The organism is Actinokineospora guangxiensis (assembly GCF_042657845.1).
Lineage (GTDB): Bacteria > Actinomycetota > Actinomycetes > Mycobacteriales > Pseudonocardiaceae > Actinokineospora > Actinokineospora guangxiensis.
Genome location: NZ_JBHSKF010000015.1, coordinates 56532 through 169560, shown reverse-complemented (window position 1 = coordinate 169560; position 113029 = coordinate 56532). Strand labels below are relative to the sequence as shown.

The 113029-nt window shown below is 72.2% G+C and carries 102 protein-coding genes, 5 tRNA genes and 2 pseudogenes (2 of these 109 only partly in view); 61 read left to right on the top strand and 48 right to left on the bottom strand.

All coding sequences use genetic code 11. From position 1 onward, the window contains the following. Together ACFPM7_RS24890 and ACFPM7_RS24885 are read left to right on the top strand one after the other, a co-directional pair. Positions 1-292 carry the 3' portion of an ArsR/SmtB family transcription factor gene (locus ACFPM7_RS24890; protein WP_378250182.1) on the top strand. 44 nt of this gene lie to the left of the window's left edge, so 292 of the gene's 336 nt are visible here — the last part of the coding sequence; the start codon falls outside the window, past its left edge; the stop codon is at positions 290-292. Between the two features lie 9 nt (positions 293-301). Continuing rightward, positions 302-967, top strand: coding sequence for a DUF899 domain-containing protein (locus ACFPM7_RS24885; protein ID WP_378250181.1), 666 nt, complete (start codon positions 302-304; stop codon positions 965-967). 319 nt (positions 968-1286) lie between these two features. Here ACFPM7_RS24885 and ACFPM7_RS24880 read toward each other — a convergent pair whose 3' ends face one another. Both ACFPM7_RS24880 and ACFPM7_RS24875 read right to left on the bottom strand, forming a co-directional pair. Further along, complete coding sequence (locus tag ACFPM7_RS24880; RefSeq protein WP_378250220.1) at positions 1287-1691, bottom strand: hypothetical protein; 405 nt, start codon at positions 1689-1691, stop codon at positions 1287-1289. A 212-nt stretch (positions 1692-1903) separates the two neighbouring features. Continuing rightward, a pseudogene (locus ACFPM7_RS24875) lies at positions 1904-1960 on the bottom strand (hypothetical protein); the annotation flags it as partial. A 95-nt stretch (positions 1961-2055) separates the two neighbouring features. On the opposite strand from ACFPM7_RS24875, the gene ACFPM7_RS24870 reads away from it, so the two are divergent. Continuing rightward, positions 2056-2448, top strand: coding sequence for a hypothetical protein (locus ACFPM7_RS24870; protein WP_378250180.1), 393 nt, complete (start codon positions 2056-2058; stop codon positions 2446-2448). Between the two features lie 75 nt (positions 2449-2523). Here ACFPM7_RS24870 and ACFPM7_RS24865 read toward each other — a convergent pair whose 3' ends face one another. After that, positions 2524-3342 carry an SDR family oxidoreductase gene (locus ACFPM7_RS24865; RefSeq protein WP_378250179.1) on the bottom strand — a complete coding sequence of 273 codons (819 nt, stop codon included), beginning with the start codon at positions 3340-3342 and terminating at the stop codon, positions 2524-2526. Positions 3343-3428: 86 nt separating this feature from the next. Between ACFPM7_RS24865 and ACFPM7_RS24860 the strand changes: the two genes are divergently transcribed. Next, positions 3429-4388 carry a helix-turn-helix transcriptional regulator gene (locus tag ACFPM7_RS24860; RefSeq protein WP_378250178.1) on the top strand — a complete coding sequence of 320 codons (960 nt, stop codon included), beginning with the start codon at positions 3429-3431 and terminating at the stop codon, positions 4386-4388. Here ACFPM7_RS24860 and ACFPM7_RS24855 read toward each other — a convergent pair. After that, entirely contained in the window at positions 4334-4774 is a 441-nt protein-coding gene (locus ACFPM7_RS24855; protein ID WP_378250177.1) for a M23 family metallopeptidase, read from the bottom strand. The two genes, ACFPM7_RS24860 and ACFPM7_RS24855, sit on opposite strands and share 55 nt — an antisense overlap. Before the next feature lie 201 nt (positions 4775-4975). Further along, positions 4976-7690 (bottom strand): type 1 periplasmic-binding domain-containing protein, encoded by a 2715-nt coding sequence (locus ACFPM7_RS24850; RefSeq protein ID WP_378250176.1) that lies wholly within the window; start codon positions 7688-7690, stop codon positions 4976-4978. Positions 7691-8161: 471 nt separating this feature from the next. Between ACFPM7_RS24850 and ACFPM7_RS24845 the strand changes: the two genes are divergently transcribed. Together ACFPM7_RS24845 and ACFPM7_RS24840 are read left to right on the top strand one after the other, a co-directional pair. Next, positions 8162-8758, top strand: a complete 597-nt coding sequence (locus ACFPM7_RS24845) for a TetR/AcrR family transcriptional regulator (protein ID WP_378250175.1) — start codon at positions 8162-8164, stop codon at positions 8756-8758. After that, on the top strand, positions 8748-10340 hold the full coding sequence (locus tag ACFPM7_RS24840) for a CocE/NonD family hydrolase (protein WP_378250174.1): 1593 nt from the start codon (positions 8748-8750) through the stop codon (positions 10338-10340). The genes ACFPM7_RS24845 and ACFPM7_RS24840 overlap by 11 nt, the downstream gene beginning before the upstream one ends. Positions 10341-11222: 882 nt before the next feature. Here the strand turns inward: ACFPM7_RS24840 and ACFPM7_RS24835 are convergent. Continuing rightward, the gene (locus ACFPM7_RS24835; protein WP_378250173.1) at positions 11223-11750 is read right to left on the bottom strand and encodes a GNAT family N-acetyltransferase; all 528 of its coding nucleotides are present in this window, start codon (positions 11748-11750) and stop codon (positions 11223-11225) included. A 74-nt stretch (positions 11751-11824) separates the two neighbouring features. Here ACFPM7_RS24835 and ACFPM7_RS24830 point away from each other — a divergent pair, with 74 nt between their 5' ends. Genes ACFPM7_RS24830 through ACFPM7_RS24815 form a run of 4 tightly spaced genes read left to right on the top strand, consistent with a single transcriptional unit; the run spans position 11825 to position 14396 of the window. Then, positions 11825-12076 carry an acyl carrier protein gene (locus tag ACFPM7_RS24830; RefSeq protein ID WP_378250172.1) on the top strand — a complete coding sequence of 84 codons (252 nt, stop codon included), beginning with the start codon at positions 11825-11827 and terminating at the stop codon, positions 12074-12076. Continuing rightward, positions 12073-13296: an AMP-binding protein gene (locus ACFPM7_RS24825; protein ID WP_378250171.1), complete on the top strand. Its 1224-nt coding sequence runs from the start codon at positions 12073-12075 to the stop codon at positions 13294-13296. The genes ACFPM7_RS24830 and ACFPM7_RS24825 overlap by 4 nt, the downstream gene beginning before the upstream one ends. After that, the gene (locus tag ACFPM7_RS24820) at positions 13289-14038 is read left to right on the top strand and encodes an SDR family NAD(P)-dependent oxidoreductase (RefSeq protein WP_378250170.1); all 750 of its coding nucleotides are present in this window, start codon (positions 13289-13291) and stop codon (positions 14036-14038) included. Before ACFPM7_RS24825 ends, ACFPM7_RS24820 begins: the two co-directional genes overlap by 8 nt. Further along, positions 14022-14396: a hypothetical protein gene (locus tag ACFPM7_RS24815; protein ID WP_378250169.1), complete on the top strand. Its 375-nt coding sequence runs from the start codon at positions 14022-14024 to the stop codon at positions 14394-14396. Before ACFPM7_RS24820 ends, ACFPM7_RS24815 begins: the two co-directional genes overlap by 17 nt. A gap of 132 nt (positions 14397-14528) precedes the next feature. On the opposite strand, the gene ACFPM7_RS24810 is transcribed toward ACFPM7_RS24815, so the two are convergent. The 4 genes and pseudogenes from ACFPM7_RS24810 to ACFPM7_RS24800 all read right to left on the bottom strand — a co-directional run bounded on the left by ACFPM7_RS24810 (position 14529) and on the right by ACFPM7_RS24800 (position 22168). Next, positions 14529-14696 (bottom strand): hypothetical protein, encoded by a 168-nt coding sequence (locus ACFPM7_RS24810; RefSeq protein WP_378250168.1) that lies wholly within the window; start codon positions 14694-14696, stop codon positions 14529-14531. Positions 14697-14703: 7 nt separating this feature from the next. Further along, positions 14704-14870 (bottom strand): annotated as a pseudogene (locus ACFPM7_RS30410) (IS30 family transposase); the annotation flags it as partial. 66 nt (positions 14871-14936) lie between these two features. Then, complete coding sequence (locus tag ACFPM7_RS24805) at positions 14937-15371, bottom strand: hypothetical protein (protein WP_378250167.1); 435 nt, start codon at positions 15369-15371, stop codon at positions 14937-14939. Then, the gene (locus ACFPM7_RS24800; RefSeq protein WP_378250166.1) at positions 15371-22168 is read right to left on the bottom strand and encodes an RHS repeat-associated core domain-containing protein; all 6798 of its coding nucleotides are present in this window, start codon (positions 22166-22168) and stop codon (positions 15371-15373) included. The genes ACFPM7_RS24805 and ACFPM7_RS24800 overlap by 1 nt, the downstream gene beginning before the upstream one ends. 404 nt (positions 22169-22572) lie before the next feature. Between ACFPM7_RS24800 and ACFPM7_RS24795 the strand changes: the two genes are divergently transcribed. The 4 genes from ACFPM7_RS24795 to ACFPM7_RS24780 all read left to right on the top strand — a co-directional run bounded on the left by ACFPM7_RS24795 (position 22573) and on the right by ACFPM7_RS24780 (position 27995). After that, positions 22573-25401: an FG-GAP-like repeat-containing protein gene (locus ACFPM7_RS24795; RefSeq protein ID WP_378250165.1), complete on the top strand. Its 2829-nt coding sequence runs from the start codon at positions 22573-22575 to the stop codon at positions 25399-25401. Positions 25402-25631: 230 nt separating this feature from the next. Further along, positions 25632-26012: a hypothetical protein gene (locus ACFPM7_RS24790; protein ID WP_378250164.1), complete on the top strand. Its 381-nt coding sequence runs from the start codon at positions 25632-25634 to the stop codon at positions 26010-26012. A gap of 364 nt (positions 26013-26376) precedes the next feature. After that, entirely contained in the window at positions 26377-26550 is a 174-nt protein-coding gene (locus tag ACFPM7_RS24785; protein ID WP_378250163.1) for a helix-turn-helix transcriptional regulator, read from the top strand. Between the two features lie 410 nt (positions 26551-26960). After that, entirely contained in the window at positions 26961-27995 is a 1035-nt protein-coding gene (locus ACFPM7_RS24780) for a tyrosine-type recombinase/integrase (protein ID WP_378250162.1), read from the top strand. A gap of 251 nt (positions 27996-28246) precedes the next feature. Here ACFPM7_RS24780 and ACFPM7_RS24775 read toward each other — a convergent pair. From ACFPM7_RS24775 to ACFPM7_RS24760, 4 genes are all read right to left on the bottom strand, one after another. Next, a tRNA-Arg gene (locus ACFPM7_RS24775) sits at positions 28247-28318 on the bottom strand. Between the two features lie 71 nt (positions 28319-28389). Continuing rightward, complete coding sequence (locus ACFPM7_RS24770) at positions 28390-29280, bottom strand: carbohydrate ABC transporter permease (RefSeq protein ID WP_378250161.1); 891 nt, start codon at positions 29278-29280, stop codon at positions 28390-28392. Beyond that, positions 29277-30248, bottom strand: coding sequence for a carbohydrate ABC transporter permease (locus ACFPM7_RS24765; protein WP_378250160.1), 972 nt, complete (start codon positions 30246-30248; stop codon positions 29277-29279). Before ACFPM7_RS24765 ends, ACFPM7_RS24770 begins: the two co-directional genes overlap by 4 nt. Before the next feature lie 58 nt (positions 30249-30306). Next, a complete protein-coding gene (locus tag ACFPM7_RS24760) occupies positions 30307-31620 on the bottom strand; it encodes an ABC transporter substrate-binding protein (RefSeq protein WP_378250159.1) in 1314 nt (437 codons plus the stop codon). Positions 31621-31904: 284 nt separating this feature from the next. On the opposite strand from ACFPM7_RS24760, the gene ACFPM7_RS24755 reads away from it, so the two are divergent. Continuing rightward, positions 31905-33002, top strand: coding sequence for an ABC transporter ATP-binding protein (locus ACFPM7_RS24755; RefSeq protein ID WP_378250158.1), 1098 nt, complete (start codon positions 31905-31907; stop codon positions 33000-33002). 91 nt (positions 33003-33093) lie between these two features. On the opposite strand, the gene ACFPM7_RS24750 is transcribed toward ACFPM7_RS24755, so the two are convergent. The 3 genes from ACFPM7_RS24750 to ACFPM7_RS24740 are packed head-to-tail and all read right to left on the bottom strand — an operon-like array spanning position 33094 to position 37194. Next, entirely contained in the window at positions 33094-34077 is a 984-nt protein-coding gene (locus ACFPM7_RS24750) for a glycosyltransferase (protein ID WP_378250157.1), read from the bottom strand. Between the two features lie 10 nt (positions 34078-34087). Continuing rightward, positions 34088-36280: a heavy metal translocating P-type ATPase gene (locus tag ACFPM7_RS24745; protein WP_378250219.1), complete on the bottom strand. Its 2193-nt coding sequence runs from the start codon at positions 36278-36280 to the stop codon at positions 34088-34090. Between the two features lie 38 nt (positions 36281-36318). Then, positions 36319-37194 carry a hypothetical protein gene (locus tag ACFPM7_RS24740; RefSeq protein WP_378250156.1) on the bottom strand — a complete coding sequence of 292 codons (876 nt, stop codon included), beginning with the start codon at positions 37192-37194 and terminating at the stop codon, positions 36319-36321. 220 nt (positions 37195-37414) lie between these two features. Between ACFPM7_RS24740 and ACFPM7_RS24735 the strand changes: the two genes are divergently transcribed. Both ACFPM7_RS24735 and ACFPM7_RS24730 read left to right on the top strand, forming a co-directional pair. Then, the gene (locus ACFPM7_RS24735; RefSeq protein WP_378250155.1) at positions 37415-37822 is read left to right on the top strand and encodes a YciI family protein; all 408 of its coding nucleotides are present in this window, start codon (positions 37415-37417) and stop codon (positions 37820-37822) included. A 5-nt stretch (positions 37823-37827) separates the two neighbouring features. Continuing rightward, a complete protein-coding gene (locus ACFPM7_RS24730) occupies positions 37828-38958 on the top strand; it encodes an RNA polymerase sigma factor (RefSeq protein ID WP_378250154.1) in 1131 nt (376 codons plus the stop codon). An 81-nt stretch (positions 38959-39039) separates the two neighbouring features. Here the strand turns inward: ACFPM7_RS24730 and ACFPM7_RS24725 are convergent, their stop codons facing one another. Next, on the bottom strand, positions 39040-39459 hold the full coding sequence (locus tag ACFPM7_RS24725) for a DUF6194 family protein (RefSeq protein ID WP_378250153.1): 420 nt from the start codon (positions 39457-39459) through the stop codon (positions 39040-39042). An 89-nt stretch (positions 39460-39548) separates the two neighbouring features. Between ACFPM7_RS24725 and ACFPM7_RS24720 the strand changes: the two genes are divergently transcribed. Beyond that, positions 39549-40241 carry a MerR family transcriptional regulator gene (locus tag ACFPM7_RS24720; RefSeq protein ID WP_378250152.1) on the top strand — a complete coding sequence of 231 codons (693 nt, stop codon included), beginning with the start codon at positions 39549-39551 and terminating at the stop codon, positions 40239-40241. Positions 40242-40264: 23 nt separating this feature from the next. Here ACFPM7_RS24720 and ACFPM7_RS24715 read toward each other — a convergent pair whose 3' ends face one another. From ACFPM7_RS24715 to ACFPM7_RS24695, 5 genes are all read right to left on the bottom strand, one after another. Further along, positions 40265-41269, bottom strand: a complete 1005-nt coding sequence (locus ACFPM7_RS24715) for a TIGR03842 family LLM class F420-dependent oxidoreductase (protein ID WP_378250151.1) — start codon at positions 41267-41269, stop codon at positions 40265-40267. Positions 41270-41279: 10 nt separating this feature from the next. Beyond that, positions 41280-42677 (bottom strand): dihydropyrimidinase, encoded by a 1398-nt coding sequence (hydA, locus tag ACFPM7_RS24710; protein ID WP_378250150.1) that lies wholly within the window; start codon positions 42675-42677, stop codon positions 41280-41282. Further along, on the bottom strand, positions 42677-43513 hold the full coding sequence (locus ACFPM7_RS24705) for a nitrilase-related carbon-nitrogen hydrolase (protein WP_378250149.1): 837 nt from the start codon (positions 43511-43513) through the stop codon (positions 42677-42679). The genes hydA and ACFPM7_RS24705 overlap by 1 nt, the downstream gene beginning before the upstream one ends. A gap of 44 nt (positions 43514-43557) precedes the next feature. Further along, on the bottom strand, positions 43558-45105 hold the full coding sequence (locus tag ACFPM7_RS24700; protein WP_378250148.1) for an NCS1 family nucleobase:cation symporter-1: 1548 nt from the start codon (positions 45103-45105) through the stop codon (positions 43558-43560). A gap of 119 nt (positions 45106-45224) precedes the next feature. Then, the gene (locus ACFPM7_RS24695) at positions 45225-46853 is read right to left on the bottom strand and encodes a PucR family transcriptional regulator (protein ID WP_378250147.1); all 1629 of its coding nucleotides are present in this window, start codon (positions 46851-46853) and stop codon (positions 45225-45227) included. A gap of 83 nt (positions 46854-46936) precedes the next feature. Here ACFPM7_RS24695 and ACFPM7_RS24690 point away from each other — a divergent pair, with 83 nt between their 5' ends. Both ACFPM7_RS24690 and ACFPM7_RS24685 read left to right on the top strand, forming a co-directional pair. After that, on the top strand, positions 46937-48205 hold the full coding sequence (locus tag ACFPM7_RS24690) for an aspartate aminotransferase family protein (protein WP_378250145.1): 1269 nt from the start codon (positions 46937-46939) through the stop codon (positions 48203-48205). After that, on the top strand, positions 48202-49680 hold the full coding sequence (locus ACFPM7_RS24685; RefSeq protein WP_378250144.1) for a CoA-acylating methylmalonate-semialdehyde dehydrogenase: 1479 nt from the start codon (positions 48202-48204) through the stop codon (positions 49678-49680). Before ACFPM7_RS24690 ends, ACFPM7_RS24685 begins: the two co-directional genes overlap by 4 nt. Positions 49681-49821: 141 nt before the next feature. Here ACFPM7_RS24685 and ACFPM7_RS24680 read toward each other — a convergent pair whose 3' ends face one another. Beyond that, positions 49822-54396, bottom strand: a complete 4575-nt coding sequence (locus tag ACFPM7_RS24680) for a beta-ketoacyl synthase N-terminal-like domain-containing protein (RefSeq protein WP_378250143.1) — start codon at positions 54394-54396, stop codon at positions 49822-49824. 445 nt (positions 54397-54841) lie between these two features. Here ACFPM7_RS24680 and ACFPM7_RS24675 point away from each other — a divergent pair, with 445 nt between their 5' ends. Next, a complete protein-coding gene (locus ACFPM7_RS24675) occupies positions 54842-55519 on the top strand; it encodes a ScbR family autoregulator-binding transcription factor (RefSeq protein WP_378250142.1) in 678 nt (225 codons plus the stop codon). Beyond that, positions 55500-56165, top strand: coding sequence for an HAD family hydrolase (locus tag ACFPM7_RS24670; RefSeq protein ID WP_378250141.1), 666 nt, complete (start codon positions 55500-55502; stop codon positions 56163-56165). Before ACFPM7_RS24675 ends, ACFPM7_RS24670 begins: the two co-directional genes overlap by 20 nt. On the opposite strand, the gene ACFPM7_RS24665 is transcribed toward ACFPM7_RS24670, so the two are convergent. Next, positions 56162-57079: an SDR family NAD(P)-dependent oxidoreductase gene (locus ACFPM7_RS24665; RefSeq protein ID WP_378250140.1), complete on the bottom strand. Its 918-nt coding sequence runs from the start codon at positions 57077-57079 to the stop codon at positions 56162-56164. The two genes, ACFPM7_RS24670 and ACFPM7_RS24665, sit on opposite strands and share 4 nt — an antisense overlap. Before the next feature lie 317 nt (positions 57080-57396). Here ACFPM7_RS24665 and ACFPM7_RS24660 point away from each other — a divergent pair, with 317 nt between their 5' ends. Further along, on the top strand, positions 57397-57783 hold the full coding sequence (locus ACFPM7_RS24660) for a bacteriophage spanin2 family protein (protein ID WP_378250139.1): 387 nt from the start codon (positions 57397-57399) through the stop codon (positions 57781-57783). Positions 57784-57903: 120 nt separating this feature from the next. On the opposite strand, the gene ACFPM7_RS24655 is transcribed toward ACFPM7_RS24660, so the two are convergent. Continuing rightward, a complete protein-coding gene (locus ACFPM7_RS24655) occupies positions 57904-58446 on the bottom strand; it encodes an EF-hand domain-containing protein (RefSeq protein ID WP_378250138.1) in 543 nt (180 codons plus the stop codon). Between the two features lie 241 nt (positions 58447-58687). On the opposite strand from ACFPM7_RS24655, the gene ACFPM7_RS24650 reads away from it, so the two are divergent. The 9 genes from ACFPM7_RS24650 (at position 58688) to ACFPM7_RS24610 (ending at position 69384) form a co-directional block, all read left to right on the top strand. Continuing rightward, entirely contained in the window at positions 58688-60079 is a 1392-nt protein-coding gene (locus ACFPM7_RS24650; RefSeq protein ID WP_378250137.1) for a glycoside hydrolase family 16 protein, read from the top strand. A gap of 129 nt (positions 60080-60208) precedes the next feature. Then, positions 60209-61510 (top strand): ABC transporter substrate-binding protein, encoded by a 1302-nt coding sequence (locus ACFPM7_RS24645; protein ID WP_378250136.1) that lies wholly within the window; start codon positions 60209-60211, stop codon positions 61508-61510. After that, positions 61507-62493 carry a carbohydrate ABC transporter permease gene (locus ACFPM7_RS24640; protein ID WP_378250135.1) on the top strand — a complete coding sequence of 329 codons (987 nt, stop codon included), beginning with the start codon at positions 61507-61509 and terminating at the stop codon, positions 62491-62493. Before ACFPM7_RS24645 ends, ACFPM7_RS24640 begins: the two co-directional genes overlap by 4 nt. 7 nt (positions 62494-62500) lie before the next feature. Further along, positions 62501-63331, top strand: coding sequence for a carbohydrate ABC transporter permease (locus ACFPM7_RS24635; RefSeq protein ID WP_378250134.1), 831 nt, complete (start codon positions 62501-62503; stop codon positions 63329-63331). Continuing rightward, a complete protein-coding gene (locus ACFPM7_RS24630; RefSeq protein ID WP_378250133.1) occupies positions 63328-64668 on the top strand; it encodes a GH1 family beta-glucosidase in 1341 nt (446 codons plus the stop codon). Before ACFPM7_RS24635 ends, ACFPM7_RS24630 begins: the two co-directional genes overlap by 4 nt. After that, a complete protein-coding gene (locus ACFPM7_RS24625) occupies positions 64665-65675 on the top strand; it encodes a LacI family DNA-binding transcriptional regulator (RefSeq protein WP_378250132.1) in 1011 nt (336 codons plus the stop codon). Before ACFPM7_RS24630 ends, ACFPM7_RS24625 begins: the two co-directional genes overlap by 4 nt. Before the next feature lie 358 nt (positions 65676-66033). Beyond that, the gene (locus ACFPM7_RS24620; protein ID WP_378250131.1) at positions 66034-66999 is read left to right on the top strand and encodes an acyl-CoA desaturase; all 966 of its coding nucleotides are present in this window, start codon (positions 66034-66036) and stop codon (positions 66997-66999) included. Positions 67000-67318: 319 nt separating this feature from the next. Beyond that, positions 67319-68272 (top strand): NAD(P)-dependent alcohol dehydrogenase, encoded by a 954-nt coding sequence (locus tag ACFPM7_RS24615; RefSeq protein WP_378250130.1) that lies wholly within the window; start codon positions 67319-67321, stop codon positions 68270-68272. A gap of 128 nt (positions 68273-68400) precedes the next feature. Continuing rightward, complete coding sequence (locus ACFPM7_RS24610) at positions 68401-69384, top strand: serine/threonine-protein kinase (RefSeq protein WP_378250128.1); 984 nt, start codon at positions 68401-68403, stop codon at positions 69382-69384. Positions 69385-69431: 47 nt separating this feature from the next. Here ACFPM7_RS24610 and ACFPM7_RS24605 read toward each other — a convergent pair whose 3' ends face one another. After that, complete coding sequence (locus tag ACFPM7_RS24605; RefSeq protein WP_378250127.1) at positions 69432-70394, bottom strand: hypothetical protein; 963 nt, start codon at positions 70392-70394, stop codon at positions 69432-69434. Positions 70395-70623: 229 nt separating this feature from the next. On the opposite strand from ACFPM7_RS24605, the gene ACFPM7_RS24600 reads away from it, so the two are divergent. From ACFPM7_RS24600 to ACFPM7_RS24590, 3 genes are all read left to right on the top strand, one after another. Beyond that, positions 70624-70824, top strand: a complete 201-nt coding sequence (locus tag ACFPM7_RS24600; protein WP_378250126.1) for a hypothetical protein — start codon at positions 70624-70626, stop codon at positions 70822-70824. A gap of 116 nt (positions 70825-70940) precedes the next feature. Continuing rightward, positions 70941-71147: a helix-turn-helix domain-containing protein gene (locus ACFPM7_RS24595; RefSeq protein ID WP_378250125.1), complete on the top strand. Its 207-nt coding sequence runs from the start codon at positions 70941-70943 to the stop codon at positions 71145-71147. 197 nt (positions 71148-71344) lie between these two features. Beyond that, positions 71345-71509, top strand: a complete 165-nt coding sequence (locus tag ACFPM7_RS24590; protein ID WP_378250124.1) for a hypothetical protein — start codon at positions 71345-71347, stop codon at positions 71507-71509. Positions 71510-71560: 51 nt separating this feature from the next. On the opposite strand, the gene ACFPM7_RS24585 is transcribed toward ACFPM7_RS24590, so the two are convergent. Both ACFPM7_RS24585 and ACFPM7_RS24580 read right to left on the bottom strand, forming a co-directional pair. Further along, a complete protein-coding gene (locus ACFPM7_RS24585) occupies positions 71561-71884 on the bottom strand; it encodes a DMT family transporter (RefSeq protein ID WP_378250123.1) in 324 nt (107 codons plus the stop codon). A 65-nt stretch (positions 71885-71949) separates the two neighbouring features. Further along, positions 71950-72771 carry a MerR family transcriptional regulator gene (locus tag ACFPM7_RS24580; RefSeq protein WP_378250122.1) on the bottom strand — a complete coding sequence of 274 codons (822 nt, stop codon included), beginning with the start codon at positions 72769-72771 and terminating at the stop codon, positions 71950-71952. A 60-nt stretch (positions 72772-72831) separates the two neighbouring features. Here ACFPM7_RS24580 and def point away from each other — a divergent pair, with 60 nt between their 5' ends. Continuing rightward, positions 72832-73386 carry a peptide deformylase gene (gene def / locus ACFPM7_RS24575; RefSeq protein WP_378250121.1) on the top strand — a complete coding sequence of 185 codons (555 nt, stop codon included), beginning with the start codon at positions 72832-72834 and terminating at the stop codon, positions 73384-73386. Then, positions 73383-74300: an o-succinylbenzoate synthase gene (locus ACFPM7_RS24570; RefSeq protein WP_378250120.1), complete on the top strand. Its 918-nt coding sequence runs from the start codon at positions 73383-73385 to the stop codon at positions 74298-74300. Before def ends, ACFPM7_RS24570 begins: the two co-directional genes overlap by 4 nt. Here the strand turns inward: ACFPM7_RS24570 and ACFPM7_RS24565 are convergent. Next, positions 74287-74907, bottom strand: a complete 621-nt coding sequence (locus ACFPM7_RS24565) for a TetR/AcrR family transcriptional regulator (protein WP_378250119.1) — start codon at positions 74905-74907, stop codon at positions 74287-74289. The two genes, ACFPM7_RS24570 and ACFPM7_RS24565, sit on opposite strands and share 14 nt — an antisense overlap. A 51-nt stretch (positions 74908-74958) precedes the next feature. Between ACFPM7_RS24565 and ACFPM7_RS24560 the strand changes: the two genes are divergently transcribed. After that, positions 74959-75366 (top strand): RidA family protein, encoded by a 408-nt coding sequence (locus ACFPM7_RS24560; protein ID WP_378250118.1) that lies wholly within the window; start codon positions 74959-74961, stop codon positions 75364-75366. A 196-nt stretch (positions 75367-75562) separates the two neighbouring features. On the opposite strand, the gene ACFPM7_RS24555 is transcribed toward ACFPM7_RS24560, so the two are convergent. Continuing rightward, positions 75563-76030, bottom strand: coding sequence for a GNAT family N-acetyltransferase (locus ACFPM7_RS24555; RefSeq protein ID WP_378250117.1), 468 nt, complete (start codon positions 76028-76030; stop codon positions 75563-75565). Positions 76031-76057: 27 nt separating this feature from the next. After that, positions 76058-77008 (bottom strand): ArsR/SmtB family transcription factor, encoded by a 951-nt coding sequence (locus ACFPM7_RS24550; protein WP_378250115.1) that lies wholly within the window; start codon positions 77006-77008, stop codon positions 76058-76060. Between the two features lie 64 nt (positions 77009-77072). Here ACFPM7_RS24550 and ACFPM7_RS24545 point away from each other — a divergent pair, with 64 nt between their 5' ends. The 5 genes from ACFPM7_RS24545 to ACFPM7_RS24525 all read left to right on the top strand — a co-directional run bounded on the left by ACFPM7_RS24545 (position 77073) and on the right by ACFPM7_RS24525 (position 81344). Continuing rightward, the gene (locus tag ACFPM7_RS24545; protein WP_378250114.1) at positions 77073-77858 is read left to right on the top strand and encodes an aldo/keto reductase; all 786 of its coding nucleotides are present in this window, start codon (positions 77073-77075) and stop codon (positions 77856-77858) included. A 445-nt stretch (positions 77859-78303) separates the two neighbouring features. Continuing rightward, positions 78304-79671 (top strand): helix-turn-helix domain-containing protein, encoded by a 1368-nt coding sequence (locus ACFPM7_RS24540; RefSeq protein ID WP_378250113.1) that lies wholly within the window; start codon positions 78304-78306, stop codon positions 79669-79671. Positions 79672-79713: 42 nt separating this feature from the next. Continuing rightward, complete coding sequence (locus ACFPM7_RS24535) at positions 79714-80205, top strand: GNAT family N-acetyltransferase (RefSeq protein ID WP_378250112.1); 492 nt, start codon at positions 79714-79716, stop codon at positions 80203-80205. 252 nt (positions 80206-80457) lie between these two features. After that, positions 80458-80892 carry an acyl-CoA thioesterase gene (locus tag ACFPM7_RS24530; RefSeq protein ID WP_378250111.1) on the top strand — a complete coding sequence of 145 codons (435 nt, stop codon included), beginning with the start codon at positions 80458-80460 and terminating at the stop codon, positions 80890-80892. After that, the gene (locus ACFPM7_RS24525) at positions 80889-81344 is read left to right on the top strand and encodes an ester cyclase (protein WP_378250110.1); all 456 of its coding nucleotides are present in this window, start codon (positions 80889-80891) and stop codon (positions 81342-81344) included. The genes ACFPM7_RS24530 and ACFPM7_RS24525 overlap by 4 nt, the downstream gene beginning before the upstream one ends. Positions 81345-81459: 115 nt before the next feature. Here ACFPM7_RS24525 and ACFPM7_RS24520 read toward each other — a convergent pair whose 3' ends face one another. Next, positions 81460-81669, bottom strand: a complete 210-nt coding sequence (locus ACFPM7_RS24520; RefSeq protein ID WP_378250109.1) for a hypothetical protein — start codon at positions 81667-81669, stop codon at positions 81460-81462. A gap of 303 nt (positions 81670-81972) precedes the next feature. Between ACFPM7_RS24520 and ACFPM7_RS24515 the strand changes: the two genes are divergently transcribed. After that, positions 81973-82740 (top strand): thioesterase II family protein, encoded by a 768-nt coding sequence (locus ACFPM7_RS24515; protein ID WP_378250108.1) that lies wholly within the window; start codon positions 81973-81975, stop codon positions 82738-82740. Between the two features lie 13 nt (positions 82741-82753). Here the strand turns inward: ACFPM7_RS24515 and ACFPM7_RS24510 are convergent, their stop codons facing one another. Both ACFPM7_RS24510 and ACFPM7_RS24505 read right to left on the bottom strand, forming a co-directional pair. Continuing rightward, on the bottom strand, positions 82754-83137 hold the full coding sequence (locus tag ACFPM7_RS24510) for a hypothetical protein (protein ID WP_378250107.1): 384 nt from the start codon (positions 83135-83137) through the stop codon (positions 82754-82756). 1 nt (position 83138) lies between these two features. Further along, positions 83139-83513, bottom strand: a complete 375-nt coding sequence (locus ACFPM7_RS24505) for a hypothetical protein (RefSeq protein ID WP_378250106.1) — start codon at positions 83511-83513, stop codon at positions 83139-83141. Between the two features lie 172 nt (positions 83514-83685). Here ACFPM7_RS24505 and ACFPM7_RS24500 point away from each other — a divergent pair, with 172 nt between their 5' ends. The 6 genes from ACFPM7_RS24500 to ACFPM7_RS24475 all read left to right on the top strand — a co-directional run bounded on the left by ACFPM7_RS24500 (position 83686) and on the right by ACFPM7_RS24475 (position 86509). Continuing rightward, on the top strand, positions 83686-84666 hold the full coding sequence (locus ACFPM7_RS24500; RefSeq protein WP_378250105.1) for a polyprenyl synthetase family protein: 981 nt from the start codon (positions 83686-83688) through the stop codon (positions 84664-84666). 125 nt (positions 84667-84791) lie between these two features. Next, on the top strand, positions 84792-86015 hold the full coding sequence (locus ACFPM7_RS24495) for a hypothetical protein (protein ID WP_378250104.1): 1224 nt from the start codon (positions 84792-84794) through the stop codon (positions 86013-86015). A gap of 85 nt (positions 86016-86100) precedes the next feature. Then, positions 86101-86184: transfer RNA gene (locus tag ACFPM7_RS24490), tRNA-OTHER, on the top strand. Between the two features lie 25 nt (positions 86185-86209). Further along, positions 86210-86293: transfer RNA gene (locus tag ACFPM7_RS24485), tRNA-OTHER, on the top strand. A gap of 23 nt (positions 86294-86316) precedes the next feature. Beyond that, positions 86317-86400, top strand: a tRNA-OTHER gene (locus ACFPM7_RS24480). 25 nt (positions 86401-86425) lie between these two features. Further along, positions 86426-86509 (top strand) — tRNA-OTHER (locus ACFPM7_RS24475). Between the two features lies 1 nt (position 86510). On the opposite strand, the gene ACFPM7_RS24470 is transcribed toward ACFPM7_RS24475, so the two are convergent. From ACFPM7_RS24470 to ACFPM7_RS24450, 5 genes are read right to left on the bottom strand one after another with little or no spacing between them, the layout of a single operon-like run. Continuing rightward, positions 86511-88064 carry a class I adenylate-forming enzyme family protein gene (locus tag ACFPM7_RS24470; RefSeq protein WP_378250103.1) on the bottom strand — a complete coding sequence of 518 codons (1554 nt, stop codon included), beginning with the start codon at positions 88062-88064 and terminating at the stop codon, positions 86511-86513. Continuing rightward, the gene (locus tag ACFPM7_RS24465) at positions 88061-89347 is read right to left on the bottom strand and encodes an FAD-dependent oxidoreductase (RefSeq protein WP_378250102.1); all 1287 of its coding nucleotides are present in this window, start codon (positions 89345-89347) and stop codon (positions 88061-88063) included. Before ACFPM7_RS24465 ends, ACFPM7_RS24470 begins: the two co-directional genes overlap by 4 nt. After that, positions 89347-90309, bottom strand: coding sequence for a UbiA family prenyltransferase (locus tag ACFPM7_RS24460; protein ID WP_378250101.1), 963 nt, complete (start codon positions 90307-90309; stop codon positions 89347-89349). Before ACFPM7_RS24460 ends, ACFPM7_RS24465 begins: the two co-directional genes overlap by 1 nt. Next, positions 90306-91433, bottom strand: coding sequence for a DegT/DnrJ/EryC1/StrS family aminotransferase (locus ACFPM7_RS24455; protein ID WP_378250100.1), 1128 nt, complete (start codon positions 91431-91433; stop codon positions 90306-90308). Before ACFPM7_RS24455 ends, ACFPM7_RS24460 begins: the two co-directional genes overlap by 4 nt. Beyond that, entirely contained in the window at positions 91430-92554 is a 1125-nt protein-coding gene (locus ACFPM7_RS24450) for a DegT/DnrJ/EryC1/StrS family aminotransferase (protein WP_378250099.1), read from the bottom strand. Before ACFPM7_RS24450 ends, ACFPM7_RS24455 begins: the two co-directional genes overlap by 4 nt. Before the next feature lie 224 nt (positions 92555-92778). Here ACFPM7_RS24450 and ACFPM7_RS24445 point away from each other — a divergent pair, with 224 nt between their 5' ends. Further along, positions 92779-93645, top strand: coding sequence for an Ldh family oxidoreductase (locus ACFPM7_RS24445; RefSeq protein WP_378250098.1), 867 nt, complete (start codon positions 92779-92781; stop codon positions 93643-93645). Positions 93646-93798: 153 nt separating this feature from the next. Here the strand turns inward: ACFPM7_RS24445 and ACFPM7_RS24440 are convergent, their stop codons facing one another. Then, complete coding sequence (locus tag ACFPM7_RS24440) at positions 93799-94329, bottom strand: methylated-DNA--[protein]-cysteine S-methyltransferase (RefSeq protein WP_378250097.1); 531 nt, start codon at positions 94327-94329, stop codon at positions 93799-93801. 159 nt (positions 94330-94488) lie between these two features. Between ACFPM7_RS24440 and ACFPM7_RS24435 the strand changes: the two genes are divergently transcribed. Further along, the gene (locus ACFPM7_RS24435) at positions 94489-94698 is read left to right on the top strand and encodes an antitoxin (protein WP_378250096.1); all 210 of its coding nucleotides are present in this window, start codon (positions 94489-94491) and stop codon (positions 94696-94698) included. A gap of 86 nt (positions 94699-94784) precedes the next feature. Here ACFPM7_RS24435 and ACFPM7_RS24430 read toward each other — a convergent pair whose 3' ends face one another. Continuing rightward, positions 94785-95009 carry a hypothetical protein gene (locus ACFPM7_RS24430; protein WP_378250095.1) on the bottom strand — a complete coding sequence of 75 codons (225 nt, stop codon included), beginning with the start codon at positions 95007-95009 and terminating at the stop codon, positions 94785-94787. Between the two features lie 274 nt (positions 95010-95283). Here ACFPM7_RS24430 and ACFPM7_RS24425 point away from each other — a divergent pair, with 274 nt between their 5' ends. Both ACFPM7_RS24425 and ACFPM7_RS24420 read left to right on the top strand, forming a co-directional pair. Beyond that, the gene (locus ACFPM7_RS24425) at positions 95284-96372 is read left to right on the top strand and encodes a S1 family peptidase (RefSeq protein ID WP_378250094.1); all 1089 of its coding nucleotides are present in this window, start codon (positions 95284-95286) and stop codon (positions 96370-96372) included. An 80-nt stretch (positions 96373-96452) separates the two neighbouring features. Continuing rightward, entirely contained in the window at positions 96453-96899 is a 447-nt protein-coding gene (locus tag ACFPM7_RS24420; RefSeq protein ID WP_378250093.1) for a DUF1707 SHOCT-like domain-containing protein, read from the top strand. A 24-nt stretch (positions 96900-96923) separates the two neighbouring features. On the opposite strand, the gene ACFPM7_RS24415 is transcribed toward ACFPM7_RS24420, so the two are convergent. Both ACFPM7_RS24415 and ACFPM7_RS24410 read right to left on the bottom strand, forming a co-directional pair. Next, positions 96924-99299, bottom strand: a complete 2376-nt coding sequence (locus tag ACFPM7_RS24415; protein ID WP_378250092.1) for a LuxR C-terminal-related transcriptional regulator — start codon at positions 99297-99299, stop codon at positions 96924-96926. Next, complete coding sequence (locus ACFPM7_RS24410; protein WP_378250091.1) at positions 99296-100540, bottom strand: Hsp70 family protein; 1245 nt, start codon at positions 100538-100540, stop codon at positions 99296-99298. Before ACFPM7_RS24410 ends, ACFPM7_RS24415 begins: the two co-directional genes overlap by 4 nt. A gap of 263 nt (positions 100541-100803) precedes the next feature. Here ACFPM7_RS24410 and ACFPM7_RS24405 point away from each other — a divergent pair, with 263 nt between their 5' ends. The 3 genes from ACFPM7_RS24405 (at position 100804) to ACFPM7_RS24395 (ending at position 105320) form a co-directional block, all read left to right on the top strand. Continuing rightward, positions 100804-102342, top strand: a complete 1539-nt coding sequence (locus ACFPM7_RS24405; protein ID WP_378250090.1) for an IniB N-terminal domain-containing protein — start codon at positions 100804-100806, stop codon at positions 102340-102342. 102 nt (positions 102343-102444) lie between these two features. After that, a complete protein-coding gene (locus tag ACFPM7_RS24400) occupies positions 102445-104181 on the top strand; it encodes a dynamin family protein (RefSeq protein ID WP_378250088.1) in 1737 nt (578 codons plus the stop codon). Then, on the top strand, positions 104178-105320 hold the full coding sequence (locus ACFPM7_RS24395; protein ID WP_378250087.1) for a hypothetical protein: 1143 nt from the start codon (positions 104178-104180) through the stop codon (positions 105318-105320). The genes ACFPM7_RS24400 and ACFPM7_RS24395 overlap by 4 nt, the downstream gene beginning before the upstream one ends. Here the strand turns inward: ACFPM7_RS24395 and cutA are convergent. Continuing rightward, positions 105301-105615 (bottom strand): divalent-cation tolerance protein CutA, encoded by a 315-nt coding sequence (gene cutA / locus ACFPM7_RS24390; RefSeq protein ID WP_378250086.1) that lies wholly within the window; start codon positions 105613-105615, stop codon positions 105301-105303. The genes ACFPM7_RS24395 and cutA overlap by 20 nt on opposite strands. 25 nt (positions 105616-105640) lie before the next feature. Between cutA and ACFPM7_RS24385 the strand changes: the two genes are divergently transcribed. Continuing rightward, positions 105641-106090 (top strand): DUF2867 domain-containing protein, encoded by a 450-nt coding sequence (locus ACFPM7_RS24385; RefSeq protein WP_378250085.1) that lies wholly within the window; start codon positions 105641-105643, stop codon positions 106088-106090. On the opposite strand, the gene ACFPM7_RS24380 is transcribed toward ACFPM7_RS24385, so the two are convergent. From ACFPM7_RS24380 to ACFPM7_RS24370, 3 genes are read right to left on the bottom strand one after another with little or no spacing between them, the layout of a single operon-like run. Beyond that, positions 106056-106880 (bottom strand): sucrase ferredoxin, encoded by an 825-nt coding sequence (locus ACFPM7_RS24380; RefSeq protein ID WP_378250084.1) that lies wholly within the window; start codon positions 106878-106880, stop codon positions 106056-106058. The genes ACFPM7_RS24385 and ACFPM7_RS24380 overlap by 35 nt on opposite strands. A 47-nt stretch (positions 106881-106927) precedes the next feature. Beyond that, positions 106928-108142 carry a cupin domain-containing protein gene (locus ACFPM7_RS24375; protein WP_378250083.1) on the bottom strand — a complete coding sequence of 405 codons (1215 nt, stop codon included), beginning with the start codon at positions 108140-108142 and terminating at the stop codon, positions 106928-106930. A 2-nt stretch (positions 108143-108144) separates the two neighbouring features. After that, entirely contained in the window at positions 108145-108624 is a 480-nt protein-coding gene (locus tag ACFPM7_RS24370) for a BatC protein (protein ID WP_378250082.1), read from the bottom strand. Positions 108625-108772: 148 nt separating this feature from the next. Between ACFPM7_RS24370 and ACFPM7_RS24365 the strand changes: the two genes are divergently transcribed. The 3 genes from ACFPM7_RS24365 to treY all read left to right on the top strand — a co-directional run. Next, positions 108773-109648 carry a protein kinase domain-containing protein gene (locus ACFPM7_RS24365; protein ID WP_378250081.1) on the top strand — a complete coding sequence of 292 codons (876 nt, stop codon included), beginning with the start codon at positions 108773-108775 and terminating at the stop codon, positions 109646-109648. A gap of 87 nt (positions 109649-109735) precedes the next feature. Then, positions 109736-111853, top strand: coding sequence for a glycogen debranching protein GlgX (gene glgX / locus ACFPM7_RS24360; RefSeq protein WP_378250080.1), 2118 nt, complete (start codon positions 109736-109738; stop codon positions 111851-111853). Then, positions 111850-113029, top strand: partial view of a malto-oligosyltrehalose synthase gene (gene treY / locus ACFPM7_RS24355; protein WP_378250079.1) — the 5' portion only. Its footprint extends 1034 nt past the window's final position; 1180 of the gene's 2214 nt are visible here — the first part of the coding sequence; the start codon lies at positions 111850-111852; the stop codon falls past the right edge of the window. Before glgX ends, treY begins: the two co-directional genes overlap by 4 nt.

Below are 113029 nucleotides of genomic sequence, written 5' to 3'. Positions count from 1 at the left end.
GCTGGCCGACCCGACCCGGCGCGGCGTGCTCTCCGCGCTGGCGCAGAGCGGCCCCGCGACGGTGACCGACCTGGCGGGCAGGCTGCCCATCAGCAGGCAGGCCGTCGCCAAGCACCTGGCCCTGCTCGCCGAAGCGGGCCTGGTGGCCCCGGTTCCCGGCGAACGCCGCCGGATCAGGTACCACCTGCGGTCGGCGCCGATGCGCGTGGCCCAGCGGTACCTGGCCGCCCTCGCCCGCGACTGGGACGACCCGCTCGACGCCCTCAAGGCCCACCTGGACTCCACGACCTGAAGGAGAACCATGGACATCCCGCCGATCGTGTCCGAAGAGGAGTGGCAGGCCGAGCGCGAGCGCCTGCTGGTGCTGGAGAAGGAGCACACCCGAGCGGGCGACGCCCTGGCGGCGGCGCGCCGTCGCATGCCGTGGCTGCCCGTGGGCGAGCACTACCGCTTCGACACCCCGGACGGCACGAAGACCCTCGTCGACCTCTTCGACGGCCGCAGGCAGCTGATCGTCTACCGCGCCTTCTTCGCCCCGGACGTCGAGGGCTGGCCCGAGCGCGCGTGCAAGGGCTGCTCGCTGGTCGCCGACCAGGTCGCCAACCCCGCCCACCTCAACGCCCGCGACACCACACTGGTCTTCGCCTCCCGCGCGCCGCAGCCGCTGATCGCCGACCTCAAGCGCCGCATGGACTGGACCGTGCCCTGGGTCTCGATAACCGACGACTTCGACGTCGACTTCGGCGTCGACCAGTGGCACGGCACCAACGCCTTCATCCGCCACGACGGCCAGGTGTTCCGCACCTACTTCGTGGACAACCGCGGCGACGAGAAGATGGGCGGCACCTGGTCCTACCTCGACATCACCGCCCTGGGCCGCCAGGAGGACTGGGAGGACTCCCCCGCGGGCTACCCCCAGTCCGCGCCGTACGAGTGGTGGAACTGGCACGACAGCTACGCGAGCTGACCCCCAAGGACACGACCATGCGCTTCCCCACCGAACACCGCCATGACGACGGCGTCGGCGAAGGCCACGTCGCCCTCGACGGTATCCCGGCGCCCTGCCCGAGGCGGTGCAACCGGTCGGGCACTCCGGCGGGGTGATCTCCATCGGCGTCCGGCCGGCCGCGACCGAGCCCCGCATCGCGGCGTGCGTCCTGTTCGCCGGGAGCTACGTGCCGCGGCCATCATCGACGAGGCTTGTGGCGTCACCATCCCCCTGCACGCCACCATGGGCGGCCACACCGGCGTCCCGGCCCACGCGGCCGAGGCGGGCAACCGGTTCTTCACCCGACACCTGAGGCCCAGCTCGGCTCCCACACCACCGCCGGACGCGGCCGGGCGGCGCGCTCGGCCCTGAGCCACGCCCTCAGGCCGGCGAGCCCCGGGTGGTCGTTGGCGACCGAGAAGACCGGGCAGTGCGGGTAGACCGGCGTGGGATCGCGCAGCGGGATGCGGCGCAGGTCGTAGTGGGCGGGCCAGAGGTAGCGGTCGCCGGAGCCGATGGCGGTGGCGGTGGCGGTGGCGGTGGCGGTGGCGGTGGCGGTGGCGAAGTCGGCCGAGGCGGCCAGTTCCTCCAGCAGGGCCTCGTCGCCGAAGTGCGGGCCGCGGCCGTCGACCGAGAGCCCGAACTCGGCGGCGAGGTCCAGGTAGAACCGCGCCCACTCGGTGCCCGGCACGATCCCCGGCACCCAGACGCGGTGCCCGCCAGCTCGCGCGGTCGCAGGACCGCACGGGCCGCCAGGGGATGCCGGGGTCCGACGAGCAGGTGGACCTCGCTGTCGACCGCGCGTGTGACGCGCAGCTCCGGCCACGGCTCCCGCGGCGGCACCGCCCGGAAGGACACCACGTCAACCCGCTCCAGCACAGCGATCCGCTTCGACACCGCCTGCTGCGTGACCGCCAGGTCGAGCGCCGCGTCCCGGAGACTCCCCGCCTCCGCGGCGACGACGAAGGTCACCGACCTGGCCTCGCGCCTGAACACCCCGCCCTTCCACGACACCACCCGCGCCGGTCGTCCCGGAAGACGGCGTCTGGCTGGGCGCGAACGTCGCCGTGCTGCCGGGCGTGACGATCGGCCGCGACTCCGTGGTCGGCGCGGGCTCCGTGGTCACCAGGGACATCGCGCCGAACACCCTCATGACCGGTGCAGCGGCGTCGGCCCGCCGCACCTGGAGCCACCGAGCTGCTCCAGTCCTTTGTAGAGGTGGTGGGCCATCGGACCGCCGTCTCGGCAGCCATCCGATTGACGGCGCCGGTCACGGGGTACACCACGGTGACGAACCGAGCGAAGGAGACGCGGTGGCCGGCCTGCTTGGCAAGATCAAGAACTTCCTGCGCAGCCCGAGAGGACAGCAGATGGCTGGTCGGGCGCGCCAGATGGCGCAAGACCCCCGCAACCGCGACCGCGTGGGCAAGGCGATGCGGCGGTTCCGGGGTCCGCGATAGTCGATCCCCCACGGTGACGCTCAGCGTCGCAGGACTGACGAGTCTGCTGCCGGTTCCGGCAGCAGACTCGTCTTTTCAGCGTGTGGCGCGGAACTGCGCGGCGTGCTCCTGCGCCCACTGCGCGAAGGTCCGCGCGGGTGTTCCGGTGACCTCCTCGACGGTGGGCAGCACGACATCGGCGACCTCCGGCGGGTTCGTGGCCAGCTGGATGCCGAACTCGACGTAGTCCTCGTCGTACCCGAAGCCGCGCAGCCGGGCGCGCTCCTGCTCCTGGTCCAGATGCACGAACTCGATGTCCTGGCCGGTGGCCTCGGCGAGCACCCGGGTGCGCTGCGCCGGGGTCAGGGCCTCGGGGCCGGTGACCGGGTAGCTGCGCCCCTCGTGGCCCGCGTGGGTGAGCGCGGTGGCGGCGACCGCGGCGATGTCGGCCTCGTGCACCACCGCACTGGCGAAGGTGGCGTGCATGGACACGGTGCGCCGCGAGCGGATCTCCTCGGCCCACTCCAGGGCGTTGCCCATGAACTCCCCCGGCCGAACCTGGGTCCAGCCGATCGCGCTGGCGGCCAAGGCGCTTTCGACACTGGTGGGTTCCCAGCCGCCCAGAACCGTGGCACGGGCGATGCCGTGGCGTTCGGCGAGGGCGACGATCTCAGCGCCGTTGGCCAGATCGCCGTCACCGCCGAAGGTGATCAGGTGGACCGCCTCGACACCCGCGAAGGCCGCATCGAGGGTCGCGACGTCGGTCAGATCGCCTGCCACGACCTCCACCCCGGCAGGCAGGCGCGCCGCGGCGGGCGTGCGGGAGAGCGCGCGGACGTGATGCCCGGCTCCGAGCAGCTGGGCGACAACGTGGCGACCGACCGTGCCGGTCGCTCCGGTGACGAGGATGCGCATTGAGGTCCTTTCGTGCGGGTGGCAGAGCCCATCCTGACCGACCTTGTGGCCGCTATACGTCCACAAGTCGGCATAGGGTGGAGTTCATGTCGACCGGCACCCGCGTCCTCGAACTCCTCGGGCTGCTGCAGAACCGACGCCACTGGCCCGGCCACGAGCTGGCCCGCCGCCTCGGCGTCAGCCAGCGCACACTCCGCCGCGACATCGACGGCCTGCAGGAACTCGGCTACCCGATCACCGCCACGAGGGGCACCGGCGGCGGCTACCAGCTCGGCCCCGGTGCGTCGCTGCCGCCTCTGGTCCTCAGCGAGGACGAGGCCGCCGCCGTCGTCATGGGCCTGCAGGAGGTCACCCGCGGCCCCTCCCCCGCCTCGGCCGACGCCGCGCTCAACGCCATGGCCAAGATCGTCCAGGTGCTCCCGCTGCGCATCCGCCGCCGCATCGACAGCCTGCGCGCCATCGCCACCCCGGCGCGCACCCCCTCGACGGGGCCGGGCGACATCACCTCGCTGACCACCCTCGCCCTGGCCTGCCGCGACAACGAGACCGTGGCGTTCACCTACCGCACCCGCACCGGCCACACCGCCACCAGAACCGTCCACCCGCACCGCGTGGTCCGCGTCGAGAATCGCCTGTACCTGCTCGCCTGGGACCTCGACCGCACCGACTGGCGCACTTTCCGCCTGGACCGCCTCAACCGGGCAACCCGCACCGGGGCGAGCTTCGCCCCCCGCCCCCTCCCCACCGACGACCCCGCCGAGTACGTGCGCACCCGACTCACCGCCCAGCCCGCCAGGTACCCCGTCCACGCCACAGTCACCGCCCCGGCCGAGCGGGTCCGAGCCGAGATCGCCCACTACGGCACCGTCACCCCCATCGACGCGACCTCCTGCCGGGTGGAGATCGCCGCCGACTCCCTCGCCTGGGCCACCTTCTGCCTCGGCGCGATCGAAGCCCCCGTGGTGATCCACAGCCCCCCGGAAGCCATCACCTACATGCGCACCTGGGGCGAACGCCTCATCGCGGGCACCCCCAAGACACCGTGATGTTCAGCGATCGAGCGGACCTCGCGCAGGTCGGGATCAACGGCGTCGCGCGTTGACAGTGTGGCGTTATGCCGTTGAGAACGCACAGAAGGGCGACGCGCGGGTCGGGTGGTGGGGGTGCCCAAGGGGGACAGTGACCCCTCGACCGTGGGGCTGGCGTCGATCGCCCCGCCCGCAGCGATCTGCTGGTAGTGCAAGTGTGGCGCGTAGTGACCACCGCTACCGCCGACCGTGCCGATCCTGGTCCCCCGCGACACCGCCATCGACTCACCCGCGCCACGCGCCATCGTGGCAAGGTGGGCGTAGCGGGTCATGGTGCCATCCCCATGAGTGACGACCACGCACCCGCCGTAGGCCAAGCCCCCACTTACAACATCAACAACCACAAGACCTCACCCACCAACCCTTGACACCCAACTAACCATCACCTTCGCAAGCTGTGGACAACCGTCAGGCCACAGAGTGCTGGGGCGCTTGGTAAGTCCGCCGACGGCAATCCGCCCTGGCGGCGGTGTTCCGCCGGCTTTGGCGGCGCGCAGACTCAGGCGGTCCTCGCTGATCCCGACGGCGGCGGTGTCTGGGGAGGATCACCGCGAAGCGACCTCCGGGCACCCGTTCCCCTGACGCCCACCGGACTCCCGGCCCAGATCCCCGATCATCAGCTCACACCGAGGAGTGCCCGCGGGCCCAGACGTGTCATGGATGTTCTCCACATTCAGGATCGCCAAGCTCCGAGTGTTGGCGATCCGCGACGTCCGGAAGCTGATCAGCCCCGTGGCGCCCTGGAACTCCAGCTCCCGGAACACCATCGACACAGAAGCCCGATTCGGAACCACCGTCAGGTAATCACGCCGTAGCGTCCGGACAGCCTCCACATAGAACCCAGCGGCGTCGTAGGCCACCCCTACCCGCTCACCCGCCCAGGTGGCCAACGGCTGCTGGTCCTCCTCCAGATCCACGAACACCTCCCGGCGCAACTGCGCATACCCGGCGCAGAAGGCGTCCAGCGCCGGCGTAGCTCCCGGCAACGCCCCTGGAGCCCCCGCGACGCAACGATCCCCCGCGATCACCACCTGCGCCCCCAGCGAAACGTAGGACATCCGGACCCCGTTCAAGTGGTTGACCCGGCGGCCCGGCGCGTGCGCGACGAACCGGGACACGGAGTCGTCGGCGACGATGCGGGGCAGGCGGGTGGGGTCGGCGCACTGACGGCGCAGCGCTTGGACGAAGTCGCTGAAGTCGACTTCGCGGCCGGCGTAGAAGGCGATTTCGCTGCGGCGGTCGGTGGTGTCGTCGCACTGGAGGGCGAGCTCGGCGGCGGAGGTGGTCCAGCCCTGGACGCCGACCTTGATGTTGGCCTTCCTGAGGGCCTTGGCGGTGACGTCGACCAGGGTGGTCGCGTAGTTGTTGGCGCCGTCGAGCGGCGGGTGGAAGATCGTCACCCGAGTAGCCCGGGTGCGCTGGGCGAGTCGGGTGATCAGGTCGGCTTGGACGGTGTTGTCGGGCACCAGTTGGAAGTACTGGGCGGAAAGAGTGCCGAGGCCGACGGCGGTGAGTGTGCTGCCGAGGGCGGGGATGCCCCGCATGCCCAGTTCGCGGATAGCGGTCTCGGTCGTGTCGACGCTGCGGTCCAGGCCGATGACGCCCAGGATCGTCGGATCGGACTCGATCAGGGGGATGATCATGTCGGTGACCAGGATGTCGGCGGCGGCCATGCCGGTGCCGCCGTTGGCGATGATGACGCGCAGCAGCGGTTCGGCGCGGGAGGTGGAGGTGTTCTGCTCGCGCTGGCGGATCAGCAGGCCCTCCACCTCCTCGGCGACGGAGTGCTCGGTGGCCGGGACGTTGCCGTTGACGGTCAGGCCGGCGAGATAGACGACGGTGACCAACGGGCGGTCGTCGGTCTCGCTGTGCAAACGGTCAGCGACCTCGTTCTGCTCGAACACCTCCAACTGCGCGCGTTGCAGCCGCGGGTTGGTGCTGAACACCTGTCCCGCGTTGTCGCTGTAGCCGATGCACTGGTCTTTGCCGTCGATGTGCACCACCTGGGTGGCGATGCCGCCGGACACGGCGCGGAAGAACGCGCACCCGGCGCCCCAGTGGTTCGACATCGTGACCGTGACCGGGGTCAGCGCGGCCACCAGCACGACCGCGGCGATCACCTCGGCGACGCCGCGGCGGGCGGGCCACGGCACCGGCGGCGGGGCGACGTCGTCACCGGCCTCCCACACCTCGGCGTCACCGGCGTCCAGCGCGCCTGGGACCCCCGCGGCGGGCAGCGTGACGAACAGGTAGCGGGCGTCGGAGGCGAGCTTCTGCCTGCTACCGGGCAGCCGCCGCTTCCAGGCGACGAGCGCGTCGCGGGCGTCCGTCGGCCGGGACGGCTCCGCCACGTGCTCCGGCCTCGGCACACCTGGCGGCGGGCTGTGCGCCTCGGCGACGACCAGCAGCGGGTCCAGCTCGCCGGTCTCGTTGCGCACCTCGTTGATCAGGCGCAGCAACTCCCATCCGCCGTCGGCGTGGGCGTTGTCCAGCAGCGCGGTGACGTGCGCGGTGCGCCGCCAGCCCGCGCGGCGCGGCAAGAACCCCCACCACGTGCGGCGGTACGCCAGCCGCAGATCCTCCAGGAAAGCGTGCACCAGCAGCTTGTGCAGCTGGTCGGTGTTCTCGTCGGCGCGCCGGCTCACGGTGAGCCGCTCGGCGAAGCGCAGGAAGTCCGGGGAGTGCTTGGGCACCATGTACGGCTGGCGCAGCAGCCATCGGCGCTCGCGGGCCAGGCCGGGCACCCGGTCGCGGCCCCAGTAGACGCCGACGAGGTAGCCCGCCAGCTTGAGCGTCGCCACGACCAGCGCGACCCGCTCCCCGGCCCGGTCGGCGGTGTCCTGCGCGCCCAGCGACGGCTTGCGCGCCCACGCCCGCAGCAGCTCCTTGACCGGTTCCTCGCCGCGCGCCTGACGGGGCGGGAGGGTGCTGGTGGTGAGCAGGTGGACCAAGCGGTAGTTGTCGAACCGTGTGAGCGAGCCCTTGCGCCCGAACTGGCCCTTGGCGAGGCGCTCGTAGATGGCGTGCAGCAGCGGCAGCACCGGGCCGGGCTCGACGGGCTTGGCGATGTCGACCACGACGTGCGGCACCCGGGTCGGCCCTTCCTCGAACGCGGCGCCGAGCTGGGCGGTGAACCCGTCCGCAGGACCATCGCGGAGCAGGCACACCATCGGCAGCGGCAGGTCGCCGCGCATGAGCAGCCGCTCGTCGCGCTGGAAGAAGCCGGGTCGCCTGCACAGTGTGCGGACGAACGTGACCAACGCGTGTATGCCGGGGAACACCGGTTCGGACAAGACCAGCTCACCTGCATCCGGGGCCGACGATAGAGATCAACGAAGCTATCAGCGGCACTCGGGAGGAGTCCCGGGTTTGCTCATCAACGAAACCATCGGGTGCTCCCGAACGGGTGCTCAACTCGCGTCGGGACCCTGCGAGCCCGTGCCGGGTCTGCTGGATGCAACGCGCCGCCACCGACCACACCCACCCCAGCCGAGACGACAACCTCTGTGGCACCTACCGCGACCGTGGCCGCCCTCGCAATCCTCAAGCAGGAATGGCGCAGGGCACTCGACCCGAGCGCGAACCACCCTGCCCGCTCCGCCCCCTCCGATCTCGGCACACCTCTTGCAGCGCCACTGCTTCGACGGCGTCGGAGTCGGGTCGGCGGACGCCCTGACGGGGTTGATCCAGAGCTGATACAATGCGAGTGCATCGCAAAAACGAGAGGGACCATGCCCAAGCAGGTGGACCATCAGCAGCGGCGAGGGCAGATCGCGGAGGCGGTCTGTCGGCTCGCGGGGCGAGAAGGGTTGGACGCGGTCTCGTTGCGGCAGGTCGCGGCTGAGGCCGGGGTGTCCATGGGGCGGGTGCAGCACTACTTCACCACCAAGGACGAGATGTTGCTGTTCGCCTTCCAGGCGATCAGCGAGCGGGTTGAGCGGCGCATCGCCGCGGCGGTGGCCGGAATCGGGGAGAACCCGAGTGCTCGGGACGCGGTGCGGGCGTTGTTGCGCGAGTTGCTGCCGTTGAGCGAGTCGGCTCGGGCGGAGGCGCCGGTGTTGGTCGCGTTTCTCGCCCGGGCGGTGGTCGAACCCGGCATCGCCGAACCCCTGCGCGCGGGGGGCGTGGGTCTTCAGGAACTCCTCGCCGAGCAGATTCGCTCCGCGTCGGGCGACGTCGACGCCACGCGCGAGGCCGTGTCCTTGCTCGCCCTCGTTGACGGCCTGATGCCCCAAGTGCTTATCGGGCAGATCGACGCCGGCGCCGCCGCTGCCGCGCTGGACTACCAGTTGGATCGAATCTTCGGTGGGAGCCCTCGTGCGCGTTGACAGAGATCTTCCCGTGGTCGCCGCCGATGGCACCACCCTGCTCGTCGATCACATCCACGCCGAAGGGGAGAGCAGCGGCGTGGTGGTGTGGATCCGGACCCCCTACGGCCGCAAGCAGATCACCTCCATGGCGAAGCGGTTCGCCCGTCGCGGCGCGGATGTGGTCATCGAAGCCACCCGGGGCACCGATGGTTCAGGCGGGGCGTTCGACGGGTTGACCTACGACGCCGGTGACGTGACCGCCGTGCTGCGGTGGTTGCGGGTGCAGCCGTGGTTCGCGGGCGCGATCGTCACCTGGGGGATCAGTGCGATCGGCCGAGCGAGCTGGTTCCTGGCGGGGGCGGAGATCCCCGAATGGCGGCTGGCGATCGTCCAGGACGCCCCGTCGGAGCTGCGGGATGGGCTCTTCTTCCCCGGTGGCGCCGTCGCCGGGACGGTGATGCTCGGGTTCGTTCACGCGGTGCGGTGGCAGGCAGACCACCCGAACGCCTCGGCGCTGCGCGGCATGGCCGCGTCGGTCCGCGGAACCCGCAAGGTGAAGCGGGTGCTCGCCGACCTGCCGTTGGGCACGGCGGACGAACGTCTGCTCGGGCACCGCGTCGACTACTTCCAGGAGTGGCTCGCCCACGAGAACGACGATGAGTACTGGGCGCGGTTCAACCTACGGTCAGGCGCGTCCGGGATGCCCGCTCTGGTGCACCTGGCGACTGGTTGGTACGACACCTGCCTGGCGTCAACCCTCGCCGACTACGCAGCCCTGCGCGCGGCAGGCAAACGAGTGCGGTTGATCATCGGCCCCTGGTACCACGGCCGCGGCGCGGTGGACCGGCCCTATCGCGACGACGTCGACACCTGGATCGACGCCGCCGCGCGCGACACCTCCCCGACCGACAGCGCACCGGTCCGCTTACACGTCAGCGGCGCCGACGAGTGGCGCGACCTGCCTGACTGGCCTCCTCCCGGCCACCATCCCACCGCCTGGCACCTGCAACCTCACGGGGGCCTGTCACCCAACCCGGCACCGGACTCCCCACCGGACCGCTTCCGCTACGACCCTGCCGATCCCACTCCCGCCGTCGGCGGAGCCGGGGAGAACTGGGACGGCACGGCCGGGGCGAAGGACAACCGCCGACTGGAAGCCCGCCACGACGTCCTCACCTTCACCAGCGACCCCCTGCCCGCCGATCTCGAGGTGATCGGCCCGGTGACGGCATCGATCACCATGCGCTCGACCTCCGAGCACCTCGACCTGGTCCTCCGTCTCTGCGACGTAGCCCCCAACGGCCGCTCCACGAACCTCTGCGACGGCGCTCGCAGAATCCGCCCCGACAACACACCCCCAGCACCAGACCACACCCGCACCGTCACCATCGACCTCACCGCCACCGCCCACCGCTTCCACGCGGGCCACCGCATCCGCCTACACATCTCCGGAGGCGCCCACCCCCGCCTGACCCGCAACACCTGCACAGGCGAACCCCTGACCACCGCGACCACCACCCGCCCCACCGACCAAGAAATCCTCCACACCACCGAACACCCGTCCATCCTCACCCTGCCAACAGCACACCCCCACAGGTGAACAGCAACGCCGCCCAGAACGACGCGACTCAACCGGGACCACGCGTCAACACCGACATCAGACGGAAGCAGATGTCCATCTGGTCAAGTGACGTGCTCCGATAACCGCTCCAAGCCTCACCCTCAGCTGTCCTCGATGACCTGCGGAGAGGAGGTGGAGTCGTGGCCACACCGTGAAGTCGCGGCGATGGCTTGTCACGTTCTGCACGCGGCGACGACTACCCCTACCTCACCCTGCCAAGTCGCCACCCACAACGTCCCCGCACCAGGACCGACCCGCTGGTCGACTACTACCAAAGCCCTTCACCTCCGATACCGCCACCCTCACCGCCCCCACAACCTCCGCCCCGCCGCCTACTCAACCTGGCTCAACGCCGAAGTCCCCGCCACCACCGTCGCCGAATGGGCAGGCCCCTCCGTCGAGGTACTCCTGCGCACTTACGCCAACTGCCTCGACGGCACCGCCCCACCATGGAACGCCTCATCGACACCGCCCTCGGCCAGGGCCAAAAGTTGGGGCCGAAATAGGGCCCAAACCGCCCGCCAACAGCCGCTCAGAGCCCCCCACACCCGGACACCCACGCGCAAACGCAAACAACCCGCTGACCCTACTTACGCTGTTCAGCGGGTTGTTCGCGTCTGTGCCCCCGGCAGGATTCGAACCTGCGCTCCCGCCTCCGGAGGGCAAGTCGAGTCGTCTCCAACGTCTCTACCAGCACTTTCGTCGTCACCGACGTCCCGATCGTACCTCAGACTCCGTGTCTCCCAAGAGTTCTCATGGCACGTACATGGCACGCGGCGGAGTCGAGAGTGCCTGATCCGACAGCAGCTTCCAAGGGTGTCGGTGTTCGTTCGAAAGTCTGCGTTGGTCTCCGATCTGACTTCAATCGAGGGCTCCGGCGGCCCGCGCCCCCTGTCCTCGGCGGTCCTCGCGGCGCAGGCTGATCGGGATGACCGTGATGGTGCGGCCGTCGACCTCGCGGGTCTCGGGCTCGCCCTCGGTGAATCGGAACCTGCGGTTCATCAGCCGCACCGCCTCGTTGTGGGTCAGTACCTCGCCGCCGAGCACGTCCACACCGAGTTCGTCGAACGCGTAGTTGGTGGCCTCTCGCATTACCGCCATCCAGGCCAGCATCGCAGTGCCCTCGGCGGTGGTGGTCTCGTTGTCGAGGAAGAACCCCCACTGCGCGGAGCGCTCGTCGATGTCGAAGAAGTTCACGATCCCCAGCGCGCGGCCGTCGTACTCGAAGACCAGGACGCGGCGGCTCGGGTCCACCAGCACCCGCTCCCACCACGCACGGTGCTCGTCCGGGGTGATCACATGCTGGTTGATGCTGACCTCGCGGTTGGCGGCCTGGTTGCGCCACTCGCGCATGGCCTGCACGTCGCGTTCCTCGGCGGGACGCAGCACGCCTGCCTCCTTGGGAGCTCGTGTCGATGGCGGCGATTCAGGTCGCCGACCGGCGTGCCGTTAGTCTGCTCGCCATGAGATCTGTGTCCCGCGAGCGGGTCCGCGCTCTGATGGGCGAGGTCCTCAGTGCGCAGGGGAAGACCCTGCCCGACGACGACGCCACCCCACTTGCCGACATCAGGTTCCGATCGCTGGACTTCTCCGAGCTGGTGCTGCGGGTCGAGGACGAGGTGGACGACGAGCTGAACTTCGACGCCGCCGGACTGCGGCGCATCACCACCGTGGGCGACGTCCTGGACCTGATAGCGGAGATCGCGAGCCGGTGACCGAGCAGGCCGGACTGGGGAACGCGCTCATCGACGGGCGGACCGGCACGCAGACGACCTGGGCCGACCTCCCTGGCACCGAGATCCCGGCACCTGCCGCAGTCGTCGTGGAACGGTCCTTCGACGCCCTCCCGCACGTCCTGGCCCACGCTCGGACCGGTGCGGAGTCCATGATCGTCGCCGCAGGCAGGCTGGGGGCGGACCTGCAAGACGAACTGCTCGCGGACGGGTTCAACCTCGTCCACCCGAGCGGGGTCACCGCCGCCCCGAAGCCCCGCGCACCGCAGGACGGGCGGATGTGGCTGTTGACGTCCGGCTCCACCGGCAGGCCCAAGCGGATCGGCCACACTCTGGCCTCGCTGACCACAGTCTCCGGCGACCTGCCCCCGCGCCGCTGGCTGTGCCCCTACTCGCCCGGCACGTACGCCTGGTGGCAGGTGGTCACGCTGGGGCTGGGCTCGGCGGGCCAGGACCTCGTCGTCGTGGACCCGGCCGATCTGGACGGCTGGGTCGACGCGGGCATCGAGCACGGCGTCACCGCCGCGTCGGGCACCCCGACGTTCTGGCGGCAGACGATCATGGCCCACCGCGACCGGCTCGCCGAGGTGCCGCTGACGCAGATCACCCTCGGCGGCGAGCCTGTCGACCAAGCGGTGCTGGACCAGCTCCGCGGGCTGTTCCCGCTGGCGCGGATCTCGTGGATCTACGCATCCTCCGAGGTCGGCGCCTCGATCGTGGTGCACGACGGGCGGGCCGGGTTCCCGGTCGAGTGGCTGGGACGCGCCACGGAGGGAAGGCCGGTCCTCGCGGTCGACGACGGCGAACTGGTCATCACCTCCCCGCACCATGGCGAAGGGCTGGGGGGCGTGGTGCGGACCGGTGACGCGGTGGTCGTCGAGGACGGCCGGGTCCTCATCACCGGGCGAATCGACTCCGACGAGATCAACGTGGGTGGCAACAAAGTCTCGGCCGGCGTGGTCCGGAGCGTGCTGCAGAGCCATCCACAGGTCGCCTGGGCACACGTGCGCGGGCGCAGGTCACCACTGGTCGGCAGCCTCGTCGTCGCCGAAGTGGTGCTCCGGTCGGGCGCGGACGAACCGGACGCGGTCGGCGAACTCAGCCGGTGGTGCCGCGAGCGGCTGCCGGAACACGGCGTCCCCCGCAGGATCACGCTGCTGGACGCCATCCCGGCGAAGGAAACCTTGAAGAGCGATGTCTGACGAACTCACCCCCGTGCCCCCGGCAACCACCGTGCTGATCTCCGGCGCCTCCCGCGGCCTCGGCCTGGCCGTGGTCACCGACCTCATCGAGCGCGGCGTGCGAGTCGCCGCGTTCGCCCGCACGGTCACCCCGGAACTCGACAACCTCGCCGCCCGCTTCCCGGACCACGCCCACTTCGGGCCGGTGGACATCACCGATGCCGCGGCCTCCCAGGCGTTCGTCAAAGAGGTCGAGGCGAGGTTCGGCGTGGTCGACGCACTGGTCAACAACGCCGCGGTCGGCCAGGACTCGCTGCATGTGCACACCCGGGTGGACCGGATCGAGCAGATCATCGAGACGAACCTGACCGCGCCGCTCGTGCTCACCCGCTTCTGGCTGCGCCGCCTGCTCGGCAAGGGCAGGCGCGGCCGCCTGGTCAACGTGACGTCCATCTGCGGCCAGCGCGGCTACCCGGGACTGGTCGCGTACTCCGCGACCAAGGGCGGCCTGGACGCTGCCACCCGCTCGCTGGCCCGGGAACTGTCCGGACGGGTGCTCGCGAACGCGGTCGCGCCGGGCTTCTTCGCCTCCGAGATGTCAGCGGTGCTCGGCCAGACCCAGCTCGACGCGATCCTGCGACGCACACCGTCAGGGCGGCTGACCACGCCCGAGGAGGTCGTGCCCGTCATCCGCATGCTGCTGCTGGACGACACCAACATCAACGGCCAATCGATCGTGATCGACGGTGCAGGCTCCATCTGAATCGCGGACGCAGCGGACCCTGCAGCACCTTCGCATCGCCAAGAGCCTGCCGGACGCGGTGACCCGCTCCCACCTCGCCGACGACCGCGTCGTCGGCTGGTACGGCGACTCGGGGGTCGTCATCGACGGCGAGATCGCCGACCAGCAGGTCCCTCGCGCGCTGGCCGCCCGGTTCGGCACTGATTCTGACCCGGCGGAGTTCTGGGTGCGCTGGACCCAGGCCGAGTGCGCCGCCAAACTCGCCGATGTCCCCATCGCACTATGGATCACGCGAAACGGACTCACCGCGGCGTCCCACGACGTCATCACCTTGCGGCTCGATGACGTGGTCGTATCGGTAGGGTTCCCCGGTTCTTGAGCAGATCTCATCTGTCCCTGGCAAGGAAAAGCGGCTTGCCGTGCGGCTGTGGCGCTAACATCATCCAATCGTCGGACGGAGGTGGCAGCATTCTCTGCGGCGTTCAGATTCCGATCTGCCTCGCGGATCTCGTCAAATCAATTGAGCACGGCTTCTCTGTAGCGCTAAACGGCGCCGATAATGTCGATTGCTTCGAGTAATTGCCCCACGCAATCGCCCGGCAAGCATCATCACGCAGGCGCCGATATCGCCGTCAATGAAGCAGTGCCGCAGTCCCACGTGAGCGGCCTTGCCGATCACCAGAACTCCGCCGCCACGTGCGCCCGGTGAATAGCGCGATCAACTCCCGGTGCAGCGTGGACGGCGGGACGTAAACCCACAGGTAGATTGCCTCGTGAGTTATCCGACCTGCCCCCCGCCTGCGTCATCGCGCGCCAATCGGCCCGCGATCGAAGCCGGTGACCAGCCAATCCGTCACCGAGATCGGGATGCACGCCGGATGTCGGACAAGTTGACGCGCCGAGCACGCTCGTCCAAACATCACGGCACAGTCAGGTAGGGCGCTGTTGCATCGTAATCCAGCGTTTCAGGTACCAGCACAACGGGCCTGCCGGTGACCTCGTGCACCAGCACCATCAGCCGCATGATGTCGTAAACGTCCTCCGGAGTAGTAGCATCTCTCGGATCGCCCTGAAGATCGATAGCATCGGCCGAACTTGGCGTCGAGGTCCAAACTTGACGGCCGACGGGGAAAGCCACGCTGTAGCGACCCTCGACGTCAGCAAACAGCTCCGCGGCAAACTTCACCCCTTCATCGCACTCGAGGTCGGTGACAGTGATGTCGTAGCCGGCCTCGATGAGCGCAGCGAGCACCCGAGGCCACGTGCCCTCCGGCACCGCGCCGACGAACAACTCGATCAGTTCACCGTCCGCTACTGCGAAAGCAGCGAGCAACTTCTCAACTTCAGGTGACATCACGGGTCCAAGAATCCGATGAACTGACCAGATTGAGTCCATCTCGCGCCGACAGTGGGCAGCTTGAAGTCGAACACCGGACCGTGGATGCTGTGGGTCCATACCTGCAGAGCTGACCGCGGATTCGTCAGCAAGTCGACTGCCATCTGACCGCCCAATTGGTTATGGAGCCGGCCGGGCGCTGGAGTCAGGTTCGACCCAGGCCGGTTCATGTGCTTCTGGTACGCACGACCCGCTGGCGATGGGCCCTTACCCTTTGCGGTAGTGGCACTACTAGCCAAGGAGTCTAGGTCAGGCTTCGGCGTCCCGCCAGCACTGCAATCGCAGGACGCTGCGTGGCCAGGCTTCGAACCGCCGCAGTTGTGGACCAAGACCGGGTCGCGGCCAGCGAGAACGTGGTAGGTGTGCAGGTCGGCGACAGTAAGATTGTGCACCCGTTGGGTCTTGGTGCTCGCCTCGACAGCCGTGATCTGAGTACGAGTGCCTGTCGAGGTGTGTAGCCACATACCGGGCTTGAGCTTCTTGGCGGGGAGCCATGCCTTCAGATCCGCAACCCAGAACGGGTGTCCGTCGGTGGCCACCACTGTCCCTGTGGACCGGCCATCTGCGTCGCCGCTCTCGGTTACGGCGGTCGCAGTGCGCTCGGTGGCCGTTATGCGCACGAGTTGCTTGTAACCGTCGCCTACGATCAGGCCCACGACCTCGCGGCCACCAGACTCGCCAGTCTCGGGATCAGTAGCCAGTACCTCGTCGCCGAGGTTGATCTGCGAGATCGGCTTGCTGGTCCCATCAGCCATCTGTACCTGGGTCTCGGGCGTGAAGCTGTTGCCCACGCAGGAGTCGCCGACATCGGCTTTCTTACCTGCCGCGCCGCCTACATCGTCGACTTGTCGCGCCCCCGCGGAACCGACATCGTCTGCCTGACGCGCGGCGACGGCACCAACGTCGTCAAGCTTTGGAGCGGCTGCGGCGGCGTGGGCGGCGGAGTCCAGGATTCGGTCGGCTTCTCGAACCTCGTCAAACCATTTGAACACCGCTTTACCGGCCCGCCAGACGGCGCCGATGATGTCGCCTGCTTCGAGCAGTTTGCTCCACGGAATCGCTCCGGCGACCATCATCACGCAGGCGCCGATATCGCCGTTCGTGAAGCAGTTGCGAATGTCGTTGATCCCGAGAACCTCCATGAGGATCTCGCCGCCCGCCTCGACCACAACCTCGAGGAGACTCTTTTCCTTGACCTTCTTGGCCCAGGTGACCTTCTCCTCACTCGGCCCGGCAGGCTGAGATTGGCCGTTCGAGGGTGGTGGCGCACCGCCGCCGAGCTGAACCCCATTGTTCGGCGTATCGCGGTTCTTGCACTGGTCCCGGTGGCGCTGGCAGTAGTCGTAGCCTTCCGGGTCATACAACCCGCTGGGGTCGCTGCGGCTGACCGGGTTGTTGTGTCCGTAGGCGTACCCGTTCATCTGTTGGGCGTCGCGCAGGTCGACGATGGGGTCAGCGGAGATGAACCGGCCGAGTTCAGGGTCGTACTCGCGTGCTCCGAGGTGTGTCAGCCCAGTCGACTTGTCCTCGACGCCACCGATGAATCCCTTGCTGCCCGGCCACACGGCCGGTGTGATTCCGCGGGTCTCCCCGAACGGCATCGACGACCGGCGGGTCGCGGCCAGCGTGGACCCGTCAATAGCCCGGTCGCCGGTTCCGTGGTGGTCCGCCAGAACGTAGTTGACCTTGCCGTCGGCGGTGCGTACCGCTGTCGCGCCTCCGGCGTCGATGTAGCGGGTACCGCGCACTGTGGCGGTCGCCGTGTCGAGCCGGTACTCGCTCCCACCGAGATACAGCGTCGTGGCGCCGGGCTCGCGGCGGATCAACCGGTCGCCGGAAGCGTCGTAGAGGAACTCGGTGACTGAGCTTCCCTTGGTGACCTTTGACAGATGGCCCTCGGCGTCCCACTCCAGGGTCTGTTCGACGCCTGCGACGTTGCGCTGGGTGGTGTTCCCGGCGTCGTCGTAGCCGAAGGTGTCCTGGCGGGCGCCATCCGGACCTGTGCGGGTCACCGACCGCAGGGTGTCTGATTGGGGCTGTCCTGCGGCGGGATAGGCGTAGGTGTTGGTGACGTTCTTCGCGGGGTCGCCGCTGGGGTCGTGGTGGATCTCGGTCGTGCGGTTGCCGACCTTGTCGAACTCGTAGGACCGCCAGTAGGGCTGCGGTCCGCCGACCGTTCCTCCGGCGCCCGTCGACGGTTCGGCCGCGCAGTTGTCGGTGGCGGTCCAGGCGTCGGTCATGCGCTTGAGGTAGTCGAGGCGGAAGCACTGGGTGTCGGCGACGACACCAGGCTCCTGTGACGTGATGGAGGTGATGTTGCCGTACGGGTCGTAGTCCCAGGTCCGGGTTTCCAGATGGGTGGGAGCGACGTCGCGGTCGGTGTCGACCTGGGTCAGCCTGCGGGTGCCCTCCTCGTACTTGTACGAGTTGTAGATCTGCTTGCCAGGCCCGCCCAGCTGATGCCGCAGAACCTCGCCATACCGCCCGTAGGTGGTGTTCGACAGGTAGAGCTGGCCTGCCAGTCCCTTGATCGAGATGGGGAGTTCGAGAGCGTCGTAGCTGTAGGTGACCGTTTCGGATGGCAGGCCGCCCTTGGCCGGGTACTTCTTGGTCGCGGGCAATCCGGTCGCGGTGTAGGTGGTGCTGAAGGTGTAGGACCCTTGCAGCGCACCCTCCGACGCGGGAATGGTCGCTGTGACGCCCAGTGGCCGGTAGGCCGCGTCGTAGCCGGTGACGGCGGTGCTGTAGGCGTTGGTTCCGACGTATCGGGTCGAGGTGGCCAACGCCCCCTTGACCGCGGTTCCGTCCGCCAGCGTGTCGAACGTCCACTCGGCGCGCTTGGCCCCGGTCTGCGAGTCGTCGCGGACGGTGGTCTTGCGGCCGAGATCGTCGTAGGTGTAGGCGACGGTTTCGCCGCGGGCATCGGTGGTGGTGACGAGTTCGTCCTCGTCGTTGTAGCTCATGGTGGTGGCGCCGCGGTCAGGATCGATCGCCTTGATCTGCCTGCCGCGAAGGTCGTACTCGAAGCTTCGGACGCGTCCGCCTGAGTCGGTCACCTTCGCGAGTCGGCCCTTGCGGTCGTACTCGTACTTCGTCGAGTCATAAGCGCCCGTCGGAGCCTGTCCGTGGAACTCGCGCAGTTCCGCGTCGCGGCCGAGGGCGTCCTTGACCGTCATCATCGTGGTGCCACCTTGCGGAGGCTGCTGGGCGAGCCACTCTCCGCCGTAGGTGGTCGTGGTGCGCCGCTTCTCCACGGCGTAGCTGTGGAATGCCTCGACCGTGGGACGTCCCATGCCGTCGTAGCTGTAGACCATCTGGGCGGGGACGTTGGCGTCGCCGACGGCGAGGATCGCGCCGGAGGGGGCCTGGTCGTTGTAGTAGGGCGCGTTCTTCTTCCACACCAAGCCGCGGGTGTCGTAGAAGATGTCGGTCAGTAGCCGGCCGCCGCCTGCGGCGGGTTGCTGGGTTTGGCGCAGCCGCAGCAGTCCGTCGTAGATTTCATGTCCGGTGCGGTACGCCCCGTCCGACTTTAGCGTTTTCGTGGTGACCACGACTGGGGCGTTGGGCCCGATCTGGTAGCTGAAATCGCTGTTGGGTGTGGTGGGGTTGGTGGCCTTGTCCCGGCCCGGCAGCCACACCTGAGTGAGCCTGCCGATCGGGTCATAGCTGAGGTCGGTGCGGCGGTTGTTCTGATCGACCAGCGCGGTCGGCACGCCTCGGGCGGGGTCCAAGTACTTGGTGCTGACGTGGCCCAGCGGGTTGGTGGACGCGATCGTGGTGACCAGACCGGTCGTCGCCGGGGTACGGGTGTAGGAGGTCGTGCTCTTCTTGCCCGCGGCGTCATAGGACTCGATGGGCCTGCCGTAGGTGTCGAAGACGGTGCGTGAGGTGGTGGCGTAGCGGGCGGTTCCTCCTGCGGGCCAGTCCATCAGCTCGTCGACTCGGGTCACGTCGCCACGCGTGGGCATAGCACCGTGAGTGGTTGAGCCGTCGAAGAACGTGCGGGTTTCGGAGACCACATCCGCCGGACGCGACGGCGTCGCCGCGCAGGAGACCGCGACTTTCTCGATCCGGTTGGTGGCGTTGAGTATCCAGGCGCCTGTGTTGCGGGTGTAGTAGAACCGGGTGCAGCTGTCGTCGGAGCTGGTCGCCGTGTCGCCGAGTTCGCTGACCGAGGTGGGAATGCCGTACTGGTCGTAGGTGTGCACCACACCCGCGCGACGCCATGTCCCGTCCGACATTCGAGACTTCGACCGGGTCTCCGCCATCGCGGTCACCCTCGAGGTCAAGGAAGCCAGGCCAGGTCGGGCACGAGTGGCGGTGACGCTGCCACGCCAAGGCGTGTTCAGCGTGGATGACACCACTGATCCGCCGTCCCGTTCGTAGTACACGGTCTCCCGTGCCATCCCGCTGTACTCGGGTGCGTCCGCTATCTCGTGGCCATCGGAGTCGACGACGGAGACGTTGCGTGTCCCCGACGGGAGCTTGTCCCCGTCCATGCCTTGGAAGTACAGCGTCTCGGCCCGCGAGATCGGATCCGGCGCGGCGCCAACCCTGGTTCGGACACGTGCGTAGCCGCGGTACTGGTTCCAGGTTCGGCGCTCCGGCTTGGCCAGCTCGTTGTGGTCATACGCCCAAGCAGGGCTGCCGACGAACTCGTAGTTGGTCTCCTTGGTGACCTGGCCGCCGGTGCGGTCCTGTTCGAGGACCTTGACCGCCACATACTTGTGGAAGTAGTCCTTGATCGGGTCGAGAGATCCTTCTGGGGTCCAGTAGACCGGGTAGCAGCGCTTGTTGTTGCTCTCGTCCGGTCCCGGCATGTTCACCGGCTCGAGCCTGGAACACTCCTTCGGTGAGTACGTGACACCGATGACGCTGCCGGTTTCGGTGTACACAGCGTTCACCCGGTACCGGTTGATCGCCGGGAGGTTCTCGAAGGCGTCGACCCGGTTCTCCATCTGTTCGCCTTGGAAGGTCACCGGCGCCATCGCCTGGGTTCCGCCTGCGAAACCAGTGCGGGTGATCTTGGCCAGCCACAGGCTGGGTGTGCTCACGTCACCGGTCAGAGGGAACTGGTGCGTCAGCGCCCAGCCGTCCACCTGGCGGTAGCCCGTGTCGTCGCTCTTGCGCACAAACGTGTTGATCGCCGCGAGTCGCTTCCGCGTCCAGAAGGTCGGTGAGAAGCGGTTGGTGCACTGCTCGGTCGACTTGCAGTTCTGGTCTACAGGAACGTCCGGCCAGCGCGCGGCGTTCGCCGTGGTGAAGTTGGCGTCAGTGCAGTCGACCGATGGGTTGGCCGAGGTGCACCGCTCGGCCGCGATGAACTCGATCTTTGCGGGGGCGGCGCCGGCGTACTCCGAACCGTTGCGCTGTCCGTACTCGACACGCAGCAGGTGGCCACCGCGGGTGTACGCGACGGGCGCGGTCTTGACGTTCAGGCCGTAGTGGTTGGTTTCCTTGGCGTAGAAGTAGCTCATCGAGTTGCCGCGCGGATCCACGACGTGGTCGAGGTTCCACCGCCACCCCTGCTGGCACCACGACGACGCGAAACTGGCACCTCTGCACGGCTCGCCGGAGTTGTTGCCGAAGACCGGGACCGTCCAGGTCGACCCGGTCTCCGGCTTGTCGGTCGTCCAGTTCGGAAGCCTGTTGCGACCGAAGAAGTACTGGGTGCCGTCGACAGTGGTGACTTTCCAGTACTCGCCGTCGTTGTCGCCGTTGGAGGCGCCGCTCAGCCGCTCCACGCGCGAGCCGTCATCGTTGGCGGGCCGCCACGCTCCGGTGGCATCGTCGCGGACCAGTTCGGTCGTGCGGCCGTTCAGCGACAGCGTGGCGTTCTCGGTGAACCAGCACTGGTCTCCGGTCTTTACCGTGTTGTTGTGATCACCGGTCATGTCCTCCGAACACGCCTGGTAACGACGCTCGACATAGCCAGGCCAGTAATCCCACCCGTCGCCGACCCAGGACGGCTGATTGTTCGTCGAAACCTGACGCCCGTCCACGCTGCCCGACGAGTACCCCAGACCGATCTGCGGTGACGGCCCACCCAGCGACGGCGGCACCTTGATCGGATAGCTCCACCCGAAGTCACCCGAGGAGCCACCCGCCGACCACGACCCCGACGGCGCCAGAGACGACGCCGAGTACGTCCCACCGCTCCCGGACGGGCCAGCCGCGGCAGCCACCACCGATTCGCCCGCAGCAGCCACCGGAACCGCCGCGGTGAGCGTGTGATTCTTGCTGTCGTTACGCGTCGGCAGCGGAGTGCCCCGGGTGCATTCCGGTCGCTCGGGAGAGGTGAGTGCACACGACGGCAAGCTGATCAACCGCAGCCTGGTCGACCAATCACCACCGACAGCGTGCCGAAACTGCGAATAGTCGACCTCAACGGACAGTCGGCCCGGGCTCCTCACGCCGTCCGTCCGGGCAACGCCGAACAGCACACCGGTGACACCGGCACGCTGCGCGGTCGGCTGGTCCTTGACCGAGATCCGCGCCCGCTGGGGCTGACCGTCTTTGGACTTCGCAGCCCGCACGGAGCCGATAGCCACCGGCACCCGATCGGACTGTGCCTGCTGCCCTGGCCTGACCGTCGCTAGGTCGAAGTTGGCTGTGCCCGCGGAAGGCCACCGGACCTGCTCGTTCTGCCACTCTTTGCCAACCGGTGTCGGCTCAAGTGGCTTGACGGCGACTGGCTGCCCAGAGATGGACTTCTCGCGCTGCAGCTCTGGCAACTTGACCTCAGCGGCCGCCACCGGCGCGAGGGGAACCAGTAGCCCAGCCAGCAGCGCGGTGCTGATGCCAGTTACACCGATGCTCCTGACCCACCCGATACGCCGTCTGGGCGCATGCGAGCCAGCATGATCAATCACGGGTCCCCCACCTCGCGACAAAGCAAAGCCCCACGCCGCCAGACAGGCGGCACGAAGAGGCATCGTGCCATAGCCCCAGCGGAGACGGATGTGAAGCAGATCTCATCCTCGACGTCGGTCCATGAGGTAGAACTACTGGCCGTGGCGCACGCTTTCTAAGCCTGGGGCCGCCGCAGCCTGGGGACATCAAACTTGACGAGACTCGTCGTGCTTGCACGCCATGCGACGGGAAGGGAAGGCCCGTCATGGGCATTCGACGTAGACTTGGCCACACCAGATCGGCCGTAGTGCTCAAGCTTGGCGTCCTGGTGGCGGCAAGTATTGCCCTTCCGACGCAGTGGTCCGCCTCGGCCGACGACAGCGTGATGCGAGGCCCAGCGGTGCTTGACGAAGCACACGCGATGATCGAAGCCCGGCGAACCGGCAAGCCAGTCGAGATCGGCTCCCTGACCACGGAAACCACGCTCGTGACCGCCAACCCTGGTGGCACGATGACAATGACGTCCACTGCGCGTCCGGTTCGGGTGCGTCAGAACGACGAATGGGTTCCGGTCGACACCACGTTGGTCTTCACCAAGGACGGCCGCGTCGCTCCCAAGGCAGCCGCGGTCGCCACCACCTTCTCCGGCGGCGACGCTGGACCGATGGCCACTATCGCCGACAAGGGCAGGCAAATCGGGCTGCGCTGGCCTGGAGATCTTCCGCCGCCAACCCTGACCGGCAACGTCGCGACGTACGCCGAGGTGCTCCCAGGAGTCGACCTTCTGCTCAAGTCCGAGGCCGAGGGGTTTGACCAGGTTCTGGTGGTGAAGACGCGACAAGCGGCGAACAACCCCCAGCTGGCCAACCTCCGGTTCACCTATGAGGCACAAGGATTGCTGGTGCACGCCGGACGCGGTGACAACATCCGTGTCACCGACCGAGCAGGGAACGCCGTGTTCGGCGGGCCAGCACCCGAGATGTGGGACTCCTCAGGCATGGCGGTGGCAGCGGGGCCCGCGCGGTCTGCCGCCGCGTTCGAGTCCGGAACGGGCGCCAAGCGCGCCCTTGCACGCGCCACCCTCAAGGACGGCGCGATTCACCTCGCACCCGATCGCTCGCTCCTGACAGGCAAAGCCACCAAATTCCCCGTGTACATCGATCCGACCTTCAAGGGTTCGAAGTACGCTTGGACGTTTGTGTCCGAGCCCTACCCCAACCAGTCTTACTGGAACTCCAGCGACATTGCGCGAGTCGGTTGGTCGACACAGGAGAACATTCGAGCCAGGTCCTTCTTCCGCCTGAATACGAATGGCCTAGGTGGAAAGCAGATCATCAAAGCCACGATGTCCGCCCCCTTGGTGTACTCCTGGTCGTGCACCCCGCGCGAGGTCGCACTCTGGGCCACCAACGGCATCAGTAGCGCCACCACTTGGAACAATCAGCCCAAGTGGAACTACGAAATGGACCGCAAGAACGAGGCCAAGGGATGGAGCAGTTCGTGCCCCGGCGGCGATGTCGAGTTCAACGCCATCAGGCAGGTCAAGGACGCGGCCAAGTACAACTGGGCGAACGTCACCATGGGCCTGCGGGCTCCGAACGAATCCGACACCTACGCGTGGAAGAAGTTCGGCAACAACCCCATTCTTAGCGTCGAGTACGACTCACCACCGATCACGCCGGACGGAATGAAAACCTCACCAGGAACTCCCTGCGTCGGCGGCAAGATCGGCAACAGCGACGTGACCCTCGAAGCGCGGCCACGTGACCCCGACGGCGGAACCGTCACCGCCGAGTTCTCCTTCTGGAAGGCCGGGGGAGCGACGACGACACGATCAGTAAACGCCACCAGTGGCAACCCGGCGCGTACGGTCGTATCTCGGACTATTCTTACCGAGGGGCTTTGGTACTGGAAGGTCAGAACTTACTCGACCGGCGACTACTCCGCATACACCGCCACATGCAGCTTCACCATCGACAAATCGACGCCTATCGCCGATATCGACGTGTCATCGACGGCCTACCCGGTCTACGCCGAACCAGACTGGCAAACCAGCGCCGTTCCCGCAGGCACCCCAGGTGCTTTCACCCTTGACGCCAAAGGGCAAACAGACGTCACCGGATTCTACGTCGGTATCGACGACTCCGCGCCGACTTACCGAGTCGCCACGAACCAGCCCGGCGGGACCGCAACCGTCACTTTGCTGCCGTTCCAATCCGGTCCCGGGTCGGTGTACATCCAACCTGTTGACAGTGCGGGAAACCGATCCGTCTCCATCGACAGTGACCACACGTTCTTCGCCACAACTCCGCCAGACCACGCCCACAACGGCGACCTCAACGGTGACGCGAAGACCGACATGCTTGCCATCGCAGACGATGGCAGGGTCTGCCTCTACCTGAGCAAGGGTGACTCCACCGGCGGTTTCCTCGGCGGTGACGCCTGTGCCTACAAGGTCGACGCCAACCGCAACGGCTTCAAACCGTTCCGCGCCGGACGGTTGGACCCCGACGGATACAATGACCTGCTCGTCGTCGCGAACGGTGAACTCAAACTCCACCGCGGCACCGGCGCAGGCGGGTACATCGCCGGCGGCGAGCCGGTTTACACCGACAACGACGAACCCGTCACCGGCTGGGGCATCTACAACATGGCGTTCTCCCCGGGCGACTGGAACGGCGACCAGTTCCCCGACGTCATGACCCGCGATGCGAACGGCGCTCTCTGGCTGCACGCAAACGACGGCTACGGACGACTCATGCCGAGAACCCAGGTCGGCTCAGGGTGGGGGATCTTCAACCGCGTATTCGGCGCAGGTGACATGGACGGCGACGGCGACACCGACATCCTCGCCCGCACCACCTCAGGCGACCTGCGGCTCTATCAGGGTAACGGTGCAGGAGGTTGGCAAACCGGCCATGGTGTCACCATCGGCACCAGCTGGAACACCTACAGCGACCAACTCTTCAGCCCAGGAGACTGGAACGGCGACGGCACCGCCGACGTCATGGGCGTCAATGCGGCAGGCGACATGCGCGCCTACTACGTCAACCAAACAGCACCGTCCTACTTCTCCAATGCAGCAGGCGGAACCATCATCGGCCGCGCCTGGACCTTGTACGACTGGGTCATCTAGTCCAGGCCCGAACCCAGACGAACCTGGCGTCACCGAGCCGAGCCAGGTATCACGCCTCGGGCTATCGAGGAGCGTCAGGACGAACTCCAGCCGCCTCAGCACGGACTGCTACCTTGCGGGTTCCGATCGGGTGATGAACTTTCCTCCTTGGGGTTGGCGTGACGATCGCGTCGACGCCGTCGACTGGCGTGTCCGTAGCCCAGCCCGGCCGGATGACTACACCTCGCTGGATGTTCGTGGTGGTTGGGCTCGGCGCGCTGTTTCTCCTGGTTGTGCGGGCAGCGTGGTTCTTCACGATCGACGACGCTCTGATCACGTTCAGGTACTCGGCGAACCTGGCCGCGGGCCACGGCCCGGTGTGGAACGTCGGCGAGGACCCGGTTGAGGGCTTCACGAACTTCCTGTGGATGCTCTGGCACACCCCGTTCGCAGCGCTCGGACTGAGTCTGCCGACAGTGGCGAAGTTGACCGCCCTTGCCGCAGGCACGGCGATCTTGGTCATGCTCGTCGTCACGCCTGGCAGCGGGGTGGACTACCATCCAACCCCGCGCGCGAGATCCGAACCGCAGTCGCCGGAGTCCTCGACGCCGTCGCCACGGCCTGGGGCCTGAAGCCCGGCACCGTCGCGCAACTCGCCGCGGCGGTCCAGGACGCCATCGTCTCCGGCATCCGACCAGAGCTGCTCACCGATCACCTCGTCAGCAACCCCGTCGGGGCCTCCTCACCGATCGCGGTCCTGCGCTCCCGACTCCAGGGCCTGCGCGCCTCCCAACCCACCACCGGCAAACCTCCCCGGCCGGCCTGGTGCGGCGACTGCGACCCGACCACCCGACACCGCGAAACCGACGACGGCCGCCCCTTCCGATGCCCCCGCTGCCACCCCCTCGCAGCACCCCAAGCACCGAACGAAGGGAAAACACCATGATCCAACCGCAAACGCAGTGCGATTGCCTCAATGCTGCGGACCGTCGGCCGTTGACGGTTCAGGAGTTCTGCGCGGAACTCAACATCTCCCGGTCCACCTTCTACGAATGGCGCGCGGTGCAACGCGCGCCCCGGTGCATCAAGTTGCCCAACGGCTCGATCCGCATTCAGCGAGCCGACTACGAAACCTGGCTCGACCAGCTCTTGGAGCGCGGGCCGGTTTAGCACAGAGCGCCTGGCTCAACTTCAGTCTTCATATCGCTCCATCCTGATCTTCGGAAGGACAGCCGTTGCCAGATCTTTCATATGATGTACAGATCTTTCAGATCTATACTTACCAAGGAAAACGGCAGAACACATACAGGGTGCGATGGGAGGTGGCCAAGAAGCGATTCAGTGAGAATCTAGAATCCGAGAACCACGCGAGCAATCTGCATTCCGAGCTCACTCTCGCAGCACGGCGGGGCGAAGCTTTCTGAGTCGACGACGGCCTGCCAGTTTCCATGGCACGAAAGGCAGCCGATATCCCCTGGTTCACACTCGCCCGCGACTACGCTGACATGAAATGGGCCGACAGCGCCGCGACAACCAGACGCACTCATGCCGAAGCTCTCATGACAGCCACTCTCGCAATGTTGTCGACCACGCGCGGACGCCCCGACGACCTCACCCTGCGCCGCGCCCTGAGGCGCTGGGCTTTCAACCCCGTATTGCGCGAAGGTCCGGACGTCCCGGCCGAGATCCAGCACGCGCTCGCCTGGCTCCAGCGGTCCACCAAGCCCGTCTCCACGCTGCGCCGCGACGAGAACGTCCGTGCGCTCCTGAGCGCATTGAGGCGCAACCTGGACGGCGCCCTGGCTGCGGCATCAGTGGCCAACCGCAAGCGCCGCATCATCAACGCGCTCCTCGAGTACGCGGTCAAAGAACGCGAACTGTTGGAACGCAACCCCATCCCAGCCGCCAGGAAAGCAGCGTCAGCCCCGAAGACCACCATGGCGATCGACCGTCGCCGCGTCCTGAACCCGGTGCAGGCCCGCAGCCTGTTCAAGGCCGTGGGGGAACAAGCACGCAGCGGGCCTCGTCTCGTCGCGTTCTTCGGCTGCCTCTACTTCGCCGGACTACGCCCAGAAGAAGCCGTCGCCCTCCGGCGCCGCAACCTCGACCTCCCCGTCAAGGGCTGGGGAACGATCCACCTCGAACGCAGCGAACCCCACGCCGGTCGCGAGTGGACCGACAGCGGAAAGAACCGAGACTTGAGGCCCCTCAAGCAAAGAGATGAGGACGAGGTACGGCCCGTGCCGTGCCCACCTGAGCTCACTGCGATGCTGCACCACCACATTAAGAGCTTCGGAATCAGCCAGGACGGCAGGATCTTCCGCGGCGAACGCAACGACAACGAACTACCCAAGCTGACCATCGTCCGCGCCTGGAAGCGAGCCCGCACCGACACCTTCACACCAGAGGTCGCCGCCAGCCCACTCGGCGCCACTCCCTACGACCTCCGCCACGCCGCCTGCTCCACCTGGCTCAACGCCGGCGTACCCGCCACCACCGTCGCCGACTGGGCCGGCCACTCCGTCGACGTCCTCCTCAGCACCTACGCCCGCTGCATCGACGGCACCACCCGCACCATGCAGACCATGATCGACGCCGTTCTGGGCACCACCTGAGCCACCAACCCCTCGCGTCGAACCTGCCAGACCCACACGCATGCCCTCTCCCCCAGCACCTCGCCCGAGAGGCGCCGCGACGACAGGTCCTCTCCCAGACCAGCCCACCAACCGCCCCGAAACTTGGGCACAGTTTGGGCACAGACCCCCCGCAAACAGCCGCTCAGAGCCCCCCACAACCGGACACCCGCGCGCAAACGCAAACAACCCGCTGACCCTGTTTACGCTGGTCAGCGGGTTGTTGACGTCTGTGCCCCCGGCAGGATTCGAACCTGCGCTCCCGCCTCCGGAGGGCGGTGCTCTATCCCCTGAGCTACGGGGGCGGCATGTGGGGGAAGCCTAGCGCACAGGGGTCGGGACCACTAAATCCGGCCCCTGTGCAGCTAGAACCGCCCTACTTGACGCCACCGGCGGTGAGGCCGGCGACGATGCGGCGTTGGAAGAGCAGGACCAGGATGACCAGCGGGATCGTGACGATCACGCCTGCGGCCATCTGGGTGCCGAAGGGGGCGTCGAAGTTGGTTTGGCCGGTGAATTGGCTGGTGATCACCGGGGCCGTCTTCAGTTCCTGCTTGTTCACCACCGACAGGGCGATGATGAACTCGTTCCACGCGGCGATGAAGGTGATGATCGCGGTGGTGAACACGCCCGGGGCGGCCAGGGGGAGGATGACCTTCCGGAAGGCCTGGGCGGGGGTGCAGCCGTCGATCTGGGCGGCTTCTTCCAGTTCCGTGGGCATCTGGCGGAAGAACGCTGTCAGGTTCCAGACGGCCAGGGGCAGGGCGAAGCTCATGCTGGGGACGATCATCGCCTGGTAGGTGTTGAACCAGCCGATGGCGTTGAACAGCTCCAGCAGCGGCACCAGCAGGGAGATGCCGGGGAACATCGACGTCGTGATGATGACCGCCAGGACCAGGTTCTTGAACCGGAAGTCCAGGCGGGCCAGGGCGTAGGCGGTGAGGATGCCGATGATCAGCACCAGCACCGTGGTGACGCCCGCGACGATGAAGCTGTTGCCGAGTGCGCGCAGGAAGCCGTTCTGCGGGGAGAACGCGGCCTGGTAGCTCTCGACGCTCAGCGGGGCCGGGACCGGGGAGCCGGAGAAGAGATCCGAGGTCCGGCGGAAGCTGGAGACCAGCATCCAGTAGAACGGGGCCAGGCAGTAGATGACGATCGCGGCGATGCCCAGGTAGGGCAGCCACACCTTGGCCTTGGCCCACGCCGCGTTGGGCGGGGCGCTGGGGGCGGGCCTGGTGGGGGGCGGCGGGGTGATGGTCGCGGTCACTTGTTCTTCCCCGTCCTGGCGCCGATGACGTCGGCGCCGAGCAGCTTGACGAAGACGAAGGCGACCGTGGCCACGTAGACGAACAGGGTCACCGAGTACGCCGAGGCCTCGCCGTAGTTGCCGAACTTGACCGCTTCCTCGAACGCCAGCACCGTCACGGTGTCGGTCGCGGATTTGCCTGGGCCGATCAACGTGTAGGGCAGGTCGAACATGCGCAGGGTGTCGAGGATGCGGAACAGCACGGCGACCAGCAGGGCCGGCTTGACCAGTGGCAGCGTGATCGACCAGAAGGTCTTCCACGGGGTGGCGCCGTCGAGCTTGGCGGCCTCGTAGACCTCGTTGGAGATCACCTGCAGGCCCGCGAGGACCAGCAGGCCGATGAACGGCGCCGTCTTCCAGGTGTCGGCGATGACGACGGCCAGCCAGGCCGCGCCGCCGTCGGCGGTCCACAGGATGGACTCGCCGGGCACCAGGTCGTTGGCCACGCCGTCGGCCTGGAAGATCCAGCGCCACAGCAGGCCCGCGATGGCGGTGGGCACGGCCCACGGCACCAGGATGGCGGCGCGCACCAGGGCGCGGCCGCGGAAGGCCCGGTGCATCACCAGCGCCATCAGCACGCCGATGACCACTTCCAGGGTCACGGCGACGAAGGTGAAGCTGGTGGTGTTCCACAGCGCGTTGAGGAAACGGTCGCCCGTCTCGCCGCGGAACATGTCGAGGAAGTTGTCCAGGCCGACGAACTCGTCGCCCTGGATCACGAACCCGGTCTCCGGGTCGATGCCGTCGCCCTGGCGGTAGAACGCCAGGCGGATCGCGGAGATGATCGGGTAGGCGACGACCAGCAGCAGGACTATCAGGGTTGGGGAAACGAGGAGCGCGGCGAGCCGCCCGACACCCGCGCGGCGGCCCGCGCTCGGGGGTGTGGCTTCGGGTTTGGGATCGACCGGAGCTCCGACCGTCGTGGTCATGGGTCCTCCAGAGACCGGTCCCGGGGGTTCGTGACCCCCGGGACCGGATTCGCGTCGATCAGCTCGCGGTCAGCTGTTCCAGCTTGGTTTGCAGCGACGCCAGGGCGTCCTGCGGCGTGGCCTGGCCGCTCATCGCGGAGTAGGCCGCCTCCTGGATCGCGGTGGAGACCTCCTGGTACTTGACCACCGAGGGGCGCTTCTTGGCGTTCTCGATGGAGGCCTTCAGCCCCGGCAGGTACGGGAACTTCTCGACCAGCGCGGGGTCGTCGTACAGCGACGCCATGCTGGGCGCCTTGGAGGTGGCCTCCAGGTTGGCGCGCTGCTGCTCCTCGCCGGTCATGAACTTGATGAAGTCCACGGACGTCTTCTTGTTCGGCGCGAAGGCGCTGATGGCGAGGTTGTGGCCACCCAGGGTGGAGGCGCCGGGGCCGCTGGCGCCCGGCAGCGGGGCGACGTCGAACTTGCCCGCGACCTTCGAGGAGCCGTCGGTGGCGTTGGCCAGCGCGTACTGGTACGGCCACTGGCGGTGGAAGATGAGCTGACCGGCCTGGAAGTCGCGGCGGCCTTCCTCTTCCTTGTACGTGCGGGCCTTCTCCGGGATGGTGCCGTCCTTGAGGCCGTCGACCAGGAACTGCAGGCCCTGCGCCGCCTCGGGGGTGTTGACGGTCGGCTTGCCGTCCTCGCCGACGACGGCGCCACCGGCGGAGTTGACCGCCTCGCTGAAGTTGACCGTCAGGCCCTCGTACTTCTCGTACTGGCCCGCGAAGCAGTTCAGCGCCTTGTTCTCCGGCTTGGCCTTGATCTTCTCGCAGGTCTCCTTCATCTCGGCCCACGTCGTCGGCGCCTTGGCGCCCACGGAGTCGAGGAGGTCCTTGCGGTAGTAGAGAAGGCCGCCGTCGGAGGTGGCGGGCACGGCGTAGAGCTTGTTGAAGTACTTGGCGGTCTCCACCGTCGCCGGCAGGAACGTGTCCAGCGGGAACTCCGCCTCCGGCAGCGGGACGACCCACTGGTTCGCGGCGAACTCGGCGGTCCAGATCACGTCCAGGGTGAGCACCGAGTAGGCGTCGGACTGGGTCTGGGCGTTCTGCACCATCTGCTGGCGCTGGGCGTCAGCGGACTCCGGCAGCTCGATGATGGTGACCTTCTGGTCGGGGTTTTGCTTGTTCCACGCGTCGACCTGGTTCTGCAGGTTGCCCGAGGTGTCCTTGCCGGACACGAGGGTGATCGGGCCGACCCCCTCCAGGGCCGCTGGCGCTCCGTTGCCCCCGCCGCCCTGGGTGGGCGCGGGGTCTCCGCCGCAGGCGGCCGCGGTCGCGAAGACCGTGGCGATGGCGGCGAGACGGAACGCGGTGGAACGGAAAGACTTGCGCACGGGAGTGGTCCCTACTGCCCGGTGCGTCGGCACGGCGCCTCCAACTATGAATCGGTTCAGAGACGGTGCGGTAGCGATTCACGCGCTCCGCACCGTCGCGGTGACGTGCACTGTGCACCGCTGACCCCACGCGGGGTACCGCACGGTGGACGTTCGTTACAGATTCTTGACGGATCTTGAAATCCTTTCGCGCGAGACTCTGGTGTTGCGCGCCCCCGTGAGGCATGCTGTGCCACTGAGCCGTCTGAATGCATTCACGGCGGAAGTTTTCCGAGGAGGACGAGGTGGCCGAGGTCCGGTACGAGTCGGCATCGAGGGTCTACGCGGGTTCCCCGCCGGTCCGGGCGGTCGACCGACTTGAGCTGTCGGTGGAAGACGGCGAGTTCCTGGTGCTGGTCGGGCCGTCGGGTTCCGGCAAGTCGACCGCGCTGCGCATGCTGGCCGGGCTTGAGGACATCGACGAGGGCGCGATCCACATCGGCGCCCGCGACGTCACGCACGTCCCGCCGAAGGGACGCGACATCGCGATGGTGTTCCAGTCCTACGCGCTGTACCCGCACATGACGGTCGCGCAGAACATGGGCTTCGCGCTCAAGCTGCAGGGCCTGCCGAAGGCGCAGATCCAGGAGAAGGTCACCGAGGCGGCCAAGCTGCTGGACCTGGAGAAGTACCTCGCGCGCAAGCCGAAAGCGCTTTCTGGCGGTCAGCGACAGCGTGTCGCGATGGGTCGCGCCATCGTCCGCGACCCCGCGGTCTTCCTCATGGACGAGCCGCTGTCGAACCTCGACGCCAAGCTGCGCGTGGAGACCCGCGCCAACATCGCCGCGCTGCAGCGGCGGCTGGGCACCACGACCATCTACGTCACCCACGACCAGGTCGAGGCCATGACCATGGGCCACCGCGTCGCGGTGCTCAAGGACGGCCTGCTCCAGCAGTGCGACACCCCGCGCGCGCTGTACGACTCCCCGGCGAACGCGTTCGTGGCGGGCTTCATCGGCAGCCCCGCGATGAACCTGCGCGAGGCGGCCGTGCGCGGCAACGGCCTCGTCCTCGGCGACATGACCGTCCCGCTGACCCGCGACGCCTTCGCCGCCGTCGGCAGGCACAACCTGCAGTCGGTGACCCTGGGCGTGCGCCCCGAATCGCTGAGCCTGGCCCCGGCCGACACCGCCAACGCCTTCGACCTCACCGTCGAGCTGGTCGAGGAGCTGGGCGCCGACGCCCTGGTCCACGGCACCGTGACCGGCGAGTCCGGCGCCCGCCTGGTGATGCGCGTCGACGGCCGCACCCCGCCCGCCCTCGGCCAGGTCGTCCGCGTGACCCTGCGCCACCCGGAGGAGACCCACCTCTTCCACCCGGAGAACGGCGACCGCCTGATCTGAGTCCGTCCCGAAGCGGGCCGTCCCCTCGTGGGCGCGGCCCGCTTCGGCGTTTCCGGGGTGTGTCGGGGACACACGGCGGTAACCGGCGCGTTCACACCAGGGCGCGGGCGACCTCGGCCGGGGAGGGCATCGCGGCGATCTCGGCGGCGAGGGCGCGGGCGGCGGCGCGGTGGTCGTCGCTGCGCAGGAGGGCGCGGGCGGCCTCGGCAATGGTGTCGAGGGTGTCGGGCGTGTCGGGTGTGTCGGGCGTGACCGTGCGGGCGGCGCCTGCGGCGGTGAGGGCTTCGGCGTTGGCGAACTGGTCGGCGCCTTGCGGGAGCAGCAGTTGCGGGACGCCCGCGGCGAGGGCGCCGAGGGTGGTGCCGCTGCCCGCGTGGTGGACGACGAGGTCGGCGTGGCCGATGACGGCGTCCTGCGGCAGCCAGGTGTGGGCGGTGGTGTTGGGCGGCAGCGGGCCGAGGTCGGCGGGTGGGACGCGGCCCGCGGCGACGACGAGGCGCGCGGCGAGCGGGGACAGGGCGGCGATGGCGGTGGTCAGGAGTCCGGGTGTGCCGAAGACCGTGCCGAGCGTGAGGTAGATGATCGACCCTGCGTCATCGTCCGTGCCGGTCAGGTCGGGCACGGGAGCGGGGTCGGGGAGGCCGGTGGGGCGCATCGGGACGCGGGACTCGGCGAGGAAGTCCTTGTCCTGCAGCGACGGCGGGCAGATGTCGATGTGCGGCAGGCCGGTGCCGGTGGGGCGGACCATGCCGATGCCCTCGGGGTAGAGCCTGCCGAAGCCGTGCCAGATGGTCCGGATGCCTGTCGCCGCCTCCGCCACCCCCGGGACGCCCCAGCCCGCGACGACGAGGTCGGGGGCCAGGCGCCGCAGGTCATCGGCGATGTCCTCGGCGTAGATCTCGTGGACGGCGAAGCCGGGGCTGAAAGGGGCGAGGCCGTTGGCCAGCAGAACCGGGTGCGCGCCTTCGCCCGCCGCGAACCGCACGTCGTGGCCGTCGGCGCGCAGTGCCGCGGCCAAGGGGATCATCGGGTGGAGGTGGCCGGGGGTGGACAGGCCCGCGAAGAGGACGCGCACGCGCGCGAACCTACCGGGCCTGCCCGTCCCCTGACCGCGGCGCGGGCTGGAAACCGCGCAGGCGCAGGCTGTTGGTCACCACGAAGACCGAGCTGACGGCCATCGCCGCGCCGGCGAGCATCGGGTTGAGCAGGCCCGCCGCGGCGAGCGGGAGGGCGGCGACGTTGTAGGCGAAGGCCCAGAACAGATTGCCCTTGATGGTGCTCAGCGTGCGCCGGGACAGGCGGATGGCGTCGACGGCGGCCAGCAGGTCGCCGCGGACCAGCGTCAGGTCGGCGGCCTCGATGGCGGCGTCGGTGCCGGTGCCCATGGCCAGGCCGAGGTCGGACTGGGCGAGGGCGGCGGCGTCGTTGACGCCGTCGCCGACCATGGCGACCACGCGGCCCTCGGACTGCAGGCGCTTGACCGCGTCGACCTTGTCGGCGGGCAGCACCTCGGCGATGACCTCCTCGATGCCGACCTCAGCGGCGACGGCCTCGGCGGCGGCGGTGTTGTCGCCGGTGAGCAGGACCGGGGTGAGCCCGAGCCCGCGCAGCCCCCGGATCGCCTCGGCCGAGGTCGGCTTCACCGTGTCGGCGACGACCAGGACCGCGCGGGCCGCGCCGTCCCAGCCGACGGCGACGGCGGTGCGGCCCAGGGATTCCGCGTCCTCCTTGGCCTTCACCAGGTCATCGGGCAGCCGCAGCGCCCACTGCACCAGCAGCGCGGCCCGGCCGACGACGACCGCGTGCCCTTCGACGACCCCCTGCACGCCCAGGCCCGCGGTGTTGGCGAAGTCCGACACCGGCGGCACCTCGCCCGCCGCGTCGGCGATGGCCCTGGCGACGGGGTGCTCGGAGGCGTGCTCGACCGCGCCCGCCAGCCGCAGGGCGTCCTCGCGCGAGGTGCCCGGCGCGGTGACGACCTCGATGAGGCTCATCTGGCCGGTGGTCACGGTCCCGGTCTTGTCCAGCACGACGGTGTCCACGCGGCGGGTGGACTCCAGGACCTCGGGTCCGCGGATGAGCACGCCGAGCTGCGCGCCGCGGCCGGTGCCGACGAGCAGCGCCGTGGGCGTGGCCAGGCCGAGCGCGCACGGGCAGGCGATGATCAGCACGGCGACGGCGGCGGTGAACGCCGCGGACGGGCTGCCGCCCGCGCCGAGCCAGAACGCCAGGGTGGCGGCGGCCAGCGCGATGACGACCGGCACGAACACCCCGGACACGCGGTCGGCCAGGCGCTGCACCTCGGCCTTGCCGGTCTGCGCCTCCTCGACCAGGCGGGCCATGCGGGCCAGCTGCGTGTCCGCGCCGATCCGCTCGGCGCGCACGACGAGCCTGCCGCCCGCGTTGACCGTCCCCCCGACGACCGGGGCCCCCGGACCGACCTCGACCGGCACGGACTCGCCGGTCACCATGCTCGCGTCCACGGCCGACGCGCCGTCGGTGACGGTGCCGTCGGTGGCGACCTTCTCCCCCGGCCGCACCACGAACTCGTCGCCGACGGCAAGCTGCTCGACCGGCACCCTGACCTCGCGTCCGCCGCGCAGCACGGCGACGTCCTTGGCGCCCAGCTCCAGCAGCGCCCGCAGCGCCGACCCGGCGCGGCGCTTGGCCCTGGCCTCGAAGTAGCGGCCCGCCAGGATGAACGTGGTGACGCCCGCGGCGACTTCCAGGTAGATGTTGGCGTCGCCGCTCATCCGCTCGATGGTGAAGCGGAACGGGTGCGTCATGCCGGGTTCGCCCGCGCTGCCCCAGAGCAGCGCGTACAGCGACCAGAGGAACGCCGCGACCGTGCCCATGGAGATGAGCGTGTCCATGGTCGCCGCGCCGTGGCGCAGGTTGGCCCAGGCGGCGCGGTGGAACGGCCACGCCGCCCACACCACGACGGGCGCGGCGAGCGCCAGCGAGATCCACTGCCAGTAGGTGAACTGGAACGCGGGCACCATGGCCAACGCGATGACGGGCACCGACAGCACGGCCGCGCCGACGAGGCGGTGGCGCAGGGCGCGCAGGTCGTCTTCCGGCTCGGCGGTCTCGGGTTCGGCCGCGGGCAGGATCGCGGTGTAGCCGGCGGCCTCGACCTGGCCGACGAGCACGGCGGGGTCGAGGTCGGCGGGGAAGACGACCTTGGCCTTCTCGGTGGCGTAGTTGACGGTGGCGGTGACGCCGTCGAGCTTGTTGAGCTTGCGCTCGACGCGGTTGGCGCAGGAGGCGCAGGTCATGCCGCCGATGGCGAGTTCGATCTGGGTCGTCACCGCGATCACCCGTGCCCGTGGTCGTCGCCCGCGGTCATGGTGAACTCGGCGGTGCGCACCGTGCCGTCGTGCTGGAAGTCGAGGAAGAGGCGGTAGGTCCCGGCCGAGGGGACCTCGACGCCGAAGCCGATGTCCGGGCCCGCCTTGGTCGTCCCGTCGCCCGGGGTGCCGTTCGGGTGGGCGTGGACGTAGGGCAGGTCGCCTTTGCGCAGCACGACCAGGTGCCCGTACGCGCCGAGGTAGGGCTCCAGGTCGGTGACCGGGACGCCGCCGCGGCTGATGGTGGCGGTGAGGTCGGGGAACTGGCCGCGCAGGGTGACCTGGTAGCCGTCGACGGTGTCCTGTGTGGAGTCCGCGTGCTCGACGCGCTGGAACGTGCCGTCGGCGAAGAGGTCGATGCCGAGGGTCTGGCGCTGGCCGCCCTTGGGCACGAAGTCGGCGAAGGCGCGGTAGACCCCTGCCCTGCCGACCGACAGCGGGATCTTCCAGGTGCCGTCGGGGGCCATCTCCGGGTGCAGGTGCTGGTACTCGACCAGGTCGCGGCGCACGACGACGAGGTGCATGCGCTTCTCGTGGGAGTTCTCGAAGGCGGTGACCGCTTCGCCGTCCGGGCCGGTGATCGTGTAGCGGAAGTTCCCGCCGTCGACACCGACCATGGGCGAGCTGATCGAGTAGCCGTTCGCGCTGCTCGCGAGCCCGACCAGCGCGTGCTCCCCCGGCCCGTGCGCGTCGCCGCCCCCGTGGGCTCCTCCGGCCCCGTGCGGCGGCGGCTGCGGCGTGGCGGCGGACAGCGGGCCGACCGCCGCGCCGACGGCCCACGCCCCGGCGGCGACCAGCGCGACCGCCGCGCCGTACGCGGCGAGCTTGCTTGCGGTGTTCACGACACTCCCCGGTTCACGACGTCAATGATACCCCCTGCGGGTACCCGGTCCGTTCTTTATACCCCCTGGGGGTACCGACGACAAGGGCGACCCCCAGTGCGCAGATATGTGACTGGGGTCACATGACTGGAATGGTCGAGGATGTCGAGAACCCGGCGACGGCTCCGTCCCTGGGGCACGATCAGCCGCGAGGGCCGATCACCCGAGGAGGAAACCCGAGATGAAGTACCTGATGCTGAAGCACTACCGCGGCGGCCCGACCCCGACCGTCCCCTTCGCCCCGATGGACCAGTGGACGCCGGACGAGGTCGACGCGCACCTGACCTACATGCGCGACTTCGCCGCCCGCCTGGAAGAGTCCGGCGAGTACGTCGACGGCCAGGCGCTCTCGCCGGAGGGCGCGTTCGTCCGCTTCGACGGCGAAGGCCGCCCGCCGGTGACCGACGGCCCGTTCGCCGAGACCAAGGACCTCATCGCGGGCTGGATGGTCATCGACGTCGAGTCCTGGGACCGGGCGGTCGAGCTGGCCGGGGAGCTCTCGGCCGCGCCGGGCCCCGGCGGCGTGCCGCTGCAGGAGTGGCTGGAGGTCCGCCCGTTCTTCACCGGAGCCCCCGCGGTGACGGAGTAGCACCGGTGAGCGAGCTGCGGGAGCTGGTGCCCGCGGTGATCGGCGTCCTCGTCCGGCGCGGGGCGGACTTCGCCTCGGCCGAGGACGCCGTTCAGGAAGCGCTGATCAGCGCCGTGGCGGCGAAGGAGCCGCCGCACGAGCTGAAGGCGTGGCTGATCGCCGTCGCGTGGCGCAAGTTCCTCGACGCGGTGCGCGCCGAGAAGTCCCGGCGCGAGCGTGAGCTGGCGGTGGACGCCGAGCCGCGGGGCGGCCCGGTGCCCGCCACCGACGACACGCTGCGCCTGTACTTCCTGTGCGCGCACCCGTCGCTGCCGCCGGGCGCGGCGGTCGCGCTGACGCTGCGCGCCGTCGGCGGGCTGACGACCAGGCAGATCGCGCGGGCCTACCTGGTGCCCGAGGCGACGATGGCGCAGCGGATCACCCGCGCCAAGCGCCGCGTCGCCGACGTCCGCCTGGACGAGCCCGGCGACCTGGCGACGGTGCTGCGCGTGCTGTACCTGGTGTTCAACGAGGGCTACGGCGGCGACGTCGACCTGGCGGCCGAGGCCATCCGCCTGGCCCGCCAGCTCGCCGCCCTCTCCGCCGAGCCCGAGGCCGCGGGCCTGCTCGCCCTGATGCTGCTGCACCACGCCCGCCGCGCCTCCCGCACGGGGCCCGGCGGGCGGCTGGTCCCGCTGGCCGAGCAGGACCGCGGGCTCTGGGACACCGCGCTGATCGCCGAGGGCGTCACCGTTCTGCAGACCGCGCTCTCCCGCGACCGGCTCGGCGAGTACCAGGCCCAGGCCGCCATCGCCGCCCTGCACGCCGACGCGCCCACGGCCGCGGAGACGGACTGGCCGCAGATCGTGGAGTGGTACGACGAACTCGTCCGCCTGACCGACAGCCCGGTGGTGCGTCTCAACCGCGCGGTCGCGCTCTGCGAGGCCGACGGCCCCGGCCGCGCCTTCGCCGCCCTGGCCGACCTGGACCCGTCCCTGCCCCGCTACACCGCCGTCCTCGCGCACCTGCACGAGCGCGCGGGCAACCTCGCCGACGCCGCGGACCTCTACGTCGAGGCCGCCCGCGCCGCCACCAGCGAGGCCGAGCACGCCCACCTCACCCGCCAGGCCGCCCGTCTGCGCCACGACGGGCGGTGATCCCCTCGTCGTCCCAGGCGCGCCGCGGCGGCGACCAGTTCGCCCGCGGGGCAGAGGCGCCGAATGCCGCCTTGGCGACGCTCAGCGCCCAGCGGGGCGGTACTTGCGCGCCGCGAAGTCGTGGGCCTCCCTGATCAGCGGCATCGCGGCGTCCACTGTGGCCTGTGACGGGTTCACGACGCAGATCCAGTGCTGCGGGGCGTACACCGGGTGCGGCATCAGCACGTCCTCGGCGGCGTGGTCGACCGGGCCTTCCGCGCTGAAGCGGGCGCGGTAGGTGGCCTTGGTCAGGCCGAGGTTGAGCCGGTAGGCGCCGGGACGGTCGAGGTTGGAGGCCGAGTCGTAGCGGTCGGCGGTGACGACGGTGGCGAACGGGAAGCGGCGGTTGTAGGGGACGTCGTCATGCGGGTCGTAGATGAGGAACGTGTCGCCCTGGCTCTCCATGGCGATCACGCCGTCCAACTCCGCGAGCAGCAGGCCGATCAACTGACTGTCATCCATGCCTTCAATTGTCTCATTGATCAGCAGGTAGAGAGTTGAACGAGATGCACCAGCGATATCCCGGCGAAAGTATCAACTAGCATGTGAAGATGCCGCGCATCTCCCAGCTCGCCAGGACAGCGGGTGTCACCCCCCAGCAGATCCGCAACTACCTCGACCGCGGACTCCTGCCGCCCGCCGAGCGCGCAGGCAACGGCTACCGCGTCCTCACCGACGCCCACGCCCGCGCCCTGCGCACCGTGCGCGCCCTCGCCGCCGGCCACGGCTGGGCCCGCGCCCAGGAGATCATGCGCGCGGTCCACTCAGGACGTCTCGGGGACGCGCTCGCCGCCGTCGACGCGGGCCACGCCGACCTGACCGCCGAGCGCGCCGAGATCGCCAGGGCGAGGGCCGCCTTCACCGCCGTCGCCGGGACGCCCCGGCCGAGGGCGCCGCTGCGCATCGGCGAGCTGGGCCGCGACATCGGGGTCGACACGCCACTGCTGCGCCAGTGGGAGGAGCGCGGCCTGCTCTCCCCCACCCGCGACAGCGCGGGCTACCGCGTCTACGACGCGTCCGAGCAGCGGATCGCGCGCCTGGTCGCGGTGCTGCGCCGGGGCGGCTACCCGTTCGGCATCATCGCCGCGGCCACCGCCGCCCTGCGCACCGACGACGACCCCGCGCGCGCACTGGCCGAGCTGGCCGGCCGCGACCGCGACCTGCGCCTGCTCAGCCGCGCCCGCCTGCGCGGGTCCGCCGCCCTCTCCGACTACCTCGACAGCGACCCGGCGCCCCCGCCGTAGCGGGAGCGCCGGGACCACCGGCCTCAGACCGGCTGGGCCACCTTCCCGATCACCTGCTCCCCGTAGGCGCGCAGCGTCGCCTCCCGGTCGTCGTGCATCAGGTAGACGGCGAACTGGTCGACGCCCAGCGACGCCAGCTCCGCCAGCCGGTCCACGTGCGCCGACGCCGGACCGAGCAGGCAGAAGCGGTCCACGATCTCGTCCGGGACGAAGTCCGTCGAGCGGTTGCCCGCCTTGCCGTGGTGGGCGTAGTCGTAGCCCTCCCGGCCGCGGATGTAGTCGGTCAGCTCCTTGGGCACCGGACCGGAGTCGCCGTAGCGGGCGACCAGGTCGGCGACGTGGTTGCCGACCATGCCGCCGAACCAGCGCAGCTGGTCGCGCTGGTGGGCCAGGTCGTCGCCGACGTAGGCGGGCGCGGCCACGCAGATGGTGATGCCGCCGGGATCGCGCCCGGCCGCCGCCGCCGCCGAGCGCACCGCCTCGATCGTCCACTTGGCGATGGCCGGGTCCGCGGTCTGCAGGATGAAGCCGTCGGCCTGCTCGCCGACCAGCTTCAGCGCCTTGGGCCCGTAGGCGGCCATCCACATCTCCAGCCGCCCGTCGCGCACCCACGGGATGCGCACCGGGGCACCGTGCAGCACCGCCTCCCGGCCCTCGGCCAGCTCGCGGATGACGTGCATCGAGTCGGCCAGCACCGCCAGCGAGGCGGGTTTCTGCCCGATCACCCGGCGCGCGGAGTCCCCGCGCCCGATCCCGCACACCGTGCGGTTGCCGAACATGTCGTTGAGCGTGGCGAACAGCGACGCCGTCACCGACCAGTCCCGGGTGCTGGGGTTGGTCACCATCGGCCCGACGACCAGGTCCCGGGTCGCGGCGAGGATCTGGGAGTAGATGACGAACGGCTCCTGCCAGAGCACGCACGAGTCGAACGTCCACCCGTAGCCGAAGCCGCGCTCCTCGGCCTCCACCATCAGCCGCACGACGTCGCGCGCGGGTGGGTCGGTCTGCAGCACCAGCCCGAAGTCCATGGCACTCCTCTCAGAGCAGGTACTGGTTGAGGTCGCGTTCGAGGAACTCGCCGTGCCCCTCGCGACCGTGGAAGGACCCGCGGTCGACCACGACCGAGCCCCGGGAGAGCACCGTCTCCACCTTGCCGATCAGCTCCATGCCCTCGTAGGCGGAGTAGTCGACGTTCATGTGGTGGGTCTCGGCGGAGAGCACCTGGGTGGCCTTGGGGTCGTAGACGACGATGTCGGCGTCCGAGCCGGGGGCGATGACGCCCTTGCGCGGGTAGAGGCCGAACATCCGCGCCGGGGTCGTGGCGCTGATCTCCACCCACCGCGACAGCGAGATCTCCCCGCGCACGACGCCCTGGTGCAGCAGGTCCATACGGTGCTCGACGCCGGGCATCCCGTTGGGGATCTTGGAGAAGTCGCCGCGGCCCAGCTCCTTCTGCCCGACGAAGCAGAACGGGCAGTGGTCGGTGGAGACCACCGACAGGTCGTTGGTGCGCAGGCCGCGCCACAGGTCCAGCTGGTGGTCGGCCGGGCGCAGCGGCGGCGAGCAGACGAACTTGGCGCCCTCGAAGCCCGGCCGTGCCATGTCCTCTATGGACAGGAACAGGTACTGCGGGCAGGTCTCGGCGAACACGTTCTGCCCGGTGTCGCGCGCGGTGGTCACCGCCTCCAGCGCCTGCCGCGAGGACAGGTGCACGATGTAGAGCGGCGCGCCGGTCACCGCGGCGAGCTGGATGGCGCGGTGGGTGGCCTCGCCCTCCAGCTCCGGCGGGCGGGTCAGCGAGTGGTACACCGGGTCGGTGCGGCCCTCGGCGAGCGCCTGGGCGACGAGCTGGTCGATCGCGATGCCGTTCTCGGCGTGCATCATGATCGTGGAGCCGATCTCGCGGGCCTTCTGCATCGCGCGCAGGATCTCGCCGTCGGTGGAGTAGAAGACGCCGGGGTAGGCCATGAACATCTTGAAGCTGTTCACCCCGGCCGCCACGCACGACTCCATCTCCTTGAGCGTGGTGTCGTTGACGTCGGAGACGATCATGTGGAAGGAGTAGTCGACGGCGCAGTGCCCGCCCGCCTTCTCGTGCCACTTGTCCATCGCGGACAGCAGCGAGGTCCCCTTGGCCTGCACGGCGAAGTCGATGATCGTCGTGGTGCCGCCCCAGGCCGCGGCGGCGGTGCCGGTGGCGAAGGTGTCGACCGACGCGGTGCCGCCGAAGGGCATCTCCATGTGCGTGTGGGCGTCGATGCCGCCGGGCAGCACGTACCTGCCGGTGGCGTCGATGACCCGGTCGGCGGTGACGCCCAGGGCGGCGGCCAGCCCGGGAGCGGTGACCGCGGCGATGGTCTCGCCCTCGACCAGGACGTCGGCGGCGAACCCGCCGCCGGAGTTGACGACGGTGCCGCCGCTGATCAGGGTGCGCATCAGGCCTCCGTCAGCGAGGTGTAGGTGTCGGGCCTGCGGTCGCGGTAGAACGCCCACAGGTCGCGCACCTCGTTCAGCAGGTCCATGTCGAGGTCGCGGACGACGATCTCCTCGTCGGTGTCGGAGGCGGCCTCGCCGACGAGCTGCCCGCGCGGGTCGGCGAAGTAGGACTGGCCGTAGAAGTCGTTCTCGCCCAGCGGCTCCACGCCGACCCGGTTGATGGTCCCCACGAAGTACTCGTTGGCCACGGCCGCGGCGGGCTGCTCCAGGCGCCACAGGTACTCCGAGAGCCCGCGGCTGGTCGCCGAGGGGTTGAACACGATCTTCGCTCCGGCCAGGCCGAGCGCCCGCCAGCCCTCCGGGAAGTGCCGCTCGTAGCAGATGTAGACCCCGATGCGGCCCACCGCGGTGTCGAACACCGGGTAGCCCAGGTTCCCTGGCTTGAAGTAGAACTTCTCCCAGAAGCCCTTCACCTGCGGGATGTGGTTCTTGCGGTGCTTGCCGAGGTAGGTGCCGTCGGCGTCGATCACCGCGGCGGTGTTGTAGTAGACGCCCGGCTGCTCCTGCTCGTACATGGGCACGACCAGCACCACCCCGTGCTGCTCGGCCACCTCGCACATCAGGCGCGTCGTCGGGCCGTCCGGGATCGCCTCGGTGTAGGAGTAGTAGTCGGCGTCCTGGACCTGGCAGAAGTACGGGCCGTAGAACAGTTCCTGCAAGCAGACGACCTGGGCGCCCTGCGACGCCGCGGTGGCGATGGCCGAGACCGCGTTGGCGATCATCGACTCCTTGTCGCCGGTCCAGCGCTGCTGGACGAGTCCGGCTCGTACGATCACGTGCTTTCCCCTCTCGGTTGTGCTGTGCGGAAGCGTCGGGATTGTCAGGAGGAGGCGGGCTCGGCGGCCACCCCGGTCACCCGATCGCGTCGATTCGCGCTGCTCCAGGTCAGCGCCAGGAACACCAGCAGCGCGGCGGCCAGGCCGACGGCCCAGCTGTAGTCGTAGAGCGGCTTGAGGAACGGGATCAGGCCGTCCTCGGGGAAGGGGCCCTGACCGGGGCGGGAGTAGGCGCCGCCGACGGCCAGCACCATGCCGACGGCGGTGGCCACCAGCGCGGGGACGCTGTAGCCGCCGGTGAACCAGTAGCGGCCTTCGCGCAGGTAGAGGGCGGGCAGGTCGAGCTGGGTGCGGTGCAGCAGCCAGTAGCCGCCGATCAGCACGCCCGCGACCGCGCCGAGCAGGCCGCCGTAGGTCTGCAGCCAGGTGAAGATGTAGATCTCCGGGCTCTCGTACAGGTACCAGGGCATGATCACGATGCCCAGCACGCCGGTGATGACCGCGCCGCCGCGGCGGGTGATGGTCCTGGGCGCGAGGTTAGAGAAGTCGTAGGACGGGCTGACGACGTTGGCGGCGACGTTGACCGACAGGGTCGCCACGAGCACGGTGAACAGCCCCAGCGCGACGACGAAGGCGTTGTCGAAGCGGCTGGCCAGCTCGATCGGGTCCCAGATCGGCACGCCGTAGATGACCACCGTGCCCGAGGTGATGATGATCGACAGGATCGCGAAGAACGACATCGTCGTCGGCAGGCCGAGGGTCTGGCCGAGGACCTGCTGCTTCTGGCCCGCCCCGAAGCGGGTGAAGTCGGGCATGTTGAGCGAGAGCGTCGACCAGAACGCCACCATCGCCATCAGCGACGGGAAGAAGATCGCCCAGAACTCCGCGCCCCAGCCCAGCGTCGAGGGCTGCGACAGGATCGGCCCGAACCCGCCTGCCTCGACCAGCACCCAGACCAGCAGCACCACGGCGACGACGATGACGAACGGCGCCGCCCAGTTCTCGAAGCGCCGCAGCGTGTCCATCCCCCGCCAGATGATCCACATCTCGATCGCCCAGAACAGCAGGAACGACGCCCACAGCGTCCACGGCTTCCCGGCCACCAGCGCCGCGTTCTCCCACCAGCCGCCGAGCAGCTTGCTGGCGATGACGTGCACGCCGGCCCCGCCGATCCAGGTCTGGATGCCGAACCACCCGCAGGCGATGAACGCCCGCAGCAGCGCGGGGACGTTCGCGCCGCGGATGCCGTAGAAGGCGCGGGCGAAGACCGGGAACGGGATGCCGTACTTGGTCCCGGCGTGGCTGTTGAGCAGCATCGGGATGAGCACGAGCAGGTTGCCGAGGGTGATGGTGAGGAACGCCTGCACCCAGTCCATGCCCAGCGCGATCAGCCCGGCGGCGAGGGTGTAGCTGGGGATGTTGTGGGCCATGCCGACCCACAGCGCGGTGAAGTTGTAGGTCGTCCACTTGCGCTCGGCGATCGGCACGGGCGCCAGTTCGGGGTTGGAGTACGGGCTGTCGGCGACGGCGGCGGGGTCCACCAGCTCGACCCGGCCGTCCGGGTGGGCGGTCGTCCCGGTTCCCAGTTCCATCCGGGCATGGTGGTGGTGTCCCGCCGGTCGCGGGCAGCGTCACTGTGTGCGAGGTTGGCCCCTACCGCACACATTCTGTCCATTGCGCGGAGTGGCGATCGGTGCTCGAAATCCCGCTGTTACCTGGGGTTGACCCAATCGGGTGACAGCGGGGTGTGCCCCTGCCCGATGTCGAATGCGAGCAGCGCCACATGCAGCGAGAGCACCGACTCGGAGTCGTCCAGGGACACGCCGAGGACCTGCTCGACGCGGGCCAGCTGCTGGTAGTAGGCGGTGCGCGAGAGGTGCGCGGCCGTCGCGGCGGCGGACTTGTTGCCGCCGTGCTCGCAGTAGTGGCGCAGGGCGTCGAGCAGCCTGCTGCCGTGCGCGGCGTCGCGGGCCAGCAGCGGGCCCAGCTCGCGCTCGGCGAAGGCGGCGACCCGGTCGTCGCCCGCGAGCAGGTGCAGCAGGCCGCGGAGCCGGACGTCGTCCAGGCGGTGGTAGGCGGCGTCGGGGGCGCGCAGCGCGGCCTGGGCGACGTGCGCGGCCTCGACCAGGCTGCGGCGGGCGTCGGCGGCGGCGGTGACCGTGCTGCCCACGGCGACGACGACCGGGAGGGCGGCGGCCTGGTGGGTCTCGGTGGCCAGGCGGGTGAGGACGGTGTCCGGGTCGGCCTGGGGGGTGAGGGAGAGCAGGGCGCGGACGCTGGTGTCGTCCACGATGCCGACCAGGGCGGCGACGCGGGCGCGGCGGGCGGCCAGCGCGGTGGCCTCGGCGAGGTCGCGCAGCACCTCGTGGGTGGCCATGGAGCGGGTGGTGGCGACCGTGCGGGGGCGCACCGACAGGCCGATGAGCTGGCGGCGCTCCAGGGGGACGCCGAGGGCGACGCTGTGCGCGGTGATCTCCGGGCGGGGGTCGGTGAGCAGGTCGGCCAGCAGGGTTCGGTGGGCGTGGCGCTCCAGGCTCTCGCGGTCGCGGGCCACCAGGCGGTGCACCGCGAGGGCGGAGGCGGCGCGCTCGGCGATGACGCGCAGGCGGTGCACCGGCTCCTGCGGGCACAGCAGCACCAGCCGCCCCCAGTGGTGCCCGCGCGCGCCGACCACCGTCACCAGCCAGCCTGCGTCCTCGTCGTAGCCGGTGCGGTCGGCGACGCTGACCGCGCGGGAGCGCCGCGCCCAGTCGGCGAGCAGGTCGCCCGGGTCGAGGCCGGCGGTGTCGTAGGCGAGCACGTCGTGGGCCAGGGTCTCCAGCACGACCGGAAGGTTCGATGCCCTGGTGACCTCGCGCAGCACTTCGACCGGCTCGGCGCCCGCCACCGTCAGCGCGGTGAAGGTCTCGTGGACCTGCTCGGCGGCGCGCAGCTCGGCCATCTGCGCGTCCAGGATCAGGCCGACGACGGCCTCGGTGACCGCGACGAAGCGGGTCTCGCGGGCGAGGGTGACCAGCGGCAGGCCGTGCCGCTCGGCGGCGTCGACCAGGGCGGGCGGCAGCGCGCCGCGCCAGTGCCGCACCAGCTCGACCACGAGCCCGGCGATGCCCGCCGAGGCCAGCTCCTCGACGTAGCGGGTCAGCCCGGCGTGGTCGTCGGGCAGGACGATGCCGGTGGTGAGGACCAGCTCGCCGCCGCGCAGCAGGGCGGCGATGTCGACGACCTCGGCGGCGTGCACCCACCGCACCCGCCGGTCCAGGCCGGCCGCGCCCGCCACCAGGCGCGGTCCGCCCGCCCGCACGACGGGCAGCGACAGCGCGTCCGCGACGGTCGGGTACACGCGACAGAGTGTAAGGCCGCGACCGTGATCGCGATGCACTTTGACCGTGGCGGCTCGCCGCACCGCGCACGACACTTCCCCGTATGACCCTGATCGAGCGCCACCGCGCCGTGCTCCCGAACTGGCTGGCCCTCTACTACGCCGACCCGATCGAGATCGTCAGCGGCCACGGGCGCCGGGTGACCGACGCGAACGGCAAGAGCTACCTCGACTTCTTCGCGGGCATCCTCACCAACGCCCTGGGCTACGACGTGGCCGAGGTCGGCGACGCGGTCCGCAAGCAGCTCGACACCGGGATCATGCACACCTCCACGCTCTACCTGATCCGCGCGCAGGTGGAGCTGGCCGAGAAGATCGCGGCGCTCTCCGGCATCCCGGACGCCAAGGTGTTCTTCACCAACTCCGGCACCGAGGCCAACGAGACCGCGCTGATGCTGGCCACCCAGCACCGCCGCTCCAACCAGGTGCTGGCGATGCGCAACTCCTACCACGGCCGCGCCTTCGCCACCGTCGGCGTGACGGGCAACCGGGGCTGGTCGGCCAGCGCGCTGTCGCCGGTGCGGGTGAGCTACGTGCACGGCGGCTACCGCTACCGCGGCCCGTTCGCCGGGCTCTCCGACGCCGACTACATCAAGGCCTGCACCGAGGACCTGCGCGAGGTCATCACCACGATGACCTCCGGCGACGTCGCCTGCATGATCGCCGAGCCGATCCAGGGCGTCGGCGGCTTCTGCGTGCCGCCGGACGGCCTCTACGGCTCCTTCGCCGAGGTGCTGGCCGAGCACGGCATCCTGTTCATCTCCGATGAGGTGCAGACCGGCTGGGGCCGCACGGGCGAGCACTTCTGGGGCATCGGCGCGCACGGGGTGACGCCGGACATGATGACCTTCGCCAAGGGCCTGGGCAACGGTCTGGCGATCGGCGGCGTCGTCGCCCGCGCCGAGGTGATGGACTGCCTCAACGCCAACTCGATCTCCACCTTCGGCGGCAACCCGGTGGCCACGGTCGGCGCGGCGGCGGTGCTGGACTACATCGCCGACCACGACCTGCAGGCCAGCGCGGCCGAGCTGGGCGACCGGCTGCTGGCCGGGCTGCGCGCGCTGGAGGTCCCCGCGGTGGGCGACGTGCGCGGCAAGGGCCTGATGGTGGGCATCGAGCTGATCGAGCCGGACGGCGCGCCCGCGCCCGCGAAGGCGGTGGCGGTCCTGGAGGCCTGCCGGGCGCGCGGGCTGCTCGTCGGCAAGGGCGGCCTGCACAACAACGTGATCCGCCTGGCACCGCCGATGACGGTGACCGCCGACGAGGTGGACGAGGCGCTGGACGCCCTCACGGGCGCGTTGGGAGAGCTGTGAGGATCACGCACTGGATCTCGGGCAAGCCGTGGACCGGGACGTCCGCGCGCGCCGGGGACGTCTTCGACCCGAACACCGGGGCCGTCGCGCACACCGTCGACTTCGCCGCCCAGTCCGAAGTGGACGAGGCGGTGGCCGCGGCGTCGGCCGCGCTGCCCGGCTGGCGCGACACGTCGCTGGCGGCCCGCTCGTCGGTGCTCTTCGAGTTCCGCCGCCTGCTGAACGACAAGCGCGACGAGCTGGCCGGGATCGTCTCCGCCGAGCACGGCAAGGTGCTCGACGACGCGCGCGGGGAGGTGCAGCGCGCCCTGGAGGCCGTCGACTTCGCCTGCGGGGTGCCGCACCTGCTCAAGGGCGGCTTCAGCGAGAACGCCTCGCGCGGGGTGGACGTGTACTCCATCCGCCAGCCGCTGGGCGTGGTGGCGGTGATCTCGCCGTTCAACTTCCCGGCGATGGTGCCGCTGTGGTTCGTGCCCAACGCCATCGCCTGCGGCAACACCGTGGTGCTCAAGCCGTCGGAGAAGGACCCGTCGGCGGCGAACTTCCTGGCCGGGCTGTGGTCGGCGGCCGGGCTGCCCGACGGCGTGCTCAACGTGCTGCACGGCGACAAGGCCGCCGTCGACGGGCTGCTGGAGCACCCGGACGTGCGCGGCGTGTCGTTCGTCGGCTCGACCCCGATCGCGCGCTACGTCTACGAGACCGGGACGCGCAACGGCAAGCGGGTGCAGGCGCTCGGCGGGGCGAAGAACCACATGGTCGTGCTCCCCGACGCCGACCTCGACCTGGCCGCCGACGCGGCGGTCTCGGCCGGGTTCGGCTCGGCGGGCGAGCGCTGCATGGCGGTCTCGGTCGTGGTCGCCGTGGGCGGGGTGGGCGATGAGCTTCTCGCGCGCATCTCCTCGCGCGTCGAGGGCCTGCGGGTCGGCCCCGGCCGCGACATGGGCCCGCTGATCACCGCGGCGCACCGGGACAAGGTCGCGTCCTATCTGGACACCGGGGTCGCCGAGGGGGCCCGGCTGGTCATCGACGGGCGCGGGCACCAGGTCGACGGCGAGGACTCCGGCTTCTGGCTCGGCCCGTCGCTGTTCGACGGCGTGCGGCCGGGGATGTCGGTCTACACCGACGAGATCTTCGGACCGGTGCTGTCGGTGGTGCGCGCGGAGAGCTACGCCGAGGCGGTGGAGCTGATCAACGCCAACGCCTACGGCAACGGCACCGCCATCTTCACCAACGACGGCGGCGCCGCGCGCCGGTTCCAGAACGAGGTCGAGGTCGGCATGGTGGGGGTGAACGTGCCCATCCCGGTCCCGGTCGGCTACTACAGCTTCGGCGGCTGGAAGGACTCCCTGTTCGGCGACTCGCACGCCTACGGCCCCGACGGCATCCACTTCTTCACCAGGACCAAGGTCGTGACCAGCCGGTGGCTGGACCCCTCGCACGGCGGGATCAACCTGGGCTTCCCGAGGAACGTCTAGGCCGTGTTTCCGGTGAACTGGCGCGGCTCTCGCGTGCCCCACATCGGAAACACGGGCTAGGTCAGGGCGCGGCCCGCGCGGCGGCGACTTCCCGGAAGTGGCGGCCGGCGCGCGGGCCGTGGGCGGGCGAGGCGAGAGTGCCTAGTCGCCGCGGGCCAGTGACCGCAGCAGGGCCGGGGTTTCCGGGCCGCGGTCCAGGTCGAGTTTCGCGGGCACCAGGTGGGTGTCCGGGCGGGCGAGGGCGGCGTCCAGCAGGCGCATCGCCTCGGGGTGGGTGAGGGTGCCCGGGGTGGGGTCGCTGGACCAGTCGCCCCAGGCGAGGCTGGAGCCGGGCAGGCCGCGGGCGCGGCGGTGCTCGGCGAGGGCGTCGAGGAAGGTGTCGGCGGCGGCGTGGGCGGCGTGGCCCGCGGCGCCGAGGACGCCGGAGGCCGAGGAGAACAGGACGAAGGCCGAGAGGTCCATGTCGGCGGTGACGGCGTCCAGGTGCAGCGCGCCCGCCACGCGGGGGGCCAGAACGCGGTCGATGCGCTCGGCGGTCTGTTCGCTGAGCAGGGCGTTGTCGCCGGTGGCCGCCAGGTGGAAGACGCCGTGCAGCGGCAGGCGCGGGTCGATGCCCGCCAGCACGCGCTCCAGGTCGGCGCGGTTGGCCACGTCGCAGCGGGGCACGCGCACCGACTGGGCGCCTGCGTCCAGCAGCGCGCCGACCACCGCGCCCGCGCCCGGCTCGAACGGGCCCTCCGGCGAGGTCAGCACCAGGTGCCTGACCCCGTAGCGGCGCACCAGGTGCTGGGCGAGCAGCCTGCCCAGCTCGGTCGTGCCGTCGGTGATCAGCACCGTCCCGGCCGGGCCGAGCGGGCGCGGCGGGGCGTCCGGGTCGACGGCGCGGGCCAGGCGCACGGCGCGCACGACGCCGTCGCGGACCACGAGTTCGGGTTCGTCGGCGACCGAGAGCGCCGCGGCGATGTCGGCGCCCGGCGGGGCGTCGATGAGGCGCAGGCGGGTGCCGTGCTCCGCGCGCGCGGCGCGCACCAGGCCGCGGACGGGGGCGGCGGCCAGGCCGCCGCGGGTCACCCACACCAGCTCGGTGTCGGCCAGGCGCGGATCGGCCACCAGGTTCTGCAGCACGTCGAGCGCGCCCACCGCGGTCAGCCGCACGGCGGCGGCGACGTCGGCGATCTCCGGCGCGGGGACCTCGATCACCAGCCGCGACGGCGGTGGGCCCGAGCCCAGCGCGGGCAGGTCGGCCAGAGTCCAGGTGCTGCCCGCCTGCACCGGCACGGCGGCGGTCGCGGCCACCGGCACCGAGTCCACCCGGTACAGGTGCCGGGCCGGGTCGCCCGCGCGGACCTGTTCCTCGGTGACCGCGCGCAGGCCCAGCTCGTCGACGTAGGCGACGGGCAGGTCCTCCTCGTCGGTCACCCACAGCCGCGCGACGCTGTGGTCGCCGCGGTCGGACAGGTCCAGCCGGAAGCGCAGGTACGTGCCCGAGGCCCCGTAGAGCGCCACCCCGCGCCAGGAGACCGGCATGAGCAGCCCGTCTCCGGGGCGCAGCGCGGCGAGCGCGTGCAGGGCCGCGTCCAGCAGCGCCGGGTGCACGCCGTCGAAGTCGCCCTCCAGCTGCTCGGGCACCCGCACCACCCCGAAGACGGTGTCCGTCCCGACCCGCACGACCTCGCTGAGCCCGTGGAACGCCGGGCCGCAGACCAGGCCCTGCTCGGCCAGGCGCCGGTGCACGGTGCTCGCCGGGACGGTCACGCCGTCCGGGATCTCCGTCCAGCCCGGCTCGTGGTCGGTCCACGCGGTGACGACGGTGCCGACGGCGTGCAGGGTCCAGCCGTCCGGGGCGTCCTCCGGCTGGGAGTAGACCGCGATCGGGCGCAGGCCGTCGGTCTCGGCGCCGAGGGTCACCCGCAGCCGCAGGTAGCCGGTCTCGGGCAGCACGAGCGGGCGGGCCAGCGACAGCTCGCCGATGCCCGCCGCGCCGACCTGGTCGGCCGCGGCGGCGGCCAGCTCGACCAGCCCGGCGCCGGGCATCACCGTCGAGCCGAAGAGGCAGTGATCGCCCAGCCACGGGTGCGTGCTCAGCGACAGCCGTCCGGTGAACAGGTGGCCTTGGCCGTCGGTGGTGCTGGTGACCGCGTCCAGCCACGGGTGCGGCAGCGCCTCCGGGCTCCCCGGGCGCAGGTCGCCCTCCGAGCGCGCGGCGGGCAGCCAGTAGCGCTCGCGGCGGAACGCGGGCGGCGGCAGGTCGGCGCGGCGCGCGCCGCGGCCGTCGAACACCGCCGCCCAGTCGACCTCCTGGCCTGAGACGTGCAGCGCGCCGAGCGCGGTCAGCACGTCGCGGGTCTCGTCGGGGCCGCGCAGGCTCGCGGTGAACAGGCTGGGCGAGTCGGCGGGCAGGCAGGCCAGCACGGTGGCCGTCGACACCGGGCCGGGGCCGCACTCCAGGTAGCCGCCGATGCCCGCGTCCTCCAGCACCCGGATCGCCTCGGCGAAGCGGACCGCGCCGCCGAGCTGGTCGATCCAGTACCCGGGGTCGCGCACCCCGGCGCCGGGGGCGAGGTCCGGGCCCATCCACTCCGCGGTCACGGCGCTGACCATCGGCAGCTCGGGCGCTGCGGCCGGGCAGGAGCGCACGACCGCGCCATAGGCGGCCAGCATCGTGCCCGCCACGGGGTTGGCCGTGGACACCGCCATCCTGCGCACCGCGACGCCGAGCTCGGCCATCCGGTCGACGACCTCCAGCACCGCGGCCTCGGACCCGGCGACGACGGTCTCCTCCGGTGAGCCCGCCGCGACCACCGCGACGTCCACATCGGACAGGATGCTGATGGTGTCGGCCTCGGTGAGCGGCAGGGCGGCCATGGCCCCGCCGGAGTGCGCGGCCAGCAGCCTGCCGCGCGCGGTGACGAGCCGGGCGGCGTCGGGCAGCGCCAGGACCCCGGCGACGTGCGCGGCCGACAGCTCGCCCACGGCGTGCCCGGTGACCGCGGAGGGCAGCACGCCCCAGGACACCCACAGGCGGAACAGCGCGACCTGCACGGCGAACAGCGCGGGCTGCGCCACCGCCGGGTCGTGCAGCAGCGCCTCGGCGGCCGGGTCGCCGTCGGCGCCGAAGACGAGCGCGCACACGTCCTCGGCCAGGCCGGGGTCGAACTCGGCGCACACGGCGTCGAAGGCGTCGGCGAAGACGCCGAACGCCGAGTACGGCGCCCGTCCCGTGCCCAGGCGCTGCACGCCCTGGCCGGTGAACACCACGGCGAGCCCGCCGTCGGCGGCGCGGTCGGCGGGAACCATCCCGTCGGCGAGGTCGCGCAGCCCGGCCACCAACTCGGCGCGGGTGCTCGCGGTGACGCAGGCCCGCACGGGGAACGCGGTGCGGTGCAGGGCGGCCGTCGCGGCGACGTCGAGCACGCTCGCGTCGGAGCAGGCCAGGTGCTCGGCCCAGGCGCGGGCCAGGTCGCGGACGGCGGTCTCGTCGTGCCCGGAAAGCACCACGGGGTAGGCGAACCCGTCGGAGTCGGTGACCCGGGGCGCGGGCGCCGACGGCGCCTCCTCGACCACCAGGTGCGCGCCGGTGCCGCCCATGCCGAAGGCCGACACGCCCGCCCGCCGGGGCCTCGTGCCGCGCCGCCACGGCACCGGGCCGCTCAGCAGCCTCAGCTCGCCCACCAGGTCGGCCGACGGGCGCGCGGCGTGGGCGGTGGGCGGCAGGGTCTGCTCCCGCAGCGCCAGCACCACCTTGATCAGGCCGGTGACGCCCGCGGCCGCCTGGGTGTGGCCGAGGTTCGACTTCACCGAACCGATCCACAGAGGACGGTCCCGGTCGGCGTGCACGGCGGCCAGGGCGGCGGCCTCGGCGGCGTCGGCGGCGGGCTCGCCGCTGCCGTGCGCCTCGACGGCGTCGACCTCGGCCGGGTCGAGTGCCGCGTCGGCGAGCGCGGCGGCGATCACGGCGGCCTGGTCCTCGCCGACGGCCGAGCCGCGCAGGACGGCGAGCACGTCGTCGCCGTCGGCGATGGCCGCGGCGAGGGTCTTGAGCACGACGACGCCGCAGCCCTCGGCCCAGCCCGCGCCGTCGGCGTCGGCGGAGAAGCTCTTGCAGCGCCCGTCGGCGGCGTTGGCCCCGCGCGGGGAGTCCAGGTAGGCGGCGGGGGTGGTCATCACCGTCACCCCGCCCGCGACGGCGACCGCGCACTCGCCCGAGCGCAGCGCCGACACGGCCAGGTGCAGCGCGACCAGCGACGACGAGCAGGCGGTGTCGACGGTGAGCTCGGGCCCGCGCAGGCCCAGCGCCGCCGCCACCCGCGCGGCGAGCCCGTCGGTGTGCGCGCCCGCGGCGACGCGGCGCTCCGGGTAGCCGGTGGCGCCGAGGTAGAGGCCGACCGGCGCGGCGCAGGCCGGGGACGCCCCGACGCCTGCGCGCTCCAGCGCCTCCCACACGGTCTCGATCGCGATGCGGCGCTCAGGCTCCATCGCCTGCGCGGCAAGCGGGGAGACGCCGAAGAAGGAGGCGTCGAAGCGGTCCGCGCCGTCCAGGAAGCCGCCCGCGGCCACCCCGGCGTCCCGCAGGTCGAGCCCGTCCCAGCGGGCGGGGAACGGCCCGATCGCGTCGCCGCCGTCGGCCAGCAACCGCCACAGCGCGTCCGGGCTCTCGATCCCCCCGGGCAGTCGACAGGCCAACGCGGTCACGGCGATCGGCTCGGAACCCGGCATGCGCCCTCTCCCCACTCCCGACCCCGGACCACGGCGGTCCGGGTGTCCGGCGGCCCGCGCCCGCCTCCCCCGAGGACGGATGGAGGGCGGTGATGCCCTCCGAGGTCGCTGGTCCGTGATGTCCGAAAGATAAAACCGACCGCCCGGTTTGTCAACGACGGTGGTCACCCATCCCACGGCGGGCCTCAAAGGTCTGGTTTCAAACCTGAGTACGCGGCCAAAATCGGGCCTCAGCAGGGAATCTACCAAGCTCGTGTGAACGCGGGGAGTCCGCGCGGGCAAACTGCCTGCGCGAAACTCCCGCCTCCAAGTGATCCCGGTCACGTGAGCGGCCCCACAAAGCGGAAGAACAAACCTACCAGGCGGTTTCTTTTTCGCCGGTTTGGTGTCAGGATCTCTCTCGCGGAACCTCGACCGCACCGCTCACGGAAGGGGCAGACCAACAGTGGCACAGCAGCAGCGGGCGGAGCGGACCCGCACCCAGATCCTCGACGCCGCCGCGACGGTGATCGACCAGCACGGCTTCCAGGGTGCGCGGCTCTCCGGCATCCTCGCCGAGGCGGGCGTGACCAAGGGCGCGTTCTACTTCCACTTCTCCTCCAAGGAGGAGCTGGCGCACGCGCTCGTCGACGAGCAGTTCGCCATCGACACCGCACCACCGGAGGACGAGACCCTCGGACTCCAGCAGGTCATCGACATCACCCACTACTTCGCGCACGCCCTGCAGACCAACGTGCGGGTGCGCGCCAGCGTCCGCCTCACCGTCGAGACCGGGAGCTTCATCGCGCCCCGGCCCGAGCCGTACCTGCGCTGGATCGGCGTCGCCCGCAGGCACCTGGAAGCCGCCCGCGAGCGCGGCGACCTCTACCCGGAGCTGGACCCGACCGTGATCGCCACCTGGGCCTCCGGCTCGTTCCTCGGCATCCAGGTCCAGTCCGAGGTGCTCACCAGCCGCGCCGACATCCACGAGCGCATCACCGACATGTGGCGCATCGCGCTGCCCGGCCTGGTGCCGCCGTGGCGCCTGGCGACCTTCTCCCCGTCCGGCACGGTTCCCCCTGCCGAGCTCTCCGGAGGACCCCATGCGGTTACAGCAGTTGAAGTTGGTGTGTCTCAACCTTGACGGCGTCCTGCTCCCGGACACCTTCAGCCCCGTCCTGCACCGCCTCCTGACCGAGCACGGCGTCGAGTACACCGGCGAGCTGGAGCGGCTGCTGCTCTCCCAGCCCCGCGAGGTCGCGGGCGCGATCATCGCCTCGGCCGCGCGGCTGCCGTGGACCTGGCAGCAGGTCGCCGCCGCGTTCTTCGCCGAGCGCGAGCGCTACCTGGCCGAGCACCCGCTGACGCTGTCCAAGGGCGCGGGCGAGCTGATCGAGATGCTCTCGGAGACCGGCGCGACGCTGATCTGCTACGGCGGCATGGACCGCGCCGCCTACGACGAGTTCGTCGGCCCGTGGCGCCACCACTTCGCCGCGCCGCAGTACATCAGCACCAACGACTTCCGGCCCGGCATCAGGGAGATGGCCGCCTACTACGGCGCCGAGCACTCCCAGACCCTGTTCGTCGACGACGTGAACCGCTTCGCCGAGTACGCCAGGGACGCGGGCGTGGCCTTCATCGGGATGCCCGCCGACCACCCGCACAGCTTCCAGCGCGAGCACATGCTGCAGACCGGGGTGCGCCACCTCGTCTGGTCGCTGCCGGACATCGATGAGGCGCTGCTGGCGCAGGTCGACGCCGAAGCCGCCGAGGGCTCCATCTGGCGCTAGACCGTGTTTCCGATGTGGGGGGCGTGAGAGTCGGCCAGCAGGCGCTCGGACAGCTCCCACAGCGCTTCGGCGCGCGCGGGGTCCGAGGCGTAGGCGAGGTGGTGGCCGGCGGGCAGGTCGTGCGCGGTGGGCCAGGGCGCGGTGGGCGCGCAGTCCTCCACGATGCGCCCGCCCAGACCCGGCGTGACCGCCGCCCACACGGCGCTCGCCGCCGCCTGCCGGACCGTCTTCCAGCCCGCGCTCACCCGCGGCCTGCCCCGCTCGTCCAGCCAGCCCTCGGCGCGCAGCTGCTCGTCGCTGAAGTCGCGGACGATCTTGGTGAGCACCATGCCGGGCAGGACAGCGGTCGCGGTGTGCGGTGTGCGGCGGTCCAGTTCGGCGGCGAAGAGGGCGTTGGCGGTCTTGGACTGGCCGTAGGCGCGCCAGCGGTCGAACGGCCGGGTGCGCCAGTTCGGGTCGGCGAGGTCGACGTCGGCGCGGCGGTGCGCGCGCGAGGAGAGCACCACGACCCGGGCCTCGGCCAGCGGCAGGCGCCGGGTCAGGGCGAAGTGGCCGAGGTGGTTGACGCCGAAGTGCGTCTCGAAGCCCAGCGCGGTGCGGGTCAGCCCGGTGGTGAGCACCCCGGCGTTGAGCACCAGGATCGTGAACGGCCGGTCGGCCGGGAAGGCGGCTATCGATGCCGGGTCGGCGAGGTCGAGCGCGGCGAAGCCGACCCGCCCCTTGCCGGTCGAGCGCGCGGCGACGGCCTCCCCTCGGTTGCGGTCGCGGCCGGTGATCAGCACGTCGGCCCCGACCGCGGCCAGGGCGCGGGCGATCTCCTGGCCGATGCCGGACGTGCCGCCGGTGACGAGGGCGTGGTGGCCGGTCAGGTCCTGCCCGGCGAGCACGTCGTCGGCGGTGGTGTCGCTGCCCATCTGTCTCCCCCCTGTGCTCCCCCAGGGCGGACATCGGAGGGTAGCCGCCGGAAGTGACGAGGACAGGACCGTTTCGCGAATGTGCCTCCGCTTCGCCGGGAACGCTCCCGAACGCGCAGCCGTCCACACTGGACCGGACCGGCGAGGTGATCAAGACCACTGGACCGGGCGGGGCGGGGTCGGTATCCTGGAGGCGCGAAGGGGAGTACCCCCCGGCTCGCGGCCGTCACTACGGCAGGTCCACACCTGTCCGGCCCGAGCGCCGCCCGTCGAGGCGGTGGGGAGACCTTCGGTCGAATCGAGACCGGAGGGCCACCATGCGCCGAACCATTTCCGCCGTTGCCGCCGTCGTCGCCGGTGCCGTGCTGCTCACGGGATGCTCCGCGCTGCAGGAGGCCGCCGACACCGTCACCGCCGCCGACCGGGCGCTGACCACGGCCCAGGTGTGCGCGCAGGCCATCGGCGCCATCGACTTCAGCATCTCGACCGACCCGCAGACCGCGCTGGAGCAGACCGAGAACGCCGCAGGCGAGCTGTCCACTTTGGCCACCCAGGCCGGGGACGCCACGGTGGCCGACGCGATCTCCGGGGTGGCCACGACGCTGTCGAACGTCACCCTGGACGACCTGGTGAGCCCGCTGGAGTGGGTCGGCGACCGGACCGCCGCCGCCGCGGACGTGCTCAACGCCTGCGCGGGGTTCTGACCATCGGGGGATAGAGGGCGCCCGGTCTGCTCACTGAGCGGCCGGGCGCCTGTTCCGTGGCGCGACGCTCGTCCGCCACCACCTGCTTCATCGACACCGGGGATTCACCCCCCATCTCCGTCAAGCCGTCGGCAGGGTGAAGCGGCCGAAGACCCAGTTGCCGGGGGCGGCGGGATCGTCGCCTGCCCAGAACTGGGTCCAGAGTTCGGTGAAGTCCTCGCGGGAGAGGTGGCCGTCGGCGTCGTCGTCGAGGATGTCGAAGACGGCGTCGGTGTCGGCGCGGCGGCCGCTCCACGCCTCGATGAGGGCTCGGTACTCGGTCGCGGAGATCAGGTCGTCGCGGTTGGCGTCGGCGGCGTCGAAGAGGGCCGAGGCGGTGGCGGTGACGCTGCCGAGCATGGCCGGGAGGCGGTCCACGAGGGTCATCACCTCCTCGACGGTCACGCGGTCGTCGTGGTCGGTGTCGGCGACCTCGGCCAGGGCGGTCCACCAGCCGAGCATGATCGCGGCCACCCGGTCGTGGTCGGCGGGCGTCGAGCCGCGCAGCTCGGCCCACCGCTCGGTGATGGACCGGAAGTCCGCCTCGGTGAGGTAGCCGTCGCCGTCGCCGTCCATGGACCGGAACACCGCCGACACCTTGCCGCGCTGAAGCCGGCTGCTCATCGCGCCCCTTCCGCCGAATGGATCACCCAGGCTGCACCTGTCCCCCACCGGCCGGACAGCGCCACTCGGGCACGACGCCACCACGTCCGGGTGACAGAAACGCAACGGATGGTCACCCGCCGCTGATCCTTTCGCCCGAATCATTGACAAGCGCCTGTGAGAGCGCTTACATCGTTCCAGTTTGTTCACCCCGGCAACAAACGAACGCACGGAACCCCGGGTCGACAAGGAGGTCCCCACCGTGCAGACCCTGCGCCGCAAACGCTTGTCCCTGGCCATCGCCGCAGCGACCACCCTGGTCGTGGTCCCCCTCGCACTCTCCGCCAACGCCGCCGTCCCGCCGCCGTCCAACGGCTGGTCGCTGGTCTGGAGCGATGACTTCACCGGCTCCGCCAACACCCTTCCGTCGTCGTCGAACTGGATCATCGACATCGGCCACGGCTACCCCGGCGGCCCCGCCAACTGGGGCACCGGCGAAGTCCAGTACTACACCAACAGCACGCAGAACCTCGGCCTCGACGGCCAGGGCAACCTGCGCATCACCCCGCGCCGCGACGCCAACGGCAACTGGACGTCCGGGCGCATCGAGACCCAGCGGTCGAACTTCCGGCCACCGGCGGGCGGCATCATGGCGATGGAGAGCCGCCTGCAGATGCCCAACGTCACCGGCAGCGCCGCCATCGGCTACTGGCCCGCGTTCTGGGCACTCGGCGCGCCCTACCGCGGCAACTACTGGAACTGGCCCGGCATCGGCGAGTTCGACGTCATGGAGAACGTCAACGGCCTGAACTCCGTGTGGGGCGTGCTGCACTGCGGCGTCGCGCCGGGCGGGGACTGCAACGAGAGCACCGGCCTGGGCGCCAGCCGCACCTGCCCCGGGTCCGCCTGCCAGGGCAACTTCCACACCTACCGCTTCGAGTGGGACACCAGCATCTCGCCCAACGAGTTCCGCTGGTCGGTGGACGGGCAGGTGTACCACCGCCTGACCCAGGCCCAGTTCAGCGCCACGACCTGGTCGAACATGACCAACCACCAGGGCTACTTCATGCTGCTGAACCTGGCCATGGGCGGGGCGTTCCCCAACGCCCTGCACGGCGGGTCGACCCCGGTCGCCAGCACCCAGCCCGGCCACCCGCTGGTCGTGGACTACGTCGCCGTCTACACCAAGGGCGGCGGCACGACCCCGCCGACGACCACCACGACCCCGCCCCCCGGCAACGGCGGCAGCGCGTACTCGACCATCCAGGCCGAGGCGTACTCCCAGCAGGGCGGCACCGGCGTGGAGACCACGACCGACACCGGCGGCGGCCAGAACCTGAGCCACCTCGCCAACGGCGACTGGGCGCTCTACCGGGGCATCGACTTCGGTTCCTCGCCCGCGCGGCAGTTCTCCGCGCGCGCGGCCTCCGGCATCGGCGGCGGCGCGTCCGGACTGGTCGAAGTGCGGCTGGGCAGCCGGACCAGCACCCCGATCGGCAGCTTCGCCATCGGCAACACCGGGGGCTGGCAGAGCTGGCGGACGATCCCGACGAACATCAGCGGCGTGACCGGACGGCACGACGTGTACCTGACCTTCACCAGCGGTCAGCCGAACGATTTCGTGAACGTCAACTGGTTCACGTTCGCGCGCTGACCACCGGCGGGCCCCGCCGCCGGTCCCACGGCGGGGCCCGCCGTCATTCAACCAGACAAAAGATCAACACAGCCGTGAGACCGCTCTCACGGCCGATTCACCGGAAGTTCCCAGATGGAGGCACGGAATATGCGCAGAGCAGGACGCACGCGCGCCGCGGCCGGGCTGCTGATCGGCGGCTTGGTCCTCACGGCGTGCTCGGGCGGCGGCGACGGGGACCAGCAGACGCAGGGCGACCCCAACGCCCCCGTCACCCTCACGATCAACGTCTTCGGCGACAACTTCTCGCTGCCGAGCGACCGCTCGGTCTACGACGAGTACGAGAAGCTGAACCCGAACGTCACGATCGTGGAGAACCGCAGCGACTTCGGCGCCCACCACCAGAACCTGCAGGCCCGCCTCACCGCGGGCACCGGCACGGCGGACCTGGAGCTGATCGAGGTCGGCCAGGTCGCGGGCTACGTCGGGCAGACCGAGAAGTTCATCAACTTCAAGGACCAGGGCGTCGACACCTCGGCGTGGACGGACTCCACGCTGGCCCGTGCCTCCAACCCGGACAAGACCGCGCTGATCGGCCTGCCGACCGACATCGGCGGCCTGGCCATGTGCTACCGCACCGACCTGTTCGAGCAGGCGGGCCTGCCCACCGCGCGCGACGAGGTCTCCAAGCTCTGGCCGACCTGGGACGCCTACGTGGCCACCGGCCAGAAGTTCCTGGACAAGGCCCCGGCCAAGACCAAGTGGTTCGACGCGGGCGGGCACACCTTCACCGGCATCCTGGGCAACGAGCAGGAGACCTTCTACAACGCCAACGGCGATCTGATCGTCGCGCAGAACCCCAAGGTCAAGGACGCCTGGAACCTGACCGTGCAGGCCATCAAGAACGGCCAGTCCGCGGCGCTGCCGGAGTTCACCCCCGAGTGGAACACCGGCTTCCAGCAGGGCCAGTTCGCCACGATCACCTGCCCCGCCTGGATGATGGGCTACATCAAGTCCAACGCCAAGGACACCGAGGGCAAGTGGGACATCGCCCAGATCCCCGGCGGCTCGGGCAACTGGGGCGGCTCGTACGTGAGCGTCCCCGCCTCCGGCAAGAACACCGCCGCCGCCGTCGAGCTGGCCAAGTGGCTGACCGCCCCGGAGCAGGCCGTGAAGCTGTTCCAGAAGATCGGCAACTTCCCGAGCCAGAAGGCGACCTGGGAGCAGCCGGAGGTCAAGGACTTCAAGGCCGAGTTCTTCAACGACGCCCCGGCGGGCACGATCTTCCCGGCCTCGCTGGCCAACGCCCCCGTCCAGGTCGCAGGGCCGCAGAGCGGCGTCATCGGCAACACCTTCGCCACCGCGCTCAACGGCGTCGAGCAGGGCGGAAACCCCGATGAGGCCTGGGACAAGGCGCTGACCGACATCGAAGCGGCAGCGGGCACGGGATGACCCGCACCGCCCTCCGCGAGCCGTCGTCGGGTGACCGGCGGCGGCTCGCGGAACCCGATGAGAAGCGGCAGCGGTGGAAGCACCGGCTCTACCGCTGGGACGTCAAGGGCTCGCCGTACGCCTACGTCGCGCCGTTCTTCCTGCTGTTCGGCGTCTTCGGCGTCTTCCCGCTGGCCTACACCGCGCTGATCTCCACCACCGCGTGGAACACCCGCAACCCGGGCAGCGAGGACAAGTCGGTCGGGTTCGACAACTACACCAACCTGCTCGGCGACGAGAACTTCTGGAACGCGCTGGTCAACACCCTCGGCATCGGGGTGTTCTCCACGGTGCCGCAGCTGCTGTTGGCCCTGGGCATCGCGCACCTGCTGAACTACAAGCTGCGCGGGCGCCTGGTGCTGCGCATGGGCGTGCTGGTGCCGTACGTGACCTCGGTGACCGCGGTCGCGCTGATCTTCAACCAGATGTTCGCCCGCGACTTCGGCCTGCTGAACTGGCTGCTGTCGCCGTTCACCGACGCCCCGATCGACTGGCGGGCGAGCACGGTGGCCAGCTGGTTCGCCGTCTCGGTGATGGTCACCTGGCACTGGACCGGCTACAACGCGCTGATCTACCTGGCGGCGATGCAGACGATCCCGAACGAGCTCTACGAGTCCGCGGCCATCGACGGCGCGAGCCGCTGGCGGCAGTTCTGGTCGATCACCATCCCGAGCCTGCGGCCGACGATCATCTTCACCGTGATCGTCTCCACGGTCGGCGCGCTGCAACTCTTCGCCGAACCGTTCCTGTTCGACACGACGAGAAACCACAACGGCGGGGCCGAACGCCAGTTCCAGACCGTCGTCCTGTACCTGTACCAGCAGTTCTGGACCAACGGCCGCTACGGCTACGGCGCGGCGATCGCCTGGACGCTGTTCATCGTCACCGTGGTCATCGTGCTGGTGAACTTCTTCATCGTCCGCAAGATCCGGACGTCGGAGTGAGGTGGGCATGAGTTCCAAAGCGAATGGGGCGAAGTGGCCCACGTACACGCTGCTGATCGGCATCGTGCTGATCTCGATCTTCCCGCTGTACTGGTCGATCGTGGTGTCCTCGCGCGACCAGAGCTCGGTCGGCAGCTACCCGCCGCCGCTGGTGCCGGGCGGCAACCTGTGGGAGAACCTCACAGCCGCCTACGAACAGGGCAACTTCGGGCTGGCGCTGATGAACTCGGTGATCGTGGCCGGTTCGATCACCGTGGCGGTGGTGTTCACCTCCACGCTGGCCGGGTTCGCCTTCGCCAAGCTGCGCTTCAAGGGCCGCGACGCGCTCTTCGGCACGGTCGTGGCCACGATGCTGGTGCCCACCCAGCTGGCGATCATCCCGCTGTACATCATGGTGACGCAGTGGTTCGGCTGGGCGAACGACCTGCGCGGGGTGATCGTGCCCGCCCTGGTCACCGCGTTCGGGGTGTTCTTCATGCGGCAGTACCTCGCCAGCGCGGTCTCCCACGAGCTGCTGGAGGCGGGCAGGCTCGACGGCGCGAGCACGTGGCGCATCTACTGGAACGTCGTCATGCCGCTGGCCCGGCCGGGGGCGGCCGTGCTGGGGCTGCTGACGTTCATCACCTACTGGAACGACCTCTTCTGGCCGCTCATCCTGCTCAACACGCAGAACCCGACGGTGCAGGTGGCCATCGCCAACACCGCGGGCGGCATCGAGGTCGACTACTCGCTGGTGCTGGCGGGGACGGTGATCGCCACCTTCCCGATGGTGATCGTGTTCCTGCTGCTCGGGCGTCAGATCATCGGAGGGATCATGCAGGGGGCGGTCAAGGGATGAGCGGGGACGGGACTCGGAAGGTGTTCCCGGAGGACTTCCTCTGGGGCGCGGCCACGGCCGCCTTCCAGATCGAGGGCGCCGCGGCGTCGCGGGGGAAGTCCATCTGGGACACCTTCTCCCACACCCCCGGCAAGGTCCACAACGGCGACACCGGCGACGTGGCCACCGACCACTACCGCCTCTTCCGCGACGACGTGGCGCTGATGGCCGACCTCGGCCTGCGCGCCTACCGGTTCTCGGTGTCCTGGCCGCGGGTGGCCGCGGGCGACCTGGGCTTCTACTCGGCGCTGGTGGACGAGCTGCTCACGCACGGGATCAAGCCCGTGCTGACGCTCTACCACTGGGACCTGCCGCAGGAGCTGGAGGACGCGGGCGGCTGGACCAACCGCGACACCGCGGCCCGCTTCGCCGAGTACGCCACGGTGGTGGCGGACGCGCTCGGCGACCGGGTGCCGATGTGGACGACGCTGAACGAGCCGTGGTGCTCGGCGTTCCTCGGCTACGGCAGCGGCCTGCACGCGCCGGGGCGCACCGAGCCGCTGGCCGCGCTGCAGGCCGCGCATCACCTGCTGCTCGCGCACGGCTGGGGCGTGCAGGCGCTGCGCGGCGCGCTGCCCGCGGACACCTCGGTCTCCCTCGCGCTGAACCCGCAGCCGGTGTCGGCGGCGGACGACTCGGCCGAGGCCGCCGAGGCGACCCGGCGCATCGACGCCGTCGGCAACCGGATCTTCTACGGCCCGCTGTTCCGCGGCGGCTACCCGGAGGACCTGATCGCCGACACCGCGGGCGTCACCGACTGGTCGTTCGTGCGCGAGGGCGACCTGGCCGCGATCGGCACGCCGATCGACGCCCTCGGCGTCAACTACTACGCGACGTCCTTCGCCGAGGGGTTCGGCGAGCCGAGCACCCCGTCGCCGTGGCCGGGCAGCGAGCACGTGCGCTTCGCGCCGGTGCGCCCGCCGGTGACGGAGATGGACTGGTCCATCGATCCGGCCGGGCTCACCAAGCTGCTCGTGGACATCCACGCCGAGTACGGCGTGCCGCTGATGGTCACCGAGAACGGCGCGGCCTTCCCCGACACCGTCGTCGACGGCGCGGTGCACGACCCCGACCGGGTGGACTACCTGCGCACGCACATCGGGGCGGTGCACGACGCCATCACCGCGGGCGCCGACCTGCGGGGGTACTTCGTCTGGTCCCTGATGGACAACTTCGAGTGGTCCTACGGGTACGCCAAACGGTTCGGTATCGTTCACGTGGACTACGCGACCCAGCGCCGGGTGTGGAAGGACAGCGCCCACTGGTACCGCGAGGTGATCAAAGCGAACGGGACATGACGACCGAACGGCAGCCCACCCTGGACACCGTCGCCGCCGAGGCGGGGGTGTCCAGGGCGACGGTGTCCCGGGTGATCAACGGATCACCCCGGGTCTCACCGGAAGCGCGCGACCTGGTGGAAGGCACGATCGCCCGCCTGGGCTACGTGCCGAACCGGGCCGCGCGCACGCTCGCGTCCCGGCGCACCGACTCGGTGGCCCTGGTGCTGCGCGAGGCCGACGCCACGGTCCTGGCGGACCCGTACCTGTCGGCGGTCATCATCGCCACCAGCCAGGCCCTGGTCGGCACCGGCGTGCAGCTGGTCCTGGTGAACGCCCAGAACGACGCCGAGCACCAGCGCGTCGGCGAGTACGTCCGCAGCGGCCACGTCGACGGCGTGCTGCTCGCCTCCATGCACGCCGACGACCCGCTGCCCCAGATGCTCGTCGGCTCCGGGGTGCCGGTGGTGGTCAGCGGCAGGCCGGAGCGCCACATCCCCGGCCTGGTCTACGTCGACAGCGACAACGTCGGCGGCGGCCAGCTGGCCACCGAGCGCCTGCTGTCGGCGGGCCGCACCCGCGTCGCCCACATCGCCGGTCCCCCCGACATGACCGCCGCCGCCGACCGCCTCACCGGCTACCACCGCGCGCTGGCCCGCGCCGGCGTGCGGGCGGGCCCGGTCGCCTTCGGCGACTTCACCCGGGCCTCCGGCGAATCCGCCATGGCCGACCTGCTGTCCAGGGGCGCCGAGGTCGACGCCGTCTTCGCCGCCAACGACATGATGGCCATCGGGGCCCTGCGCGCCCTGCGCGCCACCGGCCGCCGGGTCCCGGACGACGTCTCCCTGGTGGGCTACGACGACATCGAGCTGGCCCAGCACACGGAGCCGTCGCTGACCACGGTCCGCCAGCCGGTGGTCCACCAGGCCCGCACGATGACGGAACTCCTGCTCCTGCAGATCGGCGGCCAGCCCCCCGGCGACCCCGTCGTCCTCCCGACCGACCTGGTCCCCCGCGACTCCGGCTGACCAGGCCCTCCCCCAACCATCCACAGGCCGCCAGTTCGACGGTGCGACGCGCTGTCCTGGCCGGATAACCTGGCGGCGGGGGGCCGGATACTTCGCCTGCGGGAGCCGAGCGGCTCTCGGGGTGCCGCACCCGATGCCGGTTCCGCCGTCGAGCCCGCCACGGGCGTTCCGTGTACTCGCGAGTATCGCCGCGACCGGGGGTGTCCAGCGTTCAGTGACGAACACCTCACCGCGCAGCCCCTAGCTGGCCAATCCCCGACCCCTGCCCGGTTTGCCACCCCGTCGGGGTTGGTGCCCAACTCCCCGGCTGGTTTGCTAGGCCCGATCCGCCCGGTCCCCCAGCCTTTGGAGCTGCCGCATGTCCTTGTCCGTAGCCGACGACGGGTCCTCAGCGACCGACTCCGGCCCCCCGTCACCCGGCAGTCCCAAGCCCGTCCACGGCGCCCCCCGCGGGACGTGGCCGCAGGTGGGGACCTACCTCTTCATCCTCGTGCCCTTCCTCGCCCTCATCGCGGCCGTGCCGTTCGCGTGGGGCTGGGGGCTGGGCTGGGTGGACATCGGCCTGGCGGCGTTCTTCTACACGTTCACCTGCCTGGGGGTGACGGTCGGGTTCCACCGGTACTTCACGCATGGGGCGTTCAAGGCGCCGCGGGCGGTGCGGGTGGGGCTGGCGATCGTGGGCAGCATGGCGCTGCAGGGGCCGATCATGCACTGGGTGGCCGACCACCGGCGCCACCACGCCTTCGCCGACCGGGCCGGGGACCCGCACTCGCCGTGGGCGTTCGGGACCTCGCCCGCCGCGCTGGTCAAGGGGTTCTGGCACGCGCACATGGGGTGGGTGTTCGACCGCAACCTCACCAACCAGGAGCGCTTCGCCCCCGACCTGATCGCCGATGACGACATCCGCCGCGTGCACCGCCAGTTCGGCCTGTGGACGGCGGTCACGCTGCTCGCGCCCGCGGTGCTCGGCGGGCTGATCACCTGGTCGTGGTGGGGCGCGGTCACCGCGTTCTTCTGGGCGGGGCTGGTGCGGGTGTCGTTTCTGCACCACGTGACGTGGTCGGTGAACTCGATCTGCCACATGGTGGGCGAGCGCCCCTTCAAGTCCCGGGACAAGGCGACCAACTTCTGGCCCCTGGCGGTGCTGTCGATGGGCGAGGCCTGGCACAACCTGCACCACGCCGACCCGACCTGCGCCCGGCACGGCGTGCGCCGCTTCGAGATCGACATCTCGGCCCGGACGATCTGGATCATGGAGAAGCTGGGCTGGGTCACCGACGTCCGCTGGCCGACGCCCCAGCGGCTCGCCAAGCTCAAGGCTTAGTACTACGACCGTAGTACTGCACCCGAAGTACTCCACGTTCACCACCTACGGCCATAGCACTACGAACGTAGTGCTATGGCCGTAGTTCTGTGTTCGCAGCACGCCGGGTGGAGCACTGCGGTTGCAGCACTCCACCCGAAGCCTGCGAGCGAGCGCGGCGGATGCGGAACGGGCGCGCAGCGAGCGGGGCGGGCGCGGCAGGCAGGCGCAGCCGGCGGGCGGGCGCGGCCGGGATGGATGGCGGCGGCCGAGAGCGCAACAGCGGGGATCATGTTAAGAAGCTTTGACACAGTGTCTGAGTTTCTTTACATTGGCGACCATGAAAGCCATCGTCCAGGATCGCTATGGGATCGACGCGCTGCAGCTTGCCGACCTCGCGCGGCCCGTTCCGGGGCCGGAGGAGATCCTCGTCCGGGTGCGGGCGGCGGGGGTCGATACCGGGGTGCATCACGTCGTCACCGGGACCCCGTACCTGATCCGGGTGCTCGGCTACGGCCTGCGCGGGCCGAAGGCGCGGGTGCCCGGACTCGACGCGGCGGGGACCGTCGAAGCCGTTGGGGCGCGGGTCAGCCGGTTCAAGCCTGGTGACGAGGTGTTCGGCTCCGACGGGGGGACCTTCGCCGAGTACGCCGCGGTCAAGGCCGAGCGGTTCGCGCACATGCCCACCGGGCTGTCCTTCGAGGAGGCCGCCGCGCTCCCCAACTCCGGGGTCACCGCGCTGCAGGCGGTGCGCGGCCGGGTCGTCGCGGGCGGGCGGGTGCTGGTCATCGGGGCGGGCGGCGGTGTGGGGACCTTCGCCGTGCAGCTCGCCAGAGCGGCGGGCGGGCGGGTCACCGGTGTGTGCGGGCCGGGCAAGGCGGAGCTGGTGGCGGGTCTGGGCGCCGAGGTGGTCGACTACACCAAGCAGGAGATCACCGGGCGCTACGACCTCATCGTCGACACCGCGGGCAACCGCCGGGTGCTGGCGCTGCGGCGCCTGCTCACCGCGCGGGGCGTGCTCGTCATCGTCGGCGGGGACGGTGGCGGCAGGCTCATCGGCGGCATCCAGCGCAACCTCTGGGCGGCACTGACCTCGGCGGTCTCCAGCCAGAAGCTGACCGCCTTCATCACCCGCATGAACGCGGCCGACCTCGACACCCTGCGCGCGCACGTCGAGGCGGGAGAGGTCGCTCCCGTCATCGGCCGCACCCACGACCTGGCCGACGCCGCCGCCGCTCTCGGCCACATCGCCACCGGCCACGCCACCGGCAAGGTCGTGCTCACCGTCGGCTGAGGACAGCTGTCACGTTTCTGTCCACGCGCTGACGTTCCCCGCACCCCACCCCGCGCTGTCTGCTGGACACCAGCGCGCCGGGCGCGGGAAGCGGGGCACCAGGGATGCGGTGGCAAGACCGGTACCGGGTGACCGGGAGGCTGGGCGCGGGCCCCATGGGAGAGGTCGTCGGCGCCGTGTGCGGCGACGGCGGGCCCGCCGAGGTGGCGGTCAAGATCCTCCGCCACGACCTGGCCACCCGCCCCGCGACCGCGCCCCGGCTGCGCGACCTCGTCGCCGAGGTGCACGGCGTCGGCGGGGAGCACTTGGTCGCCGTGCGGGACTGCTTCCGCGACGGCGACGTCGTCGGGCTGGTGATGGATCTGGCCCCGGGGCAGTCGCTGCGCCGCGGGCTCGCCGCCGGAGGGCCGATGGCGCCCGCGCGGGTGGCCGAGATCGGCGCGGGCGTCGCGCGCGCGCTCGCCGTGCTGCACCGCAGGCGGTTCGCGCACTTGGCGGTCAAGCCGGAGAACGTCCTGGTCGACGGTGACCGGGTCAAGCTGACCGGGCACTGCCTGGTGCCGCTGCTGCTCGCCGAGTCGGGTCCGCAGGCCGTGCTGGTCAACACCCCGCAGTACACCGCGCCGGAGATCCCGCTCGGACGGCCCGTCGGGCCCGAGGCCGACCTGTACTCCCTCGGCGTCGTGCTCTACGAGCTGAGCTGCGGCGTGCCGCCGTTCGCGGGCCGGGGCACCGACGAGCTGCCGCACCTGCTGCCCTCGCGCCCGCCCGGCATGCCCGACCCGCTCTGGGCGCTGGTCGCCGCGCTGCTGGCGAAGGACCCGGCGCTGCGGCCGCCCGCCGAGCGCGCCGCCACCGATCTCGCCGCGGCCCGCACCGCGCTGTCCGGCCTGCCGTCGGCCGCGGCGCTGCCGGAGCCGCCGCTGCCCCTCGATCCCCGGCGCGGCCGCTTCGCCGGGGTGGTGGCAGGCGTGGCCGCGCTGGGCCTGCTCTCCCCCGCCCACACCGCCGATCTGGCCGACCCCGACCTGCCCGCCCCGACGACCCTCGCGCGCGCCGTCGCCGTGCCGCAGACCCCGCCACCGCCCGACCCCGGCCAGGTGACGCCGTGAGTCTCCGAGCCTGCGCCGAGCCCCGGCGGCGACGCCGCCCGACCCGGTCAGCCGACGCCGTGCGGCTCCCAGCCGAGGCCGTAGGAGCGCTGGGGGGCGAGGTCGGTGAACACCGCGGTGGCCTGGCCCGCGGCGTCCGCGCCGATCTCGGGACGGCCGGGGACGTCCTCGGCGGCGTCGAGGGCGAACTCGTCCTCGATCAGCCAGATCCGGCCGGGAGCCCGCCCCTGACCGAAGCCGACGGTCAGCTCGAAGCGCTCGCACGGGGCCATCGGCGTGCAGACGTAGAACGGCGCTAGACCCTGAGGAAGCCTGATGCGGAACGAGAACTCGTGGCCTGCGCCCTGTTCCAGCGGGGCGGGCAGGCGCAGGCGCAGGCGGACCCGGCTCGCGGTGATGAGCTCGGGCGAGTGCAGCACGCCGCCGTACAGCAGGTCGACGCCCAAGTCGGCCAGCGAGGGCGGGCCGGTGGCCCCCGGCGGGCGCACCACCGACACCGAGTGGTCCACTTCGGACAGTCCGGTGCGGTGCGAGAGGACCCTCCTGGTCTCGATGACCTCGACCACCGGCAGGTGCAGCAGCACCAGCGAGCGCACCTCGGTGGTGTGCCAGTCCAGCTCGCCGCGGCGGGTCTGGCGCGGCACGCTGGCCGTGGCCGACTCGGCGATCTGGGCGATGACGTCGTCCACCCGGCGCTGCGCGGTGCGGGTGTCGCGATCGATCAGCCCCGCGATGCGCATGACCCGGGCGGTGTAGCGCTCATGGCCCGCACCGTCGAGACCGAACGCTATGCGACCGATGGCCCTAGGCGACTCGGGCAGCCGGTCGGTCAGCTCGGTGAGCGTGACGATGACCTTGTGCCTGCGCACACCGGGGGCGTCGGAGTCGGCGATCGAGCACACCTTGGCCAAGGCGGGGCCCAGACGGGTCGCCAGGTCCGGCGCGTGCACCCCCAGTCCGCGGCGCACCGCCTTGAGGTCGTCGATCAGCCCCGCGATCCCAGCGTCCATCGCCCACCTCTCGAACCGGTGCCGGGGATTGTATCGCCGTCGGCTCCGAGCGCGTTTCCGCATCACCCCAGCTCCTGCCCCGTTTCCCTGTTTCTCTCTATCGCGGCAACAGTAAACATCTGCCGCAAATTCGCTGGCGACGTCATTCTTGTGTTGTCGGAAATTCCACCGACAATCGCCACAAGAGGATCGTCGGCGAATCGAGTGAAATCAGTCAACGGGAGTCGCGGTGAAGATGCTGTTCTCATTTCCGACCGCGGTGCGCGTCGCGTTCTGGATGCTGCTGGTCGGCTTCACGGCCGGTCTGCTCGTCGGGTACCAGGCCACGGCCCGGGCCGACGAAGACGCACCCGGCGACCCTCGCTCGATCGGCGTGGTCCTCTGCTTCGACAGGAGCAGAACATGCACACCCACGTCATTCTCGTCCTGACCGGCCTGATCACCGTGCTGCTCGGCTGACATGGCCTCCACCACCGCTACCGGCTGCCGGGTCGATTCGACCCGGCGGCCGGAGCACACCACCTGATAAACACGAAGGGCCAGCTCATGGAATTCGGAATCGAACTGCGACGCCTGCGCCAGTCGAAGGGGATGTCGCTGGCCTCTCTCGGCCAGGCCGTGTATTTCACGAAGGGGTACCTGAGCAAGGTCGAGAACGGCAGGGCCCGGCCGAACCCTGCACTGGCGGCGCTGTGCGACCGCGCGCTCGGCTCCGGCGGCGCGCTCGTCGCACTGCTCGACAAGGCGAGCTGATCGGCCGGGCCGGAGGGCGCGTCCGCCGCGTCAGGGGGTGGCGACGGGCGCCCCGGACCATCGCGGGACGCCGGTCCGGGGCGCACCCACCCGATCGTGGGTGCATGCCTCTCGCGGCGATCCCGGTCGACATCGGCTTCGCCGACGTCCTCGCCGCCTGAGGCCAGATCGGCGGTGCGATCGCCACCCTGGCGGCGGTGATCGTCGCGTTCTGGGTCGCCCTGCGCGACTCCCGCCACCGCGACGCCGAGCGCCGCGACAGCGAGTCCGCCCACGCCCGCCTCGTCGCGGGCGCGCGCACCGCCAACCCCCGACGCTGCGGATCACCTACGCCGACTTCGGCGCCTTCCCGATCCCCGTGACCACCCCGCCGCTGGTGTCGAGGCTGCCCATCGCGGAGCAGGCGGGGCGCGTCAGTGGGCGCCGGAGAGGTTGAGCACGACGACGCCGGAGACCACGAGGACGACACCGGCGATCTTGGCCAAAGTCACCGGCTCGTTGAGGAACAGCGCGCCGATGATGACGATCAGGGTGGTGCCCAGGCCCGACCAGATCGCGTAGCCGACGCCGACCTGCAAACCGCGCTGGATGGCCATCGCCAGCGCGAGGAACGCCGCGGTGTAGCCCGCCAGGCAGCCGATGGTCGGCCACAGGCGGGAGAACCCCTCGGTCGACTTGAGCAGGCTGGTGGCGATCACCTCGAACACGATCGCCACGCCCAACAGCACGAACGCCACGGAAGCCACCTCCTGCACATCTGCAACAGCCCAGATGTACAGGAGGCTCGCCCCTCCAGCAGCGATCAGCCCCGGACGACCGGCACCTGGAGTTCGGTCACCCAGTCGTCCCGGTTCTCCGGGACCTCCAGGTTGACGTCGCGCGGGTAGCCGGTCGAGCGGTAGCCGTTGGCCTCGATCCAGCGGTCGAGGATCTGCGCGGTCGCCAGCACCGAGTCCATCGAGCCGCGGTGCACGATCGTGGCGGCCTGGTCGATGGCGGGCAGGTCGTGCACGCGCAGATCGCCCTCGCGGGGCGGGGCCGAGACCACGACCGCGGCGTGCACGGTGATCCGGCCGCCGCCCTCGGGGGCGTCGGCGTAGTGGGCGATGCCGGGCCCGGTCGGTGCGATCCCCGCCGCGCCCAGCCTGCGGAACAGCTCGTCGTAGAGCGGTGCGATGACCGGGCCGATGTCCTCGGGGTCGAAGCTGGCCGCGACCGCGGTCAGCTCGGCGACGCGGACGGCCGGGACGGAGGTGACGATGACGTCGTCTGCGGGCATGTGCCCCTCGCTCTCGATCGCTCGGAGCCGCGCCTCGACCTGGACCAGCCGCGCCTCCGCGGCCGCCATGCCCGCCGCCAGCTCGGCGCGCCGCAGCCGCAGCATGCCGCGCAACTGCTCCGCGCTGACCCGCTCGTCGATGATGTCGCGGACCTGCTGGAGGGTGAACCCCAGGTCCTTGAGCGCGATGACCCGGTTGAGGCGGGCGAGCTGGGCGGCGGTGTAGAAGCGGTAGCCGCTGGACGCGTCGACGTCGGCTGGGCGCAGCAGACCGGTGGCGTCGTAGTGGCGCAGCATGCGCACGGACACGCGGCCGAGCCGGGCGAAGTCTCCGATGGTGTACATGATGGCTCCGAGCAGACCGCCTGACACGGTGTCAGGGTCAAGGACACTATCTTTGGCCGCATGGCGCAGCACCTGCGGATCACCGTCGTCGGCGAGGAAGTCCTGCACCGCCCGTGCGCGCCGGTCACCGGGTTCGGCACGCCCGAGCTGGCCGCGCTCATCGAGGACATGGTCCTCACCATGGAGATCGCCGAGGGCGCCGGGCTGGCCGCCAACCAGGTCGGCGTCGACCTGCGCCTGTTCGTCTACGACTGCCGCGACGAGTCCGGGCAGCGCCACGTCGGGCACGTCTGCAACCCCGTGCTGGAGGAGCCGAGGGTCCGCAGGCTGATCGATGACAAGGAGGGCTGCCTGTCGGTCCCCGGCCCGTACCTGCGCCTCCCCCGGCCCGACCACGCCGTCGTGCACGGGCAGGACATGCACGGCAACCCGGTGACCGTCGAGGGCCGCGGCTACTTCGCCCGCTGCCTGCAGCACGAGACCGACCACGTCAACGGCCACATCTACCTCGACCGGCTCCCGGAGAAGGCCCGCCGCAAGGCCCTCAGGGAGATGGCCGAGAAGCGCGACGCCGTCTTCGCCCGCCGCGCCGCGAGGGCGGCCGAGCGCGCGTGAGGGTCTACGCGATCCCCCTGCGGACCCGCTTCCGCGGCATCACCGTCCGCGAGGGCGTGCTGATCGAGGGCCCGGCGGGCTGGGGCGAGTTCTGCCCGTTCCCGGAGTACGACGACCGCGAGTCCGCGGCCTGGTGGGCGACGGCGGTGGAGGCCGCCGAGGTCGGCTGGCCCTCACCGGTGCGCGCGTCGGTGCCGGTGAACTGCATCGTGCCCGCGGTGGGGCCGGAGCGCGCCTACGAGATCGCGGCGGCCTCGGGGTGCGCGACGGCGAAGGTGAAGGTGGCCGACCACCCCGACTCGGCGGCGGAGGACCTCGCGCGCGTGGAAGCCGTCCGCGCCGCCGTCCCGACCGTGCGGGTGGACGCGAACGCGGCGTGGGACGTCGACACCGCGGTCGCGCGCATCCGCGCGCTGGACCGCGCGGCACAGGGCCTGGAGTACGTCGAGCAGCCGTGCCGGACGGTGGCGGAACTGGCCGCGGTCCGCCGCCGCGTGAACGTCCGGATCGCCGCGGACGAATCGATCCGGCGCGCGGCGGACCCGCTGCGGGTGGCGGTCGCGGGAGCCGCGGACGTCGCGGTGCTCAAGTGCGCGCCGCTGGGCGGGGTGCGCCGGGCGCTGGAGGTCGCCGAGGCGTGCGGGCTGCCGTGCGTGGTGTCGTCGGCGCTGGAGACGTCGGTCGGTCTGGCGGCTGAGGTCGCGTTGGCGGCCGCGCTGCCGAGCCTGGACTTCGCCTGCGGTCTGGCCACCCTCGCCCTCCTGGACGGCGACGTCACCTCCACACCGCTGACCCCGGTGGACGGGCGCATCGCGGTTCCCGGTCGGTCGCCGCTTCCGGACGTCGAGCGGCAGGCGCCGCAGGCCCGTGCGGCGTGGTGGCGCGAACGGGTCGGCCGGGTCAGCGGTCGCTGAGCAGGTCCCGGTAGGCGCGGCGCACCGAGCGGGTGGCGCGGGTGGGGGTGTCGCCCGCGCTGGTGAAGAGGGCGGTGAGGAGGGGGACGGCGTGGGTGAGGGCGGTTCTGGGGAGGGGGCCGGTGGTGGTGAGGGAGGCCAGGCCGTGGCCGATGATCCAGGTGCGGGTGGCGAGGGCGGCGGGATCGGTGTCGGGGTGGAAGCGGGCTGCTGAGGTGGCGCGGGCGGCGGCGGTGGTGAGGCGGGCGAGGGTGGCGTCGGCGGCGGCGGGGTCGTCCAGGGGGGCGTGGGTGTCGAACATGGTGCGGTAGAGGTCGGGGTTGGCTTCGGCGGTGGTGAGGTAGGCGACGCCGAGGGCGGCCAGGTCGTGGACCGGGTCGCGGGTGGTGGGCAGGGCGTCCAGGGCGGCGGCCAGGCGGGTGAAGCCTTCCTGGCGGACGGCGCTCCAGAGGCCGTCGATGCCGCCGAAGTGGGTGTAGACCGCCATCGTGGACACGCCGGTGCCCGCCACCAGCGAGCGGAGGGTGACCGGGGAGCGCGCCCCGAGCAGGTGGGCGGCCCGGTTGACCAGCAGGGCGCGGACGAGCGGGTCTTTTTGTCGGACCACGGCGCTACATTACATCGCGATGTTATACACAACCGATCGAGGAGCGACGACATGACCGTGACCCTGCTGAACCCCGACGGCCTGCCCAAGCCCGACGCCTACCGCCAGCTGTCCATCGCCACCGGCTCCCGACTGGTGTTCCTGTCCGGCCAGGTGGCCCGCGACGCTGACGGCGCCCCTGTCGGCGCGGGTGATCTGGCGGCCCAGGTCGAGCAGGCCTACCGCAACGTGGCCACGGCGCTGACGGCCGCCGGCGGCTCCTTCGCCGACATCGCCAAGCTGACGGTCTACGTCGTGGACTGGACTCCGGACAAGATGCCGCAGCTGCTGGAAGGCGCGGGCCGCGCCGCCGCCGACCTGGGCATCGACCCGGTCCGGCCGATCACGCTGATCGGGGTGTCCGCACTGGGTGAGCCGGACATGCTGGTGGAGGTGGAGGCGACGGCGGTGCTGGATTAGGGGTGGCAGCGGCGGCTGGCGGCGGCAGCGGGCGACGGTTGGCAGCAGCGGCCAGCGGGCGACAGCGGTGAGCGATGGCAGCAACCGGCAGCGGTAGCGGGCGGCGGCCAGCAGCGGCTGCGGCTGCGGCTGCGGCTGGCGAGCGTGCGAACGTGCGGCGTGCGTGCGACGGCGGCGGGCGGGCGGGGAGGTGGTTCTAGGGCGTCCAGACCATCGTCAGTTGGTGGAGTTTGCCGCCCTGCCAGCGGATGCCGGGGATGGCCGGGGTGTCGCCGTGCGGGGTGAAGCCGCACTTGCCGAGGAACCGCACCGCCCGCGGGTTCTCCACGACGGTCTGTAGGTGGCAGCCGGTGCCGGTGGTGCGCAGGTGGTCCTGCCAGCGGGTGACCAGTTCCGCGCCCGTGCCCCGCGCCTCGGGGGCGAGGTTGATGTGCAGGTGGGCGGGCCGGCGCGGGTCGTGGAATCCGTCTGCGGTGGGGTGGCGGCGCAGCTTGGCCGTGGTCGTGTCGAGGGCTGCCCTGGTGAAGAACGCGCGGGGGCCGCGCTTGCCGAACAGCTTGTACTGCTTCCAGAGTGACTCCGTGGGGGAATCCGCGCCCGCTCGGGCTGCGAGGGCGCGCAGGGCGGCGCGGTCGGGCTCGTGGGCTCGGCGGATGGTCCCCATGGCATGAACCTAGCGAAAGCGCCACGGTCAGGGGGACGCCGCGAGCAGCGCCTCGGCGGCCTGGGTCCGCGCGTAGAGCACGCTGCGGCCGACGCGGTGGCCGGTGACGAGGCCGGCGTCGCGCATCGCCGTCAGGTGCTGGGACACCGCGCCCGCCGTGAGCCCGGTCAGCGTGCCGAGGTCCTTGGTGGACGACGGAACGTCCAGTTCGGACAGGATGCGTGCCCTCGACGCGCCGATGACCCTGGCCAGCGCGCCCCGGTCCGGGCGGTCCCGGCGCTCCCAGAGGGTGGCGGCGCCGCGCGGCGGGTAGCGCAGGGTCGGCTGCCACGGGTCGGCGACCAGGCTGAACACGCGCGGCCACACGAACACCGACGGGACCAGCAGCAGGCCGCGGCCACGCAACCCCGGCGCGTCCGGGCTTTCGCGGTGGGCGATGGCGAGTTCATCGCCGGACCAGCTGACGGCCGGATCGATGTCGTTGAGCAGCCGCTGCGCGCCGCCCTCGGCCAGCAGCCGGGCCCGCCGCAGGACGTCGCCCTCCAGCAGGGCGCGGATGCGGGGCCAGTAGGGGGCGATGGCGGCGTCGAAGTAGGCCTCGATCTGCGCGCAGAGCCGGCCCAGGCCCGCTTCGGGGTCGGCGCGGAAGGCCCGCAGCGCCGGATCGGCGGGCAGGCCCGCGCGCACCCGCCGCGCCGGGGTGGCGCGCAGCGCGGCCAGTTCGACGGCCAGGTCGGGGACGGGCGTCGCAGGCGGCGGGGCGAGGAACGCCGGGATGCGCCGGTCCGGGACGAGCGCGGCCAGCAGTCCCCAGTCGACGGCGGCGAGGCGGGGTCCGGCGAGCGCCGCCCACGACCGGTGCACGGTGTGGACGTCGGGCCTGCGCAGGGCGCGGACGCTGGCGACGACCTCCCACAGCGGCGAGACCGCGAACCGCGTCCTGGCCACGTCGCGCGCGGTGAAGGACAGCCGGAGCACACCGGTGAGTTTAGCTGTGGCTTAATCTTTGGCGGTCGCCTCGCGGCTCGGCGATGGTGGGCCCATGACATCGAGGATGGGCCTGGGAGCCCTGCGCCTGACCGACCGCGGCTGGGGTCCGCCGGTGGACCGCGCCGCCGCGGTCGAGGTGCTGCGCACCGCCGTCGACCTGGGCGTCGGCATGATCGACACCGCCGACTCCTACGGCCTGGGCGCCAACGAGGAGCTGATCGCCGAGGCGCTGCGCCCGTATCCGGAGGGGGTGGTGATCGCGACCAAGGCGGGCCAGAGCAGGCCGGGCGTCGGCGAGTGGGTGCCGCTGGGCAGGCCGGAGTACCTGCGCCAGCAGGCCGAGCTGAGCCTGCGGCGGCTGCGCGTGGAGCGCGTCGACCTGTTCTACCTGCACCGCGTGGACCCGGCCGTCCCCCTCGCCGACCAGGTCGGGGCGCTGGCGGCGCTGCGCGACGAGGGGAAGATCGACCGCATCGGCCTGTCCGAAGTAGACGTCGACACCCTGGAGGCCGCGCGGGCCGTGACGGAGATCAGCGCCGTGCAGAACAAGTACAGCGCCGACGACCGCACCTGGGACGCCGTCCTGGACCACTGCACCGCCGAGGACATCGACTTCGTCCCCTGGCGCCCGATCCCGGTGGCCGACGACGCGGTGGCGACGGTGGCCGCCGAACTCGGCGTCGCGCCGGCCCCGGTCGCCCTGGCCTGGCTGCTGGCGCGCTCCCCGGTCGTGCGCCCGATCCCGGGGACCGCGTCGCCGGAGCACCTGCGGCAGAACATGACCGCCGAGTCGGTGCGGCTCTCGGCCGAGCAGATCGCCCTGATCGATCGGCGCTAGACCGCCCGGCTCGCGGTCCCGCCGGGCGGCGGTGGCCATCCGACGCGATGGCGCGCCGGGTGGAAACGCCCCCACAGCCGGGTGGCCGATCGGACGTCCATCCCCGATCACACCATGCCGGAGGCGATCCGTGCGATGTCCGAAAAATTCGGTTGCACCCGCAACGCCCCTGGTCGTTGGCATTCCCTGCGCGGCTGATCCGTGTCAGTGTCGGTCGCCGTGAGCGACTTGGCGACCACCCCCCGTCCGCGGCGGCGGACGGGGTGATCGGGTGCCCTGCTCGGCCGTGCGGGTGTCCTCCGTTCGGCGCACGACGAAATGGAAACGGGTGGTTGCGGCGATACCGGGGGTGAGGAGCCACTCGGCCCCGCGCGCAGCACACCGGGACCGGCCCCGCCGAGGCCGGTTCCACCAGGCGGTACCACGCGAGGAAGGACCACCGCAGATGAGCCTCGACCCGAACCCCCTCCGGCCCGCAGCGGGCCATCTCGACCCGGTCTTCGCGGCCGACGCGGTCGTGACCCGCCCGCTGCCCGACGAGCAGGCGGCGTCGACGTTCGGGGCTGCCCTGCGCGAGCACCGCGTGAGCCGCGGCATGACCCAGGAGGACCTGGCCGCCGCCTCCGGCCTGAGCGTGCGGGCCATCCGCAACCTGGAGATCGGGCGGACCCGCCAGCCGCACCCGCAGTCCGCGCGGCTGCTGGCCACCGCGCTGGGCCTCGGTGAGCGCGCGGGCGCGGAGCTGCTGCACGCCGCCCGGCGCGGCGGCGGCAGGCAGAAGGCGTCCGCCCCCGCCCCCAGATCGAGCCAGGACGCCCCCAGAGGCCGCTGTGAGCTGCCTGCCGACGTCGCCGACCTCGTGGGCCGCGACGCCGTCGTCGACCAGCTGGTGGCCGCGCTGGCCGCCACCACCCCCGCCTCCGTCGCCCGGCTCGCCGTGGTGACCGGCGGCCCCGGCTCGGGCCGCACCGCTGTCGTCGTGCGGGTCGCGCACCGGCTGCGCGGGCGCTACCCGGACGGGCAGCTGCACGTCGACCTGCGCGGGGTGCCCGCCGGTCCGCAGCGCACCTCCGCGCTGTTGGGCAGGCTGCTGCGCTCGCTGGGCCAGACGGCGCTGCCGGAGTCCCCGAGCGAGCGGGCCGCGCTGCTGCGCGCGGAGCTGGCCGTGCGGCGGGTGCTGATCGTGCTGGACGACGTCGACGGCGAGGCCGACGTGCGACCGCTGCTCACCGGGTCGTCCACCAGCGCGGTGCTGGTGGCCGCGCGCAGGCCGCTGGTGACCGTGCGGGCCGCGGTGACCGTGCGCCTCGGCCCGCTGTCCGAGCGCGCGGCGGTGCACCTGCTGGCGTCGGTGGTGGGCGACGGCCGGGTGGCCGCCGAGCCCGCCGCGGCCGTCGCGGTGGCGCGCGCGTGCTGGCGGCTGCCGCTGGCGCTGCGCATCGCGGGCTCCTGGCTGGTCGCACGCCCCTACCGCCGCGTCAGCGACCTGGCCGTCCTGCTGCGCGACGAGCACAACCGCCTCGACCACCTCTCCGTCGGCGACCTGTCCCTGCGGGCCAGCGTCCTGGCGCACCTGTCCGGCCTGGACGCCACCGAGCGCGCCGCCCTGCGCTCGGTGGCCCGCCTCGGCGACGTCCACTTCGGCCTCTGCGACCTCGTCGGCGTGCCCGCGGCGGGCGACGGCGTGGAGCGGCTGCTGATGGCGAACCTGCTCACCCCCAGCCCGCACGGCCGCTACCGCGTGGAGACCTACATCCGCGCCTGCGTCGGCGACCGCGACACCCCGCTGGTGTCGGTCCCCGCCGCCCGCTGAAACCCGGGTGACCCGAGGCGCCGCAGCGGGTTCAATCCGGGCGTGCACACCACCCCGAGCGCCCCGCGGTGGACGGTGGCGGCGGTCGACGTCACCGATCCGACCGCCGTGGCCATCCGCCGCGAGTACCTGGCCGACGTGATCGCCTCGTACTGGGGCAGGCCCGCCACGGCCGCCGAGGTCGACGCCGAGGACACCGGCGACGCCGCGCTCGCCCCGCCCACCGGCGCGTTCCTCGTCGGCTCGGCGGACGGCACGGACGCCGGGTGCGCCGGTGTCGTCCTGGTGGAGCCGGGGGTGGCCGAGCTGAAGCGCCTGTACGTGCGGCCACCGCTGCGCGGGACCGGCGGTGGGGCGGCCCTGCTCGCGGCCGCCGAGGCGGGCGCGCTCGCCCTGGGCGCGCGGCGCATCCGGCTCGACACGCGGCTGGACCTGGCGGCGGCGCGCGCGCTCTACGCCCGCCGCGGCTACCGCGACATCGCGCCGTTCACCGACGACCCCTTCGCCCAGGTGTTCCTCGGAAAGACGTTCTGATCAATATATCCGCATCAATCACCTTTCTCACTGAATTGGATTAATGATCCGCGACTGGCCGGGGCCGGGCGCACGTCCGCGGCGGTGACCGTTTACTGTTCTTCACGTGCGCCGGTCCCCGCGGTTGTGGTCCATTCCGACAACCAGGAGCACTCCTCGATGCCTTCAGCAGACGCTGCAATGAGCGCACGCGTTGTTGATTCCAGTCCGCCAGCCAAGACAATGAATTCCTCCAGCTGCGAGCTCTCCCGCGTGGTGTGGCACGCCGACCGCAACATGTTCGGCACCGGCCGGGGGACCCTCGTGCTCGAACTCGTCGACGACGTCGCCTGGGCGACGGCGTCGCGCCACGCGGACGGGCACGCGGTCACCGCCACCGTCGAGCACATGGTGTTCCGCAACCCGACGTGGGCCGGCGACGTCGTCACCGCGTTCGCGCAGGTGGAAGGCACCGGCAGGACGTCGATGGACATCGGCGTCTACGTCAGCGCCAAGCGCGGGGCCGACGAGGTCGTGCCCGTCGCGGAGGCGCACCTGGTGTTCGTCGCCGTCGACACCGACGGCGCCCCGCGCGCGGTCGCGGGCGTCTACCCGGAGACCGAGGCCCAGTACGCCGCGGTCCGCAACGCCGAGATCCGCCGCGAGCACCGCCGGTCGCTGTCGGGCGCGCTGGCCGAGCAGTCGTGAGGAGTCTGCATTCCCGGCCGCTGGCGCTCGTGCGCCCGCGCGTCGACCACGCGAATGTGGAGATCACGGTCGCATTCATCACCGAAGCGGTGAACGAGGGCGACTTCGCGGTGCTCGACGATTTCGCGCACCCAAGCCTGCGCGATTTGTCCGAGCCCCGCATATTCGCCGACGGGCCCGCGGGCCTGGCCGCCAAGGTGGCGGCGACGCGCGCCAGGATGCCGGACCTCTACGCCAGGGTCCGCGACGTCCGGCCGGGCGACTCCGACTCGGTGCAGGTGGCGCTGGAGTTCTCCGGCACTTACACCGATGACCCGATCGCGCAGACCGGGCGCGACGGCCGGGAGGTGCGCTGGCACCAGCGGCACCTGTGGTTCTTCCGGGACGGACTGGCGATCGCCCACCTCGGCCGGGTGGACCGGGCCGCGGTCGCCGCGGCGCTGGGCGACTGATCCCGGCCGGGCCGCGGGGGCGGCCCGGCCACCGGGTCGGCGACGGCGGCGGATCAACGCTTCTTCCGGTGCACAGGTCAAGTCGGTTCAAGTCGGTGACTTTCGGACCGCAGGGTCAGCGGTCGGCCCAGAGCCGTCGTGGCGGGTGCGGCCAGGCGAGGCCCGCGGGCTCGGCGGCGGGCTGGGCGCCGGCGCTGATGTCCGGCGCGTCGGTGTCCGGCGTCTCGGCGAGGATCGTGCGCAGCGTGGTGGCGGCGACGCGCAGGCGCCACACCACCAGCCCGGCGAGGGCGGCGCCGCAGGTGATCCAGAGCGCGAGGAACATGGGCAACCCCGTTCGATGCCGAGCGGCACGGGGGCGACCGAACGGGGTTCGGCCCACCGGGGTGTCGCTCGGAGTTCCTTCGATGGTCATCTTCCGCAGGGTCCATCGTTCGGGCACGCTCCCGGTTACAGCTCGTGGGGATGTTGAAGCGTCTACCACCCAGTACCACCCGTTCGGCCCAGTGTTTTGTGGTGATCTTGTCACGCTCCGCTTTGATGGCGGAACGCCACGGAACATCGGGGGAACCTGGAACGATGGACCCGAAGGCGTCTGCTCCCCAGCTCCCCCCGAGGTGATCACCCCATGTCCGCTCCCGCCGACACGACCGACCTGTGGATTCGCCGGTTCCACCGGTCGCCATCGGCCAAGGCGCGCCTGATGGTCCTGCCGCACGCGGGCGGCGCGGCGAGCTACTACTTCCCGATGTCGCGCGACCTCGCCCCCGACGTCGAGGTGCTGTCCGTGCAGTACCCCGGCCGCCAGGACCGCCGCGCCGAGCCGTTCGTGGAGACCGTCGCCGACTTCGCCGACGCCATCGCCGACCTCATCACCGACACCGCCGACCCCGGCGACCCGCCGCTGGCGATCTTCGGCCACAGCATGGGCGCCTCCGTCGGCTTCGAGGTCGCGGTCCGGCTGCGCGCGGCGGGCATCCGCCCGGCGTGCCTGATCGCCTCCGGCAGGCGCGCGCCGTCGGCCTTCCGCGACGAGCGCAACCACGAGCGCGACGACGCCGGTCTGCTGGAGGAGATCCGCGCCCTCGACGGCACCCAGGGCGGCCTGCTGACCGACCCGGACATCATCGCCATGGTGCTGCCCGCCATCCGCGCGGACTACCGCGCCGCCGAGCTGTACCGCGTCACCCCCGGCACCGCCCCGCTCGACATCCCGGTCCACGTGCTCATCGGCGCCAGCGACCCCAAGGTCACCCGCGCCGAGGCCGACCTGTGGGCCGACCACACCACCGCGGCCTGCACCGTCGAGGAGTTCCCGGGCGGTCACTTCTACCTGGCCGAGCAGCAGACCGCCGTCGCCAAGCGCGTCGCCGAGCTGGTCACCCGCTCGCTGTAGCGGCGGTGGCTGGTCAGCCGCGCTCGCGCGAGGCGGCCAGCCACCACAGGCCCAGCACCGGCAGCACGGCGGGCACGTACCCGTAGCCCTGCCCGAACGCCGACCACACCGTGGCGTCGGGGAACGCCGCGGGCGCGGTCAGGCTCACCGCGCCGACGACGAGCACCCCGGCCAGTTCCACCGCGCACGCGGCGAAGGCGAGCTTGCGCGCGCCCTTGACCAGCGCCACCGTCGCCACGACGTACACCGCCGCGGCCAGCGCGGAGAGCAGGTAGGCCAGCGGGGCGCGGTCGAAGCGCGTCGCCAGCTGCACACCCGAGCGGGCGCACGCGGCGAGCGCGAAGACGGCGTACACCGCCACCAGCAGCCTGCCGGGCCCGCTGCGCAGATCGGCCACCTCACACCCCCCAGAGTTCGTTGAGCCGCACCACGACGACCGGGATCAGCAGCGCCCCGACGACCACCACCGCCATGCCCCAGCGGCTGCGCTCCATCATCGACCAGAACACCGCGAGCGGGAGCAGCAGCAGCCCGCCGAGCAGGTAGCCGCCGAAGGACAGCCCGTCCACCTCGTGCTCGGCCGAGGCCAGCTTCACGAACCCGACCACCGCCTGCACCAGCAGCGCCAGCTCGATCAGGGCCAGGAACAGCACCAGCAGGCCGCTGTCGCGCCGGTCCAGCAGCAGCGGCCGGTTGAGGACCACCAGCACCAGCGCCCACAACGCGGCGGCCACCGCCGACCAGGTCAGTGCGGCGGACAACGCGGCGATCATGTCGGTACCCCCGGGCTTGCTCGTGCGGCCGGGACAGCCTCGCACGGGGGCCGCGCGCGGGACGGGGCGGGCCACCACCGTTTCGAGTGGTTGAGCCGCGCTCAGCGCCCGCCCCTGGCCAGGCGGTGTTAGCGTCCGACCGATCATCCACTGTTTCTCGGGGGAACCTCCTGTGTCGGTGCTCGACCTCGTCTGCGGCCACCGCGGGGCGCCCGAGGTCGTCGGGTGGGCGCGGGCGCTGATCGAGCCGGGCACGCGGGCCGCCGTCGACACCCTGCCGACGGGGATTCGCCGGGTCGTCGGGTACCACCTGGGGTGGTGGGACGAGGCGGGCAACGCCGAGGACGCCGCCTGCGGCAAGGGCGTGCGGCCCGCGCTGGTGCTCGCCGCGGCGGGCGGGTCGGTGACGGCGGTGCCGTCGGCGCTGGCCGTCGAGCTGGCGCACAACCACTTCCGCGTGCTGGACGACCTTTTCGACGGCGACCGGGCGCGGCGGGGCAGGCCCGCGGCGTGGGCGGTGTTCGGCCGGTCGGCGGCGACGCTGGCGGCGAACGCGATGCTGGCCCTGGCCTACGACGCGGTCGCGGGCGACGCGGCGGCCTCGCGGCTGCTCTCCGGGGCGGTCGTGGCCGGGCAGGAGGGCCAGGCCGCGGACCTGGCCTTCGAGCGCCGCGCCGACGTCACCTTCGCCGAGGGCGTCGCGGCGGCGGAGCACAAGACGGGAGCCCTCATCGCCGCGTCGGTCGCGATGGGCGCACCGGGCCTGCGGCGCTTCGGCGAACGCGTCGGCCTCGCCTACCAGCTCGTCGACGACGTGCTCGGCATCTGGGGCGACCCGCACGCCACCGGCAAACCGGTCTACGCCGACCTCGACCGCGGCAAGAAGACCCTGCCGGTCCTGGCCGCCCTCGCCTCCGGCACCCCCGCCGCGCGCGAACTGGCCACCGCCTACCACGGCCGCGTGCTGACAGCGGCCGACGTCGTCCACGTGGCCGACCTGGTCGAGCGGGCGGGCGGGCGCGCCCACTGCCTGCGCCAAGCCGACGAACTGCTCGGCGCCGCCCTCGCCGACCTCCGCGCGGCCGACCTCCCCGCCGCCGCCACCGCCGAACTCTCGGCCCTGGCCCACTACGCCGTGCACCGCGACCGCTGAACCGCCGGACTCGATGACCGGCTCGTCCCCCGGCCCGGCAAAGCCGCCCGCCTGGCTGCCCCCGAGGGCATCCCCCGCCGCCCTGCCGCCCGGACACGATGGCCGGGGACGGAAGGGGTGCGGCGATGGCATCGGTGACAGTGCGCCAGGTCGGCGCGGGGCGGGCGGACGGGACGTCCGGGGCGGTGGACGAGTCCACGCAGTTGCAGGTGTTCGCGCAGGTCAGCAATGACGACGGGATCGACATCACGCTGGGGGTGAACTTCACCGTCGCCGACCGCAGCGAGGTGGTCGGGCTGAGCGTGGGGGCGGGGGCCACCGAGTGGGCGCAGTACGTCGTCGGGACGCTGCCCGCGGGGACGCACCCGCTGGACGTGCTCGTCTACGCCGAGGTCGACGGGTCGTCGCAGGTGCTCGGGCAGGAGCGCGGCGAAGTCGTCGTGGAGGGCGGCTCCTCCCACGAGGACCCGCTGCCGGAGCTGCGGATCACCGTCTTCGAGTTCGAGCCGGGCCGCGTCGAGGGCATGTCGGCCGGGCCGGGCGAGGCCTACGACACCGGCGGCGGCACGCTCACCGTCCAGGTCCGCAACGTCGGCACGTCCCGCTCGGGGCCCGCCGTGGCCACCCTGGTCGTCGGCGGTGAGCACACCAGCCACGACCTCGACCTGGAGGCCGACGAGGAGGTCCAGTTCACGCTGACCGCCGAGGAACTGGCCCAGGGCGGCGCCGAGGTGTACGCCTACGTCACCGCCGAGGCCAACAGCGCGACGCAGACCCTGGCCCACGAGACGACGACGGTCGAGGTCATCGCGGGCCCGCGCCGCGAGCGCGCCGAGCTGGGCACGGTCACCATCGACTTCAGCCTCGCCATGCACACCACCGACGAGCGCGGCGAGAGCTACCTGCTGTCGTCCTATGTGGCCAGAGTGACCTTCGTCGGCGACGACGGCTCCGACGTCGTCCCGTCCGAGACCGACCGCTGCGAGATGGAACACGGCCCGTTCACCTGCAACGACGTCGTGGTGCCCACGTCCGGGCGGGTCATCGTCACCGCGACCAACGAGTACGGCGACTCGCTGCACGGCGACTGCCATTACAGCTTGGGAGACAAGAAGGTCCTGGCGATCGACGCGGCGCAGTCGGTGCAGGAGATCCAGATGTCGGCCAGCAGCACCCAGGAGCTGACCGAGCAGGTCGAGACCGACGTGCGCGCCAAGGTGTCCTACGCCTTCGTGGAGGCCGAGGGCGGCCGGACCTGGACGCGCGGCGACACCGAGTCGTGGGGCGAGGAGCGCAGCGGGACGGTGCTGTACCCGCTGGACACGCTGCGGATGGAGGTCGTGGAGTAGGTCAGAGCGGGATCAGCGGACTGTCAGGCTTCGCTGCCATAGTTGTTCTCAGCAAAGGGAAACACCGCAAGGCGAAGCAAGACAGGGAGAGGTGCCCGGAGCGGCTCAACGGGTTCCTGTTCACAGGAAGGGCCACTGGCCCGCGCAGGTTCGAATCCTGCCCTCTCCGCGCAAGACCCACAACCACACACCGAGGAGAGGTGCCCGGAGCGGCTCAACGGGTTCCTGCTCGCAGGAAGGGCCACTGGCCCGCGCAGGTTCGAATCCTGCCCTCTCCGCGCACCACACAACCGCATACCGAGGAGAGGTGCCCAGAGCGGCTTATTGGGTTCCTGTTCACAGGAAGGGCTTCTCGCCCGCGCAGGTTCGAATCCTGCCCTCTCCGCGCAAGACCCACAACCACACACCGAGGAGAGGTGCCCGGAGCGGCTCAACGGGTTCCTGTTCACAGGAAGGGCCACTGGCCCGCGCAGGTTCGAATCCTGCCCTCTCCGCTCAGCTCCACCCGCCGCCGCCGTAGCCCGCCCCCAGGCGCAGCAGCGCCCGCAGGTCGCCTCGGCGGATCACGCCGGTCGCCGTGCGGGGCAGGCTGTCCGCGGGCAGCACCACCGGGTTCGCCATCGCGGGCAGATCGCGGGCGGCCGTGCCCCATGCCGCCGGGTCCAGCCTGCCGTCGCGCACGACCACCACCGGGACCGGCACCCGGCCGCGCACCGGCAGGACCGCGCACTCCAGCACGCCGGGCAGGCGGTCGGCGAGCACGTCCTCCAGCTCCAGGCAGCTCTGCCCCGGCAGCACGTCCACTTCGCGGTCCAGCAGGCGGTACGCGCCCGTGCGGGTGCGCACGCCGACGTCGCCGGTGTGCCACCAGTGGCCCGACTCCTTCGCCGCCCAGCGCTCGTCCTCCCCGACATAGGCCGCGCCCAGCGCCGACGTGCGCACCTGCAGCAGCCCGGCTCGGCCCGCGGGCAGTCGACGGCCGGTCTCCGGGTCGACCACCCGGACGCGGGTGCGGCCGGGGACCGGGCGGCCCACGGTGCTCGGGTGGCGCGCGCCCGGTTCGGCCACCGTCGCCCGGGTGATCAGGCGGTGGGTCAGCGGGCCGGTTTCGGCCTGGCCCCAGGTCTGCACCCACACCGGGCGGGCGCGGCGGGACGCGGAGAGGAAGGCCCGCGCGGTCGGCGGGTGCACGGCGTCGCCGGTGCTGGTGAAGATCCGGACGTCGGCGAACAGGCCGGCGTCGGCGGTGGACTCCCAGCGCAGGTACACCGACGGCAGCGCGTCCACCGTCGTCGGCGGGTGCGCGCGCAGCACGTCGGCCGAGCCGGAGCCGCTGACGACCAGCCCGCGCGGGCCGCGCCACAGCGCGCCCGCCGTCCACGGGATGGCGCGCACGTCGCAGTAGGCGATGGCCGAGGCCGCGGTGTCGTCCCGGCCGGGCGAGAGCACCGGGACGCGGCGGGATTGCCTGGCCGCCAGCCGCATCAGCGAATCGCCGGTGTGCACCACCAGCTTCGGCGTCCCCGTGGTGCCCGCGGTGTGCGCGATGGCCAGCGGCACGTCCGCGTGCCTGCGCACGAAGCCGGGCGGCCGGGTGCCGCGCAGCGCGTCCAGGTCGAGCGCGCCGACGCGCCGCCCGTCGAGCACCAGCACGCGGCGGGCGGCGCCGAGCAGGTCCGGCGCGGTGTCGAGCACCGCCGAGGTGGTGACCAGCAGCGCCGCGTCGAGCCTGCCGAGCAGCACCCGCAGGACCTCGGGCGCGAGCCGGTCCGACAGCAGGGCCGGGACCGCGCCGAGCCGGGCGGCCGCGGCGGCCAGCAGGACGTAGTCCCAGTGGTTCTCCTTGACCACCGCCACCCGGTCGCCCGGCACGACGCCCGCGCCGTGCAGCCACCCGGCCGCGTTGCGCACCAGGCCCGCCACGTCGGCGGGGGTGTACGAGGCCCCGAAGTCCGGCGCGATGTCCAGCGGCCGGTCCAGCTCGACGGGGGTGCGCACGCCGCGGTCGACCAGCTCGTCGAACAGCGACCCGAGGTCCGTCGGCTTCACGGCCCGACCGCCGCGGGCACGGCCGCCCCGATCCGCTCGGCCACCAGCTCCGCCGAGCGCGCCGCCCCCTCGACGCAGGGCCGCAGCGCGTACCAGTCGCCCGCGTACTCCACCGCCGACGGCGCGCGCCGCGCGAACTCCCCGCGGGCGGCCAGCGCCGCGGGCGTCGGCATCGGCTGCCCGTGCCGGAACGCCGACACCACGGTCCGCCTGATCCGCAGGCCGGGCAGGTACCGCCGGGCCTCGGCGAGCAGCACGTCGGCCGCGTGCTCGGCGGGGGCGTCCACCAGCTCGCCCGCCACGGCCTGCCCGGCGAGCAGCGTCACCAGGCCGCGCCCGCGGGGCACCCGGTACGGGTGCTTGCGGTCGCCGAAGCACACCGCGGCCAGCACCGGGTTCTCCGCGGGCGGGAACAGCAGCCCGTACCCGCCGCCCGGGGCCAGGACCGGCGTCTCCAGCAGGCACGCCACGGCCACCATCGGCCGGAACGCCACCGCGCGCACGTACGCAGGCGCGTCCGGGTGCAGCGCGGCCGCGACCGGGGCGGGCACGGCGAGCACGACCTGCCGGGCGGTGATGTCGGCCTCCCCGATCCGCAGCCGCGCGCCCGAGCGGGTCTCGGCGACCTCGGTGACGGCCATCCCGGTCGACACCGCGACCCGCTCGGCCAGCGCCCGCGCCAGCGTGTCCATGCCGTCGCGGAAGACCCGCGCGCCGCCGCCGACGGAGGCGAGGTGCGCCAGCAGCGGGCCCGCGCACGCCAGCGCCGGGTCCCACCCGAGCGGCCCGGACGCCAGAGCGGCGAAGACGTGCTCGCGCAGTTCCGGGGGCTTGCGCCGGACCAGGTCGGTGACCGTGGCCAGGCCGAGCGGGGTCGCCTCGGGGTGCTCGGGGTCGTAGCGCCCGGGGCGCAGTCGCGCGCCGAGGCGCAGCCGGGCCAGCGCCAGCCGCGCGGGGATGCCGAGCCCGGCGGAGCGCGGGTCGCCGAAGCCGGGGTGCGCCCGGCCCTCCCGCCAGGCGGCGAGCCCGGCCTGCACGGGCGGGGCGTCGTCGTCGGTCAGCCCGACCTCGGCCATGAGCCGCCGGGTGGCCGGGTGGCCGCGGTCGCCGAAGACCTCGGCGCCGGTGTCGACGAGCCAGCCGCCCAGGCGCGCCGTCCTGGTGCGCCCGCCGACGTGGTCGGCCGACTCGAACACGTGCGCGCGCCTGCCCGCCGCGCGCACCCGGTGCGCGACCGCGAGCCCGGCGACGCCCGCGCCGACGACGGCGACGTCCAGGTCCACTAGTGCCCTCCGAGCAGGGGTGCGAACAGGTTCACCAGGATCAGCAGCGACACCGTGACCCGGTGGGCGTGCAGGCCGAGCAGCCGCGCGCCCGCCAGGTCGCCGTAGCCGACGCCGTGGCGCAGCTGCGCGGCGCGCAGCCCGGTCGCGGGCAGCATGGCCAGCGCGAACCACCACGGCGCCGCGCCGAGCAGGGACGCGGCGACGACCAGCCCGACCTCGGCGGCGGTCAGCGCGGCGATGAACAGCCGGTTTCCCCGGCCGGTGAGCAGCACCGCCGCCGTCGGCCTGCCCACCGACGCGTCGCCGCGGGCGTCGCGGGTGTTGGCGTAGACGCCGACGAGCAGCGGCCCGAACCCGAACAGCGCCGCCTGCACCACCGCGAACCCGGTCAGCTCGCCGGTGCACAACCCCACGGCGGCCAGCACCAGCCCCGCGCCGAACCCGGCGAGGACGACCTCCTGCAGCCCGCGATAGCTGATCTTGATCCCGCGCGAGTACTGCACCGCGCCGAAGAAGCAGCCCGCCAGCAGCAGCACCGACCACAGTGGATGGTGCTCGGCGAAGGCGACGGTCCAGGTCCACACCAGCAGTCCGAACAGCGTCGCGCCCCAGCCGAACAGCACGGCCTCGCGCTCGGTCAGCTCGCCGGTCAGCAGCGGCTTGCGGTGCAGGCGGCGGCGCGGCGGCGCGGCGGCGGACGCTGAGTCGCGCGGGGCGCAGTTGGCCCAGTCGCGGCCGTCGCGGAAGCCCGCCACGTCGTCGAAGGCGACCGCGCCCGCCACGACACCGACCGCGCCGATGAGGAAGAGCCCGAGCGTGGCGAGCGCGGCGGGGTCGTCCCTGGCCGGGCCGCACAGCGACCAGGCCAGCGGCACGGCGAGGTAGTAGTCCCAGATGTCGAGCTTGGCCAGCCTGGCGTACGCGCCGACGCGGGTCGGCGCGGTGAAGAGGGTTGTCACCTCTGGATCTCCCGGTAAGAGCGCACGGCGTCGGCGATGTGCTCGACCTGCGTGTCGGTCAGGTGCGGGTGGACGGGCAGAGCGAGCATGCGTGCGCCCGCCAGCTCCGCGTGCGGCCAGAACCGCCTGCCGCGCGCGTGCGGGGCGAAGGCAGGCTGGCCGGGCAGCGGCGTCGGGTACGGCACATGCGTGCCGACGCCGCGCACGGCCAGGTGTCTGCGCAGGTCGTCGCGGCGTTCGGCGAGCAGGCAGTAGCCGGAGAAACAGGTGCCGTCGAGGGCGGGCGGCGGGGCCTGCACGCCGTGCTCGACCAGGTCGGAGAACTGCTCGGTGTAGTGCTCGGCGATGCGCGCGCGGCGCTCCAGGCGCTCGGCGAGCCCGGCGAGGCGGTGCAGCTGGTACTCGGCGACGATCTCGTCGATGCGGCTGGCGCGGCCGACGGCGTGGTGGACGAACCGGGTGCGGCCGTCCTGGCCGTGGTCGCGCAGCGCGCGCACCGCCTCGGCGATGGCCGGGTCGTCGGTGAGCACGGCCCCGCCCCCGCCGACCGCGCCGAAGGGCTTGGGCCGGGCGAAGGAGAACACCCCGGCCTCGCCCCAGCGCCCGGCGGGCACCCCGGCGAGCACGCCGCCCTGGGCGGCGGCGGAGTCCTCGACCAGCCGCACACCGTGGCGCTCGGCGAGCGCGGCGAGGGTGGGCATGTCGGCCATCACCGAGAACAGGTGCGCGGGCATGATCGCGGCGGTGGCGTCGGTGATGGCCATCTCGACCTCGTAGGGCTCCACCACCATCGTCCAGGGGTGCACGTCGGCGAAGACCGGCGTGGCGCCCGCCAGGGTGACCGCGGCGGCCTGCGCGGCGCAGCCCAGCGCCGGGACGACGACCTCGTCGCCGGGGCCGATGTCCATGGCGCGCAGCACGAGCAGCAGGGCGTCGGTGCCACTGGCGCAGGTGAGGACCTCGGCCGCGCCGGTGTGCCCGCGCAGCGCCGCCTCGAAGGCGGCGCCGCGGTGGCCGAGCGCGAAGGTCTGCGCCGGGTCGGCCCCGACGCGGCGCACGGTCTCCAGGAGCAGGTCGCGGTCCTGGTCGGCGAGGTCGGGTGGGAAGTACGGGACCGCGGTCACGACGGTCTCCCGTGGAAGGCGAGGACGAGGTCGCAGACCCGCTCGACGGAACTGTCCAGGGGGCTCTCGGCGAGGTCGGGGTACAGGGGCAGGGCGATGAGGCGGGCGGCGGCGGCCTCGGCGGCGGGGAACTCGCCCGCGCGGTGGCCGAGGTGGGCGAAGCAGGGCTGGGCGGGTGTGGCGAGCCGGTGGCGGATCTCGGTGGCCACGCCGTGCGCGGCCAGGTGCCCGGCCAGCTCGGCGCGGCGCTCGACACCGATGAGGTAGCCGGAGAAGACCGCGTCGGCGCACTCGGCGGGCGTCTCGACCACCTCCGCCAGGCGCGCGGTGTAGGCGGCGGCCAGCTCGGCGCGGCGGGCCGTGTCGGCGTCGAGGCGGGTCAGCTTGGCCAGCAGCACCGCGGCCTGGACGTCGCCGAGGGGGCAGTTCAGGCCGGGCAGCACCGCTTCGGCGGCGACGGCGGGCGGCAGGCCGCGGGCGCCGAGGTGGCCGGGTCCGCGGAGCACCTCGACGGTGTCGGCGAGGCGGTCGTCGTCGGTGAGGACCACGCCCGCGTCGCCGAGCGCGCCGAGGGGGGCGTCGGCGGCGCAGGAGAGCGCGGCGCCGCCGCCCGCGGGCCCGGCGGGCACGGCGGTGTCCTCCAGCAGGCTCAGGGCGAAGCGGTCGGCGACCGCGCCGAGCGCGGCGAGGTCGGGGGGCCGGTGGCCGGGGCGGGCGACCAGCAGGGCGCGGGTGCGCTCGGTGACGGCGGCGGCGGCCGCGGCCGGGTCGATGGCGAGGTCGGGGCCGATGTCGGCGAACACCGGGCGCGCGCCCGCGCGCACGACGGCCGAGGCTGCCTCCACCCCGCCGAAGGCGGGCACGACGACCTCCTCGCCCGGCTCGACGCCGACGGCGCGCAGCAGCAGCTCCAGCGCGGCGGGGCCGGAGCGGACGGCGACGGCGCGCGCGGCCCCCACCCGCTCGGCGACGGCGGTCTCGAAGCGGGCGACGACGTCGGCGCCCGCGGCGGACTCGGCGATGGCGGACTCGGCGAGCGGCCGGACGGCCTCCCACCCGGCGGCCTGGGCGAAGAACGGGACCGGCACGGCGGGCGCGGTGAGCGCGGCGGCGTGCTCCATGCGTGTCCTTTCCGGACTGAGCGGGGAGACCGGCGGACACCGGTCCGCCGCACGACACTATCCAGGCGGGAAATCGCTTGCCGCGCAACACATCCAAAGATCACACGGCCGAGTGACGCACGTTGACAGCCCCGGAGCCCGTCGCCATCGTGTGGGAACCGCGTGCCGTGTCCCCCGATCGTGTGGCGCACACGTGGCTCCCTCCCCACCCCCGCTGAGGAACGATGACCGACCTCGACACCGCGCCAGCGCCCGCGTCCACGCGGGTGCCCGTCGGCGCGCTGCTGGACTTCACCGCCGCCGTGCTCTTCGCCCACGGCCTGCCCGCCGCCCGCGCCACCGCGGCGGCCGAGGCGCTCTGCCACGGCGACATCACCGGCTCCCCCGAGCACGGACTGACGACGCTGGCCCGCGTGCACCTGCCGCTGCTGGCCTCCGGCCGGGTAGACCCGGACGCCGAGCCGAGGGTCGCCGCCGACCGCGGCGCCGCGGTGCTGCTCGACGCCGCCGACGCCCCCGGGCTGTGGCTGGCCTGCGAGGCCGCCGACCTGGCCTGCCGCAGGGCCGCCGCGCACGGCGTCGGCGTGGTGGCGGTGCGCGGCGGCCTCGCCTACGGCCGCCCGGGGCACGCGGCGCTGCGGGCCGCCCGGCGCGGCATGGTCGGCGTCGTCACCCTGGCCGACGGGACGCTGGCGGTGGCCGCGCCCGGGGGCGGCAGGCCGCCGCTGCTGCTCGACGCCGACCCCGGCGGGGCGGGCGCGCTGGGCTTGGCGGTGCGGGTGCTGGCCGCGCTGGTCCCCGGCGCCGGGATCGGGCCGCTCAGCGGGGGCACGGGGGACACTGGGGGCTCAGGGGGCTGCACGGCGCTGGTGCTCGCGCCGGGGGCGCTGCGCGGAGCGGACGCGTTCGACCGGGACGCGGCCGCGCTGCTGACGCCTTTCCTCGACCCGCACGGCGCCTACCCGGGCTGCCGGGAGGCCCGCCTCGCCGCCGAGGCCGACGCCCGCGGCGTGCCGCTCTCCCACCGCCTCGTCGACGACCTCGTCGCGCTGGCCCGCGGGCTCGGCCTGCGGGTGCCGGACACCTGCTGAACTCGCCGGGAGACGGCTCGGGCCCCGGGGGATCACCCCGGGGCCCGAGCCGGTTCCACGCGCCCGTTCAGCGGCCTGGCGCTCGTCCACGCCCGATGGCCGCCCGCGCCGCCCTCGGTGTCCCGATGCCGGCCGGACGCGCTGCTTCCGTGATCACGACCCTAGTGCCGCCACCCGCGCCGGGCACGCCGGGCCCGGGTCACCTTTCGGGCGGATTCCGCGCTCGAAGTCCAGCAGGTAGCGCTTGCGCTCGACGCCGCCGCCGTAGCCGGTGAGGTCGCCGCCGGAGCCGATGACCCGGTGACAGGGGACGATGAGGCCGATCGGGTTGCGCCCGTTGGCCGCGCCGACGGCGCGGGAGGCCGACGGCCTGCCGACGCGCAGCGCCAGCTCGCCGTAGCTGACGGTCTCCCCGTAGGGGATGTCGCGCAGCGCCTGCCACACCTGCTGCTGGAACGGCGTGCCCACCAGGCGCAGCGGCACGTCGAAGTCGGTCAGCTCGCCGGTGAAGTAGGCGGCCAGCTGCTCCTTGACGGCGGGGAGCAGGTCGTCCTCGCGCGCGCCGAAGACCGCCTCGGCGGGGCGGTGGCGCTGCTCGGCCATGTAGAGCCCGGTCAGCGCGCCGTCGGTGGCGACCAGGGTCAGCTCGCCGACCGGACTGTCTGTAGTGGTGTGGGCACGCACTGGTGTTTCCTCGCTTTCGTTCCGGCTTCCCACAGTGGACCGGGCGCGGCGGCCGTGCTGGCGGGAATCGGACACGAAGATTCGGGTGGCGACGATTCGGGTGGAACCGATCGGGGTACTCGGACGTTGACTGGCTGAGCGACGAGGAAAGGATCGCCCATGCCGCTGTTGAAGCGCCTCACAGCCCTGGCGGGCGCGGCGGCCGCCGCGCGGAACTACGCCCGCAAGAACCCGCAGAAGGTCGAGCGCTGGGCCGCGAAGGCGGGAGCCTTCGTGGACCGCAAGACGCAGGGCAAGTACCACGCGAAGATCGGCACGGCGGTGCGCAGGGTGCAGGACACCGCGCACGGCAGGCCGCGCAGCCGCTAGGACACACCAGCACACCGCGGTACCCACGCCCAGCCGGGCTCCCCCTTCTCCCGGCTGGGCGTTCCGCGTGCTCTGCCGGCGGCGGCTCAGCCGGGCGGCAGCTCATCGATGATGTCGGCCGCGGTGATCCAGTCCGGCGTGGCGGGCGCGTCCTCGTCCAGGGGAACGACGGGCAGCCGCCACCACCCACCGTGAGGGTGCCGCTCGGGCGGTCCGGCGATCACCCCGATGCCGACGAACTGCGGGTTGCCCTCCCGGAAGTCGCACATCCCGAACGTGACGACCGTTCCGGGCTCGGGCCAGGTGTCCATACGGCTCCCCCGCGTGCGCTATTACTCTCGGGTACATCGTGACACAACCTCTGCACGCTTTGTCACCCAGATGGCGGAACGCACCTTTCACGATCGTGTCCACAAAGTCTGAATCCAGTCGGTGAATTCCTCTCAGAACCGACGTTCGTAGGGTGCCCAAGCCCTCCCGGCGCGGTCTAGCGTCGACTCACCGGATCGACCGAGAAACCGGTTGTCCGGTCCGAGTGGGCCACTCTCCGGTCCACTTCGGCCCTGCTATCCAACGGAGAGGTGTATGCGGAAAACCATTGCTGTCGCTGGAGGTCTGGCGACGATCGCCGCAGGTGTCCTGGTGAGCATGCCCGCCAATGCCGCGCCCGAGGCGCTTGTCCCGGCGATGCAGCGCGACCTCGGACTCAGCGCCGAGCAGGTGCATTCACTGGTGGCCAAGGAGAACTCGGCCCGCGAGCTGATTCCCGCCGTGTCGGAGGCGGCGGGAAGCGCGTTCGCGGGGGCCTGGCTGGACAACGGCGCGCTGCGCGTGGGCGTCACCGACGCCGCCGCGGTGGACGCGGTCGAGGCCGCGGGCGGCAGCGCCACCGTCGTTCCACACTCGGCGTCCACTCTGGACAGCACCAAGGCCGCGATCGACGCCAAGGCCGAGGATGCTCCCGCCGAGGTCACCGGCTGGTACGTCGACCTGCGCTCCAACACCGTCGTGGTGAAGGCGCTGTCGACCACCCCCGCCGTCAGTTCCTTCGTGGACAGCTTCAGCGGACCGGTCGAGGTGGCCACCACCACCGAGAAGCCGCGCCTGTTCGCCAACGTCGTGGGCGGCGACGCCTACTACATCAACAGCGCGGGCCGCTGCTCGGTCGGCTTCTCGGTCGACGGCGGCTTCGTGACCGCGGGCCACTGCGGCACGCCGGGCGACTCGGTCAGCGGGTCCGACCAGTCCGCGATGGGCGCCTTCGAGGGCTCGTCCTTCCCCGGTGACGACTACGGCTGGGTCGCCACGAACAGCTCGTGGACCCCGAGCCCGGTGGTCAACGGCTACGGCAACGGCGACGTGACCGTCACCGGCTCCTCGGAGACCGCGGTCGGCGGCAGCATCTGCCGCTCCGGTTCCACCACCGGCTGGCACTGCGGCACCGTCGAGTCGCTGAACGAGACCGTCAACTACGCCGAGGGCACCGTCACCGGCCTCACCAGGACCGACGTCTGCGCCGAGCCCGGCGACTCCGGCGGCTCCTGGGTCAGCGGCACCGAGGCCCAGGGCGTGACCTCCGGCGGCTCGGGCAACTGCTCCAGCGGCGGGACCACGTACTTCCAGCCCGTCAACGAGATCCTCTCGGCCTACGGCCTCTCCCTGGTCACCGGCTGATCACCGCTTCACCCGTCCGCGAACCCGCCCCGGATCACTTTCCGGGGCGGGTTCGCGCGTGTTCTCGTACAGTCGGGGGCATGGCGCGTGACGCGGACATCCGGATCGGGACCGAGGACCGCGAACGCGCGGTGGCCCTGCTCTCCGACCACTTCGCGGCGGGCCGCATCGACGTCGGCGAGTACGAGCAGCGCTGCGCCGTCGCCACCGCCGCCCGCACCAGGGGCGACATCGTCGCGGTCTTCGACGACCTGCCCAAGCCGCACCCGGCGTTCACCGATGACGACCCTGGCGACGCCTCGCCGGACACGCCCGAGGACCCCGACGAGTCCGACCAGATCGTGCCCGCCCCGCGCCGGGAGGTCCTGCAGCGGGCGGTGAAGCGCAGGACGAACAACCTGATCATCGGCGGGTTCGTGCTGGCCTCCCTCGGCGCGATCGTCACCGTGACGGCGATCACCGGGTCGTGGTGGGCACTGGCCCCGGCCCTGCTCGTCGCCCTGGTCCTGGTGGCCGTGATCTCCTAGGGCTGGTCTCCTAGGGCTGGTCTCCTAGGCCCGCACCAGGTCTCGCAGGCGCGAGAGCAGTTCGGCGCGGCTTCCCGCGCCCAGGCGCGAGCGCATCCTGGCCATGTGGTGCTCGACCGTCTTCGCCGAGATGAACAGCTTGTCGCCGATCTGGCGGTAGGTCATGCCCGCGAGCACCAGGCCGGCGACCTGCTGCTCGCGTTCGCTGAGCCGGGCGGGCTCGCCCGCGGCGTCGGGGGCGGGCGTCGCGGCCGGGCCCTGCAGGCCGCGGGCGCACTCCAGCAGCCCGACCATGGCGGCGCGGTCGGGGGTGCGGATGGCGGCTTGGCCCGCCAGGCGCGCGCCGTCCCAGCGCAGGCCCGCGGCGTGCAGGGCACGGGCGGCGGCCTCCACGGCGGCGCGGTCCACCGAGCCGCCGACCACCTGCAGCCACACCCGCGCGGCGTCGGCGAGCGCGGCGGTGACCGGACCGGCGTCCGCCGCGGCGCGCAGGGCCTCGGCGTGCGCGACGGCGGCGTCCGGGTCGTCGGCGAGCAGGTCCGCGTGCAGGGCGTTCCAGTGCGGGACGGTGGTCCACAGTGGAGGATCACCGAGGGCGGCCAGCAGCTCCCGGGCGGCGGCCGTCTGGGCGGCGACCCGGTCGCGGTCGCCGAGGCGGGCGGCGGCCACGGCCAGCTCGCCCAGCGGCAGCAGGGTGAACAGGTCGACCGGCTGCCTGGCCAGGGCCGCGCACGCCTCGTCCCAGCAGCGGCGCAGCGCCCCGATGTCGCTGCCCCTGCGGGCCACGCCCACGGCCAGCCCGGCGGCGAACACCGCGTCGCGGCCCTCCGCGGGGCCGTGCCGGGGGTCGATGGCGGCGCTCGCGGCGGCCTCGTCCCCGGCGACCATGGCGGCCCAGCCGCGCAGCAGCCGGTGCCGCGCGGCCAGCGGCGCACCGCCGACACCCGCGGCGACCGCCCGGCCCAGCACCGGGTCGGCCGCGGTCGGGTCGCCGCCGTGCATGGCCATGATCGCGGCGATCGCCGCCGGACTGTCCGGCAGCAGCGCCGCCGACCCCAGCGGTTCGACGGCCTCGGCGGCATGCACCACAGTGGACACCGCGGCCGCTGTGGCCTCCGCACGGGTGTCGAGGGAGTCGATGAGTCCGCGGGCGGTGGCCGTCACCGCGCCCGCGTACACCGTCGGCGGGGCGTCGCCCGCGTCGGCGAGCGCCGCGCGCGCCTCGGCGAGGCGGCCCGCGCCGACGTGGCCGATCGCGGCGAAGGCGGCCGAGACCGCGCCGCCTCCCCAGGAGTACAGCTCGGCGCTGCGGGCCAGCTGGCCGCGGTGGGCCAGGGCGGCCCCGGCCACCGCGGCGGCCCGGCCGCGCTCGCCGCCGGTGCCGTGCGCGATCAGCCCGTCCACCCGGCGCAGCGCCGCCGCCGGGTCGCAGGCGCGGACCTCGGCCTCGGCCCAGCCGACCTGGTCGACCTCGTACCCCTCGGCGGCGGCCGCCGCGTACAGCCGCACCGCCACGTCCGGCTCGCTCTCCCGGGCGGCGGCGGCGAACAGCTCGGCCACCGCCTGCCCCGAGGCGCCCGCCTCCAGCAGCGCCACCGCGGTCGCCGCCACCGGACCGCCCGCGGCCAGGCGGGCGGCGGCGAGCGCGGCGAGCGCCTCGGCCCGCTCCTCGGCGGGCACCAGCGCCCGCACCGCGGCCCCGGCCACCGGCAGCAGCGCCCCGTCCGGCGCGGTGAGCCCGCCGGAGCGCACCTCGGCGACCACCTCGGCGACGGGCCGCGCCAGCAGGCCGGGCGGCAGCTCGGCCACCCCGGCCTCGGCGGCGACCAGCACCCGCCGGGCGTCGCGGTCGAGCCGGTCGATGTCGAACCGGAAGTCCTCCAGCGCCGCGCCGACCTCGCCCCGGTGCGGGGCGAGGCGCTGCACCAGACCGGGCACGCCGCCGGTGAGGCCGAGCACCGCGTCGGCGTCGGCGGGCTCGCCCGACAGGCGCAGGCAGGCGGCCACCCGGTCGCGGTCGAAGGGGCGCAGCACGATCTGCCCGCGCAGCCGGGCCAGCACCGAGGTCAGTCCGGCGGGCCGCGGCCACGGCCGGGCCGCCACCACCAGGCCGACCCGGTCGTCGGCGGCCAGCTCGGCGACCTCGGCGAGCGCGGCGTCGGTGAGCAGGTGCGCGTCGTCCACCAGCACGAGCCCGGCTTCGGCCGCGAGCCCGCGCCGGTGCCGCCGGGCGCCGGGGCCGTCGGCGAGCAGGTCCAGCAGCGCGGACTTGCCGTAGCCGCCCGGCGCGATCACCGCCAGCCGCACCGGGCCGCGCCCGCCCGCGGCGATGTCGTCGCACAGGCGGCGGGTGGGCGCGTCGAGGACGAGTTCGCCGGGGTGCGGATGACCAGGGATCACCCGCGTCTCCCGCGCCTGCCGAAGCGCCGCGGCGGCGGTCGCAGCGGGGTGATCTCCACCGGCGGGCGCGGCGGCGGCTCGACGTCGTCGGCGAGCGTGACCGGCGGGAACCCCGGGTGCGACACGACGGTCTCCAGCAGTTCCACTTCCCGCGCGGGCACCGGGCTCAGGTCCCGGCCCGCGACCGGTCGCAGCGCCGGGTTCGAGCCCGCGCCGCCCGCCCGGCCGGGGGCCACCGGCCGCAGCGCGGGGTCGGAGCCGCCGCCGTGGCCGAGCACGCCCGCGGCGACCGGCGCGAACCCGGGGATCGAGCCGGTGCGCGGGGCGGGCAGGCGCAGGCGGGCGGCGAGGGCGGCGCCGCGGGCGGGCACCGTCGCCGGGTCCTCCGGGATGGTCGTGGGTGTGGGCAGGCCGGGCAGCAGCTCGGCCAGCAGCGGGACCCGGGCGGTGCCCCCGGCCAGCAGCGCGCGCTCGGGCCGGTGGGCGGCGAGGTAGGCGTGCAGGGCGTCGGTGGTCCTGGTGAGCAGCGGTCGGGCCAGGTCGGCGAAGGCGGCCCTGGTCACCACGGCGTCGGCGACGCGGACCTCGGCGGCGGTGCTCAGCCGCTCCTTGAGGAGCCTGCCGCCGAGGTCGGCGAGCAGGTCGTCCAGGGCCGCGCCCGCGTCGGGCTCGGCGGGTGCGGCGTGGTCGAGCAGGTCGAAGGCGGCGGGGCCCCGGGAGAGCACGGCGAACTCGACGTGCCTGCCGCCCACCAGCGCCACCGCGACGGTCCGCCCGACGGCCAGCGGGGCCCGGAAGTGGTCGAATTCGGCGGCGGCGACCGGGGTCGGCAGCAGCAGCGCGCCGGGGAAGCCCGCCTCGGCGAGCGCGTCCCGCAGCAGACCGCGCCGATAGGCCCCCCAACCGGGTGGGTGAGTCACGGCGAGGCGGTCCGGGGGCGCGCCCTCGCCGTCGGCGACCTGGTCCACGACGGCGGCGACGAGGGCGGCGAGCAGGTCGTGCGCGGTGTAGGCGACGCCGTCGAGCAGGACGGGGACGTCGTCGCCCACCTGGTCGAGCAGGTCGGCGGCCACCTGGCCCGGGTCGGCGCCCAGGGCCCGCGCGCCCACCTCCATCCGCCCGCCCGCGACCGCGAGCACGGCGGGGACGCCGGCGATGACCACCGCGGGCGGGCCGTCGTGCCTGCACACCGCCGCCGCGCCGCTGGTGCGGCCGACGTCGACGCCGAGCACGTACGGCATGTCGGACTCCTCCATCGGGACGCGGCCAGGTACCCCTGTTCGTACCAGGCCGCGACCCCCGCATCGCAACCCCGGGTGGTCGGTCGGTGACCCCCTAATCCCCTAACGAGTGAATCCGCATCCCCGATTAGGGCGTTAGGAGTAATCAGGGTGTGATCCCCGATGTGGGTGATGCGGCCGCCGCCATAGCGTGATCGGCACCGCCCGAGCCGATGCCCCGGCCGGACGAGGACCCCTTCCCCCACCCTTTGGAGCCCGCTCCCGTGATCACGTCCGACCAGACCCTGCACGACTTCGTGCTCACCCTGCTCACCGACGACGCCGCCCGCTCGGCCTTCGCCGCGGACCCGGCCTCCTGCCTGTCGGCCGCCGGTCTGGACGACATCACCGCCGCCGACGTCCAGGACGTCGTCCCCCTGGTCGTCGACTACGCCCCCGCGGGCCTCGACCTGGCCATCCCGGCCGACGGCTCGGCCCTGGACCAGCTCCAGGCCTTCGCCGAGGCCGCAGGCGGCCTGTCGGCGAGCACCGACGGCGTGGCGGGCGCCTTCGCCGTCACCTCCGAGCACGCCGCGGCCACCGGAGCCGCGCACGCCTCGACCGACGGCGCGGCCGTCGAGTTCTTCGGCACGACCGACCACGGCGCGGTCGCGGGCGACCTGTCCGCCTCGACCGACGGCGCGACGGGCGTGGTCGGCCTCGACACCGACCACGCCGCCGCGGGCGCGGACTTCGTCGCCACCACCTCCGGCGCCGAGGGCGGCGCGAGCCTGGCCACCGACCACGCGGCCGTCTCCGGCGACCTGGCCGCGGGCACCGACGGCGCGGCGGGCGCCTTCGCCGTCGCGACCGACGCCGCCGCGGGCTCCGGCTCCTTCGCCGCGACCACCGACGGCGTCGCCGCGTCCTTCGCGGGCACCTCCGACTTCGGCGCTGTCGGCGCCGACACCGCGCTCGGCCTCGACGGCGGCGCGGGCACCGTCGGCCTGGACACCGACGCGCTCGCCGCCGAGGCGGGCGTGGCCGCCTCCACCGACGGCGTCGACGCCGGCCTGGCGCTGGACTCCGACGTGTTCGCCGCCGAGTCCGGCCTGGCCGCCTCCACCGACGGCGTCGACGCCGCCCTGGCGCTGGACTCCGAGCTGCTCTCCCTCGACGGCGGCCTGGCGCTGGCCACCAGCGGCGCGACCGGCGGTGTGGCCGTGAGCGCGGCGGGCGTCGACCTGCCCGAGCTGGACGTCCCGCAGCTGGGCGGCCTGGACGACGTCACCGGCCTGCTGGACGCCGACGCGCTGCGCGCGGGCGACGTGACCGTCGGGACGGTGGCCAACTACGTCACCTCCGGCGGCGACCTGCACTCCGCGGACATCCCGGCGCTGGGCGGCCTGCTGCCCGCCGTGCCGGAGCTGGACGAGCTGCCGGTGGACCTGCCCGAGCTGGGCGACCTGCCCGCCGTCCCGGCGCTGCCCGCGGTCCCCGAGCTGGACGACCTGCCGGTCGACCTGCCCGAGCTGGACACCCTGCCCGTCGACGTCCCCGAGCTGGGCACCCTGCCGGTCGACGTCCCCGAGCTGGACAAGCTGCCCGTCGACCTGGACGACCTGCCGGTGCAGCTGCCCGAACTGCCCGAGCTGGGCGACCTGCCCGTCGACCTGCCGGTGGCCAACCCGCTGCCGGAGCTGGACAGGCTGCCGCAGACCGCGGGCGACCTGGTCAGCGACACCCCGCTCGGCCAGGTCACCGGCGACGGCGGCCTGCTCGACGTCGGCGCCACCACCGACGCTCTGGGCCTCGGCGACTAAGAGCGGGGAACAGTGCCGTTCCTCCAGGGCGCGGGGTCGGAGAACATCCGGCCCCGCGCCCGCCGTTTCCCCCGAAGGGAGGAACACGGCACACTCGTCCGGGTGACGGCACCGCCTTGGCTGGAGCTGCTGGACGACACCGTCCGCGCGTGTGGCGAGTTCGACCGACCCGACCTGGGGCAACGGCTGCGCGAGCGCGGGGCGGCCCTGCTCGACCCCGGACGCCGCGTGGTCGTCTTCGGGTGCGCGGGCCAGGGCAAGAGCCAACTGGTCAACGCGCTGCTCGGCGCCTCGGTGTGCGCGGTCGGCGACGACGTCACCACCGCCGTCCCCGCCGTGCTGCGGCACGCGGAGACCCCCACCGCCGCGCTGCTGGGCGCGGCCGAGCGGGGCGGGGCGGTCGAGACCGCCACCGCACGGGCGAACCAGGACCCCGAGGTCAGCGGCGCCGAGATCGGCCTGCCGAGAGCCCTGCTCAGCTCCGGGATGGTGCTGGTGGACGCGCCCCCGATCGGCGACCCGCGCCGCACCGGCCTGGCCATGGCGGCGCTCGCCGACGCCGACTGCGCCCTCATGGTGACCGACGCCACAGCCGCGCTCAGCCCGCTGGAGCTGGAGCTGCTGGGCCAGGTGGCCTCCGTGTGCCCGGCCGTCGCCGTGGTCCTCACCAAGATCGACATCGTGGCGCGGTGGCGGCACGTCGCCGAGGTCGACCGGACCCGGCTGGCCGCGGCCGGGATCGCCGCGCCCGTGCTGCCGGTGTCCTCGGTGCTGCGCCTGGCCGCCGCCCGCGCCAACGACAAGGCGCTCAACGCCGAGTCCGGCTTCACCGCGCTGGTCGGGTGCCTGCGCGAGGCCGTGCTGGCCGACCCGGTCGCCGCGGCGGGCCGCACCGCGGCGGCGGCCTGCGCGCTGGTGGTCGAGGAGCTGATGGGCCCGGTCAAGGAGCGGGCCGCCGCGCTGCCCAAGCCGGTGTCGCAGGACGCGCTGCGCGGCGCGACCGCCCGCGTCGAGCAGGTCCGCCGCGACGCGGCGCGCATGCAGACCCGCCTGGCCGACGACGTCGCCGACCTCACCTCCGACGTCGACTACGACCTGCGCGACCGCACGCGCCGGGTGCTGCGCGAAGTGGACGACTACTTCGAGGAGGCCGACCCGCTCACCGCGTGGCCGGAGTTCTCCGACTGGATGGGCACGACCCTGACCTCGGTGGCCGAGGCGAACGCCGAGTGGCTGCTGCGCCGCTTCGAGTGGATCGCGGGCAGGCTCTCGGCCGCGGTGGACGACCTGCCGAGCCTGCTCGACGCCGCGGGCGTGGACGAGCTGCGCGCGCCCAACGTCGAGCCGTTCACCTCGGTGCAGAAGATGTTCGTCGGTCTGCGCGGCTCCTACAGCGGCCTGCTGATGTCGGGCCTGGCCACCACGCTGGCCGGCCTGCCGCTGATCAACCCGATCTCCATCGGCGCGGGCGTCGCCTTCGGCGCGCGCAGCGTGTTCGAGGAGCGCGGCGCCCGGCTCAGGCGCCGCCAGGCCGTCGCCAAGACCACCGCCCAGCGGCACGTCGACGACTTCTTCCTCGCCTACGGCAAGCAGACCCGCGACACCGTGCGCCTGATCCACCGCGCCCTGCGCGACCGGGTCGACGAGGCGGCCGGACGGGTCGGGGCGGACGCCACCGCGTCGGCGCTGCGCATCAAGCGGGCCGTGGACGCCGCCACCGCGCGCCGCACCGAGCTGATCGCGGGCGTGCGCCGCGACCTCACGCGGCTGGGCACGCTGCGCGGCCGGGCCGAGTCCGCCCGCGGCGCGCTGCCCGCGCGCAAGGGGCTGACCGCGTGAGCCTGCGCGAGTCCGTCGCCGCCCTGCTCGACTCCGCCCGCGCCGCCTACCGCGACGACCCGCGCGCCACCGCGTTCCTCGACGCCCGGGCCGCCGCGCTGGGCGGGCCGCTGCGGGTGGCCGCCGTCGGCGCGCCCGGCTCCGGCCGCTCGACGCTGCTCGACGCCGTCGTCGGCGAGCCGTTCACCGCCCGCGCCGACCGGGTGGTGGTGGACTTCGCCGGCGCGGTGGAGCTGGTGGACTCCCGCGGCAGCGGCCTGCCCGACGCCGACGCGCTGCTGGTGCTGCTGCCCCGCCCCGCCCCGCCGTTCCCGGACGCGCTCGACCCGGTCGCCTCGGTCGCCGTGCTGTCGCGGGCCGACGAGCTCGGCGGCGGCCGGGTCGACGCGATGGTCTCGGCGCGCCAGGTGGCGCGCAGGCACGCCAAGGGCGAGCTGGGCGCGCGCTGCCAGGACGTGGTGGCCGTGTCCGGGCAGACCGCGCTGGCCGCGGCCACCCTGACCGACGCCGAGCACGCCGCGCTGCGGTCGCTGGCCGGGGTGGGCGAGGACGAGCTGGCGGCGGCGCTGCTGTCGGTCGACCGGTTCACCGCCGCCGCCCTGCCGGTGCCCCAGGAGCGGCGGGCCGCGCTGGTGGAGCGGCTCGGCCTGTTCGCCGTGCGCCTGGCGCTGACCACGGCCCGCCGGGCGGCCGACCCGCCCGCCGACCTGGCCGCCGCGCTCTCCCGCGCCAGCGGCGTCGGCGAGCTGCGCACCGCGATCGCCGAGTGCTTCGCCGACCACGCCGACGCCCTGCGGGCCCGGGGTGCGCTGGCCGCGGTCACCGCCCTGGTCCGCGCCGATCCCCGGCCGGGCGTCGCCGAGGCCGCCGAGCGGGTGGGCGCCTCGGCGCACGAGCTGCGCGAACTGCGCCTGCTCGCCGCGCTGCGCACCGGCCGGGTGTCCCTCGACGCGCTCGGCGACGACGCCGCCGCCGAGGCCGCCGCGCTGCTCACCGGCGCGCGCCACCCCGATCCCCGGGCGGCGCTGCGGCACTGGCGGGCCCGCTCCCTGGACACCGCGCTGACCGACGCGCAGCGGCGCGCCGCCGCTGTCGTGGCCCGCAGCTGCGCCGGTCTGCTCAGCGGGTCTCGGCGCTGACCCAGTCCAGGTAGCCCGCGCTGCCGCCGACCACGGGCAGCGCGATCACCTCGGGCACGTCGTAGGGGTGGCGCTCGGTGATGAACGCGGTCAGCGGCTCGACCCGCTCCAGCGTGGTCTTGAACAGGCACTGGTGCTCGGTGTCGTCCTGGATCTCCCCGTCCCAGCGGTAGACGCTGCGGATGGGCCCGACGACCTGGGCGCAGGCGGCGAGGCGGGCGGTGACGGCGGCGCGGCCCAGCTCGGCGGCGGCGTCCTCGGTCGGGGTGGTGGTCAGCACGACGACGTGGGTCACCGGCCGACCGTATACGGTCGCCGGTGTGGAGGACCTGTTCAACCTCGCGCCCGCCGACGCCCGCTACGCGATGCGGGTGCACGTGCCCGCCAAGGGCGAGCGCCTCGATCTCAGCGAGCTGGGCGGCAGCCTGCACTGGTACGGCCTGGCCTGGTCGTGGTGGCTGCGCATCCTGCTCGGCCGGTTCTTCGGCGAGCGGCTGAGCCTGCACCGGCCGGAGCAGATCGCCGTCGGGTCCATTGTGGACTGGTGGAAGGTGGTCGCGGTCGACGAGAGCCGGATCGTGCTGCACACCGACCAGTGGTTCCCCGGCGAGGCGTGGCTGGGCTACCGCATCGAGGACGGTGTTCTCACCCAGGTCGGGGCGCTGCGGCCCAAGGGGCTGCTCGGCAGGCTGTACTGGTGGATCGTGTGGCCGATCCACGTGGTGGTGTTCCGGCTCATGGCGCGGCGGCAGGCCCGCCGCGCGCACTAGGGGCCTCGACCAGCTGGAACTCCCTGATCGCCGCGGGGACCGCGGCCGAGCAGGTCAGCGGCGTGTCGGAGCGGTGGAAGACGGCCCGCACGCGCAGGACGAGCCCGTCGAAGGCGACGTCCCACACCTCGTGGCCGACTCTGGTGACCGCGCGCGGCGGGAACGACGCCGCCGAGCGGTCCCCGGCCCGCTGCCGGGCGAAGTGCTGGGCGGCCTGCGCGGGCGCGGCGAGCGTGCTGGCGCCCCGGAACCGGGCGAGGTCGATCTCGCCGCGGTCGTGGCCGTCGGCCAGCGCGGGGGCCGATCCGGCGTCCACCCCGCCGTAGTACAGCCCGTCGGGGAGCACGACGACGTTGCCCGCGTACCGGTCCCCGCCGACGTGCGAGCACTCCCACACGCGGCCGGGGCGGGCGGCGGCGAGCGCGGCGGCGACGGGTCTGCCGAGGATGGCGCAGCACGCGTCGTGGTTGCCGTGCGCGCACACCAGGTACAGCGGCAGCGGGTCGGGGACACCGGCCCGCGGATCGATCTCCAGCAGGTCCGACGCGGCGGCGAACTCCGTCCACCGCAGGGTTCCCGCGACGGAGTCGGCGTAGCCGACGCGCCGGGGCCCCGGCGCGCCGCGCCCCGGCCTGCGGATCAGCAGCAGGCGGGCGTGCAGCCCGGCCGCGCGCGCGATCAGGGCCGCCTTCACCTCGGCGGGCAGCGCGGAGTCCGGCACCTGCTGAGGCCCCCAGGGCCCCGGCTGCTCGACCAGCAGCCACGCGCGCACCGGCGGCGCGGTCCCCACCGGGGAGTCCCCGCGCCGTCGCCGTCCGTCCGCGCACCGTTCCCGGCTCACCCGGTCCCGCCCACCAGCACTCCCTCCTTCAGCAGCCGCCTCACCAGTACCACCTGGTCCTCCGCGGGCAAACCGGGCAGCTCGCCGACGACGCAGCGCCCGGCCAGCAGCGCGGCGAGGGCGGGCTCGGTGTAGGCGGGCAGGTCGATCCGGTCGCCGGGCAGCTCCAGCCACACCCGCTCGCCCGCCGGGGTCAGCCGGGAGCGCAGGCCGCGGCGCGGCTCGACGGCCGCGCCGATGGCCACCGCGTGCACCGCGGCTGCCTGGGCGAGCGGTCCCAGCGGCGCGGGCCGGTTGCCCGACCACGCGCGGCCCCGCAGCAGCCGGGCCACGTCATCGGGCTCGATCGCCTTGAGCACCCGCACCAGGGCGTCCACCACCTCCGGCACGTCCAGCTGGTCCCCGTCGGCGGCGTCGACCCCCAGCGGCAGCGACGAGCGCAGCTCGGCCGAGGACCCCGCCAGCGACAGCAGCGCCTCGGCGACGGCGTACCTGGTCAGCACGTGCACGCCGACGGTCAGGTGCGCCGAGGTCTCCCCGAGCGCGCGGGCGGAGTGCAGGTAGCCGCGCGGCAGGTAGAGCGCGTCACCGGGTTCCAGCGTCGCCTCGATGGCGGGCGGCTCCTGCGCCCGCGCGGCCACCGCCGCCGAGTGCTGGTCCCACGGCTGCGAGCGCAGCGGGTCGGTGTGCACCGGCTCGTGCACCAGCCAGTGCTTGCGGCCCGCGACCTGGAGCACGAACACGTCGTGCACGTCGTAGTGCGCGCTGAACCCCTGCGACGACGGCGGCGTGATGTAGGCGTTGACCTGCACGGGGTGGCCGAGGTCGGTGCCCAGCGCCCCGGCGAAGTCGATGATCGGCGGCCACAGCCGGTGCAGCCCCTGCAGGACCACGGTGGCCCCGTCGGCGAACTGCGCGGCGACCTGGTCGTCGCGCACTTGGTCGCCGATCTCCGCGCCTACCCCGCCGCCGCCGGTGAACTGGCCGGACCCGACGACCGAGCCGTTGCGCGCGAGCCGGATGAACGGCGTGCGCAGGCCGCGTCGAGAGAGCAGCTCGTCGACGTCGGCCAGGGTCAGCAGGTCGGTGAAGTCCGACGCGCCGGTGCTCAGCAGCGGCGCGCGGCCCCAGAACCGCTCGGCGAAGTCCGCGGGCGGGACGGCCGCGCACCGGCGCAGCGCGTCCCGCCCGTCCTCGGGGAGGGAGGTCATCGCTAGTGGCGGTCGGCGCCCGGGTTGTACCCGCCGCCGCCGATCGTGCCGCCGCCCTCGGTGCCGCCGAAGCCGCCCAGCGCCTCACGGCCCTGGCCCGCCCCGCTGTCCGCGCCGCCGTCGGCACCACCGTCGGCACCACCGTCCTCCAGCCGGTCGCGGTTGACGCCCGCGCCCCCGTCGGCGCCCCCGTCCGCACCGCCGTCGTGCCCGCCGGGCTCACCGGACGCGCCGTGGTCGGCGATGCCCGCGCCCCCGTGGGCTCCGCCGTCCGCACCGCCGTCCGCACCGCCGTCGTGCCCGCCCGGCTGACCGGACGCGCCATGGTCGGCCGGACCGGACGCGCCGCTGTCGGCGCCCCCGTCGGCGCCCCCGTCCGCACCGCCGTCGTGCCCGCCGGGGACACCGGTCGCGCCGTGGTCGGCGGTGCCCGGCCCCTGACCGATGTGGCCGCTGCGGATGTCGTCGTCTTCCAAGGACATGGTGACTCCCCGAACGTGGTTCTGTACGCAATGGACACACCTGTCTACCCCCACACGGCCGCCTTCATGCACCCGTACACCCGTACGGGCAAAGGTTTGCCGCGCCGCCGGGGGTGGTAGCTCATGGACCGGACCTTGGGAGGCCGTGATGGGCGAGTTGCTCGACGGGCGCTACGAGCTCGGGGCGGTGATCGGGCGCGGCGGCATGGCCGACGTGCACCGCGCCACCGATGTCCGGCTGCGCCGCGAGGTGGCGGTCAAGCTCTTCCGCTCCGGCGCCGAACGCTCCTCGGGCGAGGCGCGCCTGCTGGCCGCGCTGAGCCACCCCGCCCTGGTCAAGATCTTCGACGCCGCCCCCGAGCACGACCGGCCCTATCTCGTCATGCAGCTGGTGGAGGGCCCGACGCTGCGCCACCGGCTCGACTCCGGCGGCGCGCTCAGGCCCCAGCATGCCGCCCGCGTCGGCGCCCGCCTGGCCGACGCATTGGCCTGTGTGCACGCCCACGGCATCGTCCACCGTGACGTCAAACCCGCCAACATCCTGCTCGACGACGCAGGCGGCTGCTTCCTCACCGACTTCGGCATCGCCCGCGCCCTGGGCTCGGCCCGCCTGACGATCACCGGCCATTGCGTCGGCACCGCCGCCTACCTGGCCCCCGAACAGCTGCGCGGGGAAGCGGTGGGCCCGCCCGCCGACATCTACGCGCTCGGCTTGGTGCTGCTGGAGTGCCTGACCGGCAGCCCGGAGTACGACGGCGCCGACCTCGAGGCCGCGATCGCCCGCCTGAACCGCAGGCCGCGGCTGCCGGGCTGGCTGCCGCCGGTGTGGACGGCCGCGCTCGCGGCGATGACCGCCGACGACCCCGCGCACCGTCCCAGTGCCGCCGACTGCGCCCAGCGGCTGGCCGCCGCGGCGCTGTGGTCGGGCAAGCCCACCCAGACGCGCCCGCCCTGGCGGCGTGCCGAGCACACGCAGCGCATGGAGCCGGTCTCCACCCAGCGGCTGCAGCCGGTCGGGTCCTGAGAAGAAGTTCACCCGCGCTGATCCCGCGCGGCGGCTTGATCGGCCATAGGGTTTGGGCAAGACCCCATTCCCCCCGGAGGAGACCTGGTGCGGCCCTGGCCTGGAACCCCGTATCCGCTCGGCGCCACCTACGACGGAGCGGGCACGAACTTCGCCGTGTTCTCCGAGGTCGCCACCCGTGTGGACCTGTGCCTGTTCGACGAGTCCGGCGCCGAGCGCCAGATCCGCCTGCCCGAGGTCGACGGCTACGTCTGGCACGGCTACCTGCCCGGCGTGCTGCCCGGCCAGCGCTACGGGTTCCGGGTCAGCGGCCCGCACGACCCGTCGGCCGGACACCGCTGCAACCCGGCGAAACTGCTGCTCGACCCGTACGCCAAGGCGGTGACCGGCGCCGTCGATTGGGACGAATCGGTCTTCGGCTACAAGTTCGACGCCCCCGACGAGGTCAACGACGCCGACTCGGCCGGGCACACCGTCGTCGGCGTGGTGGTCAACCCCTTCTTCGACTGGGGCAACGACCGGCCGCCGAACCACCCCTACAACGAGACCGTGATCTACGAGGCGCATGTGCGCGGCCTCACAATGCTGCACCCGGACGTGCCCGAGGAGCTGCGCGGCACCTACTCGGGCCTGGCGCACCCGGCGGTCATCGAGCACCTGACCAAGGTGGGCGTGACCGCCATCGAGCTGATGCCGGTGCACCAGTTCCTGCACGACCACGGCCTCATCGAGCGCGACCTGCGCAACTACTGGGGCTACAACACGATCGCCTTCTTCGCCCCGCACGACGGCTACGCGGCCAACACCGCCCAGGGCGCGCAGGTGCAGGAGTTCAAGGCCATGGTCAAGGCCCTGCACGAGGCCGACATCGAGGTCATCCTCGACGTCGTCTACAACCACACCGCCGAGGGCAACCACCTCGGACCGACGCTGTCGCTGCGCGGCATCGACAACGAGGCCTACTACCGGCTCGAAGAGGACGACAAGCAGTACTACACCGACTACACCGGCACCGGGAACTCGCTCAACGCGCGCAACCCGCACACCCTGCAGCTGATCATGGACTCGCTGCGCTACTGGGTGACGGAGATGCGGGTCGACGGCTTCCGCTTCGACCTGGCGGCCACCCTGGCCCGCGAGTTCTACGACGTCGACCGGCTCAGCGCCTTCTTCGACATCATCCAGCAGGACCCGGTCATCAGCCAGGTCAAGCTGATCGCCGAGCCGTGGGACGTCGGCCCCGGCGGCTACCAGGTCGGCAACTTCCCTCCCCTGTGGACGGAGTGGAACGGCCAGTACCGCGACACCGTGCGCGACTTCTGGCGCGGCGAGCCCGCCACGCTGGGGGAGTTCGCCTCCCGCATCACCGGGTCCTCGGACCTGTACCAGGACGACGGCCGCCGCCCGTACGCCTCGATCAACTTCGTGACCGCGCACGACGGCTTCACCCTCAACGACCTGGTGTCCTACAACGACAAGCACAACGACGCCAACGGCGAGGGCGGGCGCGACGGCCACTCCGACAACCGCTCGTGGAACTGCGGCGCGGAGGGCCCCACCGAGGACGAGAAGGTCAACGACCTGCGCGCGCGCCAGCGCCGCAACATGATCGCCACGATGGCCTTCTCCCAGGGCGTGCCGATGCTGCTGCACGGCGACGAGATGGCCCGCACGCAGGACGGCAACAACAACGCCTACTGCCAGGACAACGAGCTGTCGTGGATGGACTGGTCGCTGGCCGAGGCCAACGCCGACCTGGTCCAGTTCACCTCGGCGGTGCTGGCGGTGCGCCACGCCCACCCGGTGTTCCGCCGCCGCCGGTTCTTCGCCGGGCGCCCGATCCGCCGCGGCGACGAGCTGCGCGACATCGCCTGGTTCAGCCCGTCCGGGCAGGAGATGACCGACGAGGACTGGGGCTCCGGCTTCGGCAAGTGCATCATCACCTTCCTCAACGGCGACGGCATCCCCGACATGGACGCCCGCGGCGAGCGGGTCACCGACGACTCGTTCCTGCTGTGCTTCAACGCCCACCACGAGGACATCGAGTCCACGGTGCCCGACGGCGAGTACGGCGCGGAATGGGAGGTCGTGGTGGACACCGCCACCGGCGAGGTCTCCCCGGCCGAGCCCGCCCGCCACCCCGGCGGCGGCACGCTGACGCTGCCGTCGCGGTCGCTGATCGTGCTGCGGCGGGTCGCGCAGTGACTCAGCCGACTCAGCCGACCCCGCCGTCCTCGACCTACCGGGTGCAGCTGCGCCCGGAGTTCGGCTTCGCCGACACCGCCGCGCTGGCCGACTACCTGGCCGACCTGGGCGTCGGCGCGCTGTACACCTCGCCGATCCTGGCCGCCGCGCCCGGCTCGACGCACGGCTACGACGTGGTCGACCCGACGAAGGCGAACCCGGAGCTGGGCGGCGAGCAGGGCCGGGTCGCGATGACGGCGCGGATGCGCGCGGCCGGGCTGTCGGTGGTGGTCGACATCGTGCCCAACCACATGTCGGTCGAGGTGCCGACGGCGAACCCGTGGTGGTGGGACGTGCTCACCCACGGCCCGTCCTCGCGCTACGCGCGCCACTTCGACATCGAGTCCTTCCCCGTGCTGATCCCCGTCCTCGGCTCGGCCGACGACGAACTGGAGCTGGACGGGGAGGTCCTGCGCTACCACGAGCACACCTTCCCCATCGCGCCGGGAACCGGCGACGGCACCGCGGCGGAGGTGCACGAGCGCCAGCACTACCGCGTCGTGGACTGGCGGCGCGCCTCGGCGGAGCTGAACTACCGGCGGTTCTTCGACATCACCACGCTGGCCGCGGTGCGCGTCGAGGACCCGGAGGTGTTCGAGGCCACCCACGGCGAGGTGCTGCGCTGGGTGGCCGACGGCGATGTCGTCGGCCTGCGGGTGGACCACCCGGACGGCCTCACCGATCCCGCGGGCTACGCCAGACGGCTGGCCGAGCGCTCCGGCGCGTGGATCGTGCTGGAGAAGATCCTGGAGGCCGACGAGCGGCTGCCGGACTGGCCGGTGGCGGGCACCACCGGCTACGACGCGCTGCGCGAGGTGTGCGGGGTGTTCGTGGACCCCGCGGGCGCGGGACCGATCACGGCGCTGGCCCAGGAGCTGGGCGTGGCCACCGACTTCGACGCCGTGCGCACCGAGTGCAGGCGGCTGATCACCAGCACGTCGCTGGCGACCGAGGTGCGCCGCATCGCCGCGTGCGCGCCCGGCGACCCGCGCGAGGCGGTCGCCGAGCTGATGGTGCACTTCCCGGTCTACCGCTCCTACCTGCCCGAAGGGGTCGACCACTGGCGGGCCGCGGTGGACGCGGCGACCAAGGCCAGTCCGCACCTGGCCGCCGACATCGCCGCGATCGACGAGCAGG

Bases quoted from the DNA above. Each gene is read 5' to 3' on its own strand.
- ACFPM7_RS24885 (WP_378250181.1), top strand. From the start codon at position 302: ATGGACATCCCGCCGATCGTGTCCGAAGAGGAGTGGCAGGCCGAGCGC.
- ACFPM7_RS24865 (WP_378250179.1), bottom strand. From the start codon at position 3,342: ATGCGCATCCTCGTCACCGGAGCGACCGGCACGGTCGGTCGCCACGTT.
- ACFPM7_RS24860 (WP_378250178.1), top strand. From the start codon at position 3,429: ATGTCGACCGGCACCCGCGTCCTCGAACTCCTCGGGCTGCTGCAGAAC.
- ACFPM7_RS24845 (WP_378250175.1), top strand. From the start codon at position 8,162: ATGCCCAAGCAGGTGGACCATCAGCAGCGGCGAGGGCAGATCGCGGAG.
- ACFPM7_RS24830 (WP_378250172.1), top strand. From the start codon at position 11,825: ATGAGATCTGTGTCCCGCGAGCGGGTCCGCGCTCTGATGGGCGAGGTC.
- ACFPM7_RS24820 (WP_378250170.1), top strand. From the start codon at position 13,289: ATGTCTGACGAACTCACCCCCGTGCCCCCGGCAACCACCGTGCTGATC.
- ACFPM7_RS24805 (WP_378250167.1), bottom strand. From the start codon at position 15,371: ATGTCACCTGAAGTTGAGAAGTTGCTCGCTGCTTTCGCAGTAGCGGAC.
- ACFPM7_RS24790 (WP_378250164.1), top strand. From the start codon at position 25,632: ATGTTCGTGGTGGTTGGGCTCGGCGCGCTGTTTCTCCTGGTTGTGCGG.
- ACFPM7_RS24765 (WP_378250160.1), bottom strand. From the start codon at position 30,248: ATGACCACGACGGTCGGAGCTCCGGTCGATCCCAAACCCGAAGCCACA.
- ACFPM7_RS24745 (WP_378250219.1), bottom strand. From the start codon at position 36,280: ATGACCTGCGCCTCCTGCGCCAACCGCGTCGAGCGCAAGCTCAACAAG.
- ACFPM7_RS24735 (WP_378250155.1), top strand. From the start codon at position 37,415: ATGAAGTACCTGATGCTGAAGCACTACCGCGGCGGCCCGACCCCGACC.
- ACFPM7_RS24725 (WP_378250153.1), bottom strand. From the start codon at position 39,459: ATGGATGACAGTCAGTTGATCGGCCTGCTGCTCGCGGAGTTGGACGGC.
- ACFPM7_RS24720 (WP_378250152.1), top strand. From the start codon at position 39,549: ATGCCGCGCATCTCCCAGCTCGCCAGGACAGCGGGTGTCACCCCCCAG.
- ACFPM7_RS24715 (WP_378250151.1), bottom strand. From the start codon at position 41,269: ATGGACTTCGGGCTGGTGCTGCAGACCGACCCACCCGCGCGCGACGTC.
- hydA (WP_378250150.1), bottom strand. From the start codon at position 42,677: ATGCGCACCCTGATCAGCGGCGGCACCGTCGTCAACTCCGGCGGCGGG.
- ACFPM7_RS24700 (WP_378250148.1), bottom strand. From the start codon at position 45,105: ATGGAACTGGGAACCGGGACGACCGCCCACCCGGACGGCCGGGTCGAG.
- ACFPM7_RS24690 (WP_378250145.1), top strand. From the start codon at position 46,937: ATGACCCTGATCGAGCGCCACCGCGCCGTGCTCCCGAACTGGCTGGCC.
- ACFPM7_RS24680 (WP_378250143.1), bottom strand. From the start codon at position 54,396: ATGCCGGGTTCCGAGCCGATCGCCGTGACCGCGTTGGCCTGTCGACTG.
- ACFPM7_RS24665 (WP_378250140.1), bottom strand. From the start codon at position 57,079: ATGGGCAGCGACACCACCGCCGACGACGTGCTCGCCGGGCAGGACCTG.
- ACFPM7_RS24660 (WP_378250139.1), top strand. From the start codon at position 57,397: ATGCGCCGAACCATTTCCGCCGTTGCCGCCGTCGTCGCCGGTGCCGTG.
- ACFPM7_RS24655 (WP_378250138.1), bottom strand. From the start codon at position 58,446: ATGAGCAGCCGGCTTCAGCGCGGCAAGGTGTCGGCGGTGTTCCGGTCC.
- ACFPM7_RS24645 (WP_378250136.1), top strand. From the start codon at position 60,209: ATGCGCAGAGCAGGACGCACGCGCGCCGCGGCCGGGCTGCTGATCGGC.
- ACFPM7_RS24640 (WP_378250135.1), top strand. From the start codon at position 61,507: ATGACCCGCACCGCCCTCCGCGAGCCGTCGTCGGGTGACCGGCGGCGG.
- ACFPM7_RS24635 (WP_378250134.1), top strand. From the start codon at position 62,501: ATGAGTTCCAAAGCGAATGGGGCGAAGTGGCCCACGTACACGCTGCTG.
- ACFPM7_RS24630 (WP_378250133.1), top strand. From the start codon at position 63,328: ATGAGCGGGGACGGGACTCGGAAGGTGTTCCCGGAGGACTTCCTCTGG.
- ACFPM7_RS24625 (WP_378250132.1), top strand. From the start codon at position 64,665: ATGACGACCGAACGGCAGCCCACCCTGGACACCGTCGCCGCCGAGGCG.
- ACFPM7_RS24620 (WP_378250131.1), top strand. From the start codon at position 66,034: ATGTCCTTGTCCGTAGCCGACGACGGGTCCTCAGCGACCGACTCCGGC.
- ACFPM7_RS24615 (WP_378250130.1), top strand. From the start codon at position 67,319: ATGAAAGCCATCGTCCAGGATCGCTATGGGATCGACGCGCTGCAGCTT.
- ACFPM7_RS24605 (WP_378250127.1), bottom strand. From the start codon at position 70,394: ATGGACGCTGGGATCGCGGGGCTGATCGACGACCTCAAGGCGGTGCGC.
- ACFPM7_RS24595 (WP_378250125.1), top strand. From the start codon at position 70,941: ATGGAATTCGGAATCGAACTGCGACGCCTGCGCCAGTCGAAGGGGATG.
- ACFPM7_RS24580 (WP_378250122.1), bottom strand. From the start codon at position 72,771: ATGTACACCATCGGAGACTTCGCCCGGCTCGGCCGCGTGTCCGTGCGC.
- def (WP_378250121.1), top strand. From the start codon at position 72,832: ATGGCGCAGCACCTGCGGATCACCGTCGTCGGCGAGGAAGTCCTGCAC.
- ACFPM7_RS24560 (WP_378250118.1), top strand. From the start codon at position 74,959: ATGACCGTGACCCTGCTGAACCCCGACGGCCTGCCCAAGCCCGACGCC.
- ACFPM7_RS24555 (WP_378250117.1), bottom strand. From the start codon at position 76,030: ATGGGGACCATCCGCCGAGCCCACGAGCCCGACCGCGCCGCCCTGCGC.
- ACFPM7_RS24545 (WP_378250114.1), top strand. From the start codon at position 77,073: ATGACATCGAGGATGGGCCTGGGAGCCCTGCGCCTGACCGACCGCGGC.
- ACFPM7_RS24540 (WP_378250113.1), top strand. From the start codon at position 78,304: ATGAGCCTCGACCCGAACCCCCTCCGGCCCGCAGCGGGCCATCTCGAC.
- ACFPM7_RS24520 (WP_378250109.1), bottom strand. From the start codon at position 81,669: ATGTTCCTCGCGCTCTGGATCACCTGCGGCGCCGCCCTCGCCGGGCTG.
- ACFPM7_RS24515 (WP_378250108.1), top strand. From the start codon at position 81,973: ATGTCCGCTCCCGCCGACACGACCGACCTGTGGATTCGCCGGTTCCAC.
- ACFPM7_RS24505 (WP_378250106.1), bottom strand. From the start codon at position 83,513: ATGATCGCCGCGTTGTCCGCCGCACTGACCTGGTCGGCGGTGGCCGCC.
- ACFPM7_RS24495 (WP_378250104.1), top strand. From the start codon at position 84,792: ATGGCATCGGTGACAGTGCGCCAGGTCGGCGCGGGGCGGGCGGACGGG.
- ACFPM7_RS24450 (WP_378250099.1), bottom strand. From the start codon at position 92,554: ATGGAGCACGCCGCCGCGCTCACCGCGCCCGCCGTGCCGGTCCCGTTC.
- ACFPM7_RS24445 (WP_378250098.1), top strand. From the start codon at position 92,779: ATGACCGACCTCGACACCGCGCCAGCGCCCGCGTCCACGCGGGTGCCC.
- ACFPM7_RS24435 (WP_378250096.1), top strand. From the start codon at position 94,489: ATGCCGCTGTTGAAGCGCCTCACAGCCCTGGCGGGCGCGGCGGCCGCC.
- ACFPM7_RS24430 (WP_378250095.1), bottom strand. From the start codon at position 95,009: ATGGACACCTGGCCCGAGCCCGGAACGGTCGTCACGTTCGGGATGTGC.
- ACFPM7_RS24425 (WP_378250094.1), top strand. From the start codon at position 95,284: ATGCGGAAAACCATTGCTGTCGCTGGAGGTCTGGCGACGATCGCCGCA.
- ACFPM7_RS24420 (WP_378250093.1), top strand. From the start codon at position 96,453: ATGGCGCGTGACGCGGACATCCGGATCGGGACCGAGGACCGCGAACGC.
- ACFPM7_RS24410 (WP_378250091.1), bottom strand. From the start codon at position 100,540: ATGCCGTACGTGCTCGGCGTCGACGTCGGCCGCACCAGCGGCGCGGCG.
- ACFPM7_RS24375 (WP_378250083.1), bottom strand. From the start codon at position 108,142: ATGACCTCCCTCCCCGAGGACGGGCGGGACGCGCTGCGCCGGTGCGCG.
- ACFPM7_RS24370 (WP_378250082.1), bottom strand. From the start codon at position 108,624: ATGTCCTTGGAAGACGACGACATCCGCAGCGGCCACATCGGTCAGGGG.
- ACFPM7_RS24365 (WP_378250081.1), top strand. From the start codon at position 108,773: ATGGGCGAGTTGCTCGACGGGCGCTACGAGCTCGGGGCGGTGATCGGG.